We start from the raw sequence: 115,343 nt of genomic DNA on the forward strand, positions 1-115,343 counted from the left end.
CCCCGGCCGCCGCGTCGGCGGGCGCCGCGCCGGGCTCCGGCGGCACGGACGGCGCCCCGAGCGGTCGCGGCGGCGGGACGAGCGTGCCCGCCCGGCCCGCGACCCGCGTGCCGCTCGTCCTCGTCCTCGTCGGGGCCGTGGTGGCCGCGGGGGTGGTGGCCGTCCTGCTGTCCCCACGCGAGGCGACCCGCCTCGCGGACCCGGGCGCGCTCGTCCGGTGGGGCCTGCCGGCGGTGGAGGCGGTCCACGACCTCGCCCTCGCGCTCGCCGTCGGGGCGATGGTGCTCGTGTGCGCCGTGCTGCCCGTCGAGTCCCCGGCGGCCGCGCGGGGTCGTCACGTCGCGACCGCCGGCGCCGCGGTGTGGGCGCTCGCGGCGCTCGGCGTCCTCGTCCTGACGTACGCGAGCGTGTCGGGTACCCCGCCCACCGCGCCGGAGTTCGGGGCCGAGCTCGGTGGCTTCCTCACCGGCTTCGAGGTGGGGCAGTCGCTGCTCGCGACGGTCCTGCTCGCGGCCGCCGCCGCGACCGTCGCCGCGGGGGCGACCGGCCCGCGCAGCAGCGCGCTCGCGCTCGTGCTCGTCCTCGCGGGCGTCCTGCCCGTCGCGCTGCTCGGGCACTCCGGCAGCGCCGAGGGGCACGAGACCGCGGTGACGGCGATGGGCCTGCACCTGCTCGGCACCGGTGTGTGGGTCGGCGGCCTGCTCGCGCTCGTGGCCCTGCGGGGCCGGCTCGAGGGTGCCGCGCTGGCCTCCGCCGTCGGGCGCTGGTCGCCGCTCGCGCTCGCCTCCGTCGTCCTCGTGTCGCTGTCGGGTCTCGCGAACGCGACGACCCGGCTCGCCGCCCCGGGGGACCTGCTCTCGCGCTACGGCGCGCTGCTGCTCGCGAAGACCGTCCTCGTCGCCGTGCTCGTCGGCATCGGCTGGGCCCACCGCCGCGCCGTCCTCCCGCGCCTGGCCGACGGCGGGGCACGGTCGTTCTGGCGCCTGGTCGCCGTCGAGCTGCTCGTGATGGCGACGACGGTCGGGGTGGCCGTCGCGCTCGCCGGCACGTCGCCGCCCGTGTCCGACACGGAGGCCCCGGCGCGGTGGAGCCCCGCCGAGGTGCTCGTCGGCTACGCGACACCGCCGCCGCAGACCCCGCTCCGGCTGCTCACCGAGTGGCGGCCGGACCTGCTGTGGGTCCTCGTCGTCGCGCTGCTCGGCGCCGGCTACCTCCTGGGCGTTCGGCGCCTGCACCGCCGGGGCGACGCGTGGCCGGTGTGGCGCACGCTGCTGTGGCTCGCGGGCCTGGCGGTGGTGCTCCTCGTCACGAGCTCGGGGCTGTCGACGTACGGGCGGTGGCTGTTCAGCGCGCACATGCTCCAGCACATGACGATGAGCATGGTGGCGCCGCTGCTGCTCGTGCCCGCCGCGCCCGTCACGCTCGCGCTGCGGGCGCTGCGCCCCCGCGCCGACGGCTCGCGCGGCGCGCGGGAGTGGCTGCTGTGGGGGCTGCACGCGCCCGTCACGCGGTTCCTCACCCACCCCGTCGCGGCGGCCACGCTCTTCGCGGGCAGCCTCGTGGCGTTCTACTACTCGCCGCTGTTCGGCATCGCCCTGCGGACGCACTACGGGCACGAGGCGATGCACGTGCACTTCCTGCTCACGGGCTACCTGTTCGTGTGGTCGCTCGTCGGCACCGACCCCGGCGTGCGGCGCACGCCGTACCCGCTGCGGCTGCTCATCCTCTTCGCGACGATCGCCTTCCACGCTTTCTTCAGCATCTCCCTCATGGACGCGACCCAGGTGCTGCAGCCGGAGTACTGGCAGACCGTCGCCGCCGACCGGGGCTGGGGCCGCGACCCGCTCGCCGACCAGCGCTACGGCGCCGCGCTCGCGTGGGGGGTCGGGGAGGTCCCGACGATCCTCGTCGCCGTGCTCGTCGCGATCCGCTGGGTGGCCGACGACACCCGTGAGGCCCGTCGCCGCGACCGCAAGGCCGCCCGCGACGACGACGCGGACCTGCGCGCGTACAACGAGATGCTCGCGCGGCTCGGCGAGGCCGACCGCCGCTCCTGACGCGTCCGTGGTCCCCCGCGGCTCGCGGACCCGACCCCCTGGGTTGGCAGGCGCTTCGGCCCTTGGCAGGCGCAGCGGCTGCGATCCAGCCCGCGCAGCGCCTGGATCGCGACCACGCCGCCTGCCAAGCGCCACGTCGCCTGCCAACCGCCACGCCGCCTGCCGACCGCTACGCCCGACGGGCGTTACACCTCCCCACCGGGGGCGGTCAGGCGCCTGCCGCCGGGAACAGCCGGTCGTCGGCCGCCGCGGCGAGGGCGTCGCCGACCCGCTCGAGCGCCGGCGAGCGCAGCCGCCACGACTGCCAGTGCAGCGCCACCTCGACCGTCCCGGTGTCCCCGGGCAGGGGCAGCGGGACCAGACCGTCCGGGGCGCCGAGCGGACGACCGTGCCGGACGTCGGGCACCATCCCCCAGCCGAGCCCCAGCCCCACGGCGGCGAGGTGCTCCCCGGTTGCGGGGACCAGGTGCGTCGGGGGCTCCGTCGTCGTGCCGGCGCGACGCAGGACCACGTGCTGCAGGTCGTCGTCGCAGTCGTAACGCACCATCGGTGCCCGGGTCAGCACCACCGCCGCGTCCGTGAGGGCCGTCCGGCCCGCGTCCGCGAACCACTGCTCGACCCACGCGGCGCTCGCCATGGCGCGGTACCGCATCCGGCCGAGCGGTCTGGACCGGCAGCCGGGGGCAGGCTCCGCCCGCGAGGTGACGGCGCCCGTCACCGTGCCGTCGCGCAGCAGCAGGTGCGTGCGGTCCTGGTCGGCGCGGTACAGGTCGAGCAGGACGCCGTCGGGTGCGGTGCCCGCGAGCAGCGGCGCGAGCGCGGGCAGCACCCACGTCGCCAGCGAGTCGGCGTTGACGGCGACGGCGACCACCGGAGCGGAGCCGGCAGCCGTCCCGGCATCGCCCGCACCCAGCTCGGCGGCGGCCTCGTCCTGCAGGGCGAGGACCTGCCGGGCCAGGCGGAGGACCACCTCGCCGGACGGCGTCGGCCGCAGCGGGCGGCTGCGCACGAGCAGCACCTGCCCCACGGCGTTCTCCAGCGCCCGCAGGCGTTGGCTCATGGCCGACGGCGTGACGTGCAGTGCCTCGGCGGCCGCCTCGAGGCTCCCGGTCCCGACGGCTGCGGCGAAGGAGCGGAGGTGGGTGCCGTCCAGGTCGAGCGCCATGATCACATGATGAAGCAACGCTTCACCACCTGCAGAAACATGAGCTGGTCTGTATCGGCGCCGTCGACCTACCGTCGGTGCCGTGACCGCCGTCCTCGCCGGCCTCGGGCTGGGCCTCTCCCTCATCGTCGCCATCGGCGCGCAGAACGCCTTCGTGCTGCGCCAGGGCCTGCGCGGGGAGCACGTCGCGGCGGTCGTCGCTGTCTGCGCGGTGTCGGACGCCGTGCTCATCACCGCGGGCGTCCTCGGGGCCGGAGCCCTCATCGAGGCGGTACCCGTCCTCGTCGAGGTGTTCCGCTGGGGCGGCGCGGCGTTCCTGCTCGCCTACGCGGTCCTCGCCGCGCGCCGGGCCCTGCACCCGGGCCGGCTCGAGGCGGCCGACGGCGCCCCACCCGCGGGCCTGCTGCCCGTCGTCGGCACGGCGGTCGCCCTCACGTGGCTCAACCCGCACGTGTACCTCGACACGGTGGTGCTGCTCGGCTCCGTGGCCCAGTCGTGGGGCGACGCGCGCGTCGCCTTCGCGGGCGGCGCGGTCCTCGGCAGCCTGCTGTGGTTCTCCGCGCTCGGGTTCGGGGCGCGGCTGCTGCGGCCCGTGTTCGCGCGCCCGGGGGCCTGGCGCGTGCTCGACGGGCTCGTCGCCGTCGTCATGGTGGTGCTCGCCGTCGGCCTCGTCGTCGGCTGAGCGGTCGGCGGGGCGGGCGTCCGACGCCCCGCGGCCGTGTCCGGGGTGCGTGCGAGCATGACCGCCGTGACGGACTCCACGACGGACATCACAGACACCTCGGGCGCCTCCGGGGAGCCGGGCGAGGGCACGAGCCCCTTCGCCGACCTCGACGCCTACCAGGCGCTGCCGCGGGTCGGCGGGCTCGCGCTCTCACCGGACGGCACCCGCCTCGTCACCGCCCTGCAGACGCTCAACCCCGAGGCGAACCGCTTCGTCGGCGCGCTGTGGGAGGTCGACCCCACGGGCGAGCGCCCGGCCCGGCGCCTCACCCGCAGCGCGAAGGGCGAGCGGCTCGGCGGCTTCACCTCCGACGGGACGCTGCTGTTCACCTCGGCGCGGCCGGACCCGGACAGCAAGGGCGACGACGACGGTCCCGCGGCGCTGTGGGCCCTGCCGGCCGGCGGCGGCGAGGCCTCGGTCGTCGCGACCCGCCCCGGCGGCCTGGACGTCGCCGCGCTCGCCCGCGACTCCGGCGACGTCGTCGTGACGAGCGCGACGCTGCCCGGCGCCGACGACACCGCGGAGAGCGACGAGGAGCGCCGCAAGGCCCGCAAGGACGGCAAGGTCACCGCGATCCTCCACGAGGCGTACCCGGTCCGGTACTGGGACGGCGACCTCGGCCCGGACGCGCCGCGGCTGCTCGCCGGCCGGCTCGACGCCACCGGCACCGAGCCGGAGCTGGAGCTGCGCCAGGTGGTCGGTCACGTCGGCCACGGCCTGCGGCACGCGGTCGTCGACGTGACGGCGGACGGTCGGACCGCCGTCACCACGTGGGACACCATCGAGGGCCGGGCCGTCAGCCGGTTCTCCCTCGTGAGCGTCGACCTCGCCTCCGGGCGGCGACGCACGCTGCTGTCCGACGTCGACCACGAGTACGAGATGCCGACCATCAGCCCGGACGGCTCGACCGTCGCGCTGCAGGTCTACCGCCGCTCGACGCCGGACGACCCGGGCGACTACCGCCTCGCCGTCGCGCCGCTCGGGCGCCCCGGCGAGGACGGCGACGACGGTGACGGGACGGTCGAGGTCCGCGAGGTGGCCCCGGGCTGGGACCGGTGGTCGCACCGTCCCGTGTGGACGCCGGACGGGCAGGCGCTGCTCGTCACCGCCGACTCCGACGGCCGCGCGCCCGTGTTCCGCGTCGAGGTCGCCTCGGGCGAGGTCACCCAGCTGACCGGTGACGACGCCGCGTACTCCGACGTCGTCGTGTCGCGCGACGGCCGGCACGTGTACGCGCTGCGCGCCGCGGTCGACGCCCCGCCCGCGCCGGTGCGGCTCGACCCGGTCACCCCCCACCAGACGCCCACCCTGCTGCGCGGGCCCGTGCCCGCCCCGGTCGTGCCGGGCCGGGTGGAGGAGGTGACGGCGACCGGCGAGGACGGCACGCCCGTCCGGGCGTGGCTGTGCCTGCCCGACACCGCCGACGCGGACCGTCCCGCGCCGCTGCTGCTGTGGATCCACGGCGGTCCGCTCGGGTCGTGGAACGCGTGGAGCTGGCGGTGGAACCCGTGGCTCGCGGTCGCGCGCGGGTACGCCGTGCTGCTGCCGGACCCCGCCCTGTCGACCGGGTACGGCCTGGAGTTCATCCGCCGCGGCTGGGGGCGGTGGGGCGACGCGCCCTACACCGACCTGCTCGCGGTCACCGACGCCGCGGAGGCGCACGAGGCCGTCGACGCGACCCGCACCGCGGCGATGGGCGGCAGCTTCGGCGGCTACATGGCGAACTGGGTGGGCGGGCACACCGACCGCTTCCGGGCGATCGTCACGCACGCGTCGCTGTACGCGCTCGACCAGTTCGCGGCCACGACGGACGCCGCGCACTACTGGGAGCGCGAGATGAGCCCCGAGATGACCGAGCACCACAGCCCGCACCGCCACGTCGAGCACTGGGTGACGCCGACGCTCGTCATCCACGGCGACAAGGACTACCGCGTGCCGATCGGCGAGGCGCTGCGGCTGTGGTGGGACCTCGCGAGCAAGGACACCGACGACCAGGGGAACCTGCCGCACAAGTTCCTCTACTTCCCCGACGAGAACCACTGGATCCTCACGCCCAACCACTCGACCGTCTGGTACCAGACCGTCTTCGCGTTCCTCGCCCACCACGTGCTGGGTGAGGAGTGGGTGACGCCGGAGCTCCTTCGCTGATCGCCGCGGGGCGCCCGGCCGGCTCCCGGCCGGGCGCCCGGGCACGCCGCGGACGGCGGGCCCCCCGGGGCGTGGAAGCCTGAGCGTGTGACCGCGCAGCCGCAGGAACCGTCCTTCGAGCCCGTCGCCGACCGTCCCGTCCGCTGGGGCGTGATCGGCGCGGGGCGCATCGCCGAGGGGGTGATGACCGACCTGCGCGAGCAGTGCGCCGCCGACGGGGTGCTGCACGCCGTCGCCTCGCGCAGCGCCGACCGCGCGCGTGACTTCGCCGACCGCCACGGCGCCCCCGTGGCGTACGGGTCGTACCTCGAGCTGCTCGAGGACCCGGACGTCGACGTCGTGTACGTCGCCACGCCGCACCGCCAGCACCACCAGGTCGCGCTCGCGGCGCTCGAGCGCGGCAAGCACCTGCTCGTGGAGAAGGCGTTCACGTGCACGCTCGAGGGCTCCCGCGAGGTGGTCGACGCGGCGCGCGCCCGCGGGCGCTTCGTCATGGAGGCGATGTGGACCCGCTTCCAGCCGACCGTCGTGCGCATGCGCGAGCTGCTCGCCGAGGGTGCGGTCGGCGAGGTCCGCTCGGTGCGCGCCGACCTCGGGCTGCGGGTGCCGTTCGACGCCGGCGACCGGTTGTGGGACCCCGCGCAGGGCGGCGGGGCGCTGCTCGACCTCGGCGTGTACCCCGTGTCGTGGCTGCAGATGGTCCTCGGCGGCACGCCCGCGTCCGTCGAGGTCGCGGGGACGCGCGCCGACAACGGCGTGGACGCCGAGGCGACCGTGCTGTGGCGGACCGCCGGCGACGACGGCCGCCACGGCGTCGCGCAGTGCTCGCTGTTGTCGCCGCTGCCCGGTGTGGCCGCCGTGTTCGGCAGCGAGGGTTGGCTCGAGGTGCCGCCCCGGTTCCACCACCCCGGTCGCCTCGTCGTGCACCGCCGCCGGGACGGCCGCTCGGTCGAGGAGTCGCAGGAGGTCACGGCGCCGGCGCGCGGCACCGGCTACGCCCACGAGCTGGACGAGGTCCACCGCTGCCTGCGCGCCGGTCTCACCGAGTCCGAGGTCATGCCGCTCGACGACACCCTCGCCGTCATGGGCGTGCTCGAGGAGGCGCTGCATGCGCTCGGCGTGCAGCACGACGAGGACCGCGACGTGCTGTGACGGTCAGCGGGCCCTAGGCCCTTCGACCGGACCCCGGCACGATCGTGCGGCCCGGCACGTAGCCGTGGTCGACGACGGGCGGGGCGTAGGACGCCTGCGGCTGCCACGCGGCTGGCGCGCCGCCCGGCACCGGCGGCGACCATGGCGCCGGTGCGGTCGGGTCGGGACCGTGCTCGTTGGGATGCGGCTGCGACGGCTGCACGAGCATGACGAGCAGGACGAGCCCGCCGACGAACGGCACGAAGCCGATGAAGTACCAGAAGCCGCTGCGGCCGGTGTCGTGCAGCCGGCGGACCGTCGCGGCGAGCGTCGGGATGGTCAGCGCGAGGCCGATGAGGACGGCCACCCCCATCAGGAGCAGCCCGACGGCCGCCGCGGAGCGCGTCGGCTCACCCGTCAGCGGGTCGGTGCCCGCAGCGAGCACGACGGTGCCGGCCAGGTACGGCGCGCCGTACACCAGGACGAAGAACAGGTAGAAGAACCAGAACTCCGAGCGGCGCGCACGACCGGTGAAGGTCGCGTACCGGCGCAGCGCGGAGGAGACGGCCTGACCGAACGACACGGGGTACCCCCTGCTGTGGCGACCGGCGAGCCCGGTCGGACCGTGCTCATCCCAGCAGCCGGAGCGCCGGCTCGGAGGCGGTTCGTCGGCACGTCCCCCGGACGCGTGAGCGGCGTGGGCGCCGGTGACGGGGCGTGCCGGACCCGGGGTACGCGAGGTCAGGCCGGGGGCCGGTGGAGCCAGGGCGGGTACGGCTGCGGCGGAGAGCTCGGCCAGGGCGACGGCGAGGACAGGTAGGGCTGTGGCGCGTACGACCTGCCCTTCGGGTCCGGGCCGTACTGGTTCGCGCCGGGCGTCCCGTCGAGCGCGCACAGGTACACCACGTAGTAGTTCGCGTACGGCACGACGTTGAGGAGCAGCCACACGGGACTGCGGCCGAGGTCCTGCAGCCTGCGGGCCGCCAGGGCGTAGGACGGCACGAGCAGGGCGAGGGAGAGCGTCGTCGCCACGAGCACCCACCAGGCGGCCAGAACCGTGACCTCGGCGGCCCACACGACCACGGCTCCCGCGATCAGCGACCACCCGATCGTCCACGTGGGGACGGTGAGCGCGCTGTAGGACGCCACGAAGAGCCAGTAGTCCCGTCGTCGCGAGCGGCCGGAGAAGTCCCCGTAGCGACTCAGCGCCGATGAGAGGGCGTCCGGCCACTGCTGTCCCACGCGGTCATGCAAGCAGTTCCGCCCCTGCCCCGAGGCGGTAACCGGGGCCCTGCTCCGAATGCGCGAGGGCGGGCACGACCGGTCACCGGTGCGTGCCCGCCCTCGGGGCGGCGGCCGGAGCCGTCAGGCGTTGCGGACGAGCGACACGTCGAAGTCGAGCTTGATCTTCTCGGAGACGAGGACGCCGCCGGTCTCGAGCGCGGCGTTCCACGTGAGGCCCCAGTCCTTGCGGTTGACGACGGCCTTGCCCTCGAAGCCGGCGCGGAGGTTGCCGAAGGGGTCCTTGGCCGAGCCGTCGAAGGTGAGCTCGATGCGGACGGGCTTGGTCACGTCCTTGATGGTGAGGTCGCCGACGAGGACGAAGGTGCCGTCGGCCACGTCCACGTCCTCCACGCCGGTGGAGCGGAAGGTCATGGTCGGGTAGGTCTCCGCGTCGAAGAAGTCGCCCGAGCGCAGGTGGGCGTCGCGGTCGGCGGAGCCGGTGCTCACCGACGCGATCTGCACCGTCACGGAGGCGGAGCTGTTCTGCGGGTTCGCGGCGTCGACGGTCACGGTGCCCTCGACGTCGGAGAAGTGGCCGCGCACGTTCGTCACCATCGCGTGGCGGGCGGTGAACCCGACGCGGGTGTGCGAGGCGTCGATCGTGTAGGTACCGGTGAGGTCGGCGATCGCCGGCGTGGTCTCGATGGTGTCGGTCATGCTGTGCTCCCAGGGCGGTGGTGCATGTCAGGACGTGAGGTTGAAGCGTAAAGCAACTCGTCCTATTCCCCGGGCCCCGCACGACCGTCACCCGGACGGCCACCCCGCCGGGCTCGCGCGCGTGGAGCCTGGGCACCGCCGGTCGGGCTCAGCCCTTCTCCGCCCCCGCCGTCCCGCCGCGGACGAAGTAGCGCTGGAAGACGATGAAGACGACCGCCACGGGGATCGTCATGAGCAGCGCTGCCAGCATGGTCACCGGGTACTGCTGACCGGATCCCAGCTGCCCGCTCGTGAGGTTCGCGACGCCCTTCGTCAGGGTGTACAGGTCCGGGTCGCGGCTGGCGACGATGAAGTGCGGCAGCTCGTTCCACGACCCCTGGAAGGACAGGATCGTGACCGTGATGAGCGCCGGGCGCGCCATCGGCAGGACCACCGACCAGAAGATCCGGAAGGTGCTCGCGCCGTCGATGCGCGCGGCCTCCTCGACCGAGACCGGGATGGACTCGAAGAACTGCTTCATGATGAAGACGCCGGCGGCGTCGACGAGCAGCGGGACGACGAGCGCGGTGTAGGTGTCGTAGATCCCGAGCTGATTGAGCACGAGGAACTTCGGGATCAGCAGGATGACGCCGGGCACCGCGAGCACGGCGAGGACCGCGGTGAAGACGGCGTCGCGGCCCTTGAACCTGATGCGGGCGAGCGCGTAGCCGGCGAGGGAGTTGAAGAACACCCGCCCCGCCGTCACCAGGACCGCCACGACCGTGGAGTTGAGCGCCCACAGCGGGAAGTCGGCGCGTCGCAGCTCGGCGAAGGCCTCCGTCGTGAACGGCGACGGCACGAGCGCCAGCGGGTTGGCGACGGCGTCGGCGTCCGTCTTGAAGCCCGTGACGAGCTGGATGACGAACGGGTACAGGTAGATGAGCGAGAACAGGATGAGGACGGCGTAGCCGAGCAGGAGGGCGACGCGGCTGCGCGCCGTCCGCCGTCCGGGGCGGGTGCCCCCCTCGACACGGCCCGTGGCCTCCTCCGCGTTGCGGCCGGCGACGACGCTCATGCGACTCCTCCTCCGGTCTGGCTGGTCGAGGTGTTGGCGTGCTGCAGGCCCCACGCCTGGCTCTCGTGGGGGCCCTTGCGCTGCTTGCGGCGACGCCGGTCCGCCCTGCGCTGGGCGATGGCGTCCTTGTCGCGGAACAGCCAGCGCTGCAGTGTCGTGAGGACGAAGATGATCGCGAAGAGCACGAACGACATGGCCGCCGCGATGCCCCACTGGAACGACTCGAAGGCGTAGAAGTACGACAGGTAGGCCGGGGTGAGCGTCGTCTTGGCCGGTGCCCCCTGCGACATCACGTAGATCTGGTCGAAGACCTGCCACGTGCCGATGAGGCCGAGAGTCAGCACGAGGAGCACGGTCGGTCGCAGGTGCGGCAGCGTGACGGCGCGGAAGCGCTGCCAGCGGTTGGCCCCGTCGACCAGGGCCGCCTCCTCGACCTCGACCGGGACGTCCTGCAGCGCGGCGAGGAACATGAGGAGGAACGTGCCCGTCGTGGTCCAGACGACGAGGATGATGATCACGCACAGGGCCACGCTGGGGCCGGCGAGCCACTCCCACAGCGAGAGGCCGAGCACCTGGGTACCGGTGAGCGCCTCCGGGGGCGAGCCCGTCTCCCACAGCCCGAGCCCGTCGCCCAACAGGTGCAGCAGGCCGCGCGCGTCGGAGAACCACGTCGGCGCGTCGATGCCGAACCAGCCGAGCACGGTGTTGACCGCCCCGGTGCCGGTGAAGAGGAAGAGGAAGACGAGGCTGATCGCCACCGAGCTCGTCACCGAGGGGAAGTAGAAGGCGCTGCGGAAGAAGCCGCGCGCCTTCAGCAGCTGGTTGTTGAGGACCGTCGCGAGGAAGAGCGCGAGCACGGTCTGCGCCGGCACGACGAGCAGCACGTAGTAGATGTTGTTGCGGATGCTCGTCATGAAGTCGCTGCGCGTGAGCCCGGGCTCGGTGAACAGCTGCGCGTAGTTGTCGAGGCCCACGAAGCCGACCTGCGAGGAGAACGGGCTGCCGCGGCCCGTCCAGTCGCTCACCGAGACCCACAGCGCCATGACGATGGGCACGAAGAGGAAGAGGCCGAGCACGACGACCGTGGGGGTCACGAACAGCCAGCCGGCCAGGCCCTGTCGGCCGTTGATGCCGCCCCTGCGGCGGTCGGGCGGGCGGGCGGGCCGGGACGGGTCCGCCGCCCGGCTGTCGTCGGCGGCTCGCTGCTGCACGCCGTGGGCCATGGCTCCTCCTCGAGGCCGGTGGTGCGGTGCGGGCCGGCCGGTCCCGGGCGGGACCGACCGGCCGGTGGGTCACTGCTGGAGCGCGGCCTCGGCGTTGGTCTGGAACGACTCGAGGATCTGCTCCGGCGCGGTCGTCTCCAGCTGCGCGAGCTGGGAGTCGAGGTCGGCGAGCGCAGGCTGGAGGCCGGGCTGGTTGACCGGGCCCTGGCCGTACTCGCCACCGGCGATGAAAGGGGCGTCGTCGGGGAAGGCGGCGACGTACTCCTCCTCCGCGGCCTGGCGGCTCGGCATGACGCCGAACGCCTCGGCGAAGGCGATCTGCTGCTCCGGCGACGTGAGGTGCTCGACGAGGCTGACGGCGGCCGCCTGGTCCGGCGACTCCGCCGCGATGCCCCAGCACTGCGTGAACTGCAGGGTGCCCTTGCCGGCCGGGCCCTCGGGGAGCTCCACGACCGTGTACTCCACGTCGGGGTAGTCGTTGCTCATGGCCCCGCGGATCCAGTTGCCCTCCATGGTCATGGCGGCGCGCTCGGTCCCGAACGCCTCGCCGCCCCACCCGGAGTCGACCTCGGCCGGCAGCACCGCGACGCCGCTCTCGAGCAGGCCCTGCACGTACTGCAGCGCCTCGACGTTCGCCTCGCTCGTCGCCGTCACCTCGCCGGTCTCGGGGTCCAGCCACCAGCCGCCGTTCTGCACGAGGAACGCACCGGCGCGGTCGCGGCCCTGGCCGATGACGAGGCCGGCCTGGTCGTCGGTCGTGAGCTGCTCGGCCACCGCCTGCAGCTCCTCCCACGTGCTGGGGATGTCCTCGTCGGTGAGCCCGGCGGCCTCCCAAGCGGCCGTGTTGATCTGCAGGGCGAGCGTGGAGAAGTCCTTCGGGGCGCAGTACTGCGTGCCCTCGTAGGTGAACGCCTGGCGCAGCGAGGGGTAGAAGTCCTCGTTGTCGGCGAGCTGCTCGGCGTAGGGGTACAGGTTGCCGTTGGCGGCGTAGTCGCCGAAGGCGCCCGCGTCGACGTAGAAAAGGTCCGGCGGGTCGCCGGCGGCGAAGCCCTGCGACAGCTCCTGCGTGATGTCCTGCGCGGGCAGCACCTCGACGGTGGCGCCGTTCTCGTCCGCCCACGCCTGGGCGGCCTCGGTGACGGCCTGGGTCTCGGCCTCGCCGCTGGAGGCGATGAGGACCTGCAGCTCGGCGCCCTCCACCTCGCCGGCGGCCTCGCCGGCGGGCGCGGAGGCACCACCGCCGGCGTCGTCGCCGCCCTCGGCGGCGGGGTCGTCCTCGAAGCCGCTGCCGCCGCACGCGGCGAGCGCGGTCACCCCGGCGACGGCGAGCGCGAGGTAGGCGACGCGGCGCGGTCGCGCCGCACGGGTCAGGGTGGGACTCATGTCGGTGTCACTCCTTCGTGGTGGTCCGGTGTGGTGCGGGTTCGACGGCGCGGACGGCGTCCGGTCCGGTCCGGTCGCGTCTCGGTGACGGGAGGAGCCGCTCACCACCCCCCGGCGGGGCCGCCGCGGGGCACCGCGAGCGTCGGGGCGAGCAGGACCCCGCGCGGGGGCGGGTCCTCCCCGCGCAGCCGGGGCAGGAGGAGCTCCAGGCACGTGTGGGCGGCCTCGCGCACGGGCTGCGCGACGCTCGGCAGCCCCAGCGCCGCCGCGACGGGCGTGGCGTCGAAGCCGACGACGAGCAGGCGCCGCCCGGCGGCCTGGGCCGCGCGGTGCGCGCCGAGGGCCAGGGTGTCGCTCGCGCAGACGAGGGCGTCCAGCCCGGCGTCGCGGGCGAGCAGGGCGGTGGTGCAGCGCTCGGCGGCGTCCGTGTCGTTCTCGCAGGTCACCTCGACCGGTTCGCCGAGCGCGCGCTCCGCCACGGTCCGCGCCCACCCCTCGCGCCGGTCGCGCCCGGTCGCGGCGTCGTCGGGCCAGCCGAGGAAGCCGACGCGACGGGCACCGCGGGCGACGGCGTGCTCCGTGGCTGCCGCCGTGCCGAGCGCGCCGTCGACGTCGACCCAGTCGTGCGGCGGCTCGTCGACGCCCCACGGTCGCCCGAACGCGCAGAACGTCACGCCCGAGGCGGCGAGGCCCGCCGGCCGGGAGTCGTGGACGTTGGTCGCGGTCAGCACGACGGCGTCCGCGGCGCCGCCGGCGATGACGTCGTCGACGAGCGCGAGCTCCGCCGCCTCGTCCGGCTGCTGCGCGTACAGCACGACGCGGTAGCCGTGGCGCTGCCCGGCCTCGGCGAGGCCGTGGAAGAACGCGTCGAGCACGAGGCCCGAGATGCCGTCCTGCGGCTGGTCGGCGCGCACCGCGATCGCGTGCGCCCGCCTCGTCGCGAGCTGCCGGGCCGCCAGCGAGGGCCGGTAGCCGGTCTCGCGCACGGCGGCCATCACCTTGTCCCGCGTGGCGGGCGCGAGCCGGTCCGGCCGGTGCAGGGCGTTGGAGACGGTCTGGCGCGACACGCCCGCGAGGGCGGCGACGGTCTCCAGCGTGGGTCCCTGGGCGGCGCGGTCACCGCGGGCGCGGGGCACGTCCGTCGTCATCCCGGCCTCCTCGCACGGACCTGGCGGCCCCTCGAGCGGACCGCTACGGTTTGAGCGCTCAACTTTGAGCGCTCAAAACATATATCGACGATCGTCGCCGTGTCACCCGGCGGCTGCTGGGAGAGGGTGAGGAGCGTGGGCCAGGTGCACGCCGTCGACGGGGACGGCACGACGGGGGACAGGACGACGGCGACGTCGACGGGGTCGCCTGCGACCGGGACAGCGCTCCGCCAGCCGTGGCTGCACGACCTCGTCCTCGTGCTCGCGGCGCCGACCCAGGCGTGGTCCGGCGCCGACGGGCAGGTCCGCCGCGGCGGCGTGCAGGGTGTGCTGCACGCCGACCGCCGCATGCTCGCCCGCTGCGTCCTGACCGTCGGCGGCGAGGAGCCCGCACCCGTCGGGCACCACGGTGACGGCGGGGACGCGCACGTCTTCCTCGGCGTCGCCCGGGGTCTCGGCGACCCGGGCCCCGACCCCACCGTGCGGGTCGAGCGCCGGCGCGAGGTCGAGCCGGGGCTCCTCCGTGAGCAGGTCGCGCTCGTCTCGACCGCCACGAGCGCCGTCGAGTGCGACGTCGAGCTGCGGGTCGCGGTCGACCTCACCCCCCTCGACGACGTCAAGGCCGGTCGCAGCGGCACCGCGACGCCGCCCACCGAGGTCGGCCCGGAGCTCGTGTGGCGCGACGGCGCCGTGCGGGTCGGGCTGCGCGCGCACGGCGCGGAGGCGCGGGTCGAGCACGACGGGCCCGAGCCGGTCGTCGTGGTCCGCTGGCGCGTGCAGGTCGCGCCGGGCGGGACGGTGGCGCGCGAGCTCCTCGTCTCGCTCGCCGACGACCACGCGGTCGTCGTGAGCCCGGCGCGGCCGGCCACCTGGGCGGCCCCGGAGCTGCGCAGCGCGGACCGGCGGCTCGCGCCCGTCGTCGAGCAGGCCGTCGCCGACCTGCGGCTGCTGCGCCTGGCGACCGCGGACGCCCGCGACGAGGAGTTCCTCGCCGCGGGCGCGCCGTGGTTCCTCACGCTCTTCGGTCGTGACTCCCTGTGGGCGGCGCGCATGCTGCTGCCGCTCGGCACCGAGCTGGCCGCCTCGACCCTGCGGGTGCTCGCCCGCCGGCAGGGCCGCGGCGTCGACCCCGACACGGCCGAGGAGCCCGGCAAGATCCTCCACGAGGTGCGCGGCCAGGCCTTCCACCTCGCGGCCGAGGCGCACGTCGTCGGCTCGGCCGACCGGTCCCTGCCGCCGGTCTACTACGGCACGATCGACGCGACCCCGCTGTGGGCGCTCACCCTCCACGACGCGCACCGCTGGGGTCTGGGCGACGACGAGGTCGCGCCGCTGCTGCCGGCGCTGGAGGGCGCGCTTACCTGGCTCGTGGAGCACGGCGACGCCGACGGCGACCACCTGCTGGAGTACGTCGACACGTCCGGGCACGGCCTCTCGAACCAGGGGTGGAAGGACTCCGGGGACGCCGTCCGCCGGGTCGACGGCTCGCTCGCGCACCCGCCCGTCGCGCTGTGCGAGGTCCAGGGCTACGCCTACGCCGCCGCGCTGCGCGGCGCGGACCTGCTCGAGCGCTTCGGCCGTGGCGGCACCGACCGCTACCGCGAGTGGGCCGGACGGCTGCGCGCAGAGTTCGCGCGGCGGTTCTGGGTCGAGGACGCGGTCGGGCCGTTCCCCGCCATCGCCCTCGACGGCGACAAGCGGCCGGTCGTGTCGCTCACGAGCAACGTCGGCCACCTGCTCGGGACCGGCCTGCTCGACGCCGACGGCGTCGACGCCGTGGCGCGCCGCCTGGTCGCACCGGACATGCTGAGCGGCTTCGGCATCCGCACCATGTCGAGCGCGGCGGCCGGGTACAGCCCCACCGGGTACCACGTGGGGTCGGTGTGGCCGCACGACACCGCGATCTGCCTCGCGGGCCTCGCGGCGGAGGGCCGTGCGGAGGTGGCGCCGGTCGCCGAGGCGCTGCTCGCGTCGCTGCACGCCTTCGACGGCCGTCCGCCGGAGCTGTTCGCGGGCGACGCGCGCTCGGCCCACCCTGTGCCGGTCCCCTACCCCGCGGCGTGCCGGCCCCAGGCGTGGTCCGCGGCCGCGGCGGTGACGCTGCTGTCCTCGGTGCTCGGCCTGTCCGTCGACGTCCCCGCCGGGCACGTGTCGGCCTCGCCGGTCGCGCCGTGGCCGCTCGGCGCCACGGTCGTCGAGGGCCTGCGCGCGGGCGGCGACCCGCTCGCGGTGGCCGTCGACGACGCGGGCGCGGCGGAGGTCACCTGGCGCTGAGCCCTGGGCGAGCTGCCGCCGCCACGACGACATCGCCGATGCCCGTGACGCGTCCTGCGTGGCCGCCCGCGCGGTCGGTGGTGTCGCCGTGGCGGCGCGCGGGCTGTGGACAGCTGGGCCGCCTGTGGACGAGGCCCGTCACGGCGCCGCGCCGCCCGCGACAGTGGGCCGGTGCCGCTGTCCCCGACCCAGGTGCTCGCCGCCGCAGGAGGCGTGGCGCCGTACCGGCGCGTCGTCCGGCTGACGGGGCGCCACGCCCTGCGCCGGGCGGTCGCCTCGGGCGCGGTAGTGCGCCTCGGTCGTAACCGGTACGGCTTGCCCGGCCTGGACGAGCAGCTGGCCGCCGCCCACGGCGCGCGGGGGTGCCTGTCGCACCTGAGCGCGGCGGTCCACCACGGCTGGGGCGTGCTCCACCAGCCGGACCGGCTGCACCTCACGCTGCCTCGCGGGCACAAGCACGGCGATCTGCCAGGCACGCGGTGGTTCGCGACGACGCTGGACGAGGCGGAGCTCGCGGCGGGCGTGACCTCGCCGCTGCGCACCGTGCTCGACTGCGCACGGACCCTGCCGCTGCCTGCGGCCCTTGCGGTGGCGGACTCGGCGCTGCGTGCCGGCCACGTGCGGCGCGAGGAGCTGTGCGCCCTCGCCGACGTGACGCGGACGACGGGTGCCGTCGCCGCTCGACGTGTCGTCCGGCTCGCGGACGGTCGGGCCGCGAACCCGTTCGAGTCGGCGCTGCGGGCCGTCGTCCTCGGCACCGGCCTGCGCGGCTTCATCCCGCAGCTCGTCGTGACGGGGCCCGGGCTGCTCGCCGTCGTCGACCTCGGCGACCCAGACCGTCGGGTCGCCCTCGAGGCGGACGGCTACGGCGTCCACGGCACCCGACGGGCCTTCGCCCGCGACCTGGCGCGTCACGACGAGCTGCAGGCGGCGGGCTGGCTGACGCGTCGGTTCGCCTTCGAGCACGTGCTCCGTCGGCCGGCCTGGGTCGCGGAGCAGGTGCTGGGCGCGGTGGCCCAACGCGTCGTGCCCGCACCACGACGACACCGCCGACGCGTCGGCGGAGTGCGGGACGCCGCGTGAGGGGTGTCGCGGTGTCGTTGTGGCGGCGGCGTAAGAAAGTTATTGCAGTAACTGCAATAGCGCCCTACAGTTACCCGCATGACAACTCCTGCCTCTCCACCCGTGCGGCCCCTAATCCGCCTGGAGCACGTGTCCAAGTGGTACGGGAGCGGCAGCAGCCGCTTCCAGGCCCTCGACGACGTCAGCCTCGACGTCCGCACCGGCGAGTCCCTCGCCGTCGTCGGCAAGTCCGGTTCCGGCAAGTCGACGCTCATGCACGTCCTCGCCCTGCTCGACCGGCCCGACGAGGGCCGGCTGCTGGTCGACGGCCAGGACGCCACGGACCTGCGCCCGACACAGGTCGGTCGGCTGCGCAACGAGCGCTTCGGCTTCGTCTTCCAGCAGTTCTTCCTCGTGCCGAGCGCGACGGTGCTCGACAACGTCGTGCTGCCGCTCACCATCGCCGGAGTGCCGACGGCGGAGCGCCGCCGCCGCGGCACGGCGGTGCTCGAGCAGCTGCAGCTCGCCGACAAGGCCGGCAACAGGGCGACCGCGCTGTCGGGCGGGCAGAAGCAGCGCGTCGTCATCGCGCGCGCGCTCGTCACCGAGCCGGACGTGCTCTTCGCCGACGAGCCGACCGGCAACCTCGACAGCACGACCGGGGCCCTCGTGGCCGACGAGCTGTTCGCCCTCAACCGCGAGCGCGGCATCACCCTCGTCGTCGTCACGCACGACGAGGAGCTCGCGGCGCGCTGCGACCGCCGGGTCCTCGTCCGGGACGGCCGCCTGCACGCGCACGAGGAGGTGGCGGCGTGAGGACCACCGACCTCGTCCGCTCGGCCGTCGCCAACACGTTCCGCAGCCGGCTGCGCACCACGCTCACGGTGCTCGCGCTGTTCGTGGGCGCCTTCACCCTCACCCTCACGACCGCGCTGGGCGCGGGCGTCACCGACTACGTGACCCGGCAGGTGGACTCCCTCGGCGCCGACGACGTCCTCGTCGTGACCGCGGCGGCGCAGGACACGTCCGACGGCCCGGCCGCCTACGACCCCGACACGTCCACTCCCACGGGCGGGCAGGCGGCCTCGCCGTTGCCGGGCGCCGGGGCCGGCGGCTCGCTCACCGAGGCGGCGCTCGACGAGCTCGCCCAGGTCGACGGACTGTCGGACATCGAGCCCGTCCGGTCCACCGCCGTCGACTACGTGCGGCCCGTGGACGGCGGCGACGACCAGCGCTACCAGCTGAGCATCGCCCCGACGGCGTCCATCGCCCGCGCCGACCTGGCCGCGGGCGCTCAGCTCGACACCGACGGCGACGCCCGCCAGGTGCTGCTGCCCGAGGAGTACGTCGAGCCGCTCGGCTTCGCCGACGCGGAGGACGCGGTGGGCGAGACGGTCGTGCTCGCCGTCACCGACGTGCTCGGCGAGCAGCACGAGGTGGAGGCCGAGCTCGTGGGCGTCACGAACCCGAGCCTGCTCGGCGGGGGCGGCGGCGCGAGCACGGCGCTCGTCGACGAGCTCGCAGGGCTGCAGGCGGCCGGGGTCGACCAGCGACCGCTGTACGCGGTGGCGACGGCCCGCTTCGACGCCTCGCTCGACGACGACGCCGTCCAGGCCATCAAGGACGACGTCGCGGAGCTCGACATGAGCGCGCAGACGGTGTCCGACCAGCTCGGCCTCGTCACGACCGTCATCGCGGGCATCACCGGGGTGCTCAACGCCTTCGCGGTCGTCGCGCTCGTCGCTGCTGCGTTCGGCATCGTCAACACGCTGCTCATGAGCGTGCAGGAGCGGACGCGCGAGATCGGCCTCATGAAGGCGCTCGGCATGAGCAACGGCCGTGTCTTCGGTCTGTTCAGCCTCGAGGCGGCGTTCCTCGGCCTGCTCGGCAGCGTGCTCGGCGTGGTCGTCGCCGTGGGCGTCGGCACCGGCCTCAGCTCGGCCCTCGCGGCGGGTCCGCTCGCGTCCCTCGGCGGTCTCGACGTGCTGCTGTTCCGGCCGGAGTCGCTGCTCGGGGTGGTCGCACTGATCGTCGGGATCGCGTTCGTCGCCGGTACGCTCCCGGCTCGACGCGCGGCCCGGCAGCAGCCGATCGACGCGCTGCGGTACGAGTGAGGGCACGACTGAGGCCGACAGGACGGTGACGGCTCGGATGGTGAGCCAGGCGGACCCCGAGGGTGGCGTCCCGCCCGCCGTGCAGGCCCCGCGGAACGCGCGCGGGCTGGCGACGGCGCGGCGGATCCACCGCTCGGCGGTCCGCCTGGCCGCCGAGGGCGGGCTGGACGCGCTGACGGTCGACGCCGTCTGCGCCGACGCCGGCATCAGCCAGCGGACGTTCTTCCACCACTACCCGACGAAGGACGACGCCCTCCTCGGCCTCGAGCTGCCCTCGATCGCGCGGGAACGGGCGCACCGCTACCTCAGCGACCCGACCGTCCCGGTCCTCGCGGGAGCCGTCGCCCTCATCGACCTGCCGGCGGGGGCGGGGGAGGACCCCGCGACGCACGCCGCCCAGCTGCGGCTGCTCGCGGGGTCCCCGCAGCTGCAGGCGCGCCAGGCCGCCCGCTTCCTGCCGATCCTCGGCGAGCTGCGTGGGCTGGTCCGGCTCCGGCTGGAGGCGCTCGCCCGGGCGGACGGGCGGACGGTCGACGCCGCGGAGCTCGACGCCCAGGCCGACGTCGTGACCGCGCTCGGGGCCGCGCTCGTCAACACCGCCGCGCGTCGCGTGGTCGACTCCCCCGACGCGGGCCTGCCGGACCTCGCGTCCGTCGTCGACCCGCTGCGGCCGGTCTGGGACCGCCTCGTCTGATGGTCGCGGCCGGCCGCACGGCGGCCACGTCGACACAACGAACGCCCGCGCGTGGCCTCAGCGGGGCCTCGAGGGCCTTCGTCGTGTCGGCGTGGTCAGGCACCGCGGCGGGGTGGGCGGGACGGGGGCCGGGCGGGCTGGGGCGCGTCAGGGGCCGACGGCGTTGAGCCGGGCCGCCTGCCGCAGGAGGTGGTCGCGCTCGGCCGCGCTCGTCGCGGCCCGTGCCGCCTCGGCGTAGAGCCGCGCCGCGTCGAGCAGGTCGCCGGCCCGCTCGTGGAGGTAGGCCTCGGCGGCGGTCCGTCGCGGTACGCCGTCCGGCACCTGCGCCAGCGCGGCCAGCCCCGCCCGCGCGCCGTCGGCGTGCCCGAGCGCCACCGCGCGGTTGAGCCGCACGACCGGGCTGTCGGTGAGGCCGAGGAGCTCGTCGTACCACTCGACGACCTGCACCCAGTCCGTCTCCTCGGTGCTGGGGGCGTCGGCGTGCAGCGCCGCGACCGCCGCCTGCGCCTGGAACTCCCCGAGCCGGTCACGGGCGAGCGCGGCCTGCAGCACGGCGACGCCCTCCGCGACGAGCGCGGTGTCCCACCTCGAGCGGTCCTGCTCCGCGAGGGGCACGAGCCGGCCGTCGACCACCCGCGTGTCTCGGCGCGCGTGGTGCAGGAGCATGAGCGCAAGCAGCCCGTGCGCCTCCGGGTGGTCGACGAGCGCGGCCAGCTGCCGCGTGAGCCGGATGGCCTCCATCGCGAGGTCGACGTCGCCGGAGTACCCCTCGTTGAACACGAGGTAGAGCACGCGCAGCACGGTCGCGACGTCGCCGGCCCGGTCGAAGCGGGCGCCGGCGACGGTCCGCTTCGCGCGGCTGATGCGCTGCGCCATGGTCGCCTCCGGCACGAGGTACGCCTCGGCGACCTGCCGGGTCGTGAGGCCGCCGACCGCGCGCAGCGTCAGTGCGACCGCCGAGGCCGGCGTGAGCGACGGGTGCGCGCACAGCAGGTACAGCGCGAGGGTGTCGTCGGCCTCGCGCACGGGACCGGGAGCCGGCTCGACCTCGACCGTCTCCTCCCGCCGACGACGGGACGACTCGGAGCGGACCGCGTCGAGGTGCCGCCGCCACGCGACCGTCGCGAGCCACGCGCGCGGGTCGCGCGGCGGGTCGGTGCGCCACACGCGCAGCGCCTCGACGAGCGCGTCCTGGACGGCGTCCTCGGCCGCCCCGAAGTCGACCCCGCGACGGCCGAGGAGCCCGATCACCTGCGGGACGAGCGCGCGGAGCGCCGCCTCGTCGACCGCCGGGCCCGAGGCCGTCACGACCGGCTCACCCGGCCTCACTCGGTGACGGTCGGCGGCGCGGTGAGGAACGGCCGGACCTCCAGCCACTCGTGGATCGGTCGGCCACCCGCGCCGGGCGCGGCCGACAGCTCCCCGGCCAGCTCGACGGCCCGCTGCTCGCTGTCGACGTCGACGACCATCCAGCCGGCGACGAGGTCCTTGGTCTCCGCGAACGGCCCGTCGGTGACGGGCGGGCGGCCCTCGCCGTCGTAGCGCACCCACATGCCCTCCGGTGCGAGCGCCTGACCGTCGACGTACTCGCCGGACTCCTGCAGCCGGGTCGCGAAGTCGTCCATGTACCGGACGTGGGCCTCGATCTCCTCCGGCGTCCACCGGTCCATGGGGACGTCGTTCACCCCCGCCGGCGCGCCGCGGTAGTGCTTGAGGAACAGGTACTTCGCCATGGTGGTCCCCTTCGTCCGGAGCGGCCCCGTCGGCCGCCCTCACCCCTGGGTCGGAGCGGGCGTCGCGTTCTCGACATCGTGGCCGCAGGCCCGCGCGCCCACCACGACGACACCACGGCGGGCCCAGGACGGCATCGCGGGCGCTCTGGTGCCGGAGGTGGTGTCGTCGTGGCGGCGGGGGCACGCCTCGACGAGGCCGGTCAGTGGTCCTCGCAGCAGCGCTCCGGGCGCTCCTTCTCGAACGGCACCATGACGCCGCCGACGGCGGGCTGCACGTGCAGCACGACCCGCCCGGCCTCCACCCGCGGCCGCACGAAGCCGCGCGTGTCGACGAGCGTCGCGGGGGTCGACGGCGCCCCGCCCACCACGACGACGTCGTCGACCCACGACCGCGCGAGCACGTCGGCGACGGTGAGCGTGCCGCGCAGCACGTCGGAGCCCGGGTAGCGCACGAGGCGCCCCGAGGCGCCCGTCACCGACGCGGCCACCGCCACCCACGCACCCGCGACCGCCCCCGGCGCGTCACCCCGGACGAGCCCGTCCCCCAGCCCCGTCCCCGTCACGACCACCGCGCCCGACGCGACGCCGGTGCGACGCACCTCGGCGTCGACCACGGCCCCCAGCCCCTCGAGCACCGCCGGCGGGGGCAGCCCGAGCCCGTCCGGCACCACGGCGCTGACCGCGGAGTGCGGCTCGCCGCCCGAGACCGCCGCCGGGACACCGTGCGTCGCGACGAGCAGGGCCTCGAGCGGCCCCCTGCCGCCCGGGGCCCCGACCGCGAGCCCGCCGACCACCTCGCACACCAGGTGCGCGAGGTGGTCGGCGTCCTCGTCGTACCGGGACCAGGCGTCGACCCCGACGATCACGACCGGGTCAGCGGGCCGGGAGGACCCAGATCGGGTTCGTGTAGAACCACAGGTCCTCCCACGGGTCGGCGTCGCCGACCACGTCGAGCCTGGGGCCCGCCGGGTCGACGGCCGCACCGAGGAAGCCCGGCTGGCCGAAGTTGCCGTCCGTGCCGCGGACCCGGAGGTAGAAGGGCTCCTCCGGCAGGGGCAGCGGCTCGACCAGCTCGACGACCCCGGTCCGGCCCGAGGTGTCCCACTGGCGCACGACGCGCGTGTCGGGCGCGACGAAGGTGTCGCGGTCCGCCACCGCCCCGGTGACCGTGCCGCGGATGAGGTCGACCCGGTTGAGCTGCGGTGTGAACTGCGCCCAGTTCGGCAGGTCCTGCAGCTGGACCCGTACGACCACCTCGAGGCGCACCCGCGAGTTGACCGTCGCCACGGAACCCAGGGGGTACTCCGGGCCACCGCCGCCACGACGGCGGACGACCACCTCGACGCCCCTGACGAGGCGGCCGTGGTCCACCCACACGCGTCCGGCGCGCAGGCCCGCCATGACGTCGAGGTAGTCACCGCCGGTGGTGCCGACGACCGTCCGCGAGTACTGCCCCGGCCAGTAGTCGCCGGCCGTCAGGTCGATGTCGCCGAGGTACACGGGGTCGTCGTAGCGGCCGTTGGCGTTGAAGTCCGAGCCCGGGCCCCGCTGCGCGGTCGCGGCGAAGTTGAAGTGGCTGTCGGAGTTCGCGCTGATCCACCAGGGCTTGCCCTCGGCGAGCAGGGAGTCCCAGAGCCCGCCGACGGTCGCCGTCATCCAGTCGAAGCCGCCCCACGTGCGGTACGACTCCGGCGGGTACGGCAGGAAGCGGTCGGCCCGGGTGCCGGCGTTCGTGTAGAAGCCGCGGCCGGACGCCGCGCCGTAGGGGAGCCCGGCCGCCTGGTGGCCGGGGGCGCCCTCCATGCCGACGGCGATGCGGGGGTCTGCGTCGCGCCAGTTGCGGATCTCGTGAGGGCTGTCGATGCCCTGTCGCGCGGGGTGGTTGGCGAGGAACAGCGCGTCGTCGATGCGGCGGGAGTCGACCTGCGCGCCCAGGTACTGCACCCCCGCGACCGCGAGGGCCTCCGTCGCGGCGGTGGACCCGCGGACGCTGCCGTCGTACTCGGTCTCGAACTCCTTGAGGACCGCGACCTCGTTGTCGCCGGGGGCGACGAAGACCGTGCCGTGCTCCGCGGAGGGGATGTTCCACTCCAGGCCCTGGAACACGAGGAGGTCGGTCTCGGCGCGGGCCCGGCGGATGTCGGGGTTGACGACGTCGACGCCGATGCGGGCGTGGGTCGCACCCCCGTGGTCGGTGATGACGATCCAGTCCAGCCCGTACGCCTTCGCGTGCTGCGCCTGGTCCGCGACGGTGTAGATGGCGTCCGCGCTGTAATGCGTGTGGATGTGGTGGTCTCCGGCGAGCCAGCCCGTGACGCGGGCCGGCGGGGTCGGGCGCCCCGGCGCGGTGGCGGCGGCCGCGGGCACCGCGCCGCTCGCGCCACCCACCCCGACCGCCGCGGCCGAGCCGACGACGCCCGCGGCGCGCAGCAGGTTGCGGCGGGACAGCTGGGTGGGGCTGAGCTCGGCGTCGGGCACCGAGGTGTCGACGGCGGCCGCGGTCGTCTCGTCGACCTCGTGCGGGTGGCCGTGCGGGTGGCCGTGCGGGTGGCCGTGCGGGTGCGGGTGACCGGGCGCGTCGTCGTGGTCGTGCGGGTGGTGGTGGCCCACGGGGTCCTCCGGACGGGTGACGGGCTGTGCGGGTCTGAGATGACGGCGCCACCTCACATGCCGACGTCGACATCCACGCATGCAGCCGGTGGCCGACCGGTGACGGCGCGGTGAACGTTCGGTGCCGGCCGCCCCGGCACGCGACGATGGGCACGTGGCGCTCGTCCTCAACGTCCTGTGGTTCTTCTTCGCCGGTCTCGCGACGGCGTTCTCCTACGTCCTCGCGGGCGTCCTCGCCTGCCTGCTCGTCGTCACCATCCCGTTCGGCGTCGCCTGCTTCCGGCTCGCGGGCTACGCGCTGTGGCCGTTCGGGCGGACCGTCGTCGAGCGGCCGACGGCCGGCGTGGTGACGGCGCTCGGCAACGTGCTGTGGTTCGTGCTCATCGGCTGGTGGCTCGCCCTGTCGCAGGTCGTCTACGCGGTCGGGCTCATGCTCACGATCATCGGCATCCCGTTCGGCATCGCGACGCTCAGGCTCGCGCTGCTGTCGTTCAACCCGCTCGGCAAGGAGGTCGTGAGCAGCGCCGAGGCGCGCGGGCGCTACGTCCCGGTCGTGCGCTGAGCCGCGGTCACGCGGCTGCTCGTGACGGGTCCTGGACCGCCACCAGCAGCGCCCACAGCACGACCACCCCGAGCGCGATGCCGAGCAGGGACAGCACCGGGTAGAACGGCATGAACAGCACGTGCGCGAGCAGCCCGAAGAGCACCAGGTAGACCGCGGCGTACCGGGCCCACGTCGCCTGCACGGCCACCCCGGCGCCCGTCAGCACCTGGGCCACGCCGGTGACGGCGTGCAGCCACCCCCACGAGGTGACGTCGAGCAGGACCACCGACACGGGTCCGGCGACGGCCACGTCGCCCGCCGCGACCGCCGACAGACCCGTCATGACGTGGACCACGCCCTGGACGAGGAGCAGGGCCGCGGCGAAGGTGAGCCAGCCGCGGACGACCCGGTCCGGCGCGGCGTCCGACACGCTCACGGCACCCCTCCTCCTGCGGTGACCCCCCGACGGGTCGCGACGGTAGGCCTGGGCGCAGCCCCGGCGCCTCACCCGTGACGGGTGGGCGTCGCCGCTACTGCAGGCGCCACCGGCCGGCCACGCGGACCATGCGCCTCACCTGGTCGACCGCCTGCACGGGCACGGGGCCGTACACGTGGGGGAACGCCTGCCCGAGGCCGTCGAGGTCCTCCTCACGGACCTCCGACACCAGTCGCGACGGGTCGATGCGCAGCAGCAGCAGGTCGTCCTCCCGGTCGTCGTAGACGGCGGCGGCGACCGCGTCGACCTGGTGGGCGAACGAGCAGTGGACGACGCCGACCTCGGCGAGGGCCGCGCCCCGCGTCGAGCCCTCGTACGCACCGGCCTCGAGAGCCTCGTCCCACAGGGCCGGTTCGGTGAGGTGGTAGATCGGCCGCACGACCTCACCCTCCCAGCCGCCCGGGGGAAGCGGCGACCCCCGGACCGGGTTGACTCCGGCCGTGAGCAACGTCCCGGGCGCCGCCCAGCCGTCCGCCCAGCCGTCCGCCCAGCCGTCCGCCCAGCCGTCCGCCCAGCCGTCCGCGCCCGCCCGGCGGGTGCGCGTCCGTGCGCCCCGGCTCACGGGGCGCGGCTGGCTCAACACCGGAGGGCGCGACCTGGCGCTGGAGGACCTGCGCGGCAAGGTCGTGCTGCTGGACTTCTGGACCTTCTGCTGCGTCAACTGCCTCCACGTCCTCGACGAGCTGCGGCCGCTGGAGGAGGAGCTCGCCGACGTCCTCGTCGTCGTCGGCGTGCACTCACCGAAGTTCGCCCACGAGGCCGACCCGGAGGCGCTCGCCGCCGCCGTCGAGCGCTACGACGTGCACCACGCGGTCCTCGACGACCCCGACCTCGGTACCTGGCAGGCGTACGCGGCCCGGGCGTGGCCCACCCTCGTCGTCGTCGACCCGAAGGGGTACGTCGTCGCGCAGCTGTCCGGGGAGGGGCACGCCCACGGCCTGCGCACCCTGGTCGGCGAGCTCGTCGCCGAGCACGAGGCCACGGGCACGCTGCACCGCGGCAGCGGGCCGTACGTGCCCGCGCCGCGCGAGGACACCACCCTCCGCTTCCCGGGCAAGGTGCTGCCGCTGCCCGCCCGTGACGGCGGCGCGCCGACCCTCCTCGTGTCCGACACCGCCCGGCACCGTCTCGTCGAGCTCGACGCCGACGGGCAGACGGTCGTGCGCACCGTGGGCGACGGCCGCCGCGGCCTGCGCGACGGCGGACCCGGCGATGCCCGCTTCGCCGAGCCGCAGGGCGTCGCGCTGCTCCCGGCCGACGTCGCCGCCCGGGTCGGGTACGACGTCGTCGTCGCCGACACCGTCAACCACGCCCTGCGCGGCGTGCGGCTCGCCGACGGCCACGTGACGACCGTCGCCGGGACGGGCGAGCAGCTCCGGCAGCGTGCCGGCGGCGGCGCGGCGCTCGCGCAGCCGCTCAGCACCCCGTGGGACGTCGCGTGGTTCGACGACCAGGTCGTCGTCGCCATGGCGGGCCTGCACCAGCTCTGGGCGTTCGACCCGGCGCCCGACCCGGCGGACGGGACGGTCCGCGTGCTCGCGGGCACGTCGGCGGAGGGCATCCGCGACGGGGCCGCCGAGCAGGCGTGGTTCGCGCAGACGTCGGGGCTCGCCGTGTCCGCCGACGGGCGCCGGCTGTGGCTCGCCGACTCGGAGACCAGCGCCCTGCGCCACCTCGAGCGCGCCGACTCGACGGACCGGGCCGCCCCCGCCCCCGACCGGTCCGTCCCGGCCGTCAGCGACACGCGTCTGGCGAACGCGGCGAGCGCCGCACGGCCCGGCTACGTCGTGACCACGGTCGTCGGCAGCGGCCTCTTCGACTTCGGTCACGTCGACGGGCAGGGCGGCGCCGACGGGCCCGCACGGCTGCAGCACCCGCTTGGTGTCGGCGTGCTCGCCGACGGCAGCGTCGCCGTCGCCGACACCTACAACGGCGCCGTCCGCCGCTACGAGCCCGCCACCGGCGAGGCGACGACGCTCGCGACGGGCCTCGCCGAGCCCTCCGACGTGCGCCTCGACCCGGCCGACCCCGGCCTCCTGCTCGTCGTCGCGAGCGCCTCGCACGAGGTCGTCCGCGTCCGCCTGCCCGAGCGGGCGGCGCGGGTCGACACCGGCGAGCAGCGCACGCAGCGGCCGCAGACGCTCCTGGCCCCGGGGCAGGTGCGGCTGCGGGTCGCCTTCACGCCGCCCACCGGGCAGAAGCTCGACGACCGCTGGGGCGACCCCACCCGGCTGACGGTGTCCGCGACCCCACCCTCCCTGCTCGTCGCGGGCGCCGGCGCGGCGGAGGGCCTCGGACGCGACCTCGTGCTCGCCGGCGGGCCCGGTGCGACCGGCGTGCTGCACGTGAGCGTCCAGGCGGCCGCCTGCGACGGCGACCCCGTGACGGGCGAGGTGCCCGAGCACGCCGCGTGCCACCTGTACCAGCAGGACTGGGGGATCCCCGTCGTGCTCGACGAGACCGGGACGAACCGGTGCGACCTGGACCTGCGGGGGGTCTGAACGGGTGAGCGGCGTTTCGCGCCGGACGCCGCCGGGTATCGGAGGGGCATGTCCATCGGTAGCGGCATCGTCCTCATCCTGCTCGGGGCGGTCCTGGCCTTCGCCGTCGAGGCCGACCAGTTCGGTGCCCTCAACATCAACGTCGTTGGCTGGATCCTCATGGCCGGTGGTGCCGTCGGCCTCGTCATCGGTCTCATGCTGATGACCCGGCGGACCGGACCCCGGCGCACCCGTCGTACCGAGGTCGTCGAGAACAACGGCAACGAGACGGTGCGGCGCACCGACAACGTCATCGACTGACCCGGCCTCGGCGCGGCGGTCCCGCCGCGCACCGGCCACGCTGGGGGCGTGGAGCTGAGCGAGGCGGTCCGTCGACGGCGGATGGTGCGGACGTACGACCCGGACCGTCCGGTCCCCGACGACGTCCTCGTCCGGCTCGTGCGGCTCGCGGTGCGGGCGCCGTCGGCCGGTCACAGCCAGGGCCTCGACCTGCTGGTGCTGCGGGGCGAGCCCCTCGCGCGCTTCTGGGAGGCGACGACCGGGCGGCCGGAGGGCGGGCACGTCCCGGACCGCTGGCTGCGCGGCATGCGCAGCGCCCCGGTGTGCGTGCTCGTGCTGTCGGACCCGCAGCGCTACCTCGACCGCTACGCCGAGCCCGACAAGGGTCGGACGGACCGGGACCCGGCCGCGTGGCCCGTGCCGTACTGGGACGTCGACGCAGGGATGGCGGCGATGCTCCTGCTGCTCGGGGCCGTCGACGAGGGGCTCGGCGCGTGCTTCTTCGGCGTCCCGCCCGACCGCCACGAGGCCGTCCGAGCGGTGTTCGACGTGCCGGGGGACCGCCGTCTCGTCGGTGTGGTGAGCCTCGGGGCGCCCGCGCCCGACCGCCGCTCCCCGTCGCTGCGTCGTGGCCGCAGGCCCGTGGCGGAGGTCGTGCACGACGGGCGCTTCGGGGTCGCGCCGGGGTGGCTCGCGTGACCCGTCGCACGGGCTCGGGCCTGCTCGACGTCGGGGACGGGCACCGGCTGTGGTGGGAGACCGTCGGTCCGGCCGACGGGTCCCCGGTCGTGTGGCTGCACGGCGGCCCCGGCAGCGGGACGGGTCCGGGCGCCCGGCGGCTGCTCGACCCGTCGCGGCACCTCGGCGTGCTCCTCGACCAGCGCGGGTCCGGCCGCAGCCTCGCGCCACGCGACCCCGCGGCCCCCGACGACCCGGTCCTCACCGACCTGTCGGCGAACACCACCGACCACCTCGTCGCCGACCTCGAGCGGCTGCGGGAGCACGTGGGTGTCGACCGGTGGGTCGTCGCCGGCGGGTCGTGGGGCTCCACGCTCGGCCTCGTCTACGCCCAGCGTCACCCCGAGCGCGTGCGGGCGCTCGTGCTCGGTCCCGTCACCGACGGCTCGTGGGACGACATCGCGTGGATCACCCGGGACGTGGGCCGCGTCTGGCCCCGCGAGTGGGAGGCGCTGGCCGCGCTCGTGCCGGACGCTGACCTCGGCGACCCGCTCGCCGTTCCCGCCGCCTACGCGCGCCTGCTCGCCGACCCCGACCCCGCCGTCCGCGCCGAGGCGGCCCGGGCGTGGTGCGCGTGGGAGGACACCCACGTGAGCCTGGCCCCGGGGTGGGCACCGTCCGCGCGGTACGCCGACCCGGCGTTCCGGCTGCGCTTCGCGCGCCTCGTCACGCACTACTGGGGCCACGGCTGCTTCCTGCGCGACCGCGAGGTGCTCGACGGCATGCCGGCCCTCCGCGGGGTCCCCGGGTTGCTGGTCCACGGCCGGCTCGACGTGTCCGGGCCGCTGTCGACCGCGTGGCGGCTGCACCGCGCGTGGCCGGGCAGCGAGCTCGTGGTGCTCGACGACACCGGTCACGGGGGGCCGTCGATGCGCGAGGCGGTGCGGCAGGCGCTGCGCCGCACGTGAGCCGTCCGGAGGTCGCGGACGGCAGGGACGCCGCCGAAACCCGGAAGTGACGCATCCCTCACAACTGCCGAGCGGACATCCGGACCGGGTCCTGCTCCGCAGGTACCGGTGTGACCACCTCGAGCAGCCGCCCCCGCCGCGGGGCGCACCCCCGCGTCCGCGGGGCCGTCGCCGGCCTCGGGGCCGCGGCGCTGCTGCTCGGGACCGCGCACCTGGTCGCCGCGGTCGTCGGCCGCGGGTCGGACCCCTTCCTCGCCGTCGGCGACGCCGTCGTACGGCTCTCCCCGCCCGCGCTCACGAGCGCGGCCATCGAGACCTTCGGCAGCTACGACAAGGTCGTGCTGCTCGCCGGCGTCGCCGTGGTCCTCGTCGCGGTCGCCGCCGCGTCCGGGGCCGTGGCGGTCTCCCGCCTCGCCGTGGGGGCCGCCGTCCCCGTCCTCCTCGTGCTGGCGGCGCTCGTCGCCGTCCTGTCGGCCCCCGGCGCCGGCCCGCTCGACGTGCTCCCGACCGTCGCCGGGACCCTCGTGGCCGTCCCGGTGTTCGTCCTCCTGGTCCGCGCCGCGCGGGCCGCCCGCGCGCCGTCGGACGACGCCGACGTGCCCGCCCCCGCGGTCTCGCGCCGCCGCTTCGTCGGGCTGGCCGGTGCGGTCGCCGCGGTCGCGGCCGGGCTGGCCGGCGCGGGGACCGCGGTCGCCTCCGCCGTGCGCGATGCCGTCGCGTCGCGGGAGGGACTGAGGCTGCCCGCCGCCGCCGAGCCCGTCGGCGAGGTGCCCGCCGGGGCGCGGCTCGTCGACACCGTCCCCTTCCGTACGCCCGTCGACGAGCTGTACCGCGTCGACACCGCCCTCACCGTGCCGCAGGTGCGGGCCGAGGACTGGCGGCTCCGCGTGCACGGGCTGGTCGACCGCCCGCTCGAGCTGGACTGGGACAGCCTCACCCGCACCTACGAGGTCGTCGAGCGCGAGATCACCCTCGTGTGCGTCTCGAACCCGGTGGGCGGGGAGCTCGCCGGCAACGTCGTGTGGACCGGGGTCCGCCTCGCCGACGTGCTCGCGGACGCGGGCGTCGACCCGACGGCCGACATGCTGCTGTCCACCTCGGTGGACGGCTGGAGCGCGTCGACCCCGCTGGAGGCCCTGCTCGGCGACGAGGACGCGCTGCTCGCCTTCGGCATCGACCGGCGGCCGCTGCCGTTCGAGCACGGTTTCCCCGTCCGCATGGTCGTGCCGGGCCTGTACGGCTACGTCTCGGCGACCAAGTGGGTCGTGGACCTCGAGGTGACGCGCTTCGCCGACGACGAGGCCTACTGGACGCCGCGCGGCTACGCCGCGGAGGCGCCGGTGAAGACCGCCTCCCGCATCGACGTGCCGGCGTCCTTCGCGCAGCTCGAGGCGGGCCCCGTGGTCGTCGCCGGCACGGCGTGGCACCCGGCGCTCGGCATCGACCGGGTCGAGGTCCGCGTCGACGGCGGCGAGTGGGCCGAGGCCGAGCTCGGCGACGTGCCGAGCGTCCTGACGTGGCGGCAGTGGCGCTGGGAGTGGGACGCCTCGCCCGGCCAGCACCGCCTCGAGGTCCGCGCGACCGACGCCGCGGGCGACACCCAGACCGACGAGCGTGCCGAGGTCGCCCCCGACGGGGCGACGGGCTGGCACTCCGTCGCGGTGACGGTCACCTGACCGTCGCCGCCGAGACCCGGTGCCGGACCACGGCGCCGCCGCACGACCCGGAGAGACCGGGCACCCGACCGAAGGAGACACCCATGAAGCGCCACCTCAGCCTCGCCCCCGTCGCCATCACCGCCGCCCTGGTCCTCGCCGCCTGCGGTGGCGGCGCCGAGGACACGACCGACGCGGCGACCGACGCCGCGGCCGGCGCGGTCGACACCGCCACGGCCGAGGCCATGGACGAGACGACCGACATGGCCAGCGAGGAGCCCATGGACGACATGGCCTCCGAGGAGCCGATGGACGACATGTCGAGCACCGACGACATGGCCATGGCCGGCCCGGTGGGTCCCGGCTGCGAGATGTTCGCGACCGAGATCGCCCCGGACGGCGAGGGCTCCGTCGAGGGCATGAGCGACGACCCCGTGGCCGTCGCCGCCTCCAACAACCCGATCCTCACCCAGCTGACGGCCGCCGTCTCCGGTGAGCTGAACCCGGACGTCGACCTCGTCGACACGCTCAACGGCGACGAGTTCACCGTGTTCGCGCCGGTCGACGACGCGTTCGCGGCCCTCGACGCCGCGACGGTCGAGACGCTGCAGACCGATGCCGACCTGCTGACGAGCATCCTCACGTACCACGTCGTCCCCGGGCAGATCAGCCCCGACGAGCTCGCCGGCACGACCCAGACCACGGTCCAGGGCGGCGAGGTCGAGGTGACCGGCGAGGCCGACATGCTCATGGTGAACGACGCCTCGGTCATCTGCGGCGGGGTCACCACCGCGAACGCCACCGTCTACCTGATCGACGGTGTCCTCATGCCGGCCACCTCCTGACGGGGTAGGTGCGCCCACGCGCAGCGGGGCGGTGGACCACCACCGCCCCGCTGCGTCGTCCCGTCCGTCAGGAGCGGTGTCCGACCCCGCCGCTAGCGTCCGTCACCGTGAGCGGGCCGAGCGACCTCGACGCCGTGCGCGACTCCTACGACCGGGTCGCGGACGCCTACGTCGACCTCGGCCTGGGGCGGCTCGACGACGAGCCGTGGCTGCGGGCGGCGCTCGCGGCCTTCGCCGAGCAGGTGAGCGGCCTCGGGCCGGTCCTCGACGCCGGCTGCGGACCCGGTCACGTCGCGGCCCACCTCGCGGGCCTCGGCCTCGACGTGCGGGCCGTCGACCTCTCGCCCCGCATGGTCGAGCACGCGCGTCGGCTGCACCCGGATCTCGACGTGCGGGTCGCCTCCGTCACGGAGCTCGACCTGGCGGAGGCGTCGCTCGGTGGTGTGCTCGGCTGGTGGTCGTGGTTCAACCTGCCCCGCGACGTGCTGCCGACGGTCCTGTCCGGCATGGCGCGGGCGCTCGTGCCCGGCGGCCGGCTGCTGCTCGGCACGCACGTGGGCACGGAGGACCTGCGGCGCACCGAGGCGTACGGCGGGGTGCCGGTCCGCTGGACCACCCACCGCTGGCTCCCCGAGCAGCTGGGCCGCCTGCTGGCCGCCACAGGGCTCGAGGTGGACGTGGAGCTCCGCTTCCCGGCCCGCGGGACGCAGCCACCGCAGGTCCTCCTGGCGGCCGGCAGGCCGTCGTGAGCGGGCCGTCGGGGCTCAGCGGAGCAGGTCGAGCGTCCGCTCGTCCTCCTCGCCGCCGTACAGCCGGTCGAGCACGCGCCGGAACACCGGCTCGTCCGGTGCCGCATGGGCGAACAGGGTCATCGACGAGCGCAGCTTGAGCGCGTCGACGTCGCCGAGCAACGACACCGGGTCCGGCGTCGGACCGTCCGCGACGGCGCCCGCCGCCTCCCGCAGCCGCGGCCCCAGCACGGGGTGCGCGAGGTACTCCCGCGCCTCGACGAGGCCCGCGACGGCGTAGTGCTGCGCCGTGCTGCTGCGCCCGAGCCCGGCGACCTGCGGGAAGACGAACCACATCCAGTGGCTGCGCTTGCGGCCCGCGCGCAGCTCCGCGAGCGCCTGCTCGTACGTGCCGCCCGTGTCCTGCGCGTCGACGAAGCGCCCGAGGTCGTCTGCCACGCCCCGACCCTCGCGCACCGCCGGCCGCGCGGCACCCCGGTGTGCGGCGTTTCGCCCCGTGCGCCTCGGGGGAACCGTCGCAGCATGTCCGATGACAAGAAGGCCGCCAAGGACCTCGTCTCCATCCTCAAGGACGGCGAGCGGGGCTACAGCGAGGCCGCGCAGAAGCTCACCGACAGCGACCGCCCCGAGTGGGCGGCCACCATGACGCGCTACTCGCAGCAGCGCGCGCAGTTCGCCCAGGAGATCGTCGACATGGGCCACGCCTACGGCGACGACGTGGACGAGAGCGGCTCCGTCGCCGCCGCCGCGCACCGCGGCTGGCTCGCGCTCAAGGACGCCGTGACCGGCGACAGCCCCACGGGCGTGCTCGACGCCGCCCTGCAGGGCGAGGACCACAGCGTCGACGCCTACGACGACGCGCTCAAGCAGGACCTGAGCGACGGCTTCCGGCAGGTCGTGTCGCGCCAGCACGGCGAGGTCGTCGCGGCGCGTGACGAGGTCCGCTCGCTGCGCTCCGCGAGCTGAGCCGCCGCGGCCGACCAGGCCGCTTGCGCACGCACGACGACGGGACCGGGCAGCTGCTCGGTCCCGTCGTCGCGTCGGTGCTTCGAGGCGTCAGAAGGCGCTCTCGGGCACGTCCATGAGGTCGTTGTCCGTCGTCTCGGCGATGCGCCGCTCGGCGGTCAGCCGCGGCAGGACGGTGCGCGCGAAGAAGCGCGCCGCCGCCACCTTGCCGGTGTAGAAGTCCCGGTCGGCGGCGCTCACGCCGTCGGAGGCGAGGGCGGCGAGCGCCACCTCGGCCTGGCGCACCAGCAGCCAGCCGACGACGAGGTCGCCGGCGGCCAGCAGGAGGCGCGTCGTGTTCTGCCCGACCTTGTACAGGTCCCTCGGGTCGGCCTCCGCGCCGGTGCGCGGGTCCGCGGACATCGCGAAGCCCGTCATGGCCCCGACGATGCCCTGGACGTCGTCGAGGGCCTGGGCGAGCAGCTCGCGCTCGGCCGCGAGGGCGCCCGTGCCGTCGTCGCCCTTGACCGTCTCCTGGATCTGCGAGGCGACGTGCGACAGCGCCCGACCCTTGTCACGCACGATCTTGCGGAAGAAGAAGTCGAGGCCCTGGATGGCCGTCGTGCCCTCGTACAGGGTGTCGATCTTCGCGTCGCGCACGTACTGCTCGACGGGGTAGTCGGCGAGGAAGCCCGACCCACCGAACGTCTGCAGGCTCTCGGTGCCGAGCAGCACCCACGAGCGCTCCGACCCGCAGCCCTTGACGAGCGGCAGGAGCAGGTCGTTGACGCGCTCGGCGAGCTCGTCGCGCTCGCCGCGGCGCTCGGCGGCGTCGACCGCGTCCTGGAACGTCGCGGTGTAGGCGATGAGGGCGCGCAGGCCCTCCGCGTACGCCTTCTGCGTCATGAGGGAGCGGCGCACGTCCGGGTGGTGCGTGATGGTGACGCGCGGGGCGGTCTTGTCCGCGGAGCGGAGCAGGTCCGCGCCCTGCACCCGCTGCTTGGCGTAGTCCAGGGCGTTGAGGTAGCCCGTGGACAGGGTGGCGATGGCCTTGGTGCCGACCATCATCCGGGCGTACTCGATGATCTTGAACATCTGCGCGATGCCGTCGTGGACGTCGCCGAGCAGGGTGCCGACCGCCGGGATGCCGTCGACCTCGCCGAAGCGCACCTCGCACGTGGTCGAGACCTTGAGGCCCATCTTGTGCTCGACGTCGGTGACGAAGGCGCCGTTGCGCTCGCCGGGCTCTCCCGTCTCCGGGTCGACGTGGAACTTGGGGACGACGAACAGCGACAGGCCCTTGGTGCCGGGGCCGGCGCCCTCCGGGCGGGCCAGCACCAGGTGGACGACGTTGTCGCTGAGGTCGTGCTCGGCGGAGGTGATGAAGCGCTTGACGCCCGTCACGTGCCACGTGCCGTCCGGCTGCTGCACGGCCCTCGCCCGACCGGCGCCCACGTCGGAGCCGGCGTCCGGCTCGGTGAGCACCATGGTCGCCCCCCACTGCCGCTCGACCATGTGCCCGGCGAGGCGCTTCTGGTCGTCGTTGCCGAGGCGGTACATGGTGTTGGCGAAGGCGAAGCCGGAGGAGTACATGTGCACGGCCGGGTTGGACCCGAGCACGAGCTCGGCGACGGCCCAGCGCAGCGAGGGCGGGACGACGGTCCCGCCCAGCTCGGCGGGCACGTCCATGCGCCACCACTCGGCGTCGAGGTAGGCCCGGTAGCTCGCGGCGAACGACTCCGGCAGGCGCACCGAGTGGGTCGTCGCGTCGAAGACCGGCGGGTGGGCGTCGGAGTCGAGCAGGGACTCGGCGAGCTCGTGCTCGGCGAGGCGGGTGACCTCGGCGAGCACCTCGTGCGCCGTCTCGCGGTCGACGTCGGCGTACGCGCCGGTGCCGAGCACCTCGCCCCGTCCGAAGACCTCGAAGAGGTTGAACTCGAGGTCGCGCAGGTTCGCCCGGTAGTGGCCCATGAGGTCCTCCGTCGCTGGGGGACGCCCACGTCCCCGTCGTCGTGCCCGGCGGTTACCAGCCGGTAACAAGCAGGATGCTACTGGCGGGTAACTTTGGCAAGGCTCGGGTTGGGTACGGGAGTCGCGGGTTGCGCCGCGAGGGTGACGGAGCCGCACCGGGGCCGGCTGCCGGGCCGTCCGGCCCGACGGGACCCGGCCGCTGCCCTTCCCAGCGACCGGTAGGGAGGGCACCCTGACCGGGTGAGCACTCCCCTCGAGCCGGGCGGCGCCGCCGAGGTGACCGGACTGCTCGAGGCGCCGCTGCCCGAGACGCTGCCGGGACCCGAGGGGCCGGTGCCGCACGCCGCCGACGTCGACGTCCTCGTGGTCGGCGCGGGCCCGGTCGGGTTGTACGCCGCGTACTACGCGGGGTTCCGCGGCCTGTCGGTCGCGGTCGTGGACTCCCTCCCGGAGCCGGGCGGCCAGGTGACGGCGATGTACCCGGAGAAGCTCATCTACGACGTCGCCGGCTTCCCGGCGGTGCGCGGTCGCGACCTGGTCGCCGGGCTCGTCGAGCAGGCCGCCCGTCACCGGCCCGCGTACCTCCTCGGCTGCCAGGCCAGGGACCTGGTCGACGACCCCGAGGACGGGGTCCTCGTCTCGCTCGTCGACGGCCGGACGGTCCGGGCCCGGGCGGTGCTCGTGACCGCGGGGATGGGGGAGTTCACGCCCAAGCCGCTGCCCGCCGCGGAGGGGTTCGACGGGGAGGGGGTCGTGCACTTCGTGCCGCAGCCCGAGCGGCTCGCCGGCCAGGACGTCGTCGTGGTCGGGGGCGGGGACTCGGCCTTCGACTGGGCGCTCATGCTCGCGCCGCTGGCCTCCTCCGTCACGCTCGTGCACCGTCGGGAGCAGTTCCGGGCGCACGCAGGGACCGTCGCCGCGGTGCAGACCCTCGGCGTGCCGCTGCTCGGGGGGTGGGAGGTGAGCGCGCTGCGCGCGGACGTCGAGGGCCTCCTCACCTCGGTGGAGGTCACGGGCTGCCGCCCGGCGACGAGTGGTCAGGTGCGCGAGATCCCGGCCACGACGGTCGTCGCCGCCCTCGGCTTCCACGCCGACCTCGGCCCGCTGCTGCACTGGGGTCTCGACCTCGACCACCGTGCCGTCGTCGTGGACTCGTGCATGCGCTCGTCACGTGCGCGCGTCTACGCCGCGGGTGACGTCTGCACCTACCCCGGCAAGGTCAAGCTCATCGCGACGGGCTTCGGCGAGGCGGCGACGGCCGTGAACAACCTCGCGGTCGACCTCGACCCGGCGGCGCACGTCTTCCCCGGGCACTCGAGCGCGGTGTAGCGGAGCCGACCTGCGCGGGTCGGGGCCGTCCGTGCGGTGCGGAAGGGCCGTTATGCTGTCCCCTGCGCCCCGTCGAGGGGTGCTGCGGATGTAGTTCAATGGTAGAACTTCGGCTTCCCAAGCCGACAGTGCGGGTTCGATTCCCGTCATCCGCTCCGCCGGACTGGGTACGACGAGGACATGTCTCTCGCTTTCTTCCCCGGCTGGGAGCAGCTTCTCGGCACCGCGGTCCGCACGCTGCTCGTGTACGCCGTCGTCCTCGCGCTGGTCCGGGTAGCCGGTCGCCGCACCCTCGCGCAGTTGTCGGCGTTCGACGTCGTCGTCACGGTGGCGGCGGGAACGGTCGTCGGTTCGACTGCGCTGCCCTCCACGGTGACGGTGGCCGACGGCGTGACCGTCGTGGCCGTGCTGTTCGTGCTGCAGGTGGTCATCGGTGCCCTGCGGCAGCGCTTCCCCGTCGTCGCGCGGGTCGTCGACTTCGAGCCGCGTCGACTCGTGCGCGACGGGGTGATGGACGTGCGGCGCGCGCCCACGACCGCCCAGTTCACACAGGACGACCTCGCCGCCAAGCTCCGTGAGCAGGGCGTCACGCGGCTCGAGGACGTGCGGGTGGCCGTGCTCGAGCCGACCGGCAAGGTGTCGGTGCTCCGGGTCGGCGACGTCGGCGGGGGCGACGTCGGCCTGTTCGGGCGAGTGCCCGAGCGCAAGTAGCTCTTGTGTTCGAACATATGTTCGAGTAGTGTGTCTGCATGGCGGCGTTGGTGGTAGAGGTCCCTCGCTGGGACCCGCTGCCCGCGCGCCTGGCCGCCGCCGGTGCCGCGTTGGACGGGCTGGTGGAGCAGGTCGAGGCCGAGAGCCGTGCCGCTTCGGGTGCCGGTGGTCTTCCTGGGTTGGCGGCGCGGGTGCGTGAGGTGGACCGGTTGATCACGCGCTGGCAGGCGGTGCGCCTGGCGTTGGTGCGGGCCGCGGACACCGCCGACGTCGCGGGGTCCTCGGGTGCGTCGGGGACGTCGGCGTGGCTGGCGGGCCGCTCGAAGACGAGCGGCGCGGCGGCGGCGGCGGACGTGGCGCTGGCCGGTGACCTGGCGGTGTCGTTGCCGGTGACGCGGGAGGCGATGAGCGCCGGGGACGTACCGCGGGAGTCCGCGGCGGTAATCGCGCGGGCGATGCGGGACCTGCCCGCTGGCTTGTCCGCGGCACGCCGGGCGGCGGTGGAACGCCGGCTGGTCGCCCGGGCGCGGGAGGTGTCCCCGGCCGAGCTGCGGCGCCTGGCGGCGCGGGCGGTCGAGGCGGCGCGGCTGTCGGCGCGAGACGTCGCCGCGCACGAGGACACCGTCCAGCGCTCGGAGGAGGAACGCGCGCGGGCGAGGGCGCGGTTGTCGTGGCGGGACAACACCGACGGCACCACCGATGTGTGGGCGACCCTGCCCAGTGCCTCCGCGGCGGTGCTGGTGAAGGCGGTGCAGCAGATGACCGCACCCCGCCGCTCGCGGCGCACGGATACAGGTGAGCCCGGCACGAAGCAGCCCGGCGGGCCCGGCGCGGGTGAGCCAGGCAGAGGTGAGCCGTCTACGGCGACTGGGCGGCAGCAGGCGCAGATGGCGGCGCCGACGGCGCAGAAGCGGGCGAACCAGCGGGGCCTGGCGTTGGCGGACCTGCTGGAGCACCTGCCGACCGACCGGCTGCACGGCAAGGTCGCCGCCACCGTCGTGGTCACGATGAGCCTCGCCCAGCTGCACGAGGCGACCGGGAACCTCGGCACCGCCCGCCTGGACACCGGACACGCGGTCTCGGCCGGGCAGGCCCGGCGCCTGGCGTGCGGGGCCGGTGTCGTACCCGCCGTCCTCGGGGGTGCCTCGCTGCCGCTGGACCTCGGCCGGGCCGGCCGGTTCTTCACCGAGGCCCACCGCACCGCCCTGGCCACCGTGTACGACACGTGCGCCGCCCGAGACTGCGACCGGCCCTACGCGTGGACCGAGCTGCACCACGAGGACCCCTGGTCCACCGGCGGCACCACCGACCTCGCCAAGGCCGTCCCGTTGTGCGGGCACCACCACCGACGCGTCCACGACCCCACCTACCAGCACTCCGTCACCACCGACCGCACCGGACGCAAACAGGTCACCTACACCCGGCGGACGTAGACCGACCGACGCGACGGCCGGTGGAGCGGACGGGGAACGCAGGGGCGGCGACGCGCAGGGAGCGATAACGCGCGGGCGCCGGAGCACCGGCGGTGGGGTGGTGGACGGTACGGCGACGAGCGGCGTCAGTTTGTGGCGCGGGCGAGCAGGCGGCGGCCGGGGAGGGTCGTGACACCGTGCACCACCGTGCTCGCGACGACCACGAGCATCACCGCGGCGACGACCTCGGCGGACACGTCGGCCTCCCGGTGCTCGAGGACCGCGTAGAACAACGCCGAGACCCCGACGGGTCCGAACCAGCCGGCGAACGCCGCCTGCGGCCACCCCAGCCCCAGCGGACGAGCGAGCAGCAGGACGATCGGCAGCCGGCGCAGCACGAGCGCGCCGAGCACGAGCAGGACGGCGCCGGCCCCGAAGTCGGCCCACTGCTGCCACGGCAGCTCGGCGCCGAGCACGAGGAAGAGCGGGAGGACGGCCACCTTGTTGACCGCCTCGTCCACCTCGACGTCCTGCGTCCGGTCGGGTCCGGTCGCGGCGGCGTTGAAGGCGAGCCCGGCGACGAACGACGCCAGCACGCCGTCGAGGCGCAGGACGCCCGAGGCGCCGAGCACGCCGAGCGCGAGCAGAGCCGTCACCACCAGCCGGGGGCCGTGGGAGCTCACGCGGTGGTCCTCGGCCCGACGCAGCGCAAGGCCCGTCGCGGCCCCCGCGAGCACGCCGAGCACCACCGCCCCGCCGACCTCACGGAGCGCGTCCAGCGCCGCCTGCGCGCCGCTCGTGGCGCCCGCCACCGCGAGCGCGACGAGCACCACCGGCAGCGCGAGGCCGTCGTTCGCCCCCGACTCCGCGCTCACGATCTGCCGGGTGCGGGCGGGCACGTCGCGCTCCGCGGGCGCGCCGGTCACGACGCTGGAGGCGAGCACCGGGTCCGTGGGGGAGCAGGCGGCACCCACGAGCGCCGCTGCGGCCAGCGGCATGCCGAGCGTGGCCCACGCGAGGACGCCCGTCACCACCGCCATGACCGGCATGACGACGAGCAGGAGCAGCAGGACGGGGCGCGCGACCGACCGGAAGGCGTGCACCGGGTAGCGCAGCGCGACGCCCATGACCGACAGGGCCAGCAGGATCCGGAGCGGGTGCTCCAGCGCCTCGGGGTCCTCCGCGAGCGAGGGGACGTCGAGCACGCCCGCACCCCACGGGCCGAGCGCGACCCCGGCGAGGAGCGCGACGAGCGGCAGCGACAGGGGTGCGCGGTCGAAGGGGCGCGCGACGGCGACGTAGCCGACCGCGAGGACGGCGGAGGCCAGGAGAAGCAGGTCGACGAGCACGGCTCAGGGCATCACGTCGCCGCTGTTGGGGTGCAGCGTCTGCCCGACGTACACGTCGCCGTCGGGCGAGGCCGCGAGCAGCAGCACGCTCGGGGTGATCTCCTCGACCCGGGCGAAGCGCCCGAGCGGCAGCTCGGCGGTCTTCTGCTGCTTCCAGTCGTCGTCGAGGTCGTCGGTCATGTCCGTCTCGACCGGCCCCGGCGCGACCGCGTTCACGAGGACGCCCTCCTGCGCGACCTCGCGCGCGACCGAGCGGGTGAAGCCGATGACGCCGGCCTTCGCCGCGCTGTAGTGCGCCATGCCCGGTGCGCCCTTCACCGCGAGCTGCGACGTGAGGTTGATGACGCGCCCCCACCCCTGCTCGACCATGCCGGGCAGGGCCTCGTGGGTGCACAGGTAGACGCTGCGGAGGTCGCTGGCGACCATGGCGTCCCACTGCTCCAGCTCGAGGTCGACCAGCGGCGACTCGTTCAGCGTGCCGGCGTTGTTCACCAGCACGTCCAGCCCGCCGAGCCGTTCCTGTGCGGTCCGCACCGCCTGGGCCGCCTGCTCGGCGTCGGACACGTCGCCGACGGCGGCGACCGCGGTCGCGCCGGCCTCCTCGCACCGGCGGAGCACGTCCTCCAGCGCGTCGGAGCGCGAGCGGCCGTTGACCGCCACGGCCGCGCCCTCCCTCGCGAACGCCACGGCGACGTCCGCGCCGATGCCGCGGCTGCCGCCCGTGACGAGCACCCGTCGTCCCTCGAACCTCTGCGTCATGCCGGTGCCGTACCCACCTGGCGCCCAGGGGATGCCCCGGACCGGTCCCCGGGGTAGGCAGTGGTCATGACCTCCGCGACGGGACCCGGGTCCGCGCCACCCCGCGACACGCTCGGGCGGGCCGTCCAGTCGCACGTCTACCGCGCCGGCGCCCTGGGGCGACGGCCGCGGGTACCGGTCGCGCCGGACCGGCTGCAGCGTGCGGCGCGCCGGGCCATGAGCCGCCGGGCGTGGGCGTACGTGGCCGGCTCGGCGGGCACGGAGGCGACGGCGGCGGCGAACCGGGCCGCCCTCGACCGCCACCGTCTGGTGCCGCGGGTGCTCCGCGACGTCGCCGTGCGCGACCTCGGCACCGAGGTGCTGGGCCGTCGGCGTGCGACCCCGCTGCTGCTCGCGCCCATGGGCGCCATGGGTCTGGTCCGGCGGGACGCGGATCTCGCGGTGGCCCGTGCGGCCGGGGCGGCCCGCGTGCCCCTCGTCGTGTCGACGCAGGCGTCGACCCCGATGGAGGACACGGCGCGCGCGCTCGGCGGTGGAGAGTGGTGGTTCCAGCTCTACTGGAGCCGCGACGACGACCTCGTGACCAGCCTGGTCCGGCGTGCGGAGGCGGCCGGCGCCTCCGCCCTCGTCGTCACCCTCGACACGCATGTGCTCGGCTGGCGGCCGCGGGACCTGGACCTCGGCCACCTGCCGTTCGCGCGCGGTGAGGGCATCGCGCAGTACACGTCCGACCCCGTGTTCCTCGAGCTCGTGCACCGCCGGGCGCGGACCGCACCGAGCGGCCCGCGGCCCCGGCCGACGCCGGCGGCCCTCGCGACGCTCGCCTCGCTCACCGCGCGCTTCCCCGGCGGGTCGTTCGCCGAGCGCCTCCGCTCGCCGCTGCCGCGCGCGGCGGTCGAGACCTTCCTCGACGTGTTCTCGCGCAGCGACCTCACGTGGCAGCACCTCGCACGGCTGCGGGAGCGGACGCGGCTGCCGATCCTGCTCAAGGGCGTGCAGCACGCCGACGACGCGTCCCGCGCGCTCGACGCCGGGGTGGACGGCGTCGTCGTGTCGAACCACGGGGGGCGCCAGGTCGACGGCGCGGTCGGTGCGCTCGACGCGCTGCCCGCCGTCGTCGCCCGCGTCGGCGGCCGCGTGCCCGTCCTCTTCGACAGCGGCGTGCGGACCGGCGCCGACGTCGCGAAGGCGCTCGCCCTCGGCGCCGACCTCGTGGGTCTCGGGCGGCCCTGGGCCTACGGGCTGGCCGTCGGTGGTGCCGCGGGGGTCGGTGAGGTGGTGCGCAACGTGCTCGCGGAGCTCGACCTCACCCTCGCGCTGCTCGGCGCGCGCGACGTCGCGGACCTGCGTCAGCCCGGCGTCCTCGGCGGGAGCACGGCGTCGTCGGTGCCCGGCGCCGACGACGTGGTGGGCACCGCCGACGGGGGGGCACCCGCGTGACCGCACTGCTGCTCGTGTTCGCGGCCTGCCTGCTCGTGGCGGTCCTCGTCTCCTCGCTCGCCGGCCGGACGGTGCTGTCGACCGCGGTCCTGTTCCTCGTCGCCGGTTTCGTCGTCGGTGACGGCGTGACGGGGCTGGTGCCGCTCGACCCCGACGACGAGGTCGTCGCCGGGCTCGCGGAGCTGGCGCTGTTCTCCGTGCTCTTCACCGACGGGATGCGGGTGGGGTGGCGCGACCTGCGCTCGGCGTGGCGGCTGCCCGGCCGCGCGCTCGCGCTCGGCCTGCCGCTCACCCTCGCCGTCACCGCGCTGCTCGCGCACCTCCTCCTCGGGCTCGGCTGGGTGGAGTCGCTGCTGCTCGGCGCCGTGCTCGCCCCCACCGACCCGGTCTTCGCCGCGGCGCTCGTCGGCGACGAGAAGGTGCCACCGCGGCTGCGGCACCTGCTCAACGTCGAGTCCGGCGTCAACGACGGTCTCGCCCTGCCCTTCGTCGTCGTCTTCCTCGCCGTCGCGTCGCAGTCGGAGGACCTCCACCCCGGCGCGCTCGCGGGCGAGGTGGCGCTCGGCATCCTCATCGGCGTCGTGGTCCCCCTCGTCGCCATCCGGCTGGAGTCCAGCCGCTTCTTCGCCTCCTCCGCCGCGTACGCACCGCTCAACGCCGTCGCGATCGGGCTGCTCGTGCTCGCCCTCGGCATGGCCACGCACGCCAACCTCTTCCTCGCCGCCTTCGCCGCGGGCGTCACCGTGGCGACCGTCGGACCGGCGCAGCGGGAGGCGTTCCACCCGGTCGGGGAGGTGGTGACCGAGGTGCTCAAGCTCGCGGCGCTGCTCGTGTTCGGCGCCCTCATCTCGCCGCAGTTCCTCGGCGAGGTGTCGGGCCTCGGCTACCTCTTCGCCGTCCTCGCCATCGTCGTGGCGCGCCCGGTCGCCATCGCGCTGTCGTTCGTCGGCGCGGACCTGCCGTGGCGGGAGCAGGCCGCGGCGGCGTGGTTCGGGCCGAAGGGCTTCGCCTCGGTCGTGTACGGGCTGCTCGTCCTCAACTCCGGCATCGCGGAGGCCGACCAGCTCTTCCACCTCGTCGCCATCACGGTCGCGCTGTCGATCCTCGCCCACTCCTCGACGGACGTGCTCGTGGCGCGGTCCTTCACGCGCTGGCCGCAGCAGGCACCGGTGCCCGAGGAGGGACGCACCGGTCCGTGATGTCCGGTTTGTCGACCCCGGCGAACCGGGTACCCGAGTGCGCATGAGAGCAGTCGTCTACCGAGGCCCCAGGTCCGTCGCCGTGGAGGACGTCCCCGACGCCCGCGTGCAGGACCCGACGGACGCCGTCATCCGCATCACCACGACCAACATCTGCGGCTCCGACCTCCACATGTACGAGGGTCGGACCACCGTCGAGGAGGGCAAGGTCCTCGGCCACGAGAACATGGGCGTCGTCGAGGAGGTCGGACCCGCCGTCTCCCGGATCGAGGTCGGAGACCGCGTCTCCGTGCCCTTCAACATCGCGTGCGGCTCGTGCCGCAACTGCCTGCACGGCTGGACGTCGTTCTGCCTGCGCACGAACCCGATCGACGGCATGGACGGCGCGGCCTACGGCTACGCGAACATGGGCCCGTACGACGGTGGGCAGGCGGAGTACCTGCGGGTCCCCTTCGCCGACGTCAACCTCCTCGAGCTGCCCGAGGGCGGCGAGCACGAGGACGACTTCACCATGCTGAGCGACATCTTCCCGACGGGCTGGCACGGCACCGAGCTCGCCGGCGTCAGCCCGGGTGAGGACGTCGTCGTCTTCGGCGGCGGCCCGGTCGGCCTCATGGCCGCCCACAGCGCGCTCATCAAGGGCGCGGCTCGCGTCTTCGTCGTCGACAAGGAGGCGGACCGGCTGCGTCTCGCCGAGGAGATCGGCGGCATCCCCGTCGACTACTCGGCCGGCGACCCCGTCGAGCAGCTCACCGAGCTGACGCAGGGCCGCGGCTGCGACCGTGGTGTCGAGGCGGTCGGGTACCAGGCCCACGACGCCTCCGGCGACGAGAACCCGTCGCTCGTGCTCGACCAGCTCGTGCAGGCCGTCCGCTCCACCGGCGGCATCGGCGTGGTCGGCGTCTACGTGCCGGAGGACCCCGGGGCCGCGACCGAGGGCGCCAAGGAGGGCCGGATCGGCTGGGACTACGGGACGTTCTTCACGAAGGGCCAGTCGATGGGCACCGGCCAGGCGCCGGTCATGCGCTACAACCGCCAGCTGCGCGACCTCATCGTCGCGGGCCGGGCGCGGCCGTCGTTCATCGTGAGCCACCACCTCGGCCTCGACGAGGCGGTGGAGGGCTACGAGCGCTTCGACAACCGGGAGTCCGGCTGGACCAAGGTCCTGCTCAACCCGCACGGCGCGGTCGCCTGACCGCAGGCGTCGCCGACCGGGTCCGGCCGCCCGCGGGCGCGTGTGCGCCCGCGGGCGGCCCGGTGCGTCAGGGCCGCTCGCGGACGGTGTCCGCCGCCTCCTCCTCGGGACGGGGCGGGACCGTCTCGTCGGTCTCCAGCACCTCGAGCTCGTGGTCGGGCTGCTCGCTCATGTCTCCTCCTGCTGCTCGCCTGCGGGTCGTGTCTACGCGCGGCCATCGTCGCGGGTGAGCGGCGCGCCCGCGCGAGCGGGCAGCGGCCCCGCGAGTCCGCGGGGCCGCTGCCGTCCGTGCCTCAGGGCCGCCCGACGAGTCCGTCCAGGGCCCGCCGCAGGAGCTCGGCGCGGTCCTCGGCGCTCGCGACCTGCTCCAGACCGACGCCCAGCAGCAGGGTCGAGTCGGTCGCCGTGCCGCCGAAGACCTGCACGAGGCCCTCGACCCCGACCTGCCAGTCTGAGGCGTTGCCCGGGCTGCCGGGCGGCGGGCCGGTGACGGTCCACGCCGACGTCGCGCCCTCGAACCCGTCCGCGTCGACCACCTGGCCGTCGACGACCACGCGGGTGTCGTCGACGAAGGCGCCGACCTCCCCGAACGCCGGGTCGGTGACGTAGGAGACGGACACCTCGACCGTCGAGCCGGCGTAGGCCGAGAGGTCGAACGCCGCCTCGGTCCAGCCGTCGCTGGCGCCGGTGAAGGAGTTCCACTCCCCGCTCGTGCCGGTCGCGGTGCACCCGGCCGGGTCGACCGTCAGGTACCGGGCGAGGAACGGGTGCGACTCGAGGAAGAAGCCGGCCTCGCACTCCGCCGGCACGTCGGTGTTCGTGCCGCCGTTCAGGTCCGGCAGGGTCGTCCAGTCGTCCCCGCCCGCCGTCCGGGCCTCGACGACGACGTGGTCGTAGCCCGGCTCCACGGCGTACTGCAGCTGCAGCTGCAGCTGCGCCGTGCTGCCGGCCGGGACCGCGACGGTGCGCGTGAGGCGCGTCCACGTGTCGTCGCCGTGCAGGGCGCCCGCGTAGCGCTCGCCCTCGACCGGCGCGAACGGCCGGCTGCCGTCGGCCGAGGAGTACTCGACCGCCCCGCGCGAGTCCGCGAACTGCGGGAAGTCCTCCGGCGGCAGCACGTCGCTGGTCGGGACGAAGACACCGGCCTCGTCGAGCGGGTTGTCCCCCTCGACGACCGGCCCGCCCAGCGCGGCCGAGAAGCCCTCGATCGGGTCCGCGACGCCCGCGATTCCCTGGGGCCCCGTGGTGTCGGAGCGCGTGTACGCGCCGAGCCAGTACTGGCGGAAGTCGTCGGCGAGGATGAGGCAGTCGTCGAAGAAGCCCGCGGTGCTGCCCGTGGGGCGGGGCGAGACGACGCACTCCTCGTCGGGGGCGCCGTTGAGGCCGTAGTACAGGCCGCCGACGGCGGTGCTGATGCCGGACAGGCCCTGGTACTGGACCGTCTCACCGGCGTGCACGAGGGCGCCGCCCTCGTTGAGGTAGTCCCGCACGGCGAGCGTGAGGTACTGCTGGCGCTCGGCGACCGAGGCGTCGGGCAGCGGCCCGAACGGCGACTCCGTCAGCAGGTCCTCCGGGTCCTGCGTGATCCGGTTGTCGCCGAGGTACCAGACGACGGCGTCGTAGTGCGACAGCACGCCGAGGTCGTGCGGCACGCCCTGGGCGTCGACGTCCCACGTGTCCGCGCTGTAGCCCGCGTCCTCGACCGCCTGGACGTGGGCGTCGAGGTACTTCGGTGCCGTCACCGAGTCGGGGTAGTCGGGGTTGACGCCCGTGTAGTCCTCGTTGGCGATGACGAGGACGTCGTCGCCGCTGTCGGACTCGACGGTGTACGTGAAGCGGTCGCTGGCCACGGGCCCGGTCCCGGGCTTGACGCCCGTGAACCACACCTCGACCGCGCTGCCCTCGCCGGCGCCGCTGACCGCCCCGCGGTACTCCGCGTAGTAGTCGTCGTTCTCGTCGCCGTAGCGCTCGCCGCCCGTCCACTCCGCGGCGCGCGCGGTCCGCACCGGGCCGCCGTCGACCCGGTAGCGCAGCAGCAGGTTGCGAAGGGCGCGCTTGGCGGTGACGGCGACGGTCTGCGGGTCGCCGTAGGAGACGTCGAACGTGTCGACGACGAAGTCGGCGGCGGTCCGGCCCGTCACCGTCACCGGGTCGTCGGGGTCGGCCGCCGAGCGCGCGACCGACAGAGCGAACGGGATGTTCTTCTCGAACTCCGCCTGCACGAGGCCCTCGTCGTCGGGGAACTCGAACCCGCTGCCGCACTCCGCCGGGTCCCACTCGTCGTCGGGGTCGACCGCCGACGCGGCCTCGCACGTCGACATCTCGGGGGTGAACCCGAGCGTGCCGTACAGCTCCTGCAGGTGCGTGTCGGTGTCGCCGTTGGTCGTGTACAGCTCCGCGGAGATGTCGGGGTCGTAGCCCGGCACCGCGGGCTCGGCGTCGTCGCCGGCGAGCGCCTCGTAGATGACGTCGTCGGGCGACGGTGTCGCGACCTGCCAGCCGATGCCGTAGAGCAGCAGCTCGGCCGCCGAGTGGTAGTTGACGAAGAACTCGGGGTCGAGGTCGGCGATGAAGGCGTCGAGGGCCTGGGTCTCCGGCTCGGAGCCCGGGGCTGGGCCGCGGTAGGTCTCGCTCGAGGGGTTCGGCGAGGAGCCCTCGTTGTCGTAGCCCCACTTGTACGGGTAGTTGCGGTTGAGGTCGACGCCGTCGCCCGGGGTGATGGTGCCGTCACCGTTGTTGTCGCGGAGGTTCTTGCGCCACAGCCGCTGGCCGGGCTCGAAGGTGAAGTCGTACCCGTCGGGGTTCGCGACGGGCACGAACCACAGCTCGCGGCTGCTGACGAGCTCGGTGATCTCGCGGTCGCGGCCGTAGGAGTCGAGCACGTGGTGCAGCAGCCGGGTCGTCATCTCCGGGGTGATCCACTCCCGCGCGTGCTGCGCGGACAGGTAGACGACGGCGGGGCGCTGGCCGTCGGGCACCTGCCGGGCGTTGCGGGTCACCTTCACCGCGACGATGTCCTGGCCCTGCACGCTCTGGCCGATGGTGACGGCCTTCGCGATGCGCGGGTGCTCGCGGGCGGCCTGCTCGACCTCCTCCTTGAGGCCGCCGGGGCCGGAGTACTTCTGCCACACCTCGTAGCCGCTCTCCTGGAGCGCGGTGGCGCGCAGGGCGACGGACTCGCCGTCCTCGACCTCCTTGAGCTCGAGGTCCAGGCCCTTGCGCTGCAGGCGCTCGGCCTCCTTGCCGCTGAGGATGACCTCGACCCTGGCGCGCGCGTCCTTGCCCCGCTGGCGGGCCAGGGCCGCGACGTCGAGCTCGTGCCGGTCGACCCCGAGACCGACGATGTCCTCGACCTGGTCGAGGGTGACATCACCGGTCCAGACGTCGTACCGCTCGTCCGGTCCCGGGACGTCGTCCGGCGGCGACGCCGCCGCGGTGGAGGCGCCGAGCAGACCGGCGACGAGGGCGGTGGCGGCGAGCAGGGCGGGCGCGGTACGACGCATGGGTGTCCCCCAGGTGGCCGGTGACGGTGGCGGGCACTCTGCGCCGGGGCGGTCGCGCTGTCAACGGTGCTCGTCGCGCCGCGTCGTTGCGTCCACCGGCCCTCACCGGTCGTGACGGCCTCAGGCGTCCCGCTCGCGCCTCGCGCCCCGGCCGCCCGCCGCCACCATGCCGGCCCCGCCGAGCACGAGCAGCAGCGCGAGCAGCAGGCCGACGGTGACCGACGCGCCCGTCCTGGCGAGCGCGCCGTGCTGCCCGCCGGCTGGGTGCGTGGTCGGCGTGGGGTGCGTGGTCGGCGTGGGGTGCGCGGTCTGCGTGGGGTGGGGGGCCGGCGCGGGGTCCGTCGTGGGGCTCGCGGTCGTGGGCGTGGGGCCGGGCACCGCGGGGGGCAGGGGCAGGCTCGCCGTCACGGGCGCGGCGGAGGTGACGTCGGCCGTGGCCGGCGCCGACGTCGCACCGGTCGCGGGGTCGGTGGCCGTGCAGGAGTAGGACCCGTACGGCAGCTCGGCGAGAGCGAAACGGCCCTGCCCGTCCGACACCGTGGTCATGACGACGTCGTCGTCGGTGCCGAGCCGGTCGTCGAGGCCCGCCCAGCGGCACGTGACGGGGGCGTCGCGCACCGCGGTCGTCGTGCCGTCGACCACGACGGTGCCCTGCACCGCGCCGGTGCCGGTGCCGGCGAAGTCGGCGACCGCGGAGCGGCCGGTCGTGGTCGTGACGGCGACGGACCAGTCGAGGCGGCCGTCGCTGTCGGAGGTGTAGGCGAAGCCCGCGAGGTCGACGCTCGCCGTCACCACCCACGACCCCGAGGGCAGGCCCGCGAAGCGGTAGGAGCCGTCGGCGGCGGTGCGGGTGGTCACGGGTGTCGCGGCGCGCCGCACGGGGCCGGCCGCGGCGAGCTGCTCGGCGCGGGCGAGCGTGACGGTGACGCCGGGCAGGGGCCACTCGCCGGTGTCGAAGCGGCCGTCCTCGTCGCGGTCGAACCACACGAGGCCGTGCACGTCGGCCGTGCCGGTCGTCGGGCTCGGGGTCGGGGCCGGGGTCGTCGTCGGGGTCGTGGTCGGGGTGGTGGTGGTCGGCGTGGGGCTGGGGGTCGTGGTCGGCGTGGTCGGCGTGGTGGCGGTCGGCGTCGGGTCGGGTGTCGGGGTGACGCTGGGCTCGACGGACGGCTGGGTGGTCGGCTCGGTGCTCGGCTCGACCGAGGGCCCGGTGCTCGGCGCGACGGACGGCTCGGGGCTGGGCTCGCTGGTCGGTCCATCGCTCGGATCGGCGGACGGCTCGGCGGACGGCTCGACCGACGGTTCGACGCTCGGCGCGACCGAGGGCTCCGTGCTCGGCTCCGTGCTCGGCTCCGCGCTCGGCTCGACCGAGGGCTCGACCGACGGCTCGACCGAGGGCTCGACCGACGGTTCGACGGACGGTTCGACGGACGGCTCGACCGACGGCTCGACACTGGGCTCCGGCGTCGGCTCGGGGGTCGGCTCGGGGGTCGGCTCCGGCTCGGGCTCGCCCGGCACGTACGAGACCGCGGCCTCGACCCCCCGGCCGGTGACGGTGTCCGTCACCCGGTAGCGCAGCGAGTCCGGGCCGGTCCAGCCGTCGGGCGCCGAGTAGCGAAACCAGCCGCGGCCGTCCTCGTCGAGGTCGCCCTCGACGGGCGGGACCGCGAGGCGCACGGCGCACCGGTCGCACTGCTCGGCGGTGAGCACCCGCGTCTCGACCGTGCCGCCGGGTGCCACGGGGACCGTGCGGTCGGCCGGGGCGACGAGCAGCCGCACCGTCGAGGTGACCGCGACGCCGTGGCCGTCACCGGCCGTGTAGGAGAAGGTGACGACGCCCGCGCTGCCCGCGGCGGGGGTCCACGACACGGTGGCGCCGTCGGTGCCGGCCGTGCCCGACGTCGCGGGGCCGACCGTCGTCACCGTGCACCCGGGGCACGTGTCGTTCGCGAGCACGTCGAGGCCGGACAGGGACTCGCCGTGGTCCAGCGCGGCGGAGTCGGGCCTCGCGTCGCTCACCTCCACCCGCAGCACGGCGCTCGCGCGCCGCGACGTCGCCGGGTCCGTCACGGCGTACCCGACGGTGACCGTGCCGGTGACGCCGGCGTCGGGCGCGACCCGGACCAGCCCGTCGACCACGGAGACGGTGGCGGCGCCGTCGACCGACTCGACGACCGGCACGCAGCCGGTGCAGGCGTCGTTCGCGAGGACGTCGACGTCGACCGGCACCCCGACGCCGGTGGCCGCCGCGTCGTCAGCGGTCGTCGGCGCGACGAGCACCCGCACCGTGGCCTCCACGGTGGCGCCGGTCGCGGGGTCGAGCACCGAGTAGCGCAGCTCGTCCCGTCCGCTCACGCCCGGGCCCGGCAGGTACACGACGCGACCGGCGACGTCGACGGACCCCGTGCCGCGGGCGGGGTCGGTCGCGAGCGAGACCTCGCAGCCGGGGCACTCGTCGTTGTCGAGGACGGGGACGGTGACTGGCGCGCCGGCCGTCGTCTCGGCCTCGTCGTCGGCCACGGCGGGCGGCGCGCTGACGTGGACCGTCACGGTCCCGGCCGCGGTGCCGCCGCCGGAGTCGGCGACGTCGTACGTGAACGACGTCGTGCCGGTGTCGACGGGGGAGAAGGTGACGATGTCGCCGCTGCGGCTCACCGAGCCCGAGCCGGGCGGGCCCACGGCGGTGACGCGGCAGCCCGCGCACACGTCGTCGGCGGCCGGCAGCAGCTGCACGTCGGTACCGAGCGTCGTGCGGACCACGTCGTCGACCGCCACCGGCAGCACGCGGACCACGAGCACCGCCGACGTGGTCGCCGCGCCTGACCCCAGCGTGTAGGTCGCACGGGCGGTCCCGGAGAAGCCCGCCGGCGGCACGAGGCGGACCACCCGGCGGCCCGAGCCGTCGGTGACGACATCGGCGCTGCCGGCGCTCGGCCGGTCCACCGACACGAGCGCGCAGGCGGTGCACGGGTCGTTGCTGCGGACGTCGACGGTCACCGGCTCGCCGGCGCGCGTCGTCACCGTGTCGTCCACGGCGCCGTCGACCCGGACGGTGAGGGTCGCGGTGTCGCTCGCGGTGCCGGACACCGAGCTCGTCACCCGGTAGGTCGCCGTCACGGTGCCGATGTCGGAGCCCGGCACGTAGCGGAAGGTGCCGTCCGCGGCGAGCGTGAGCGTGCCGCTCGCGGGCGGCGTGACGAGTGTGCGGGTGCACGTCGCGGGGCAGTCGTCGTTGGCCGACACGTCGCCCTCCACGCTGCCGCCGAGCAGGACGCGGGCGGAGTCGTCGACCGCGTCGGGCCCCACCACGACGCTCACCGTGCCGGTCACGCGGAGCCCGGAGACGGGGTCGAGCGTCGTGTACGTCCACGAGTCGGCGCCGGCGAAGCCGTCGGCGGGCTCGTACGTCATGCGGCCGGTGGTCGCGTCGACCGCGAGCGAGCCGTGCGCCGGGGCCGTCGTCCCCGACCAGCGGCAGCCCGGGCAGCCGAGCCCGGCCGGGAGCGGCACCTGGACGGCGCTCGCGTACGTGGTCGTGACGGTCGTCGCCGGCGGCCCGACCAGGACGGTGACGGGCGTGAGGCTGCTGCCGCTGGAGCCGGTCGTGCCGTAGGAGAAGGTGTCGAGGCCCCACAGCCCGCTCGCCGGCGTGTAGTCGATCAGGCTGCCGTTGACAGCGGCGGTGCCACGGGCCGGGGCGGGGTTGATCGAGTTGGGCTTGCAGCCGCCGGTGCAGCCGGGGTCGTTGGCCAGCACCCCGATGCCGACCCGCGTCTGGAACGGCGTCGTCGCGTAGTCCGGTGCGAGGTCCTTGAGCTCGACGGTCACCGTCGCGGTCGAGGACCCGCCCGCGGGCGCCGTCGCCCGGTACACGAAGGTCATGGTGCCCGTCGTGTTGCTCGGCGGGGTCCAGGTGAAGGTGCCCGAGGACTGCAGGGTGAGGCTGCCGCTGGGGGAGCCGTTCATCACGGGCCCGCTCACGAGCGACACGGTGCACGAGGTGCACGCGTCGTTGGCGAGCACGCTGGTGGTGGCGGTGAGGACCGTGTTCTTGCCCGTGCTGTACCGGTCGTCGAAGGCCTGGGGCGCGACGGTCACCGTGACGGTGCCGGTCGACGTGCCCACACCGTCGGTCACCTGGTAGGTGAACGTCGCGGTGCCGGACGCGCCCGGCGCCGGGGTGTAGACGACGTCGCCGTCGCCGGTCAGCACCGCCGTGCCGGTGCCGGGGGTGCCGACCGCCGTCACGCGCAGCGGCAGGCCCGACGGGCTGGAGTCGTTGGCGAGCACGGGGACGCCGACCGCGGTCCCGGCGGTCGTCGTGGCGGTGTCCGCGGCGGCGAGGGGTCCCGCGGTGCCCCGGACGGTGACGGTCGCGGTCGCCGGCTCCGACGCGGTGACGTCGGCGCTCGCGTCGAGCACCTGGCGGCCGTAGTGGGCGACCGCGCTGTTCGTGTGGCTGCCCGCGGTCGCGGGCAGCACCAGGTCGTACTCGAGGACGCGCGCGCCGAGGCCCGGAACGGTGAACGGGCCGGGGACGGTGAGCACCCGGCCGGCGACGGCCGGCTCCGCGGCCTCGCGGCCGTCCACGCGCAGCGACCCCGCCACGTAGGTCGCCCCGGTCGGGAGGGTGTCCCGGACGTAGTCGACGCTCGTGGGGGACGCGCCGGAGCTGCTCACCACCACGCGGTACGACGCGGTGCCGCCGCCGCTCGGCAGCATGGCGTCGGCCGGGGACGTGACGGCCTTCGCGACGGTCGTGGTGGCCACGGGCGACACCGCGGGCAGGGAGTACAGCGACGCGCCGCCGGCGTCCGTGTGCTTCACCTGCGTGCCGCTCGCGATGTACTGGATCGGCTTGACCTCGGCGCGCGTCGGCGTCGGGCCGATGGCACGGAACGTGTAGCGCGTCGTGTACTCCCGGGCCGGGCCGGAGGCGCCGGTGAGGTACAGCCGGTCGGTGAACGTGCGGGCCGACTGCACGCCGTCGGGGGAGATGGTGATCTCCGTGCGCTCGAGCCGCCACGCGGACACGGGGAACTCCCGCAGCGCGTTCGGCGTCGACTGCAGCACGCCCGGGTCGTTCGCGGGGCCGGCGCCCAGGGTCCCGGTGTTGCCCCGGACCTCGACGCTCACGGTCTCGCCGATCGTGGCGGTGCCGCCGGCGCCGCCGTCCCTCACCGACGTCACCTTGTTGGCGAGCGCCTTGATGGTGTCGACGACGTCGAGGAACGTGAAGGTGCGGGAGCACACGACCTCGCCGACCCCGGGCGGGCCGTCGAGGACCGTCACCGAGTGGGTCTGCGGCGTGGTCGTGGCCTGCGAGGCGGCGAGCATGAGGTACTGCGTCGTCGCGGAGCCGCCCGCGAGGTCGGGCAGCGCGACGGCGTCGGGCTGGTCCGGCGCGAGCGTCACGACGCCGCCGGAGAAGTCGCCGAGCTGCAGCCACAGGCCGTGCCGCGCGGTCGGGCCCGCCTGCACGCGGTAGCCGGCGTAGGACGACCACAGGCCGACCGCGGTGTCGACGTACAGGTGAGGGTTGTGCAGCGCCACCACCGACGGCGTGCCGGCCTCGCCGCAGCGGGCGCCGGTGGTGGCCGCCGTCGCGGACGGTGACCCCGCGGAGACCGTCACCAGCAGCCCGACGAGCAGGAGCAGGACGGACGTGGCGGACAGGCGCGCCGGGCGGCGACGCAGCGTGAGGACGGACATGGCACTCCTCGACCGGGACGGACGAGGGGGTATCGGCGCCAGGAGGTAGGACCTTCGGGTTCACCCGTCCGGGCCACCCGTCCGGACCACCCGCCCGGCGGTGTGCCCGCGCCGGCTCAGACCTCCGCGACGTCGAACAGCCGGCTCGGGCGGACCAGCTCGTCCTGCGCGGCGACGAGGAGGATCTCCCGCGAGCCCGCCTCCTCGGTCCGCGCGAGCAGCCCCCACACCGAGGCCGCCGTCGCGGCGAGCGCCTCGGCGGCCGAGCCCGTCACCGACCAGTGCCGCAGGAACAGCGCGGCCGTGGCGTCGCCGGCGCCGTTCACGCTGAGGCCGAGCCGCGGGGTGCGGACGCGCCAGTGCCGCCCTCCCTCGGAGGCGAGCAGGTCGACGGCGTCGGCCGGGGTGTCCGCGACGTCGAGCGACGTGGTGAGCACGACACGCGGCCCGCGTGACTGCAGGTCCGAGACGGCGTCCTCGACCTCCTCCAGCGTGCCGGTCGTCCGGCCGGTGAGGAGGTCGAGCTCGAAGTGGTTGGGCGTCGCGAGGTCGGCCACGGGCAGGGCGACGTCGCGGAGCAGCTCCTCGATGCCCGGTCGCACGAAGACCCCGCGACCCACGTCGCCGATGACCGGGTCGCAGCAGTAGACGGCGTCGGGGTTGGCCCGCTTCACCTGCGCGACCGCCCCGACCACGGCGTGACCGACGTCTGCGGAGCCGAGGTAGCCGGACAGCACCGCGTCGCACGTGCCGAGCACGCCGCGCTCCGCGATCCCGTCGACGACCTCGTCGATCGACGCGCCGTCGAACACCCGGCCCCGCCAGCTGCCGTAGCCGGTGTGGTTGGAGAACTGCACGGTGTGCACGGGCCACACCTCGGTGCCGAGGCGTTGCAGCGCGAAGGTGGCCGAGGAGTTCCCGACGTGCCCGAACGCGACGTGGGACTGGATCGAGAGGACGTTCACGCGGGCAGGCTACGGGCGCGGGGGCGCTCGCCGGGCTCCGGCGCGGGCCGGGACGCGAGGCGCGGGGCGAGCACGGCGAAGGCGACGCCCACCGCGGCGACGAGCACGACGAGGCCGTGCGGGCGCCACAGGTCGGTGGCCGCACCGCCGAGGACGGGCCCGACCGTCGCCCCGGTCTCGTAGGCCACGAGGAACGCGCCGTTGGCCGCGGCGAGCACGGCCGGCGGCACCTGCTCGCCGAGCATGGTGAGCCCCACGGCGTAGAAGCCCATGACGACCCCGCCCAGCACGAAGGCGACCGCGAAGGCGGCCGGCCCGGCGGCCGCGACGACCGGGGCGAGCGCGGTGCTCACGACGGCGAGGGCCGCGCCCAGCCCCACCAGGACCTGCGTGCGGTCGACGTGGTCGGCGAGCCAGCCGACGAGCGGCTGCAGCAGGATGCCGCCCACCAGCAGGACGGTGAGCAGGCGCAGCGACGCCGTCGACCCGGCCCCGGCGTCCAGGGCGTACGCCGGCAGGAGCGAGATCCAGCCGAACTCCGCGACGCCCCCGACGACGGCCGCGGCGAGCGCGAGCGGCGCGAGGGCCGCGACGGTCCGCGGGGAGAACCGGCCGGAGGACCCGACGGCGGGCGCCAGGCGGCGCGCGGCGACGAGCGGGACGCACAGCACGACGGTGGCGCCGGCACCGACCAGGTAGCCGGCCCAGCCGTCGGTGCCGGTCCGCTCGAGCACGAGCGGGCCGGCCGCCCAGCCGGAGAACAGCAGCATCGCGTAGACCGCCAGCACCCGGCCGCGGACCCGGTCGGGCACCACGGTGTTGATCCACGTCTCGCCCACGAGCCACGGCAGCGTGAGCCCGGCGCCGGACAGCAGGCGCAGCAGCAGCCACCAGCCGACGCCCTCGAGGACGGGCATGAGGAGGAACGTCGCGCCGACCAGGGCGGCGCCGGCGACCATGGCCGGGACCGCGCCGACCCGCGCGACCAGGCGCGGCGCGAACGGCACGAGCAGCACGACCGCGAGGGCGGGCACGGCGCCCGCGAGCCCCACGAGCCAGCCGGCCGCACCCCACTCTGCGAACCGGACCGTCGTGACGGTGTAGCCGATGCCGTACGACAGCCCGAGCCCGGCCGTCGAGGCGAGGACGGCGGCCAGCCCGAGGACGCGGTCACGGGACGACCCGGCGTAACGTTCGTTATGCATAACGACTGTTACGGTAGGGCGGATGGCAGGGACGGTCAACTCCGCGGACCGCCGCCGCGCGATCGTCGCGGCGGTCTACCGGGTGCTCGAGCGGGACGGGCTCGAGGGCGCGACCATGCGCCGCATCGCCGCGGAGGCCGGCTGCACGACCGGGTCGGTGACCCACCACTTCGCCGACCGGCGCGAGCTGCTCGACGCGACGGTCGGTGCGGCGGTGGAGGAGTCGATGGCCCGGCTCGTCGCCACGACCCGCCGCGAGGGCCTGCGCGCGGGTCTCGCGGAGATGCTGCCGCTCGACGGCCACCGGCGGCAGGAGCTGGCCGTCTGGCTCGTCGGCGTGCAGGCCGCCGCGCGCGACCCGGAGCTCGCGGCCCGCCTGTCGCTGCGCTACGCCGCCGCGCAGGACGTGCTCGTCGCCGAGCTCCACGCCCGCCTGAGCGACCGGGCGGACGCCGGGGCCCAGGACGCCGAGGCGCTCGACCTGCTCGCCGACGAGGTCCTGAGCGCGGTCGACGGCGTGGCCGTCTACGCCGTCTCGGACCCCGCGCGCTACCCGCCCGAGCGCCAGCTCGCGCTCGTGGACCGCGTGCTGCGGCGCACGGGTCTCGCCTGACCCGCGCCCCCGGGCGCCCGGGCTGTCGGTGGCGCCTGCCACGGTGAGTGCGTGGGAACCGGGGACCTGTCCGCGCGGCTCGCGGCCAACGCCCAGCAGGAGCAGCGGCTGCTCGCCCAGCTCGACCGCGTCGTCACGGCGTCGCAGCACTCGAACGCCGACGACGAGCACGACCCCGAGGGCGCCACCATCGCCTTCGAGCGGCAGCAGGTGGTCGCGCTGCTCGAGCAGGTGCGGGCCACCGGTGCCGCGCTGCGGGCGGCGATGCAGGCGGAGGCGCGTGGCGAGCGCGGCACGTGCGAGGAGTGCGGCGGGGTCATCGACCCCGAGCGGCTCGAGGCGCGCCCGCAGGCCCGCACGTGCATCGCCTGCGCCCGGGCGGCGTCGTCGTCGTCAGGCCTCAGCCGACGTCGCCGAACAGGCGGGGCAGCAGCAGGAGCATGACGCTGGACCACGTCACGTGCGTGAGGACGGGGCCGAGGATGCCGCCGCTCGCGCGGCGCTGCAGGCCGAGCACGGCGCCCAGCACGACCGCCGCGAGGACGAGGACCGGGTTGAGCGTCGCCACGGTGGCGAGCGCGTAGACCGCGGTCGAGATGAGCACGGGCCGGCGCCGACCGATGGCCGCGAACAGCCCGCCCCGGAAGAACACCTCCTCCGCGACGCCGTTGACGAGGGCCACCGTCCACACGAGCGGCACGACACCGGCGAAGAAGTGGGCGAGGACGTCGTCGACGAAGCCCGCGGCCAGCGGGACCTGCCGCACGACGAGCGCGCCCGCGACGAACACGAGCCCCACGGCCAGCCCGAGCAGCACCGGGGTCACGACGGGTCGGCGCAGCGTGCCCCGGAACGGGATGTGGCCGAGGTGCAGCGGGCCGGACAGGATGCCGCCGACGACCCACACCGCCGCCGTGGCCAGCGTGAGGGGGTAGAACGCCGGGTCACCGGGCCGGACCGCGAGGGAGACCCCGAGCAGCACCGCGCCGACGACGAGGACGACGGCGACGACGACCCGGCGGCGCCGGAACTCCGCGTCCGGCTGCGTGTGGTCGCGCTCGACCTTGTCGATGAGCGCCGGGGCGAGGGGGGCGAGGACCCGCCGCCACAGCGGCACCGGCGCCGTGGTCACCGGGTCGTGGCCGGGCGCCGTCCGCCCGCGCGCCCGTCGCCGGGTGTGTCCTCGTCCCGCCCGGCCTGCTCGTCGGCCTGCTCCTCGGCGCGCCGCTCGGCGAGCGCGAGCTCGACGGACTCGCGGTAGCCGAGCGTGCGGCCCGGCAGCAGGCGCTCGATCGAGTGGTCGGTGACGACGACCTCGTTCGTCATGGAGTCGACGAGGTTGCGGGCGGTCGAGAGGTCGACGTCGGTGACGAAGGCCAGCCAGTACGACGACAGCCGCGGGGTGAGGAGGGGGACGCGCACCCGCGGGAGCCGCTTCCCCTCGACCTGCGCCGCCTGCCGGAGCATGTCGACGTAGCGCAGCACGTCGGGCCCGCCGACCTCGAACGTGCGCCCGCGGGCCTCGGGCAGGTCGAGCACGCCCACGAGGTAGCGGACGACGTCGGGCAGGGCGACCGGCTGCGTGCGGGTGTCGACCCAGCGCGGGGTGATCATGAGGGGCAGGTGCTCGACGAGCTGGCGCGTGATCTCCCACGAGATGCCGCCGTGGCCCACGACGACCGCGGCGCGCAGCACGGTGACCGGCACGGGCCCCTCGGCGAGGATGCGCTCGACCTCGCGCCGGGAGCGCAGGTGCGCCGACAGGTTCTCGTCCTCCCGGCCGAGCCCCCCGAGGTAGACGACCTGCCGCAGCCCCGCCTCGCCCGCCGCGCCCGCGAAGTTGCGGGCCGCCTCCGCGTCCTTCTCCTCGAAGTCGTCGGAGTCGAGGGAGTGCACGAGGTAGTACGCCGCGTCGGCGCCGTCGAGCGCCGAGCGCAGGCTGTCGGGGTCGGCGACGTCCCCGGCGACCGGGGTGCCCGCGCCGTCGTAGTCGTCGGGGTGCCGGGTCATGGCGCGCACGTCGTGGCCGGCCTCGACGAGCGCGGTGCACAGCCGCGAGCCGACGAAGCCGGACGCACCCGCGACCAGGACGGTGAGCGGTCGGCCGCTGCTCTCCTCGCTCATGCCCTCCAGCATGGGGCTGCTCCGTCCGGGCGGCACCCGGGACCTCGGTCCCGGGTCCGGACCCCGGCGACGGTCGACCCTGACGAGGAGGGCGTCGCGTCCGCGCGCCGAGGAGGGAGCACGTCCGTGCCCGTCACCGGAACGCGCCGCACCCCGGCCACCCGCCCCTCCGTCCGCCCCGTCCCGACCGGGACCCCGGTGACGGCGGACGCTCCGCTGCCCACCGTCACCGAGCGCGTGCGCCGCGGCGGGCCTGCCCCGGCCGGCGGCGGGACTGCCCCGACCCGTCGCGCCCTGGCGGGGCCGCGCGACGGCGTGGCCCTCGGCGCTGTCGTCGCCGGCCTCCTCGTGCTCCTCGCCGACGCCGTGCCCGGCCCCCTCGCGGGGACGCTCCCCCTCCTGCTGCCCTGAGGCCGGCGCCTACAGCGCCTCGACCGCGGCGGCCTGCACCGCGAGGCCGGCGCGGTAGCGCGCGAGGTACGTGCGGTACCCCTCGACGTCGGCGTCGTCCGGTGCGACGACCACCGGCTCCTGACCGGCGAAGACGCGCTCGCCCAGGTGGGCCGCGAGGTCGCGGTCCCCGCCGTCGACGAGCATGCCCGCGAGCACGGCCATGCCCCACGCGCCGCCCTCGGCCGCGCTGTCGCCCACCGCGACCGGCGTGCCGAGCGCGGCGGCGAGCAGCCGCTGCGCGACGCCCTCGGTGCGGAACAGGCCACCGTGCGCCACGAGCACGTCGAGCGCGACGCCCTCGGCCGCGAGCGTCTCCATGCCGATGCCGAGCGTCGCGAACACCCCGAGGACCTGCGCGCGGGCGAAGTTCGCCAGCGTCAGCCGGCTGTCGGGGGTCCGCACCACGAGCGGGCGGCCCCCCGCCGAGCCCAGCACGGGCTCGCCCGCGAGCTGGTTGTACGCGAGGACGCCGCCGGCGTCCGGCTCGCCGTCGAGCGCGGCCCGCAGCAGCGCGGCGAACACCGCGTCGGCCCCGCCGTCGTGGCCGAGGGCGCCGGCGAGCTCGCCGAGCAGGCCGGCCCACGCGCCGAGCTCGCTCGCGCCGTTGTTGCAGTGGACCATCGCGACGAGGTCGCCCGCGGGCGTCGTCACGAGGTCGATCTCCGGGTGCACGCGCTCCAGCGGCCGCTCGAGCACCACCATGGCGAAGATGCTCGTGCCGACGCTCACGTTGCCGGTGCGCGGCGCGACGGCGTTCGTCGCCACCATGCCGGTGCCGGCGTCGCCCTCCGGCGGGGCGACGGGCGCACCGGCGACGAGCCCGCCCGTGGGGTCGAGCAGCCGCGCGCCGGCCTCGGTGAGCCGGCCCGCCTCGCGGCCCGCGGGCAGGACGTCCGGCAGCAGGTCGGCGAAGGGACGGCCGACGCCGCGCGCGGCCAGCAGCGCGTCGTAGCGCGTGAGCCGGTCGGCGTCGTACGTGCCCGTGACGGGGTCGACGGGGAACATGCCGGACGCGTCGCCGATCCCGAGCACGTGCCGCCCCGTGAGGCGCCGGTGCACGTACCCGGCGAGCGTCGTCAGGTGGTCGACGTCGCCCACGTGCGGCTCGGCGTCGAGCACCGCCTGGTAGTGGTGGGCGACCGACCAGCGCAGCGGGACGTTGTACCCGAGCTCGCGGGTGAGCTCCTCGGCCGCGGCGCCGGTGCTCGTGTTCCGCCACGTGCGGAACGGCACGAGCAGGTGGCCCTCGGCGTCGAAGGCGAGGTAGCCGTGCATCATGGCCGACACCCCGAGCGCCCCGAGCGCCGTCGGCCGTACCCCGTGGCGGTCCTCGCAGTCGCGCAGCAGGTCCGCGACGCACTCCTGCAGGCCGCTCTCGACCGACTCCAGCGAGTAGGTCCACGTGCGGTCGACGTAGGCGTTCTCCCACGCGGAGCGGCCGACGGCGAGGACCGCCCCGTCGGGGTCGGCGAGCACGGCCTTGATCGTCGTCGAGCCGAGCTCGATGCCGAGCGCCGCCCGGCCGTCGCGCAGCACGCCGACGGCGTCCGTCGCCCCCCGGTCGTCCTGGCTCGCGCGAGCCCCGCCGCCGCTCATCCGGTGTCCTCCTCGACCTCGGGCTGGGAGGCGACCACTGCGGGCCGCCGCGGTTGTGAACGATAACAGGCGGGTGCGGCCCGCCCGCGGGCCACGGGCCCGCGCCCCTCGGGTGCGCGCGCAGGGCGAGGGGCGGCGACCAGGGCCCAGGGACTGCTCCGCCCCGCACACCCGTCTTGTCCCGGTGCCCGTCACCTCTTGACACCCCCCGCTGTTCCCGCTAACAATCATTTGGGGTACAGCCGAACGAATGGGATGGACCGTCGGGCGGCCGCCCCGGCAGGACCGCGAGGACGACGCCAGGTCGAGGAGGACCGGCTCACACCCGGGTGCAGCGAGCGCCCGGACCGCACCGGGGCGCGACGTGTCCCAGGCGTGAGCGTGCGACACGGCCGGCGCCGTACCCGCTCGCCCTGCCGTGCGCGGAACGAGCCGCAGCGCGGACGCGACGGGACAGGACTCGACGACGAGGGGACGACGCAGATGACGGTACGGAGCAGGACGGGGCGGCTCGCGGCCGCGCTCACGACGACCGTGGCGGTGCTGGCGGCGTCGGCCGTCGGCGCGGCACCCGCGGGCGCGGACGCGGCGCCGGCGTGGGACCCCGACAGCGGGTACACGTCGACGGACGCGGGCGACGGGACCTACACGGTGCCGCTGCTGCGCTCCGACGTCCCCGACGTGTCGGTCGAGCGGCTGCCGGCGGCCGAGAGCGGCGAGGGCCGCGACGTCTACTACATGATCTCGACGACCATGCACCTGAGCCCGGGTGCGCCGATCATGAAGTCGTACGACCTCGTCAACTGGGAGATCGTCAACTACGTCTTCGACCGGCTCGGCCCGGGCGACGCGTTCTCGCTGCGCAACGGGCAGAACTCCTACGGCCAGGGCCAGTGGGCCTCGTCCCTGCGGTACCACGAGGGCACCTGGTACGTGGCGTTCAACACCAACAACCTCGGCGGCTCCTACATCTACCGGACCGACGACATCGAGGACGGCACGTGGGAGCGCACCCCGCTCGGTCGTGCCTTCCACGACCCGTCGCTGTTCTTCGACGTCGACGGGACGCCGTACGTGTTCTACGGCTCCGGGTCGACGAGCGCCGTGCGTCTGGACGAGGACCTCACGACGGTCCTCGAGGAGTACCCGCAGATCATCCGCCCGGCCGACTACCCCGGCAGCGACTTCCTCGGCGGGCTCTTCGAGGGCGCGCAGGTGCAGTACATCGACGGCCACTACTACGTCGTCATCATCACGTGGCCGCCCGGCCAGGGGCGGCAGGTGGTCCTCTTCCGCTCCGAGGAGCTGCTGGGTCGCTACGCCACGGCCGACGGCAGCAACCCCTACGAGGCGCGCGGGGTGCTGGACTCCGACGGCTTCGCCCAGGGCAGCCTCGTGCCGGTGGCCGCCGAGGACGGCGGGACCGACTGGTGGGGCATGTTCTTCCGTGACAGCTTCCCGGTCGGCCGCATCCCGGCGCTCATCCCGGCCACCTGGTCCGACGGCTGGCCGACCTTCGGCGACGACGGCGTGGTCCGGGTCGGCGACTCCTTCGACACACCGATCACGCTCGAGCCCGACGAGGTGCGCCGCGAGCGGCTGCACAGCCTCGTCGTGTCCGACGACTTCGCCAACGACGCGCCCCACCGCCCGTGGATGGACGAGCAGTGGGAGGTGCCGGAGCCCCCCGAGCTCGACGAGTCGCTGCTCGGCGTCGAGCTCGTGAGCAACGGCGGGTTCGAGGACGGCACCACGGGCTGGGTCGTCAACGGGACCGGCGAGCTCACGACGACGACCGAGGCGGCCTCCGGCGAGGCGGCCGCGCTCGTCACCGGGCGCACGACCACCGGGGCCGGCCCGCTGCAGGACCTGTCCGGCAGGGTGCAGCACGACGTCACGTACCGCGTCTCCGCGCGCGTCCGCTACGACGACCCGGCGAGCCCCAGCACCAAGCAGTTCCTCGTCACCGCCCACTACGGCGGCGGCTCCTACACCAACCTCGCGTCGGCCACCGTGCCGCGCGGGCAGTGGGGGACCGTCCGCGGCACCTTCACCGTCCCGGCCTCGCAGCCGCTCGACACCGTGCGGCTGTTCGTCGAGACGCCATGGACGGCGGACCCCGGCGCCGACCCGGCCCTGCACCTCATGGACCTGCGGGTCGACGACGTCTCGCTCGTCGGTGAGGCCACGGCCACGGACCTGCCGCACCCCGACGAGCTGGCCCCCAACGGCTCCCGCCTGGACGCCCGCTGGCAGTGGAACCACGCGCCGGACAACCGGTACTGGTCGCTCACCGAGCGCGAGGGCTGGCTGCGGCTGACCAACGGCCGCGTCGTCACCGGCGACTACGAGCACACCAAGCTCGGGGACGACCCGGACCTCACGTGGTTCGAGGAGGCCCGCAACACGCTGTCGCAGCGGACGGTCGGCCCGCGCCAGTCCGCGGAGACGGCCCTCGACGTGTCGGGCATGCGCGACGGCGACGTCGCGGGGCTCGCGGCCTACAACCGTGGCTTCTCCTACGTGGCGGTGAAGCAGGTCGACGGCGAGCGCGTGCTCGGCGTCGTCAACCGGACCCAGCCCTTCGCGGTCGACGTCGACCACGCCGCGGTCGAGGCGTTCGTGCCCGGCACGACCGTTGCGCTCGGTGACGCGGACGTCGTCCACCTCAAGGCCGACCTCGACTTCGCGCAGCCGGTCGGGCAGCTGTGGACGACGTTCTCCTACAGCCTCGACGGCCGGCAGTGGCAGCAGCTCGGCCAGCGGGTGGGCCCGCAGACCCTCGACGGCACGCTCGCCCACTTCATGGGTCACCGGCTCGGGCTGTTCTCCTACGCGACCGAGCAGACCGGCGGCCACGTGGACTTCGACCACTTCCTGCTGAGCGACGTGCTGGGCACCGACGGGCAGCCGGTCGACACCTCCGACCTCGACGCGGCGATCGCCCACGCCGAGGGTCTCGTCGCCGCGGAGTACCCGGCCGGGACGTGGGAGGACGTCCAGCAGGCACTGGTCGCGGCGCGGGCCGCCCGGTCGTCGGACCCGGCGACGCAGAACCAGGCCGACGCCCCCGAACGGGCGCTCAGCGTCGCGCTCGCGGAAGCGGCCCTGGTGCGCGAACCGGTCGCCCCGCCGGCGCTGGACGTCGACGTGCAGGTGGAGACGCGCTGCGTCGGGCGTCGGGTCGTGCTCGTCGTGCGGGTGACCAACGGCGAGGACGTGCCAGTCACCGTCCGCACGAGCAGCGAGCACGGCGAGCGGACCCGGCCGGTCCTGGCGCCGGGGCGCGGCAGCAGCTGGGTGCTGCCCGTGCGCGCCGCCGACGTGGCCGCCGGCGAGGTCGACGTCGTCGCCGAGGCGACGGTCGACGGCGAGCAGGTCACGGCGACGTACGAGGCGGGCTACGAGGCCCGCTCGTGCGCGTGACCCGGTCCGGGGCGCAGCCCGCGGACCCAGTGAGTGTCCTGGACGACGCGAGGTCGCCAGGCGGAGCAGAGGAGCGGAACTGGTGAACAGGACCCTGGGACCCCCGGTGCGGCGCGCCGGAGCGGTCACGACCGTGGCGCTCGTCGCCGTGGGCCTGCTCGCGGTGGCACCCGCCACCGCGGCGGCCGACGAGGACGAGCTCATCGTGAACGGCGGCTTCGAGGACGGCCTCGAACCGTGGTTCGCCAACAACGGCAACCCGACCGACACGGCCGAGCTGTCGCTCACCGACGACGCCTTCTCCGGTAACTCCGCCGTGCTGGTGGAGGAGCGGGGGACCACCGGCTCCGGGCCCATGCAGGACCTGTCCGGGAAGCTGCAGGCGGGCGAGACGTACGCGCTCAGCGCGCGCATCAAGTACGACGACCCCGCGGCGCCGGCCACGAAGCAGTTCTTCATGACCATCCACTACGGCGGCGGCTCGTACACGAACATGGGCTCGGTCGTCGCCCAGCGGGGCGAGTGGGCCCTCATCGAGGGCACCTTCACCGTGCCCGCGAGCCAGGCGGTCGGCACGACCCGCGTGTTCCTCGAGACCCCGTGGACCGCGGACCCGCAGGCCGACCCGGACCTGCACCTCATGGACTTCGTCGTCGACGACGTCTCGCTCACGGGCGCCCCGCCGCCCCCGCCCGCGTCGCGGACCGTCGAGGTCGTCGGCAAGCTGCCCGGTGACAGCAACCCGCTGATCTCCCACAAGTTCGGGGCCGACGGCTTCGGCATGGTGGCCGGCGACCGCGTGTTCATGTACATGACGAACGACACGCAGGGCTACGCGCCCGACCCCGAGACGGGGGTGTCGCCCGGCATCAACTACGGCGACATCAACCAGATCACCGTCATCAGCTCCGAGGACCTCGTCAACTGGACCGACCACGGCGAGATCCCGGTCGCCGGGCCCAACGGCATCGCCCCCTACACGAACAACTCGTGGGCGCCCGGTGCGGTGCAGAAGGAGGTCGACGGCGAGCTCAAGACCTTCCTCTACTACGCCAACGGCGGCGGCTCGAGCAACGTCATCGTCGGCGACTCCCCGCTCGGGCCGTGGAGCGACCCGCGCGACGACACCCTCATCGACGGCGGCACCCCCGGCGCGCAGGACGTGGCGTGGAAGTTCGACCCCGCGCCCTTCGTCGACCCGGCCGACGGCCAGCCGTACCTGTACTTCGGCGGCGGTCCCGCCTCGACGTCGCTGCCGGCGGCCGAGCGGTTCAACAACCCGAAGAACATGCGCGGCATCGAGCTCGCCGACAACATGATCGAGACGGAGGGGACGGCCTTCGTGCTCGACACCCCCGTGTCGTTCGAGGCGCCGCACGTGTTCGAGCGCAACGGCCTGTACTACCTCACGTACTCCTCGCACTTCGGCGGGAACGACTTCGGCGGCAACCAGCAGCCGCTGCCGGGGTACCCGGGCGGCGGGCAGATCCCCTACCTGATCTCCGACGACCCGGCCTCGTGGCCCAAGGAGGCCTACGGGGGCGTGCTGTTCCCCAACCAGTCGCAGTTCTTCGGCGCGGGCACGGGCGGCAACAACCACCAGTCGGTCTTCGAGCTGGGCGGTGAGTACTACTTCACCCACCACGCCCCCACGCTCAACAAGCGCATCAACGGAGACCAGACGCAGGGCTACCGCAGCCCCCACATCGAGAAGCTGCAGTTCAACGACGACGGCACGATCCAGCAGGTCGTCGGGACCTACGAGGGCGTCGACCAGGTCAAGCCGCTCGAGGTCTACGGCGGCGTGCTCGAGGCGGAGACGATCGCGTGGCGGCAGGGCCTCACGACCCGCCAGGTCGAGGGCTCCTCGGCGCAGTTCGGCGAGGGCACGCCCAACCTCGTCCTCACCGACATCGACGCGGGCGACTGGACGTCGCTCGCGCAGGTCGACCTCGGTGAGGGCGCGGAGTCGCTCACGATGCGCGTCATGACGATGGCCGCCGGTGGTGCCGTCGAGGTGCGCCTCGACGACCGCGAGGGCCCCGTCGTCGCCACCGCGGCGCTCGACGGCCCGGTCGGGGAGTGGTCGGAGGCCACCGCCGACCTCACCGGCGTCCAGGGCGTCCACGACGTCTACCTCACGTTCACCGGTCCCGAGGGCGAGGACCTAATGGAGGTCGACACCTACACCTTCGCCGCCGCCGAGGAGGAGCCGGAGGAGCCGGAGTACGGCACCGACACCTCCCTCGGTGACGTGCTGGGTGCGGACACGAGCGGCCCGGAGAACCCGCGGGTCGCCGACGGGTCGGACTTCGACCTGCTGTCCTTCGCGGTGCAGCGCGTCCTCGAGCAGCGCCCGGACAGCCCGGTCGCGGTGCTCGCCGACGCCGAGCAGCCGCTCACCGCGTTCCTGCCCGACGACGACGCGTTCGTCGCCTCCCTCGAGGCCGCCCTACGTGGTCGGGTCCCGAACGAGAAGGCCGCGGCGGGCCGGCTCCGCAGCTCCTTCAGCTCAGCCGAGCTCGAGCAGGTGCTGCTCGACCACGTGGTCGTGGGCGCGACGCTGACGAGCGAGCAGGTGCTCGCCTCCGACGGCGCCGAGCTGCAGACCGCAGGCGGCTCGACCCTCACGGTCGAGGTCGACGGCGGGACGGTCCGCCTGCTCGACGCCGACGGCGACACGGTGGCCACGGTGACCGACGTCGACGTCAACCTCGGCCAGGTCCAGGTCGCCCACGTGATCGACCGGGTGCTCCTGCTCGGCTGAGCACCACCGCACGACGAGAGGGCCACCCCGGTCAGCCGGGGTGGCCCTCTCGTGTGCGGTGCGTGCGGGGCGCGGCGTGCGTGCGCGCGCTCGTTGCGACCTCAGCGCACGAGGCGGTGGTACGCCTCGTTCCAGCGCAGCTCCTGCTCGAAGCGGTGCGGGCGGGTGTCGGCGTCGATGAGCGCGAGCTCGCAGCGTGCGATCCGCGCGAGGTCCGTGAGCACCTCGGCGTCGAGCTGGGTCGACAGGACGGTGTGGTGCGAGCCGCCGGCGACGATCCAGCACTCCGCCGACGTCCGCAGGTCCGGCTCCGGGCGCCACACCGCGCGCCCCACCGGCAGGTGCGGCAGCGGCTCGGGCGGGGCGACGACCTCGACCTCGTTCGCCACGACCCGGAAGCGGTCGCCGAGGTCGACGAGGCTGCTGACGAGAGCACGCCCGGGCGCCGCGTCGAAGACGAGCCGCACCGGGTCCTCGCGGTCCCCGATGCCGAGCGGGTGGATCTCCACCCGGGGCCGCTCCGCGGCGATCGAAGGGCAGACCTCGAGCATGTGGGCACCGAGGCTCAGCGGCTCGCCCGGGCCGAAGTGGTACGTGTAGTCCTCCATGAAGGAGGTCCCGCCCGCCAGCCCGGCCCCGGCGACCTTGAGCATCCGCAGCAGCGCGGAGGTCTTCCAGTCGCCCTCGCCGCCGAAGCCGTAGCCGTCGGCCATGAGGCGCTGCACCGCGAGGCCCGGCAGCTGCCGCAGGCCGGCGAGGTCCTCGAAGTTCGTCGTGAACGCGCGCGCGCCGACCTGGTCGAGCAGCCGCCGCAGCGCGAGCTCCTGGCGGGCGGCGTAGCGCAGGGAGTCGTGCCGGTCGCCGCCCTTGCGGAGCTCGTCGACGACGTCGTAGCAGTCCTCGTACTCCGCGACGAGCGGGTCGACGTCGGCGTCGGACACGTCCGCGACCGCGCGGACGACGTCGTCGACCGCGTAGGCGTTGACCCGCACGCCCCAGCGCCACTGCGCCTCGGTGCGGTCGCCCTCGGTGACGGCGACGTCCCGCATGGTGTCGCCGAAGCGCGCGACCGTGAGCGAGCGGGACTCGTGCCAGGCGAGCGCGGCGCGCGCCCAGGCCGACAGCCGGCTCGTGACGTGGGCGTCGGAGGCGTGCCCCACGACGGTCTTGCGGACCACGCCCATGCGGGTCTGCACGTAGCCGAACTCGCGGTCGCCGTGCGCGGCCTGGTTGAGGTTCATGAAGTCCATGTCGATGGTCGACCACGGCAGGGACTCGTTGGCCTGCGTGTGCAGGTGCAGCAGCGGCGTCTGCAGGGCGTCGAGCCCGCGGATCCACATGCGGGCAGGGGAGAACGTGTGCATCCACGCGACGACCCCGACGCACGACGGGTCGGCGTTGGCCTCGAGCGCGAGCCGGTGCACGGCGTCGACGGAGGTGACGACCGGCCGCCACGACAGCCCGACGGGCAGGGCCCCGGAGGCCTGGAGCCGCTCGGCCACCTGCCGGCTCTGCTCGGCCACCTGGTCGAGCACGTCCTGGCCGTACAGGCCCTGGCTGCCGGTGACGAACCAGATCTCACGCGGGCCGGCGGCCTGCTCGGAGCGGCTGCCGCCGCTGGTGGTGGTGCTCATCGTGGGTCTCCCTCGGTGCCCTGCCCGGCCGTCTGGCCGTAGACGTTCTGGTAGCGGTCGAACAGCCGTGCGACGTCGTCCTCGGCGATGCGCTCCGGCTCCCCGAGCTGGTGGGCGAGGTGGACCGAGCGGGCCACGTCCTCGCACATCACCGCCGCCTTGACCGCGTCCCTCGCGTCGCTGCCGATGGTGAAGACGCCGTGCTGGGCCATGAGGACGGCCCGGGACCGGTGCCCGTCCAGCGTCTCGACGATGCCGCGGCCGATGGAGTCGTCGCCGATCAGGGCGAACGGGCCGACGGGGATGTCGCCGCCGAACTCGTCGGCCATCGCCGTGAGCACGCACGGGATCGGCCGGCGGACGGCCGCCCACGCGCACGCGTACGTCGAGTGCGTGTGCACCACCCCGCCGACGTGCGGCATGTGCCGGTACACGTAGGCGTGGGCGGCGGTGTCGCTGGACGGCGAGCGCGCGCCGTCGACGAGCTCGCCGTCGAGGTCGCACACGACCATGGCCTCGGGGGTGAGCTCGTCGTAGGAGACGCCGCTCGGCTTGATGACGAAGAGGTCGGCGCCCGGCACGCGCCCGGACACGTTGCCCGCGGTCCACGCGACGAGGCCGTAGCGCACGAGCTCGCCGTGCAGGCGGGCGACGTCGGCGCGGACGGCGGCGACGGCGCGGTCGACGTCGACAGTGCCGCCGTCGTCGATGCCGTCGACGGCCGTCTCGGCGGGGACGGAGGGGGCGGGATGGGCGGTCACAGGGCTGTCCTTCCAGACTGCGGTGTCTGCGCAGTGAACGCTAACAGGCAGCGAGTGCCGGTGTACACGACTCCAACCGTTACCGGGACGTGACCTTGTGAGCGCTTGACAACGTCAGGACTGTGAACGTTAACGTCACGCCAACCCCTCCGGCGACGCCGCCGGTCACCAGCTCGAGGAGGAGCTCATGAATCTCAGCACGTTGCCGCGGCTGCGTACCGCGGCCGTCGCCATCGCCCTCACCCTCTCGGTCGCCGCGTGCGGCGGCGGCTCCGGCTCGTCCGAGGCCGCGAGCCCGGCCGCCGGTGGCGGCGACGCCAGCCCGGCCGCGGGCGGCGAGGGCGGGTCCGCCGACGGCGAGCTCATCAGCGTCGGCTTCTCGCAGGTAGGTGCGGAGAGCGGCTGGCGCGCCGCGAACACGCAGTCCATCCAGGAGACCCTCACCGAGGAGAACGGCTTCGAGCTGTCCTTCTCCGACGCCCAGCAGCAGCAGCAGAACCAGATCCAGGCGATCCGCACCTACATCGCCCAGGGCGTCGACGTCATCGCCTTCTCCCCGGTGGTGGAGTCCGGTTGGGACGCCGTCCTCGAGGAGGCGGCCGCCGCCGACATCCCCGTGGTCCTCACCGACCGGGCCGTCGACACGCAGAACGAGGACCTCTACGTCTCCTTCATCGGCTCGGACTTCGTCGAGGAGGGCCGCCGCGCCGGGCAGTGGGTGTCCGAGGAGCTCGGCACCGAGCCGATCAACGTCGTCGAGCTGCAGGGCACCACGGGCAGCGCGCCGGCGAACGACCGGAAGGCCGGCTTCGAGGAGGCCATCGCCGACAACGACAACGTCACCATCACGGCCTCGCAGACGGGTAACTTCACCCGCGCCGAGGGCCGCCAGGTGATGGAGGGCTTCCTGCAGTCCGAGGGGGCGGAGAACATCGACGTCCTGTACGCCCACAACGACGACATGGGCCTCGGGGCCATCGAGGCGATCGAGGCCGCCGGCCTCGTGCCGGGCGAGGACATCAAGATCGTGACGATCGACGCGGTCCGCGACGGCATGCAGGCGCTCGCCGACGGGAAGATCAACTTCATCGTCGAGTGCAACCCGCTCCTCGGCCCGGACCTCGCCCAGATCATCACCGACGTGGTGAACGGCGTGCCGGTCGACAAGCGCATCGTCGTGGAGGACGAGTCCTTCACGCAGGAGCAGGCGATCGAGGCGCTGCCCGACCGCCAGTACTGACGGTCCCGCCCGCGGGTGCTCGACCACCCGCGGGCCGACCGGCTCGACCCGGGCACGCGTCCGGCAGCACGATCCACCCGTCCGGGACCGGGACCGCACCCGGTCCCGGACGGGTCACCAAAGGAGAGGGTCGACGATGACTGACAGCCCCGCCGCCGTCGTGGAGATGCGCGGCATCGAGGTGGCGTTCCCCGGGGTGAAGGCGCTGGACGGCGTCGACCTCGTGCTCCGCCGCGGCGAGGTCCACGCGCTCATGGGCGAGAACGGCGCCGGGAAGTCGACGCTCATCAAGGCGCTGACCGGCGTCAACCGGATCGACGCGGGCGAGGTCCGCGTCGACGGTGAGGTCGTGCACCTGGGCGGGCCGGCCGACGCGCAGGCCGCCGGCATCAGCACCGTGTACCAGGAGGTCAACCTCTGCGAGAACCTGTCGGTCGCGGAGAACGTCATGCTCGGGCACGAGGTGAGCCGCTTCGGCCTCGCCGACTGGCGCTCGACCCGCAAGCAGGCCCGCCGCCACCTCTCGTCGCTCGGCCTCGACATCGACCCGGGCTCGCTGCTGGGCGACCACAGCCTCGCGATCCAGCAGCTCGTCGCCATCGCGCGGGCCATGGTCGTGGACGCGAAGGTCCTCGTCCTGGACGAGCCGACCTCGAGCCTCGACACCGACGAGGTCGCCACCCTGTTCCGCGTCGTGCGCGACCTCCGCGACCGCGGTGTCGCCATCCTCTTCGTCACGCACTTCCTCGAGCAGGTCTACGAGCTGTGCGACCGCATGACGATCCTGCGGAACGGCGAGCTCGTCGGCGAGCACCTCACCAGCGAGCTGGACCGCCGGTCCCTCGTCGCCGCCATGATCGGGGCCTCGCTCGACGAGCTCGAGGCCATGGAGCACACCGCGACCCGCCACCAGGTGACGAGCGACGAGCCCCTGCTCGAGGCCGAGGGCCTGGGTCGCAGCAACGCCATCCGCCCGTTCGACCTCGCGATCCGACCCGGCGAGGTCGTCGGCCTGGCCGGCCTGCTGGGGTCCGGGCGCACCGAGCTCGCGCGCCTGCTCACGGGCGCTGACCGCGCCGACACCGGGACCCTCAAGGTCGACGGGTCCGTCACGCGGCTCCGCACCCCCCGCGCGGCGCTGGCGCGTGACATCGCCTACTCCTCGGAGAGCCGCAAGACCGAGGGCATCGTCGGGGACCTCACGGTCCGCGACAACATCGTGCTCGCCATGCAGGCCGCACGGGGCTGGGCGCGGAAGCTGCCCGCCTCGACGGTCGACGAGATCGTCGAGCGCTACATGAAGGCGCTGGACATCCGACCCGCCAACTCGGACGCCCTCATCAAGAACCTGTCCGGCGGCAACCAGCAGAAGGTGCTGCTCGCCCGGTGGCTGGCGACCGAGCCCCGTGTGCTCGTCCTGGACGAGCCCACCCGAGGCATCGACGTCGGCGCGAAGGCCGAGATCCAGCGCCTGGTCTCGCGGCTGGCCGAGGACGGCCTCGCCGTGCTCTTCATCTCCGCGGAGCTCGAGGAGGTGCTGCGGCTGAGCCATCGCATCGCCGTGATGCGCGACCGGGAGAAGGTGGCCGAGATCGACAACGACGAGACCGTGACGCTCGACAGCGTCATCAAGCTGATCGCCGGGAGCGCGGCGTGAGCGCCCCGGCGCAGCAGGACGCGCCACGGCCCGCCGGCGACGCGTCCTCCGGCCCCGGCCTCCTCGCGCGTGCCACGCGGCACCGCCTCTTCTGGCCGCTGGTGGCCCTCGTGCTGCTGCTGCTCGCGAACACGCTGCGCGCTCCGGACTTCCTCGCCGTCGAGGTGCGCGACGGCGCGCTCTACGGCGCACCGATCAACATCCTCCGCAACGGCTCCTCGCTGCTCCTGGTCTCCCTCGGCCTCACGCTCGTCATCGCGACCCGCGGCATCGACCTCTCGGTCGGGGCGGTCATCGCGATCTCGGGTGCGGTGTCGACGGCCTGGATCGCCGGGTCGCCGGACCCCGGCTCCCCGGCCACCGTGCTGGTGGCGGTGCTGCTCGCGATCGTGCTGTGCGGCGTGCTCGGCGCGTGGAACGGCTTCCTCGTCAGCGTGCTCGGGATCCAACCCATCATCGCGACGCTGGTCCTCCTCACCGCGGGCCGCGGGGTCGCCATGCTCATCACCGGCGGCATGATCACGACGGTCACGAGCCCTCCCTTCCGGCAGATCGGCGGCGGTCACCTGCTCGGCGTCCCGGTCCCTGTCGTCATCGCGGCGGTGGTGCTCGTCGTGCTCATCGTGCTGACCCGGCGCACCGCCCTCGGCGTCCTCATCGAGTCCGTCGGCATCAACCCCTCCTCGAGCCGGCTGGCGGGTGTGCGGGCCCGCGGACTGGTGTGGACCGTCTACGTCATCAGCGCGGTGCTGGCCGGCATAGCCGGGCTCATCATCGCCTCGACGACGATGGCCGCCGACGCCAACAACGCCGGCCTGTTCATCGAGCTGGACGCCATCCTCGCCGTCGTCATCGGCGGGACGCTGCTGTCGGGCGGTCGGTTCTCGCTCATGGGCACGGTCGTCGGTGTCCTCGTCATCCAGACGCTGACCCTCAGCGTCACCGTGCTCGGCATCCCGCCGTCGGTGACGCCCCTGTTCAAGGCCGTGGTCGTCATCGTCGTCGTCCTCGCGCAGTCGCCGAAGGGACGGACGCTCCTGGCCGCGCGCCGGCGTCGACGGCCTGCCGCTGCCGCCCCCGCCACGGCCGGCGCCCCCGGCGCCACGACGCAGAAGGAGACGGTGTCGCGATGAGCGCCCAGGCACCCTCGAAGCCGGCACCGGTGCCGGACGCACCCCGCGGCGGGGCCGCGGCCCGTCGCACGCGTCGCGGTCGGCTGCCGCGCGTCGACGCCCGCTACCTGCAGCTCGCGGCCACCTTCGGCGTGCTCATCGCCATGTTCGTGCTCGGCGGGCTGCGCTACGACAACTTCGTCAGCGGCGCGATCATCTCGAACCTCTTCATCAACAACGCCTTCCTCATCGTCATCGCCGTCGGCATGACCTTCGTCATCCTCACCGGGGGCATCGACCTGTCCGTCGGCGCGGTGGCAGCACTGTCCGGTGTGCTCGCGGCACGGCTGTTCGAGGCGGGCTGGCCCTCACCCGTCGTCATCCCGCTCGTCATCCTCGTGGGGACGGTCATCGGCACGGTGTCCGGCCTGATCATCCACTACTTCGACGTGCAGCCCTTCGTCGCGACGCTGGCGGCGCTGTTCTTCGCGCGCGGGCTCGCCTTCGTGGTGAGCCTGCAGTCGATCCCGATCTCCAACGAGGTGGTGGTGGCGCTGTCGGGCACGCGGCTGCCGCTTGTCGGCGGCTTCTCGGTCACGCCGAGCGTCCTCATCGCGGCCCTCGTCGTGCTGCTCGCCTTCGTGGTGCTGCACTTCACGCGGTTCGGCCGGACCGTCTACGCCATCGGCGGCAGCGAGTCCTCGGCGTCCCTCATGGGTCTGCCGGTCGCGCGCACCAAGGTCCTCGCCTACACGATCAGCGGCACCTGCGCCGGGCTCGGGGGGTTCCTCTTCGCGGTCTTCTCGCGTTCCGGCTACTCCCTGACCGGCGTCGGCCTGGAGCTCGACGCCATCGCGGCCGTCGTCATCGGCGGCACCCTGCTGACAGGCGGCAGCGGCTTCGTGCTGGGGTCCGTGATCGGCGTCCTGGAGCTCGGTCTCATCCAGACGATCATCACCTTCGAGGGCACGCTGAGCTCCTGGTGGACCCGCATCGTCATCGGCCTGCTGCTCCTCGCCTTCGTCGTCCTGCAGCGGGTGATCACGGCCAGACGGGGCTGACCCCCGGGGCCGCGCGTCCCGGCCGGCTCGAGACCACGTCCACCCCAGCCCCGCACCGCCGTCGAGAGGGTGGTCCCCGTGAGCACGGTCCAGCCGTCCCGTCGGCGTCGCGCCGGTAGCCTCCGCAGCACAGGAGGAGCCGTGGCCGCGCAGAGACCCGACCGAGCACCGGTCATGCACGACGTGGCCCGGCTCGCGGGCGTCTCGCACCAGACGGTCTCGCGGGTGCTCAACGACCACCCGCACGTGCGCGAGGAGACCCGGCGCAGGGTCGAGGAGGCCATCGCCACCCTCGGCTACCGGCCGAACGCCGCGGCCCGCACGCTCGTGACGAGCCGCACCCGAACGCTCGGGGTGGTGGCGGCGGGCACGACGCTCTTCGGTCCCGCGAGCACGATGCTCGCGATCGAGCAGGCCGCCCGCTCGCACGGCTACTCCGTCACCGTGGCCTCGCTGCCCGACCTGTCGACGGAGGCCGTCTCGGAGGCCTTCGGCTACCTCGAGAGCCTGCGGGTGGCCGGCGTCGTCGTCATCGCCCCGCAGCGCACGGCCGCCGACGCGATGCTCGAGCTCCCGGCCGACCTGCCGGTCGTCGCGGTCGACGGCGGCCTCGACGCGGACCTGCCGATCGTGTGCGTCGACCAGGCCGAGGGCGCCCGGCTCATGACCGAGCACCTCCTCGCCCTCGGCCACCGCACGGTGCACCACGTGGCGGGTCCGGCGGACTGGCTCGAGGCCGAGGAGCGCGTCGTCGGCTGGCGGCAGATGCTCGAGGCCGCCGGCCGCCCGGTGCCCGAGGTGGTGCGGGGGGACTGGTCGGCCCGCAGCGGCTACGAGCGCGGCCGCGCGCTCGCCGCCGACCCGGACGTGACCGCCGTGTTCACCGCCAACGACCAGGTGGCCCTCGGGGTGCTGCGCGCGCTGGAGGAGGCCGGGCGGCGCGTGCCCGGCGACGTGAGCGTCGGCGGCTTCGACGACGTGCCGGAGGCCGAGTTCTACGGGCCCGGCCTCACGAGCGTGCGGCAGGGCTTCGGCGACGTGGGGGAGCGCAGCATCGCGACGCTGCTGTCCCTGCTCGAGGGGCGTGCGGTCGAGCTCGGGCGCGTGCCGTCGCGGACCGTGGCGCCGCGGCTCGTGCGTCGCCGGAGCACGGCTCCTCCCCCGCCCCGGTAGGCGGGCACGCGGCCCCTGCGGTGGCGGCCCGCGTCCGCGCGGGCGACAGTCGGGGCATGTCGGACAGCAGCAGCCAGCCGGACGACCTCGACGAGGTCCGTCGCGACTTCGAGGACGCCGTCAACATGACCCCCAAGGAGCTGCGCGAGTGGCTCGACACCGACGAGTCGAAGGAGGTCGGGGACTCCTCCGGCGGCGGCGAGTCGACGGGCCACGCGAGCGGGCGCCGCATCGTCGAGATCAAGGAGACGAAGAAGGCGGACCTCACCGACGACGACGTCGCCCACATGAGGAAGGTCGTCGGCTACGTCGCGCGTCACAGCAAGCAGCGTCCGGAGGGCGACGTCGAGGACACGCGGTGGCGCTACAGCCTCATGAACTGGGGCCACGACCCGCTCAAGAAGTAGCGCCGGCACGCGGCCGCGCTGTCGGTGGCTGACCCTACCGTGCGGTCATGACTCCGACGGCCTCCGAGCACCAGGTGAGCGCGCGCGTCCAGGTGTCCTTCGACGCCGCCGACCCGCCGTCGCTCGCCCGGTTCTGGGCGCTGGCGCTCGGCTACGTCGAGCAGCCCCCGCCGCCCGGGTACGACACGTGGGACGCGTGGGCCGACGAGCAGGGCGTGCCCGCCGAGGAGCGCGACGGCTTCGCCGCGCTCGTCGACCCGGCGGGTCGTGGCCCGCGGCTGCTGTTCCAGCGGGTCCCCGAGGCGAAGAGCGCCAAGAACCGGGTGCACCTCGACGTGACCGTCAGCGGTCCCGACCACGACCGCGCCCTCGTCGACGCGCGCGTGCGCGAGCTCGAGGCCGCCGGTGGCCGCGTCCTCGCCGACCGCAGCGAGCGCGGCGAACGCTGGGTCGTCATGGCCGACCCCGAGGGCAACGAGCTCTGCGTGCAGTGAGGCGGCCGGCGGGCCGTCCTCAGCGGGGCAGCGCGCTGTGCGAGCGCTTGACCTCGTACATGAGGCGGTCCGCGCGGCGCACGAGGGACGCGGCGTCGTCACCGGCCCCCGACAGGGCGACCCCGGTGCTGACGGCGAGGCCGAGGTCCCGGCCGTCGACGAGGAGCGACGTCCGGAGCGCGCGCTCGAGGCGCCCCACAACCGCGGTCGCGTCCTCCGCGGTGGTGACCCCCGGGCAGCAGGCGACGAACTCGTCGCCGCCGAGCCGGCACACCACGTCGTCCGGGCGCAGGGTCGCGCGCAGCGTGTCCGCCACCTGCTGCAGCACGCGGTCGCCGGTCTCGTGCCCGTAGCCGTCGTTGACGGCCTTGAAGCGGTCGAGGTCGAGGAAGAGCACCGCCACGCCCGGCACGCGCGGGTCCGCGAGCAGGCGGTCGACCTCCTCGGTGAGGTGGACCCGGTTCGACAGGCCGGTGAGCGGGTCGTGCAGCGCCAGCCGCGACAGCCGCTCCCGGGCGGCGCGCTGCTCGTGGACGTCGACGACCTGGGCCACCACCGACGTTCCGCCGTCGGAGTCCGGGAGCAGCGACAGGTGCACCTGCGTCCACAGCAGGCCCTGGCCCGGGACCCGGTGCCGCACCTCGACCTCTGCCGTCTCCAGACCGTCGTCGGCGAGCCGGTCCAGCACGGCCCGCAGCCGCAGCGAGTCGTCCGGGTGCAGGAGCTCGCGCCAGCGCACGGCCGAGGGGTCGCGGCGGAGCAGGCGCACGAGCGCCGGGTTGGGCCGCGTGAGCGACCACCCGCCGTCGGGTCCGCGGACCACGACGGCCTTGCCGATGACCGCGGCGTCGGTCGCCTGGCGCAGCTGCTCCAGGGACCGCGCCAGCTCCGCGGTGAGGGCGAGCGTGGTGGCGCGTCCGGTCGCGAGCGAGAGCCCGACCACGGTCACGACCACGACGAGGGACTGCACGAGCACCGCGCGCACCTGCACGTCGGCGACCGCGCCGAGGACGCCGTAGCCCGCGACCGCGGACGCGACGGCGAGAGAGGACCAGAGCAGGCCGAGCACCGCGGTCGTCGCGACGCCGACCCGGCTGCCCGCCCACACCGACACCGCCACCGCGAGGAAGAGCAGCGGCAGGTCGACGGGCAGGACGAAGAGCAGCACGTACAGGCCGACGCCGACCGCCCCGATGCCGGCCGCCTCCGCCGCGGGGCGGGTACCGGGCCAGCGCGGCCGGCCCCGGGCGAGCAGCGCGCACGCGACGGCCGTGACGGCGAGCATCGTGCCGCCGTTGCGCACGACGAACAGCAGCAGCCCCTCGCCGAGGGGCTCGTCGAGCAGGGACGTGGCCGTCACCGCGGACGCGGTGCCGCTCACCAGGCCGGTGAGGGCGGAGGCGAGCAGGAGGCCGGTGAGGTCCCGCGGTGACCGCAGGGCCCGGTCGGGCACGAAGCGCACGACGAGGTGGTGACCCAGCGCGGCGTGGCCGCCGTTGACGAGGGCGAACACGGCGGCGGCGAGCAGCGGCAGGCCGGTGGCGGCGTTGACCGCGAACGAGGCGAGCACGAGGCCGGCGAGGGCGGCGCGTCGGGCGGCGGCGCGCCGCAGGAGCAGCAGCAGCGACACCCCGACCCCGGCGGCGGGCCAGGCGAGCGCGACCTGGGAGTCCTCGGGCCGCGCCGCGCGGCCGAGGTACGTGGCGGCCGCGTACGCCAGGGCCACGGCGAGGGCGACACCCAGGCAGCGCGCGAGGCGCGCGGGTGGGGCCACGGGGCGCCTCCTCGGTTCGGTCGGGTCGAGAGGGGCCGCTCGGCCCCTTCCGGCATATCGGTACGCCGGGGACCGGACCTGAGCCGGCAGCCGGCCGTCGCACCCGCGGCGTCGACCCGCGCACCGGAGACGGTGGTGGGCGGTGCCGGCCCGTCGGGACGGGCTACCGTCGTCCCGTGCTCCTCTCCGACACCGACGTCGCCGCCGCGGTGGCGGCGGGCGAGATCGTGCTCGAGCCGTTCGAGGCGACGATGGTCCAGCCGAGCAGCGTCGACGTCCGCGTCGACAAGTGGTTCCGGCTGTTCGACAACCACCGCTACGGCCTCATCGACCCGGCCGTCGAGCAGCCCGACCTCACGCGGCTCGTCGAGGTCCCGGCCGGGGAGTCGTTCGTGCTGCACCCGGGCGAGTTCGTGCTGGGCTCGACCTACGAGCAGGTGACGCTCGGGCCCGGGCTCGCCGCTCGGCTCGAGGGCAAGTCGAGCCTCGGCCGCCTCGGGCTCCTCACGCACTCCACGGCCGGGTTCATCGACCCCGGCTTCTCCGGGCACGTCACCCTCGAGCTGTCCAACATGGCGACGCTGCCGATCGCGCTGTGGCCGGGCATGAAGATCGGCCAGCTGTGCTTCTTCCGGCTGTCGAGCCCCGCGGCGCACCCGTACGGCTCCGGCGACGGGCGGCACAACCGATACCAGGGCCAGCGGGGGCCCACGGCCAGCCGGTCGTGGCAGAACTTCCACCGCAGCGAGGTCTGAGCGCGGTGCCCGGGCTGCGCCGCCGCGCCGTCGCCGACCCCTACGAGCCGCTCCGGCGACGGCACCTGCTGCTCGTGCCGACGGTCGTGGGCGTCGACCAGGTCGACGCCCTCGTGCGCTGCTGGTACCCCCTCTCGGACCTCGTCGGGACCGGGACGGCGGACCTCGACGGCCGCGCCGCGCTGCACGGCCCGCACGAGCTCAGCACCGAGGCCGCGGTCTCCGCCGACGTGCCGACCCCCTGGTCGGTCGCCTACGACCTCGAGGTCGAGCGCGGCGCCCGGGAGCCGTCGCCGCCCGCGCGCCGTCCGGACGGGCTGCACCGGGCCTTCCCGGACGGGCTGCCCACGGGGGCGGAGCTCGCGGGGCTCGAGCTGCTGCTCGCGCTCGCCCGCCGCCTCGACGGCGCCGTGCGGCCGACGGGCCAGCACGAGGCGCTCGTGCCGGACCACGCGACGGCCCTGGAGACCCGGGTCGTCTCGCCCACGTGGGTGCGCCCGGCCGACGTCGCGGCCGTGTGCGCGCAGGAGGGCGAGGGGGTCACGGTCGCGGTCGGCGGGGACGCCTCGCCCGCGGCGCTGGAGCAGCCGGACGGCACGCCCTTCGTCGTGCACCTGCCGGTCGGCCCGGCCGGGGCCGTCGTCGTGGAGGGGCAGGTCGCGCTGCGTCCCGAGCCCGCCGTCGCCGGCGAGTCGTTCGGCGCGGGACCCATGGCGGTCTACGACGTGCGCTGGGTGGCGCCCGAGGAGGAGTGGCACCTCGCCGAGCACCTGGAGGGCGTCGCCCTCGCGTGCCGCGAGCGGGTGCGCGGACCGATCGCGGCGGTCACCCGCACCCTCGCGGAGCTGGGCGGCGGCGTGGTGGTCGACGCCGACGGGTTCCTCGTCGACCGCTACCAGGTCTGAGGTCGTCGGCGCGGGTTCTGCCGGAGGCCTCCCCCCCGGAGGCGTGACGGCCCCATACTCCGGTCATGTCGTCGGAGCCCGCCGTGGGTCCGGGCGTCGCCTCCCAGGCCATCGTCGACGCCACGGGCACCCCGGTGGGCGTCGAGCTGCTGTACCGCGAGCCGCCCTCCGACGTGGCGCCGGTGCTCACCTCCGAGGCCGACCACGAGCAGGCGACCGGCACCGTCGTCGACCTGCTGCACCGGGAGATGGACGTCGACGACCCGGGGCTGCTGTTCCTCAACACCCCGCGCGCCTACCTCGTCGGCGCCCACGCGCTGCCCGCCGCCAACGGGCGCATCGTCGTGGAGGTGCTCGAGGGCGTCACCGCGGACGACGAGGTGGTCGCGGGCGTGCGCGACCTCCTCGCGCGCGGGTACCGCATCGCCCTCGACGACTGGGCGGGTCCGGGGGACCGGGACGCGCTGCTGCCGCTCGCGGACTACGTCAAGGTCGACCTAGAGGCGGTGACGCGGGCCGGCCTCGCCGCCGTCGTCGCGCAGGCGCGGGAGGTCTGCCCGGACGTCGTCGTGGTCGTCGAGCGGATCGAGACCCTCGACGACCTGCAGGAGGCCCTCGCCGCGGGTGCGGACCTCTTCCAGGGCTACCTGCTCGCCGCGCCCGACCTCGTCTGACGCCTTCGGCCGGGGTCCCGCCGGGCCGTCCGGGCGCCGTCGCAGGGCCGAGCGGGTGGCCGTGCTGCCGCGGCTGCGCCGAGCGGGTGGCTCGCCCCTGTCGGGGATGGGCGGAGCCGTGCAAGCCTCACGTACAGGCTTCAACCAACCACCGAGAGTGAGGACCCACGGATGGGTCGATTCCATGGCCGGCTCGTCGCCGCGACCCTGACGACGTGCGTCGTCGCGGGCGCGGTGACGGGCGCGGTGACCACGCCCGCGACGGCGGCGACGACACCGCCTCCGCCTCCTGGGACGGAGTGGGGCGACGCCAAGGCCGACAGGTCGTCGATCGACCAGTGGACCGGCGACAACGACGCGAAGAAGGACCCCGGCAGCCTCTACACGATCACCGACGCCATCGGCGCGCGGAAGGTGTGGGACCGGACCGACGCCTCGGGGCACGCCGTCACGGGCAGGGGCGTGACCGTCGCCGTCGTGGACTCGGGGGTGTCCGCCGTCCGCGGTCTCGACGCCCCCGGCAAGGTCGTGCAGGGGCCCGACCTGTCGTTCGAGGCGAACGCCGAGCCCGCGGTGACCGACGCGGACACGTACGGCCACGGCACCCACATGGCGGGGATCATTGCGGCGAGGGACGGCGTGAAGGTCGACCCGAGGACGGGCGAGCCGAAGCCCGACAAGCCCTACCAGCAGCTCGGCGTCGCCCCCGACGCGCAGCTCCTCGCGCTCAAGCTCGCGAGCACCGACGGCAGCACCGACGTCAGCCAGGTCATCGCGGCCCTGGACTGGGTCGTGCAGCACCAGGACGACGCCGGCATGGACGTGCGGGTGGTCAACCTGTCCTTCGGGACGACCGCGCTGCAGGCCGCGGACGTCGACCCCCTGGCGGCGGCCGCGCAGAACGCCTGGCGCGCGGGTCTGGTCGTCGTGGTGTCGGCGGGCAACGACGGGGAGCGCGACGGGCGGCTCACGAACCCGGCCATCGACCCCTACGTCATCGCCGTCGGGTCCAGCGACCCCAACGGCAAGGTGGACGGCTGGCAGAAGAAGCCGCGCGTCGCCGACTTCTCCTCGCGCGGCAGCGCCGAGCGCCCCGTCGACCTGCTCGCACCCGGCCGCTCGGTCGCGTCGCTGCGGGACCCCGGCTCCTTCGTCGACACCGAGCACCCCGAGGGCCGGGTCTCCGGCGACGACACCGGCCGGCTGTTCCGCGGCAGCGGCACCTCGCAGGCGGCGGCCGTGGTGAGCGGTGCGGCCGCGCTGCTGCTGCAGGCGCACCCGGACCTGACCCCCGACGAGGTCAAGGCCGTGCTGCTGGCCACGGCCTCCGAGGTCAAGCACGCCGACCGCCGGGCGGCCGGTGCCGGGCAGGTCGACGTCGAGGCCGCCCTCGAGCTGCTCGACGAGGCGGGCCGGGGCAGGCCCGAGGCGGTGGCCGTCCTGCGCGCGGCGCCCCAGACCCACGCGCAGGCGACGGCGACGGGCTCCCTGCAGCTCGCGCGGGGCGGGTCGGTGCTCGTGCACCAGGCCTCGGGCATCGCCCTCGAGGGCGAGATGGACGTGAACGGGCAGCCGTGGGACGGGCCGTCCTGGTTCGCGCAGGCACAGGCGGGCACGACCTGGAAGCAGGGCACGTGGACCGACGACGGGTGGTCCCGTGCACGCTGGCTGGGTGACGGCTGGGCCCGGGCGCGGTGGCTCGACGACGGCTGGTCCCGCGCGCGCTGGCTCGACGACGGCTGGTCCCGCGCGCGCTGGCTGGACGGCGGGTGGTCACGGGCCCGCTGGCTCGGTGGCACGTGGACAGGGGGCGGCTGGTCCTGAACCCGGCCGTCCTCACCCGCTCGCAGCAGACAGGCGACCCCCGGAGACGTCGATACGTCATCGGGGGTCGCTTCGTCCCCCCGGAGCCACGAGGAGCCGCATGCACCCGCTGGCACGCGCACTGGCGCGGGTCGTCGTCGCCGCACGCACCCCGGCGGCGGCCACGGCCGCGCTGTCGGCAGGGCTCCTCTGCCTCGGGTGCTGGCTGCTGGTCGTCCTGCCCGTCGGCGACAGCACGCTCCTGCCCGGACCTGCCGGCGCCGCGCTGCCGGTGGCGCTGCTGGCGATGCTCGCCGTCCTGCTGCTCAGCGAGCTCGGGCAGGCGGCTGTCGAGCTCCGTCAGCAGTCCTACGGCTTCTCCCTCACCGGCTCCGCCCTGCTCGTCGGGATGCTGTTCCTGCCCCCGCACTGGGTCGTCGCCCTGCGGGTCGCGTCGGCCGTCGTCGCCTTCGCCCTCCAGCGCAGCTCGGCCCTCAAGGCCTCGTACAACGCCGCGGCCTACCTGCTCGACGCGGTGCTCGTCGCCGTCCTGCTGCACGGCCTCCTGGAGCCGGCCCGGTCGCTGACGGTCCGCGCCGCGACCGTCACCTACCTGTCGCTGGCCGTCGTCGACGTCCTCATGACGGCCCTCGTCCTCCTCGTCATCCGCATCAACGTCGGGCCGCTGGAGTGGTCCGACCTCACCGAGGCCTTCGTCCCCGGGGCCGTCGCCGTGGCCGTCGCGAGCGCCCTCGGCCTCGTCTGCGTCGTCCTGCTCCTGGCCGGCCCCGTCGGGTGGGTGCTGCTGGTGCTGCTGGCGGCCGGGAGCGCGGCCGCGTACCGCCTGTACCTCACGCTGCGGCGTCGCCACGCGGACCTGCAGCTCGTGCAGGGCTTCATCGACGCGAGCGTCGGTGGGGGCGAGGCGCTGGCCGGTGACCTGCTCGAGCGGGTCCGCTCGCTGCTGCGCGCGGGGACCGCCCAGCTCGTGTGGCGCGGCGGCGCGGGGGAGGTGCGGCTGCACGCCGAGGACGGCACCGCGGTCGGGGCCGCGACCGGCACCGGCACCCGTCCGGTCGTGGTCCCCCCGGAGCGCACGGACGGTCTCGTCCACGCCGGCCTCCCGGACGGGCCGCAGGCACGCTGGCTGACCGAGGCCGGTCACCGCGACGCCCTCGTCGTCGACCTCGGCGCCATGGGTGGCGACGGGGTCCTCGTCCTCGCCGACCGGCTCGGCGGGGAGGTGAGCCGGTTCGGGCAGGAGGACCTGAGCCTCGCGCGGGCCCTGGCTGGCCACCTGGTCGTGGCGCTGCAGAACACCGAGCTCGTCGACCGGCTGCGGTGGGACGCGACCCACGACGCGCTCACGGGCCTGCCCAACCGGCGCTCGCTCGCGGGTGCGCTCGAGCTGCAGCTCGGTGGGCCGCCCGGGGCGGTCCGGCGGCCCGTCGTGCTCACGGTCGGTGTCGACCGGTTCGACGAGGTGCACGACGTGCTCGGCCAGCAGACCGCCGACGCCGTGGTGGTGGAGCTGGCCCGGCGGGTCCGCGCCCTGCCCCTGCCGGGGGCGAGCGTCGCGCGCTCGGGCCCGAGCGAGCTCGCCGTCCTGCTGCAGGCGCCGTCGCAGCCGCCCGTCGAGCTCGCCGAGGTCCTCGCGCAGGTCAGCCACGACCCGGTCCCGGTAGGTGAGGTCCTGCTCAGCGTCGGTGTGAGCGTCGGGGCGGTGGAGGTCGCGGACGACGGCGCCGGCGCGGAGGAGGTGCTGCGGCGCGCGGACACCGCGCTGTTCGCCGCCCGTGCGACCGGCAGCCGGTTCGTGCTCCACTCCCGCTCGCTGGACAGCGGGCGGGTCGAGCGCCTCGCGCTGCTGGGCGACCTGCACCGCGCCCTGGACGAGGGGGCGCTGACGGTGCACTACCAGCCGAAGCTCCACCTCGGGACCGGGACGGTGACGGGGGTCGAGGCGCTGGTGCGGTGGGAGCACCCGGTGCTGGGCGCCGTCGGGCCGGCCGTCTTCGTCCCGCTGGCGGAGTCCGCGGGACTGGTCGACCGACTCACCGACCACGTCCTCGCGACCGCGGTCGCCCAGGCACGGCGCTGGGCGGACGACGGCCTGCCGCTGAGCGTCGCGGTCAACCTGTCCGCGCGGTGCCTCGACGACGACACGCTCCCGCAGCGGGTCGCCGGGGCGCTGGCCGGTGCGGGGCTCGACCCGGCACGGCTCGTGCTGGAGGTGACCGAGACGAGCCTCATGGGCGACCCGGCGCGGACGCTGCCCGTGCTCCGCGCCGTCGCGGCCCTCGGCGTGCAGCTGTCCCTCGACGACTTCGGCACCGGCTACTCCAGCCTCGCCTACCTCCAGCGCCTCCCGGTCCACGAGCTCAAGGTCGACCGGAGCTTCGTGCAGGCGCTCGAGCAGGAGGAGGCCGGGACCGCGACCGCCCTCGTCCGGACCGTCCTCGGCCTCGCGACGAGCCTGGGCCTGCGCGTCGTCGCGGAGGGGGTCGAGTCCGCGCGCGCCCTCGCCGCCCTGCGGGACCTCGGCTGCCACCTCGTGCAGGGCTACCTCGTCTCCCGACCGGTCCCTCCGGACGCGGTGCCGGACGTGGTGCGCGCGGTCGCGGCCGACCCCGCGTTCGCGGGCGGTCAGAGGGGCGGTGCTCTGCCGGCGCCGCGGGCGCCGTCCGCGGGCGCCGTGGTGGCGGCCGGGTAGGACGACGGTTCAGGCCTGGCCGGCCTCCGCGGGCGCCGCCGTGCCGGTCGTGTGCCGGTCCCGTCCCGCCGGGGCGCGCCGGACCGCCTCGAGCAGCAGCTGGGCGACGTCGAGCACCTCGGTGGCCTCCGGCGCGCGCTGCTCGCCCTGCAGGCTCGTGAGGCCGTCGGACAGCATGACGCGGCAGAACGGGCAGCCGACGGCGATGGCGCCGGCGCCGGTGGCGACCGCCTCCTCGGTGCGGTTGGTGTTGATGCGCGTGCCCAGCCTCTCCTCCATCCACATGCGCGCCCCGCCGGCACCGCAGCAGAACGAGGTGCTGCCGCTGCGCGGCATCTCCGTCAGCCGCGTGCCGGAGGCCTCGATGAGCTCGCGCGGCGGGGAGTAGACGCCGTTGTGGCGGCCGAGGTAGCAGGGGTCGTGGTAGGTCACCTCGCGTCGGTCGGCGTCGGCGGCGGCGACCGGCGTGAGCCGGCCCTCGCGCACGAGCCGGTTGAGCAGCTGCGTGTGGTGGACGACGTCGAGGTCGGCGCCGACCTGGGGGTACTCGTTGCCGAGGGTGTTGAAGCAGTGCGGGCACGTGACGACGACCTTCGTGCGCGTCGCGGGGCCCGGACCCTCGGCGTCGTCCTCGCCCGGCACCGCGCCGGCCTCGCGCAGCGTCTCGACGTTCTGCGCCGCGAGCATCTGGAAGAGGAACTCGTTGCCCGCCCTGCGCGCCGGGTCGCCCGTGCACGCCTCGGCCGGGCCCAGAACGGCGAAGCTGACGCCCGCGGTGTGCAGCAGCTCGGCCACCGCGCGCGTCGTCTTCTTCGCCCGGTCCTCGAACGCGCCCGCGCAGCCGACCCAGAACAGGTAGTCGACGCCACCGAGGTCCTCGACGTCGTCCGGTCCGCCCCCGCCGACGACCGGGACGGGGAACGGCAGGTCCCTCGCCCACTCCATGCGCTGCTTCGCGCCGACGCCCCACGGGTTCTGCCGCTTCTCGAGGTTGCCGAACAGCGAGCCGAGCTCGGCGGGGAACGCGTCGGCCAGCAGGACCTGGTGCCGGCGCATGTCGACGACGTGGTCGACGTGCTCGATGTCGACCGGGCACTGCTCGACGCAGGCCCCGCACGTCGTGCACGACCACAGCACGTCCTCGCTCATCGCGGCCCCGTCCGCGGAGGCCCCGGCCGCCACGAGCGAGCCGAGGACGTCGGCGTGGGGGTCGCGCTCGGCGCCCGCGGGCACGCCCGCGTAGTCGCCGCCGCCGGCCACCTCGCCCACCAGCGGCCGCTCGGGGCGCTCGCGGCCGTCGAGCAGGTGGCTCGCGTCGTCGTACGCGCGGGCGCGCAGGGACGTGATGAGCAGCTTGGGGCTGAGCGGCTTCTCGGTCTGCCACGCCGGGCACTGGTCCTGGCAGCGACCGCACTCGGTGCACGTCGTGACGTCGAGGAGGCCCTTCCACGTGAGGTCGGTGCTCGCCCCGACTCCCAGGGCGGCGTCCTCGGGCAGGTCCTCGGCGGCCTCGAGGTCGACGACCTCCCCGCCGACGCGGATCGGCTGGACGGCCCCCAGGCTCGTGCGCCCCCCGGCGTGCCGCTTGAGGAGGATGTTGAACGGCGCGGTGAAGCGGTGCCACGCGACGCCCATCGTGGGCTGCAGCCCGACGACGACGAACCACGCCATCGACACGACGATCTTGACCGCGGCGACGACCGTGATCGCGACGGCCAGCGTCCCGGTCGAGGCGCCGGTGAGCGCCTCGCCGAGCCACGCGGTCAGCGGGTAGTGCAGGGCCGTCGCGGTCCCCGTCCCCTCGGCGGCCTCCCACGCGTACTCCAGCGCCCGCAGCGCGAGCACGCACACGACGATGGCGAGGATCGTCGCCTCGACGTAGTACGCCTGCCACGTCGTCGAGCGGTAGAAGCGGGAGCGGCGCGGCTCGTCGGCCGCGCGCGGGCCCTGCACCTGCCGGACGACCACGAGCGTCACGATGCCGAGGCCCGTGAGCCAGGCGATGCCCTCGACGAGCCACTCGTACGGCGGGAGGTGGCCGACGACCGGCAGCACGAAGCCGGGGTCCGTGAGCTGCCCGTAGGCGGTCGCGAGCGTCCCGACGAGCGCCACGAAGCCCACCATGACCAGCCAGTGCGCGGCACCGACCCAGCGGCGCCGCAGCATCCGGGTGTGGCCGACGACCTCCCGCACGGTCGTGACGAGCCTGGTGCCCACCGCGTCGGTGCGCGTGGGGTCGGGCTGCCCGAGCCGCAGCACCTGCACCGTGCGCGCGAGGGTGGCGGCGAAGAGCGCGACCCCGGCGGCGGTGACGGCGAGCGCGACGACGAGGGCGACGGTCTGCAGCACCTGCAGAGAGTCCACGCTGAGCTCCTTCCGGCTGCGCCCAGCCTCGCATGTTACCCGTGGGTAACCGAGCGGGGCCGAGTCGGGGCCGGGTCGGGGCCGCCGTGGCCTACAGCAGCGATGCGACCCAGGCGAGCCCGCGGAACAGCACGGGCGCGGCGACGGCGAGCATGCCGACGACGACGAGCAGCGCGACGAGCTTGGCGGCGGGAGCGACGTCGCCGTCCGCGGTCCGGCCGCGCAGGAACCTCAGCACGCCACCAGGGTACGTGCGCCGCGCGCGGGACCGCTGGCGCGGCGGAGGGTCAGCGGCGGCGGCGCGGGGCGGTGGCGTCGCCGGTGTAGGGGGTCTGCATGTCCTCCGGCAGCCCCTTGCCCTTGCGCTGGGCCCGGGCGGCGACCTGGCGGACGGCGAGCGTGCGGACCGCCGTGACGAGCGCACCGCTGAGGGCGGCGAAGACGATGGCGTCGACCGCGCGCACCTCCGGGCTCTCCGGCTCCTCCGGCGCCTCGCGCCCCGTCACGGCCTTCCAGCCGCTGAGCAGGACCTTGTTGACGACCGCCAGCGCCGCGAAGCGGAACGCGATGGACATCAGCTTCCAGGCGAAGGTCGGCATGTCCCGACCCTGCCGCGCACCGGCAGCGGCGGCAACACGGTCCACCGCCGACCCACCGCCGGGGCAGAGGCTGAGTCGAGCGGGCTCAAGTTCGGACCCTTCCAACTTGACACCGGAGCGCTCAAGGCAGAACCTCGACCGCAGGAACGCACCACCACCAGCCACGAAGGAGCACTCCGCATGGGCCGTGCAGTCGGCATCGACCTGGGCACCACCAACTCCGTCGTCGCCGTCCTCGACGGCGGCGAGCCGAGCGTCATCGCGAACGCCGAGGGCGGGCGCACCACGCCGTCCGTCGTCGCCTTCGCCAAGAACGGCGAGGTGCTCGTCGGCGAGATCGCCAAGCGCCAGGCCGTCACGAACGTCGAGCGCACCATCCGGTCCGTCAAGCGCCACATGGGCACCGACTGGGCGCAGACCGTCGACGACAAGAAGTACACGCCGCAGGAGATCAGCGCGCGCGTGCTGCAGAAGCTCAAGCGCGACGCCGAGTCCTACCTCGGCGAGCCGGTGACCGACGCCGTCATCACGGTGCCGGCGTACTTCAACGACGCCGAGCGCCAGGCCACCAAGGAGGCCGGCGAGGTCGCGGGCCTCACGGTGCTCCGCATCATCAACGAGCCCACCGCGGCCGCGCTCGCCTACGGCCTCGACAAGGGCAAGGAGGACGAGAACATCCTCGTCTTCGACCTGGGCGGCGGCACCTTCGACGTGTCCCTCCTCGAGGTCGGCAAGGACGAGGACGGCTTCTCGACGATCCAGGTCCGCGCCACCTCGGGCGACAACCGCCTCGGCGGCGACGACTGGGACTCCGCGATCGTCGACCACCTGCTGAGCAAGGTGAAGATGTCGACCGGCGTGGACCTGTCCAAGGACAAGATCGCCATGCAGCGGCTGTCCGAGGCCGCCGAGCAGGCGAAGAAGGAGCTGTCGAGCTCCACGAGCACGAGCATCTCGCTGCAGTACCTGTCGATGACGGAGAACGGTCCCGTCCACCTCGACGAGCAGCTCACGCGCGCGCAGTTCGAGCAGATGACCTCCCACCTGCTCGACCGCACCAAGGCGCCGTTCCAGTCCGTCATCAAGGACGCGGGCGTGTCGGTGTCCGAGATCGCCCACGTCGTCCTCGTCGGCGGCTCGACCCGCATGCCCGCGGTCACCGAGCTCGTCAAGCAGCTCACCGGCGGCAAGGAGCCCAACAAGGGCGTCAACCCGGACGAGGTCGTCGCGCTCGGCGCCGCCCTGCAGGCCGGCGTGCTCAAGGGCGACCGCAAGGACGTCCTCCTCATCGACGTCACGCCCCTGTCGCTCGGCATCGAGACCAAGGGCGGGCTCATGACGAAGCTCATCGAGCGCAACACCGCGATCCCGACCAAGCGCAGCGAGGTCTTCACGACCGCGGACGACAACCAGCCGTCGGTGCTCATCCAGGTGTTCCAGGGCGAGCGCGAGCTCGCGCAGCACAACAAGCCGCTCGGCACCTTCGAGCTCACCGGCATCGCGCCGGCCCCGCGCGGCGTGCCGCAGATCGAGGTCACCTTCGACATCGACGCGAACGGCATCGTCCACGTCAACGCGAAGGACCGCGGCACGGGCAAGGAGCAGTCCATGACGATCTCCGGCGGCTCCGCGCTGCCGAAGGACGAGATCGACCGCATGGTGCGCGAGGCCGAGGAGCACGCGGAGGAGGACCGCACCCGCCGCGAGGAGGCCGAGACCCGCAACCAGGCCGAGGCGCTCGTCTTCCAGACCGAGAAGTTCCTCGCCGACAACTCCGACAAGCTGCCGGAGTCCGAGCGCGGCGAGGTCGACACCGCGCTCGCGGACCTCAAGAAGGCGCTGGAGGACCCCGCGACGCCGGCCGACGACCTCAAGGCCAAGGTAGAGCGCGTCTCGACGACCAGCCAGGCGCTCGGTGCGGCCATGTACGCCGCGAGCGGCGACGCGGCGGGTGCCGGCGCGGGTGCGGGCGACGCCGGTGACCCCGGTGCCGACGGCGCCGGCTCCGACGACGACGTGGTGGACGCCGAGGTCGTCGACGAGGACGAGCGCCGGTGAGCTCGCAGCCCGGCAGCGACGTCCCCGCCCCGGAGCCCGACGACCTCGCGGAGGCGGCGGACGCCGTCACCGACCCGGCCGTCGACGGGCCCCGGGGGGAGGGGGCCCACCCCGGCACCGACGAGCTGGTGGCCTCGGCCGACGAGCAGGCGGCGCGCGCGGAGCAGGGGCTGCCCGACGGCGGGTCCGACGGCGCGGACCCCTCCGGCGCGGGCGCCGCGCCGGACCCCCTCGCCGACGCCCTCGCGCTCGCCGACTCGCGGCTGTCGGAGCTGCAGCGGGAGCGGGCGGACTTCGTCAACTACCGCCGGCGCGTGGAGCGGGACCGGCAGGTCGCGGGGCAGGAGGGCCGCGAGGCGGTCCTGCTCGCGCTGCTGCCCGTGCTCGACGACGTGGAGGGCGCCCGCCAGCACGGCGACCTCACCGGGCCCTTCGCCTCGGTGGCGGAGAAGCTCGCGGCCACCCTGCAGCGGCTCGGGCTGGAGTCCTTCGGCGAGCCCGGCGAGCCGTTCGACCCCGCGCAGCACGAGGCGCTGCTGCACGACTCGCAGACCGAGGTCGACGAGCCGACGTGCACCCAGGTGCTCCAGAAGGGGTACCGAACGGGTGAACGGGTGCTCCGTCCGGCTCGGGTGGCGGTGGCGAGCCCCCGGTGAGGTAAAGACACGCCCGGTTCTGCCGAACGAGGACCGTGTGACGGTGAGCACCAGCAGCCTGAGCACGGTCCTCGTCGGCCGTCAGGGCATCCACGAGATCGAGCGCGGCGGGGTCGGTGGCCTCGTCGGCTACGAGCTGCTGTTCCGGCAGCTCCCGATCGACTCCCTGCGCGACGAGCACGACCACGAGGCCGCGACCGCGCAGGTCCTCAGCGCCGTCTTCGGCGACTTCGGCGTCGACGACATCTCCGGCCGCCTGCCGCTCTTCGTCAACGCCCCCCGCGCCTACCTCGTGGGCGACCTGCCGCTGCCCGACGTGCCCGAGCGGGTGGTCGTCGAGGTGCTCGAGCACGTCGGCGTCGACGACGAGGTGCTCGCGGGCGTCGAGCGGCTGCGCGCCCAGGGCTACCGCATCGCCGCCGACGACTGGGACGGCGACCCGGCCCGGGAGCCCCTGCTGCCGCTGTGCGACGTCGTGAAGATCGACATGTCGCTGCTCGCGCCCGGCCGGCTGCTGCAGGTCGTCGAGCGCGCCCGTGCCGTCGTGCCCACGGCGCAGGTCCTCGTCGAGCGTGTGGAGAGCGAGCTCGACCTCGAGCTCGCGCTCGCGGCCGGCGCCGACCTCGTCCAGGGGTTCCTCCTCGACCGCCCGCGGACCGTGAGCACCTCGACGCTCACGCCGTCGGAGGTCGCGTGCGTCCGGCTGCTGGCCGCGCTCGCCGCCGAGGCCGAGGCCGAGGAGGTCGAGCGGCTCGTCGCCTCCGACCCCGGTCTCGCGCTGCGCGTCCTGCGCACCGCGAGCAGCCCCGCAGGCGTGGGGCGGCCCGTCCGCTCGGTCCTGCAGGCCGTCGTGCTGCTCGGGCCGCGCATCCTCAGCGCCTGGGTCGTGCTCATGGTCATGGGCGGCTCGCGGCGGGTGCCGCGCGAGAACGTCGTCACGATGCTCGCGCGCGCCGGGGCCTGCGCGGCGCTCGAGCCGGGCCACCGCGACATCGCCTACACCGCCGGCCTGCTGTCGGCCGTCGCCGAGGTGCTCGGGGCCGACCCGGCCGACACCTTGCGCTCCAGCGGCGTCGACGCCGCCGTCGCCGAGGCCGTCCTGGAGGGCGCGGGCCAGGTGGGGTCCGCCCTGCGCGCCGTCGTCGCGCACGAGCGGGGCGCGCCGCAGGTCGTCATGTCGAACGGCTACACCCCGTTCGAGGTGTCGCTGGCCTACCTCGGCGCCCTCAAGGAGGCCGTCCGCACCTCGTCCGCCCTCGACGGCTGAGCCGGCGGCCGCGCCCGCCAAACTTGACACGACCCGACTCAGGGTCGCACCCTGTCCGCACCATGACTGGACAGGACTGGCTCGAGAAGGACTTCTACGCCGTCCTCGGCGTGCCCAAGGACGCGGACGCCGCCGCGGTGAAGAAGGCGTACCGCAGGCTCGCGCGCACGCACCACCCCGACGCCAACGCCGGCGACCCGGCCGCGGAGCGACGGTTCAAGGACGTCGGCGAGGCGTACTCGGTGCTGTCGGACCCCGAGAAGCGCCGGCAGTACGACGCTGTCCGCGCCATGCGCTCCGGAGCCCGCTTCACCGCGGGTGGTCCCGGCGGGGCAGGCGGGGCCGGCTTCGAGGACCTCTTCGGCGGCATGTTCGGCGGGGCGGGCGCCCCGCGCGGCGGCACCCGCTACGGCTCGCGCCGCTCGGGGCAGGGCGCGCAGGAGTTCGACGACCTGCTCGCGGACCTGCTCGGCCAGCAGGGCTTCGGCGGCACGCCCGCCGGTGGCCCGGGCGGCGGCTTCCCCGGTGCGACGCGCGGCCCGGTCCGCGGCGACGACCTCACCGCGACCGCGCGCGTCACGCTCGCGCAGGCCCTTCGGGGCACCGAGGTCGAGGTCGCGGTGGGCGACCCCGCCGCGGGCTCGCGGCAGGTGCGGGCGCGGCTGCCGCAGGGGGTGCGCGACGGGCAGAAGGTCCGGGTGCGCGGCAAGGGCGCACGCGGCTCCGGCGGTGCGGGCGACCTCATCGTGACCGTCCGGGTGGCCGCGGACGAGGCCTTCTCGTGGGACGGCGCGGCGCTGCGCGTCACCGTGCCGGTCACCTTCGCCGAGGCCGCGCTCGGCGACACCGTGCACGTGCCGACGCTCGAGGGCGTCGCACGGCTCAAGGTCCCCGCCGGCACGCCGTCCGGGCGGACTTTCCGGCTCAAGGGCCGCGGCCCCGTGGTCAAGGGCACCGCGACCGACCTGCTCGCCACCGTGCAGGTCGTCGTGCCGCAGAAGCTGTCGGCCGAGGCGCGCGCCGCCGTCGAGACCCTCCGGGCCTCCGAGGCGGGCTCCGACCCGCGCGCCGACCTCCTCGCCGCGGCGGAGGCGAGCCGGCAGGCGGTGGCCTCGTGAGCGGGACCGCGCGCGTGCGTCGCGCGTACGTCATCTCGGTGGCGGCCGAGCTCGCCGGCATGCACCCGCAGACCCTGCGGCAGTACGACCGGGAGGGCCTCGTCACGCCCACCCGCACCCGCGGCGGCGGACGGCGCTACACCGACGACGACGTCGAGCGCCTGCGCGAGGTGCAGCGGCTCTCGCAGCAGGAGGGCGTCAACCTCGCGGGCATCCGCCGCATCATGGCGCTGGAGGTGGAGGTCGAGCGGCTTCGCGACGAGCTCGCCGCGACCCGCGAGGAGCTGCGCCGCACCCGCGAGGCCGCCGACCGCGTCTTCGCCGCCGGCGCGGCCGGCGACATCGTCGCCATGCCGCCCGGCCGTCGTCCCCGTCGGCGCGAGGTGTCGACCGCGCTCGTCGTCTGGCGTCCCCAGCACCGCTCCTGACCCGCCGCGCGTACCGGGCGTAGGTCTGCGTTCGTGTCGACGTGCGCGGCGTAGGTCTGCGTTCGTGTCGACGTGCGCGGCGTGAGTCTGCGTTCGTGTCGACGTGCGCGGCGTAGGTCTGCGTTCGTGTCGACGTGCGCGCGCAGGCCTCAGAGCATCGGCTGCCGGTCCTTGACCGGCACGACCTCGCCGCTGCGGCGGGCGGCCACGTAGTCCCTCAGCATCCGGTTCACCTCGGGGGCGAGGAGGTAGAGCCCGAGGATGTTGACCAGCGCGCAGACGAACAGCATCGAGTCGGCGAAGTTCAGCACGTCGGAGAACGTGAGCACGGCGCCGAGCACGATGAAGACGCAGTACAGGACCTTGAACACGAGCTCGCTGAGCCGGCTGCGGCCGAAGAGCGTCGTCCAGGCCTTGAGCGTGTAGTACGACCACGTGATGAGAGTCGAGAACGCGAACAGCGCCACGGCGACCGCGAGCACGGCCGGGAACCACGGGATGACGGTCGCGAACGCGTCGGAGGTGAGGACCACCCCGTCGGGGCTCGGGTCCTCGCCCGCCGCGTAGGCGGCGCGGGCGTCGAGCCACGACTGCGGCGAGGCGACGACGATGGTGACGGCCGTCATCGTGCAGATGATGACGGTGTCGATGAAGGGCTCGAGCAGGGCGACGTAGCCCTCGGTCACCGGCCGCTTCGTCTTCACGGCGGAGTGCGCGATGGCCGCGGAGCCCAGGCCCGCCTCGTTGGAGAACGCCGCGCGCTGGAAGCCGACCACGAGCACGCCGAGCACGCCGCCGGCGACGCCCTCGGGGTCGAACGCCCCGGTGACGATCGAGGCGAGCGCGTCCGGCACGGCGCCGGCGTTGAACGCGATGACGGTGAGGCACGCGAGCACGTAGACGATCGCCATCGCGGGCACGAGCCGGCTCGTCACCTTCGCGATCGACCTGATCCCGCCGATGATGACGAGACCCACGAGGCCCGCGAGCACGAGGCCGAACACGAGCGAGGCGCCGCCGGAGCCGAGCGGGCCGTCGGCGCCGCCGGTGACGTTCTCGGCCTGGGCGAAGGTCTGGTTCGCCTGGAACATGTTCCCGCCGGCCATGCCGAAGGCGAGGATCGCGATCGCGTACACGCCGACGAGCACCTGCGGCAGGACGGGCACCTTGAGCTTGGCGAAGGCGACGCGCAGGTAGCGGAAGGGCCCGCCGGTGACGGTCCCGTCCGCGTGCTCCTCGCGGAACGCGACGCCGAGCGTGCACTCGACGAACTTCGTCGCCATGCCGAGCAGGCCGGCGACGATCATCCAGAACGTCGCGCCCGGACCGCCGATCGACACCGCGACCGCGACGCCGGCGATGTTGCCGAGGCCGACCGTGCCGGAGACCGCCGCGGTGAGGGCCTGGAAGTGCGTGACCTCGCCCGGGTCGTCCGGGTCGTCGTAGGTGCCGCGGGCGAGCGCGACGGCGTGCCCGAAGCCACGGATCTGGATGAAGCGGTACCCGATCGTGAAGACGACGGCGCCGATGATGAGCCACGCGACGATCCACGGGAACTCGGCGCCGCCCAGGCTGACGGGGTAGAAGATCACCGTGCTGACGGCGTCCGACACGGGTGCGAACGCGCCGTCGATGGCGTCCTCGACCCGCTCGATGGGGCCCGGCGTGGCGCTGGCGGGCAGGGCAGCGATCATGCGGGGCTCCTCCGGTTCGGGTACCGGGCCGCGCTGCCCGGCGCTGCAGGGGACTGACCGACCGTAGTGACCTCGACACGCGGCGGCCACCCCGCCGCGCGGCGCGGGCTACACGAGGTCGACGAGGTCGGCGACGGACTCGCGGACGAGGGTCGGCCGGTAGGGGTAGCGGTCGATGTCCCGCTCCTGCGTGGAGCCGCTGAGGACCAGGACGGTGCGCAGCCCGGCCTCCATGCCCGCGACGACGTCGGTGTCCATGCGGTCGCCCACCATCGTCGTGCTCTCCGAGTGTGCGCCGATGAGGTTCATCGCGTACCGGAACATGACGGGGTTCGGCTTGCCGATCACGTACGGGCGGCGCTCCGTCGCCGCGGCGATGAGCTCCATGACGGCACCGCACGCCGGCAGCGGCCCCTCCGGCGACGGGCCGGTGGGGTCGGGGTTCGTCGCGATGAAGCGGGCGCCCTGCCCGATGTGCCGGATGGCCCTGGTGATGGCCTCGAAGGAGTAGGTGCGCGTCTCGCCGAGGACCACGTAGTCCGGCTTGGTGTCGGTGATGACGAAGCCGCTGTCGTGCAGCGCGGAGGTGAGCCCCGCCTCGCCCACGACGTACACCGAGGCGCCGTCGGCCTGGTCCTTGAGGAACGTCGCCGTGGCGAGGGCGGAGGTCCAGATCTCCTCCTCGCGCACGTCGATGCCGGTGTGCTGCAGCCGGTTGGCCAGGTCGCGCGCGGTCCAGATGGAGTTGTTCGTCAGCACGAGGAACGGTCGTCCCGCCGCCCGCAGCGCCGCGAGGAAGCGGTCCGCGCCGGGGACCATCTCGCCCTCCCGGGCCAGGACGCCGTCCATGTCGGTGAGCCAGGCGCGGGAGTCGAACTCCTCGGGGTCGTGCGCCCCCCGTCCCCCGTCGCCCGCCCGCTCGGGGCTCTCGGACTCGCGCGTGCCGCGCCGCTCGGCCATGCCAGGAGCCTAGGGGCACGTGCGGTGCCCCGACCGGGTCCGAAGTTGACCCGACTCGGCTCAACCCACATACTTGAGCCCGACCGGCTCAATGTCTTGCAGGAGGACACGTTGGACGCGAAGCTCACCACCCGTAGCCAGGAGGCGCTGTCCTCCGCCGTCCACCGGGCGACCACCGGCGGCAACCCCTTCGTCGAGCCGGCGCACCTGCTGCAGGCCCTCCTCGCCGACAGCGCGGGCGTGCCCGGGGCGCTGCTCGCGGCCACGGGGGCGGACCCGGTCGCGCTGCGGCGCCGGGCCGAGGCGCTCGTGGACGCGCTGCCGAGCGCGACGGGCTCGTCGGTGACCGAGCCGCGCGTGTCGCGCGGGGTGCACACGGTCCTCAACGCCGCCGGCGACGAGATGCGCGCGCTCGACGACACCTTCGTGTCCACCGAGCACCTGCTCCTCGGGGTGGCCGCCGACACCGGCGCCGCCGGTGAGGCGCTGCGCGCCGCGGGCGCCACCCGCGACGGCCTGCTCGCCGCGCTGCCGCAGGTGCGCGGCGCCGCCAAGGTCACGAGCCCCGACCCGGAGGGCACGTTCGACGCGCTGCAGAAGTACGGCCGCGACCTCACCGCCGACGCCCGCGAGGGCCGGCTGGACCCCGTCATCGGCCGCGACGCGGAGATCCGCCGGGTCGTGCAGGTGCTGAGCCGCCGCACGAAGAACAACCCCGTCCTCATCGGCGAGCCCGGCGTCGGCAAGACCGCCGTCGTCGAGGGGCTCGCGCAGCGCATCGTGGACGGCGACGTGCCGGAGTCGCTGCGCGACAAGCGCCTCGTCGCCCTCGACCTCGGCGCGATGGTCGCCGGCGCGAAGTACCGCGGCGAGTTCGAGGAGCGGCTCAAGGCCGTCCTCGCCGAGATCGAGGCCTCCGACGGCCAGGTCGTCACCTTCATCGACGAGCTCCACACCGTGGTCGGGGCAGGCGCCGCCGAGGGCGCGATGGACGCGGGCAACATGCTCAAGCCGCTGCTCGCCCGCGGCGCGCTGCGCCTCGTGGGCGCGACCACGCTCGACGAGTACCGCGAGCGCATCGAGAAGGACGCGGCGCTGGAGCGCCGGTTCCAGCAGGTCGTCGTCGGCGAGCCGTCGCCGGAGGACACCGTCGCGATCCTCCGCGGCCTCAAGGAGCGCTACGAGGCGCACCACCGCGTGCAGATCGAGGACTCCGCGCTCGTGGCGGCGGCCGTGCTGAGCCACCGCTACATCCCCGCTCGCAAGCTGCCGGACAAGGCGATCGACCTCGTCGACGAGGCGGCGAGCCGGCTGCGGATGGAGATGGACTCCAGCCCCGTGGAGATCGACGAGCTGCGGCGGGCCGTCGACCGGCTGCGCATGGAGGAGCTCGCGCTCGCCCGTGAGGACGACCCCGCCTCGACCGAGCGGCTCGAGCGGCTGCGCGCCGACCTCGCCGACCGCTCGGAGCGGCTGGCCGGGCTGACCGCCCGCTGGGAGTCCGAGCGCGCCGGCCTCAACCGGGTCGGCGAGCTCACGCAGCGCATCGAGGAGATGCGGGTGCAGGCCGAGCGCGCCCAGCGCGACGGCGACCTCGAGACGGCCTCGCGCCTGCTCTACGGCGAGATCCCGGCCGCGCACAAGGAGCTCGAGGCGGCCGGGTCGGCCGGTGCGGCCGCGGAGGCCGCCGACCGCATGGTCAACGAGAAGGTGACCGCCGAGGACGTGGCCGAGGTCGTGGCCGCGTGGACGGGCATCCCGACCGGGCGCCTGCTCGAGGGCGAGACCGAGAAGCTGCTGCACATGGAGGAGGTGCTCGGCCGCCGCCTCGTCGGCCAGGCCGAGGCCGTCCGGGCCGTCTCCGACGCCGTGCGCCGCTCGCGCGCCGGCATCTCCGACCCCGACCGGCCGACGGGTTCCTTCCTGTTCCTCGGCCCGACGGGCGTCGGCAAGACCGAGCTCGCCAAGGCGCTCGCGGACTTCCTCTTCGACGACGAGCGGGCGATGGTCCGCATCGACATGAGCGAGTACGGCGAGAAGCACTCCGTCGCCCGGCTCGTCGGTGCGCCCCCCGGGTACGTCGGCTACGAGTCCGGCGGCCAGCTCACCGAGGCCGTGCGCCGCCGGCCGTACTCCGTCGTCCTGCTCGACGAGGTCGAGAAGGCCCACCCCGAGGTCTTCGACGTCCTCCTGCAGGTGCTCGACGACGGCCGGCTGACGGACGGGCAGGGCCGGACGGTCGACTTCCGCAACGTCATCCTCGTGCTCACGAGCAACCTCGGGTCGACCGCCCTCATGGACACGTCGCTGTCGCGCGAGGACCGACGCGGCGCGGTCATGGACGCGGTGCGGATGGCGTTCAAGCCGGAGTTCGTCAACCGGCTCGACGAGGTCGTCGTCTTCGACCCGCTCAGCCTGGAGGAGCTCGGCCACGTCGTCGACCTGCACGTCGACCTGCTCGCCGCCCGGCTCGCCGAGCGCCGGCTGCAGCTGGACGTGACGCCGGCCGCCCGGGAGTGGCTCGCGCTCACCGGCTACGACCCGGCCTACGGCGCCCGGCCGCTGCGCCGGCTCGTGCAGCGTGAGATCGGCGACCGGCTCGCGCGCGCCCTCCTCGCGGGCGAGGTGGTGGACGGCGACACCGTCGTGGTCGACACGACCGGCGACGACGGTGCCCCCGGGCTCAGCGTCCTGCCGGTCGCCCGCACGACGGTGTGAGCTCCCCCTCCTGCCCCGGGGCGCCCGTGCGGGTGGCCCGGGGCAGGGCGGGACCGCACCCGGGGCCCGGCGGGCCGGTTTCGCGCGCGAGCGCCGGGGGTACCCGACGCTCACAGCACCCCCGGCGCAGCGGAGCGGCGGCGCGGTGCCCCGAGCAGGGGGAGACGGTCATGGCGACATCCCAGGGGCGGACCTCGACGGTCGCGGCGGAGGACGGCAGCCACCACACCGCCAACGCCGTCCTCATCTCGGTGGTCGCGGCGATCGGCGGCTTCCTGTTCGGCTTCGACACCGCCGTCATCAACGGCGCGGTCGACGCGCTCAGCGGCGCCTTCGATCTCTCGCCGGGCCTGACGGGCTTCGCCGTCTCCAGCGCGCTCCTCGGCTGCGCGCTCGGGGCGTGGTTCGCCGGCAGCCTCGCCGACCGCTTCGGTCGCAAGGTCGTCATGATCATCGCGGCCGTGCTGTTCCTCGCCAGCGCGATCGGCTCCGGGCTCGCCTTCGGCGTCGCCGACCTCATCGTGTGGCGCGTGGTCGGCGGCCTCGGGGTCGGCACGGCGTCGGTCATCGCGCCCGCCTACATCGCCGAGATCTCGCCGGCGAGCATCCGCGGGCGCCTCGGCTCGCTGCAGCAGCTCGCGATCGTCACGGGCATCTTCGTCGCCCTGCTGTCCGACGCCTTCCTCGCCGGCGCGGCCGGCGGCGCCGCCGAGGACCTGTGGGCCGGTCTGGCCGCCTGGCGCTGAATGTTCCTCGCCGAGGCCGTCCCGGCCATCGCCTACGGCGTCCTCGCCCTCACCATCCCCGAGTCGCCGCGCTACCTCGTGGCGCAGGGCGAGGACACGCGCGCCCGCGACGTGCTCGTGCGGCTCATGAGCCGTGAGAGCGCGCGCGAGCGGATCGAGGCCATCAAGAACTCCCTCAAGGGGGAGAAGCTCGTCGGGCTGCGCAACCTCGTCGGCGACGCCGCGGGGCTGAAGCCCATCGTGTGGGTCGGCATCGCCCTGTCGCTGTTCCAGCAGCTCGTGGGCATCAACGTGATCTTCTACTACTCCACGACGCTGTGGCGCTCCGTCGGCTTCGAGGAGTCCGACGCCCTCACCGTCACCGTCATCACGTCCGTCACCAACGTGCTCGTGACGGTCGTCGCGATCCTGCTGGTCGACCGCATCGGCCGGCGCCCGCTGCTGCTCATCGGCTCGACCGCCATGACCCTCGCCCTCGCGACCATGGCCATCTGCTTCTCGCAGTCGACCGGAAGCGGCGAGGACGTCTCCCTGCCCGACCCCTACTCGACCGTGGCGCTCGTGGCCGCCAACGTGTTCGTCGTCGGGTTCGGCGTGTCGTGGGGTCCCGTCGTGTGGGTGCTCCTCGGCGAGATGTTCCCCAACCGGCTGCGGGCACCGGCCCTCGCCGTGGCGGCGGCCGCACAGTGGCTGGCGAACTTCGCCGTCAGCACGACCTTCCCGTGGCTGTCGGAGAACGCGGGCCTCGCTCTCACCTACGGCGGCTACGCGGCCTTCGCGCTGCTGTCCGGCCTGTTCGTCCTCGGCTTCGTGCGCGAGACGAAGGGCCAGGAGCTCGAGGACATGACGGGTGGCACACGACGGGCCAGGGAGCCCGCGCGGGTGTGACCATGCGTCAGGGCGCATGTCGCACAGGTAACGGACGGTCGCAAAGCCTTCACCTCTCGCCCGTCCTCGACTACGTTTCGCCGGTCGGGGGACATCGAAACGAGAGGGATCTCATGCGTCCACGTACTACTGCCCTGCGCGCCGGCACCGTCGCCGCCGCCGCGGGGTCGCTGGTCGCCGCGACCGTCGCGGTGCTGCCGGCGCAGGCCGCTCCTGCCCAGCAGGCCTGCGACACGCGCACGAACAACACGTACTCCAAGCTGCTGGAGTGCGTCCGCGTCGAGGGCGTCGTCGAGCACCTGGAGGCGCTGCAGGCCATCGCCGACGCCAACGACGACAACCGCGCGTCGGAGACGCCCGGCTACGACGCGAGCGTCGACTACGTCGTCGAGACGCTGGAGGACGCCGGCTGGACCGCCGAGGTCGTGCCGTTCACCTACGCCGCCGCCGAGGTGTCGCTGGACCAGCTGAGCCCGGTGACGGCCGGCTACCCGGCGAACGACGCGACCGGCACCGGCGAGGGCGACGTCACCGCCGACGTCGTGCCGGTCGACATCAACCTCACGCCGCCGCGGGCCAACTCCAGCGGCTGCGAGGCGTCCGACTTCGCGGGCTTCCCCGTCGGCTCGATCGCGCTCGTGCAGCGCGGGTCGTGCTCGTTCGCGATCAAGGCGCTCAACGCCGAGGCCGCGGGTGCCGCCGGCGTCATCATCTTCAACCAGGGCGACACCGACGCCGTCGACCGCAACAACGCGATCAACCCGACGCTGGGCGGCGACGACATCGTCGACATCCCCGTCGTCGGCACGACCTTCGCCGCCGGCGAGGCGCTCGCCCAGGCGGGCTCGACCGCGCGCCTCGTCGTCGACTTCTACGACGCCGAGTCCTACAACGTCATCGGCGAGCTCGCCGGCAAGACGGACGACAACGTCGTCATGGCCGGCGCGCACCTCGACTCCGTCCCGGCCGGCCCGGGCATCAACGACAACGGCAGCGGCTCCGCGGCGCTGCTGGAGCTCGCGCAGCAGCTGTCGAAGTCCAAGCCGAACAACACCATCCGCTTCGCGTGGTGGGGTGCGGAGGAGCTCGGTCTCATCGGCTCCACCGAGTGGGTCGAGCAGCGCAGCGAGGAGGAGCTCGACGACATCGCGCTCTACCTCAACTTCGACATGATCGGCTCGCCGAACTACTACCTCGGCGTCTACGACGCCAACGAGTCGAGCTTCGAGGCGCCGGTCGTCGTGCCCGAGGGCTCCGAGGACATCGAGCAGACCCTCGAGGAGTACTTCACGCTGGCCGGGGCGCCGTACGACGACTCCGAGTTCAGCGGTCGCAGCGACTACCAGGCCTTCATCGAGAACGGCATCCCCTCCGGTGGTCTGTTCACCGGCGCCGAGGTCATCAAGACCGAGGAGCAGGAGGACATCTGGGGCGGCACCGCGGGTGAGCAGTTCGACCCGTGCTACCACCTCGCCTGCGACACGATCGACAACGTGTCCCTCGAGGCGCTCGAGGTCAACACCGGCGCGATCGCGTACGCGGTCCTCACGTACGCGGCCTCCACGGAGGGCGTCAACGGCGTGAGCGGCGTCAAGATCCCCGGCAAGTTCTCGGTGCCGACCGAGGTCGACGGCCCGCAGTTCTCGTTCGTCGAGGGCTCCGGTGGCGGCGGCCACGACCACAGCCACGACCACGAGGGCGACGCCTCCTGAGGCGTCACCCGATGTGAGCACCACCCGGCAGGGCCCGCGAGCACAGCTCGCGGGCCCTGCTGCGTCGTCCGGCTCGTTCGGACGGGCTCCGGTGGTCACCGGACGGCGGACCGATCACCAGCTCCGCGTGACCGGTCACCCCCGGGTCGGCACCCCCTGCGCTGCGGTGGGGGCACAGTGGGGGCACACCCGTCGCGCGGGCAGCTCGATCGCGCCGGCGTCGCCGAGCACGTCCGGTCGCCGACGCCCGGTCGGTCCTACCGCACGGGGTCGTCGAGCGCCGCGCGGTCGGCCTGACGGCTCAGCCGGGCGTCGAGGGCGGTGAGCGCGAGAACGACGACAGCGCCCCCGACCGCGATGGCGACGACCCCCAGCACGCCGCCGGCCCCGTCGGCGGGACCGAGCAGGCCGCGGTCCTCGGTCTGCCACGGCCACAGCGCGCGCAACGAGCCGACCATGAGCCCGGCCATCGCGAGCAGCGTGACGTGCCGGTGCCGGGCGAGCAGCCAGCGCACGACGCGCACGAAGCTCGCGAGGCCGAGCATGGCGCCGAGGGCGAAGACACCGAGGTACGCGACGTCGCGGTCGTTGACCGCCGAGATCGTGCGGTCGTACAGCCCCACGCTCAGCAGGAAGAACGAGCCGCTGACCCCGGGCAGCACGAGCGCGCACACCGCGACGGCCGCGGCGAGCGCCACCAGCGGCAGGAACGGGTCGCTCACCCCCGAGGGGGGGAGCCCGGTCAGGAGCGCCGCGGCGATCGCGGCGGCGACGAGGACCGCCCAGTCGCGCACGCCACGGGCCCCGCCCGCCATGCGCAGCGGCACGAGGACGGACGCGGCGATGAAGCCGAAGAACAGCGCCCGCATGCCGACGGGGTACTCCTCGAGCAGCGGCTCGATGACCGCGGCGCCGAGCACGACCGCGGCCACCATGCCGACGCCGACCGGCAGGAGCACCGACCAGTGCACCTGCCGGAGCTCCTCGCGCGCCTGCGTCGTGCGCCCGCGGACGAGCGCGAGGACGGCGCGGACCACGTGGTCGGCGCCGGTGATGAGCCGGTCGTACAGCCCCACGACGAGCGCCAGCGTCCCGCCGGAGACACCCGGCACCACCTCGGCCGCCCCGACGAGCCCGCCGCCGAGCAGGTACCCCGGCAGCCGCGCCGGGTACGACAGGTCGGTCCGGCCGCCGCGCGCGGCGGGGTCGGGACGCGTCCGCGGCTCAGACATCGAGGTCCACCACCACGGGGGCGTGGTCGCTCGGGCCCTGCCCGGTCGTCGACCCCTTGGGTTTGCGCTGCTCCCGGTCGACGCGGGCGTCGGTGACCCGGGAGGCGAAGGCGTCGTTGCCGAGCACGAGGTCGATCCGCATGCCGCGCTTCTTGGGGAACGCGAGCTGCTGGTAGTCCCAGTACGAGAACACGCCGGGGCCCGTCCGCGGCAGGACGACGTCGGTGAAGCCGTCGTCGGTGAAGGCCCGCAGGGCGGCGCGCTCCGGCTCCGTGACGTGCGTCGAGCCGACGAAGACGGCCGGGTCCCACACGTCGTCGTCGGTCGGCGCGATGTTCCAGTCGCCGACGAGGGCGAGGGGCCGGTCCGGGTGGGCGGCGAGCTCGTCGGTCGCGGCCGCCCGCAGCGCGCGCAGCCACTCGAGCTTGTACGCGTAGTGCGGGTCGTCGACGGACCGCCCGTTCGGCACGTACAGGCTCCACAGCCGCACCCCGCCGCACGTCGCGCCGAGGGCACGCGCCTCCGCGGCGGTCGGGTCGCCGAAGCCCGGCACGCCGGGGAACCCGACCGACACGTCGGCGAGCCCGACCCGGGAGGCGATCGCCACGCCGTTCCACTGGTTGAGCCCGTGGAAGGCGACCTCGTACCCGGCGGCCTCGAAGGCCATGACGGGGAACTTGTCGTCGGCGACCTTGGTCTCCTGCAGCGCGCACACGTCGGTGCCGGACGTCTGCAGCCACTCGATCACCCGCTCGAGCCGGGACCGGAGGGAGTTGACGTTCCACGTGGCGACCCGCACGGCGCCACGGTAGGCCACGCCGGGGACGGCGATACGCTGCCCGTCGTGCCTGCACCCGACCGACGGCCCGTGGCCCTGGTGACGGGGCCCACCTCCGGCATCGGCGAGTCCTTCGCGCGGCGGCTCGCCGCCGAGGGGCACGACCTCGTGCTCGTCTCCCGCGACCGGGGCCGTCTCGACGCGCTCGCCGCCTCGCTCGCCGCCCGCCACGAGGTCGCGTGCGAGGTGCTGCCCGCGGACCTGTCCCGGCGCGAGGACGTGCTCCGCGTGGCGGAGCGGCTGCGCGACGACGAGCGGCCCGTCGACCTCCTCGTCAACAACGCGGGGCTGGGGGTCAACCAGCGCTTCGTGGGCGGCGACCTCGACGCCGAGCTCCGGCAGCTCGACGTGCTCGCGACCGCGGTCCTCGTGCTGTGCCACGCCGCGGCGCCGGGGATGGTCGCACGCGGCCGCGGCGCCGTCGTCAACGTGAGCTCGGTCGCCGGCTTCGGGCCGATGGGCAGCTACTCCGCCGCCAAGGCGTGGTGCACGTCGTTCACCGAGCACCTCGCCGCGACCCTGCGCGGCACGGGCGTCACGGCGACCGCGCTGTGCCCCGGCTTCGTGCGCACCGAGTTCCACAGCCGCGCGGGGATGGACGTCGGCGCCCGCACCTCCGGCTGGTGGCTCGACAGCGACGACCTCGTCGAGGACTGCCTCGCCGACGTCCGGCGCGGGCGGGTGCTCAGCGTGCCGAGCCGACGCTACACAGCGCTCGTCGCCCTGCTCGCCCTGCTCCCGCCGGGCGGCTACCGTGCGCGCCTGCTCTCGGCGGGGCGCAGGCGCACCGGCACGAGCCGGCACGACTGAGCACCGGCCGGCTCACCCACCGCCCGCCCGCCCCGGACCCAGGAGGACCCATGCCGGCTCCCGCAGCCGCCGCCGGTGACGGCGACGCCCGCGCGCGCCTCGCCGCGCTCGTCGTCGAGCGGGCCGTCGTGCACGGCGAGGTGACGCTCGCCTCGGGCAGGGTCGCGCCGTACTACGTCGACCTGCGCCGGGTCACCCTCGACGGGGAGGTGGCCCCGCTCGTCGGCGAGGTCATGCTCGACCTCGTCGCCGACCTCGACGTCGACGCGGTCGGTGGCCTCACGCTCGGCGCGGACCCGGTCGCGACGGCCATGCTGCACGCGGCCGCGGCCCGGGGCCGGCGTCTCGACGCCTTCGTCGTGCGCAAGGCGGGCAAGGCGCACGGGCTGCAGCGGCGCATCGAGGGCCCGGACGTCGCCGGTCGGCGGGTGCTCGCGGTGGAGGACACCTCGACGACGGGGGAGTCGGTCCTCACCGCCGTCGAGGCGCTGCGCGAGGCGGGGGCCGACGTCGTCGCCGTGGCCACGATCGTCGACCGCGGCACGGGTGCCGCCGACCGGGTCGCGGCCGCCGGCCTGCTCTACCGTTCCGCGCTCGACCTCGGGGACCTCGGGCTGACGTGAGCGAGGGCCCGGAGCCGTCCGACGACTCCGTCGCCCCCGACCCGGCCACCGACCGGCGCAACGTCGTCGACCGGTACCGCGGCTGGAGCGTCGAGGCGATCCGCGCGGACCTCGCCGCACGGTCGCACCCGTTCCACGTCGCCGTGGAGAACCTCGCGCACGACTTCAACATCGGCTCGGTCGTCCGCAGCGCCAACGCCTTCGGCGCCAGGGCCGTGCACGTCGTCGGCCGGCGGCGCTGGAACCGGCGCGGGGCGATGGTCACCGACCGCTACCTCGACGTGCGCCACCAGCCCGACGCCGCCGCGCTGCACGGGTGGGCGCGCGCGCACGGCCTGCCCGTCGTCGGCGTCGACAACGTCCCCGGCGCTGTGCCGCTGGAGACCGATGAGCTACCGCGGGAGTGCGTCCTGCTGTTCGGCGCGGAGGGCCCGGGCCTGTCCGCGGAGGCGCTGGCCGGCTGCGACCGCGTCGTCGAGGTGAGCCAGTTCGGCTCCACGCGCTCGGTCAACGTCGGCGCGGCCGCAGCCGTCGTCATGCACGCCTGGGTCCGCCGCTGGGTCTTCGACCAGCAGGTGCAGGGCCCGTCGCTGCGCCGTGACCCGGATGAGGCCTAGGGCGAGCCCACGACGAAGACGCCGTCGACGACCTGCCCCTCGACGGAGGTCGGCTCCTCGGACCACTGCACCTCCCCCTCCTGCTGCAGGCCGTCCGGCGCGGCCGCGCCCCGCAGGTCGAGCGGCACCGAGGCGCCCCCGCACTGCGGCGGGAAGGACTCCGCGAGCGCCTCGCACAGCCGGGGACCGGTGCCGTCGTCGAGCCAGAAGCCGCTCATGACGAAGGGCCCGTCGATCGGCGTCGCGGCCACGTCGGCGACGGCGACGCTGCCGTCGGGCAGCGACTCGACGCCGCCGGTGCCGGTGGGGATGTCGGCGCACACGGTCGCGCCCGACAGGCACGCGCCGCCGGCGCCGCCGGTCGCGGGGACCTCGTCCTCAGCCGTGCCGCACGCCGTGAGGAGCAGCGGGACCAGGAGCAGGGGAGCGCCCAGGCGCGCGCGGCCGGGCGGGCGGGTCGGTGTCATGGCCGTTGGACGCGCCGGACGGGCCCGACGGTTCCCTCGCCGTCGCACGGCGGCCGGCGTGCGCCTCGAGCCACGCCACGGCGACCGCGTGCGGCACCGTGAGGGCCCACACGACCGCGAGCAGCCCGCCGAGCGCGCTCGCGCCGGTGGACCGCAGCAGCACGGCGACGGCCAGCACGCCGGCGGTGGCGGGCAGCCCGAGCCGGGCCGAGACGAGCACCTCGCGCACCGGCCGGCCCTCGCAGCCGGGCCGGGGCGCGCCCGTCGGCCCGCGGAGCAGCTGCGCGAGGCGGGCCTGGTGGCGCAGCGAGTGCCAGGCCGCGAAGAACGCCCCGAAGGCGAGCAGCGGGTGCGCGAGCACGGCGAGGGCGAGGAGCGCGGCCACCTCCGCGCCGACGACACCCGCGGCCCGGTCGCCGCGCAGGCGGGCCACCGCGCACGCCGCCAGCGCCGCCACCGCGACGGCGGTGAGGCCGAGGGCCAGTGCCGGCAGCGGCCGCAGCACGGGGTCGAGGCGCCCGTCCACCGCGCCGAGGGCCGCGCCCGCCTCGGGCGAGGCCAGCGGCAGGACGACGACGACCGACCCGCCGACCGACGCGGCCCACGCGCGCGGGTCGCGCCACGACCGCGCGAGCCCCCGCTCGACCGCGACACCCGCCTCGCCGGCCGCGAAGTGCACGACGCTCAGGGCGAGGAAGAGCGCGAAGCCGACCCGGGGCGCGGCGAGGTATCCCGCCAGCGCCACGAGGGCGAGCGCGACGTAGGGCACGACGAAGGAGGCCCGCGGGCCCGCCAGCGGCCCCCGCCGCCGCGTGCCACCCGGCCTCGTGCCGAGCAGCACGAGGTGGTCCAGCGCCCCGTGGGGCACGCCGGCCGCGAGCAGCACGAGCGTGACCATCGCCGCGAGCGTCGTCCTCGCCGGTTCCCCGAGCGGGGCGGTCGCGAGCGACAGCAGCACCGCCGCCGCCGCGGCGACGAGGCCGACCCTCGTCACCCGGGAGTCGGCGACGAGCGGCGGTCCGGGTCCCACCCGGCCAGCCTCCGGCGGCGGGCCGGACGGGTCAAAACCCCGCATTCCCCGCCCGGAGGCGCGTCAGAGGACGTCGACCTCGAGGTAGGTCGTGCCGCGCGCGGCGTCGAGGGTGCCGCCCCACGCCGCGGGCAGCAGCACGACCCCGCCCGGCCCGAGCGGTGCCGGCAGCAGCCCGTGGCCCAGGGCGCCGGTGACGACGACGACGACCCGCGGGTGCAGCCGCTGCGGCTGGTGCACGCGACCGCCGAGGGGGGCGGTGTGCCGCGCGATGCGGTAGGCGTCGGTGTCCACCAGCAGCCCGTCACCGGCCGGCGCCGCGGCGGGCGGGTCGAGGTTGAGGTCCCACGCGGCGCGCAGGCACGTCATGGCCTCGTGCACGTGGGTCTCGCGCGGGGCGCGTCCCAGCTCCTCGGTCCAGTCGTACAGCCGGTACGTCGTGTCGCTCGGGGTCTGCGGCTCGGCGACGACCACGCCCCCGCCGAGGGCGTGCACGAGGCCGGCCGGCACGTGGTGGACGGCGCCGACCCGTGCGGGGACGCGGCGCAGCAGCGGCGGCAGGGCCGGGGTCCCGAGCGCGGCCTCGACCTGCTCCGGCGTGGTCCCGGGCACGAGGCCGAGCATGAGCTCCGCGCCCGGGTCCGCGGCCACGACGACCCACGACTCCGTCTTGAGCCGGGCGCCCGGCAGGTCGGCGAGGACGGACGGCGTCGGGTGCACCTGCACCGACAGCGGCTCGCGGGCGTCGAGGTGCTTGAACAGCAGCGGGAACCGGTCGTCCTCGGTCGCGCGGGTGCGGCCCAGGACCGCCTCACGGTGCTCCCGGACGAGCTCGGTGAGCGTGAGGTCCTCGTAGGGCCCGTGCGCGACGCGGCTGACCGGCGACGGCTGCGACGTCGCGGACCCGTCGAGGTCGACGACGTCCCACGACTCGCCCACGGCCGCGTCCGGCGGCAGGTCACGACCGAGGTCACCGAGCCGCCGGCCGCCCCACGGCTTCTCGACGAGCACGGGGGTCAGCAGCAGGGGTGCGAGGTGCTCCACGGGGCCAGCCTGTCAGCCGGCGGGCCGGCTCAGCGCCACACGGTGCGACGGCCGCGCTGCGCCGGTGGCCGGCTGGTGGCCCACACCCGGCGCCAGCGGGCGACGTCGGGCCCGCTCGTGGGCGCGGAGCCGCCGGTGGCCGCCCGTCGCCTGGCGTCGAACCACGACGCGGAGTCCTCGTCGACGAGCGCGGCCATCGCCGCCTCGATCCGCTTCGCGAGCTCGCGCGGTCCCTCGCCCTCGCGCGGCAGCAGCGGCTCGCCGTAGCGGATGCTCACGGGCGGGCGGCCCGGGCTCGGCCAGCCCTGCTCGTGCGGCATGGCGTTGAACGTGCCGCGCAGCGCGAGCGGCACGACGGGCACCTGCGCGCTGGAGGCCATGAAGGCCGCGCCGAGCTTGAACGGCTGCGTCCACCCGTCGCGGGAGCGGGTGCCCTCGGGGTACACGACGACCGACCAGCCGTCGCGCAGCAGGTAGCCCGGCGTGTTCGACAGCGAGCCACCGCGGCGCTCGATCGGGAACGTGTTGAACAGCAGGGCGGAGCCGGCCGCGCGCCACCACGTGTCGAAGAAGTAGTCGGCGGCCGCGGCGACCGCGGTGCGCCGGCGCCAGCGCGGGGGCAGCGTGTTGAGGATGAGGGGCGTGTCGACGTGGCTGGAGTGGTTCGCCACGAACACGACCGGCCCCTCGACGCGGTCGAGCACGTCGAGGCCGTGGGCACGGACGCTCACCTGCGAGCGGAGCAGGCCGTTCATGCCGACGCCGAGCGCGACCTCGCGGACCGCGCGCGCGAGCGGCCCGCGCGCCCAGCGTGTCGGGAACACGCGTGTGGAGCGCGCGGGCACGTACGGCTCGGCCGAGCGCGGCACGAGGGCCCGGCGGCCGACGCCCCAGCGCCAGCCGCGCGCGACGGTGCGGACGTCGTGGTAGCCGTCGCGAACGAAGCGCCACGGCGTCATGGCCGGACGGCTCACGCCGACGCGCCCGAGGCGCCGCCCGCCGTGCCACCCACCGTGGAGCCCACCGTGCCGCCCGCCGCCGCGAGGTCGGGGACGCTCACGTCGGCGACGAGGTGCGGCGGGTTGTGCAGGTACGTGATCGACGGGTCGGGCCCGACCGTGTCGGACACCATCTCGAGGGCGTCCTGCAGCGTGGAGGCGGCGCGGAAGCCCATGCGCGCGCACGCCTTCCGGTCGCCGCCGACCCACACGACGTTGCGGCCGCCGCCGAGGTGGTCGAGCGCGTGGGCGATCCAGTACCACATGTAGAACGGGTGGACGCCGTGGTAGGCGTGGCTCGTCCGGTACAGGTGCACGTACCAGGGGTCGGTGGCGTACCGCTCCTCGAACTGCTTCTCGATGACGGCCGGCTCCGTGGAGGTCGAGAGGACCTCCTCGAAGAAGTCGACGTAGCTCGGGTGGTGCAGCTGGTGGAACTCCGGCTCGACCGGGTGGTAGAGGATCACCGCTCCGCCGGGACGGACCACGGGCGCGCCCCGGTAGGAGTTGAAGTAGTAGCCGAGCCCCATGCACGCGGCGAGGACCGGGTTCATCACGGAGTCGACGTTGTAGGGCCCGACGAACGGCACCCCGAGGACCATGACGTCGCTCTGCCCCTGCACCGGGACGAGCTGCTGGCGGTGCACGGCGGCGATCGTCGCCTCGTGGACGGCCTCGACCTCGCCCGCGCGCACGCCCGTGAGGCCGTACTCGGAGCGGATGCCGTGGAACGCGCGGTGGCGCAGCCGCTTCGGCGCGACGGCGAGCCCGCGCCGGACCCCGACGAAGCGGGCCTGGTCGGCGATGTTCCACTCCCACTCGCGCTTCTGCAGGAACGAGTACGCGTCGGGGAAGATCGTGTTGTTGAGAGTCGTCTCGATCTGGAACACCTTGACGTGCTCCGCGACGACCGTGCCCATGCGCCACGCGCTCGAGTGCAGGGCCGACTTCTTGTGGTCCATGAACGAGCGGCTCTGGACCATGGTGTGGCTGTTGTGGTGGTGCCGCAGGCTCGAGTACGGCGCGAGCCCGATGGCGACGGACTTGTGCCCGCCGTCCATCGCCACGAGGTTGACGTTGACGTAGACGAGCAGGTCGGACTCCGCCGACCGCTTGTGGAGGTCGACGGACTCCCCGTGCCGGGTCTCCCCGAGGTGGGTGATGTTGTCCTTGTCCTCGGCGTCGAAGTTGTACAGCGCCCCCTGCGGGAAGAAGCTGCGGAACACCCGCTCGCCCACGATGTGCTTGAGCTCGTCGGCGGTCAGCCGGCGGTGCAGGGCGTTGGCGCTCACCAGCTCGACGTCGTCGACACCGGCCTGCGCGGCGAGCTCGAGGACGGCCTCGATGATCCGCTGGCGGATGTCGGGGGAGCGCATCGGCGGCAGCGGGATGGAGATGTCGTCGAAGGCGATCGTCAGCCGCATGCCCGCCCGGAGCAGGGCCGGCAGCGGCTCGCTCTCGAGGGGGTGGTGCAGGGCCTCCTGGATGGCGGCGTCGACGTCCGGGACCGCGGGCAGGCTCTCCGGCGGGTACACGACGCGCGTACCGCGCGGGAAGCGCTCGAGCCGGAACCCCTCGCCCTCGTGGACCACGAGCGGCGGGGTCCGGTCGTCGACCTCGAGCACGAATCCGGGACGGGTCATGCGGGGTATCCAACCATCGTCCACAGATGTGCCGGCACGCCCCGGGGGCCTGGGCCGTGCACGCACGATGGGGCGCGTGGAGACCGGGCCCTACGACGACCCAGACGACCGGGACGGCGACCCGGACGACGCGCGGGACGACGACTGGGGCCCGGACGTCGCCGCGCTGCACCGGCTCCGCCAGCGTGCCGACCGCCTCCTGTCGCGGGTGCCCCGGGCGACGCTCAGCCACTGGACCGCCGCCGCGCTGCACGGGCTGCCGGTGCCGCTCCGGTCGCTCGACGTCGTCCACGTGACGGTCACGCACGGCAGCAACGCGCCGGCACGACGCGGCGTCGTCGCGCACCGCTCCCGGCTGGTGGAGCGGAGCGACCTCCGTGCCGCCGCCCCCGGACCGGCCGGCCTCATCGCCCCACCCGTCGTCCTGCCCGTCGCCCTGCCCGTCACCCCGGTCGCGCGCACCTGGCTCGACCTCGCGGGGGACGGCGCGACCCCTGTGGAGCTGCTCGTCGTGGCGGACGCGGCGTGGCGGGCGGGCCTCGTGGAGCCGGAGCACCTGTCCGACGGGCTCGCCCACCGGCGACGGGGCCGCGGGGCGGTGGCGGCCCGCTGGGCGCTGGAGCGCGTCGACCGCCGCTCGTGGGGCGTCGACGAGAGCCGCCTGCGCGCCGTCCTGCTGAGGGCCGGGCTGCGGCCGACCGCCGTCGGCTACGAGGTGGAGCACGACGACGGCACCGTCCTCGCCCGGTTCGGCCTGGCGTGGCCCGCGTGGCGCGTCGGGGTGCGGCTCGTGCGGTTCCCGCTCGTGCGGCAGTGGGCGCACCAGGTGCTGCACGACAACGTGCTCCGCTTCGGCGGCCTCGCCGGCTGGCAGATCGTCGACGTCCCCGACGTCGTGCTCAACCGGCGCGGCGACATCGTCCGCAGCGTCGGCGCGGCGGTCCGGCGTGGGCGGGCGCTCACGGCGCTGGAGCAGGGGGAGGGGGTCCGGGCGCTCTGGACGCGGGCTGGCTGAGCGGGTGCGACACGCCGGTCGGGGCCGCGGGGAGCCAGCACTCGTCGCGACCGGACGAGAGCTGGCTCCTGGGCGGTCTCGTCGGCGTGTCGACGGGCGGGACCCAGCCCGCGTCATGAGCGCGCGCACCCCCCTCCCGGTTCCTCCGGGCGCGGGGGCGCGGTCGCCGACGGTGCGGCCGGTCCGTGGGCGCGGTCGCCGACCGTGCGGAGGGAGGGGGCGGGAGGGAGGGGACGGGAGGCAGGGGGAAGCGAGGGCGCACGACGGTGGGCGGACTGCGGACAGACTGAGGACGTGGACGGCATCGTGCTCGCGGGCGGCGCGTCGCGCCGGATGGGCGGCGCCGACAAGACAGCGCTCCGGGTCGGGGGTCGCGCCCTGCTCGACCGGGCCGTCGCCGCACTGGCCGCGGGTGGCGCCGACCGCGTGGTGGTGGTCGGGCCGCGACCGCCCGCCACGGCACCGCCGGGGGTCGAGGTCGTGCTCACGAGGGAGGACCCGGCCGGCAGCGGCCCGGTGGCCGGGCTGGCCGCGGGCCTGGCGCTCACGACCGCCCCCGAGGTCGTCGTGCTGGCCGCGGACCTGCCGCGGGTCGACGGGGCGGCGGTGCGCGCGCTGCACGCCCAGCTCGTGGCCGCAGCGGCCGACGCCGAGGCGGTGGGCCGCCCTGCCGGACCGGCGCGCGCGTGGGACGCCGTGGTCCCGGTCGACGGCGACGGGCGGGCGCAGTGGCTGCTCGCCGCCTACCGCGCGGGTGCGCTGCGCGCGGCTGTGGCCGCGGCGCTCCGCGAGCGGCCCGTCGTGCGCGGGGCGCGCGGGGCGGCGCCGCGGGGCCCGGGCCTGAAGGCCGTGGCGGCCCGGCTGACGTGGACGGCCGCGACGGGCGCCGCGCTGTCGGGCAGGCTGGCGGACGTGGACACCCCCGAACAGCTGAGCCGCGCGCACCTCGACGCCTGGACGGTCGGCCTCGCCGCGCGGTGGGGCCTGGAGCCCCAGCTCACCGACCTGCTCGACGACCCGGAGCGGCTCGTGGCCGAGGTGCTCGACGTCGCCAAGGACGCCGCGCACACCGTCGCGCGGCCGGCGGCGCCGCTCACGACGTTCCTGCTCGGGGTCGCGCTCGCGGCCCGCGGCGCCGGGAGCGACGCGCCCCGTTCCGGCGACCTCGCGGCGCTGCGCGCGGAGCTGGAGGAGGCCCTCGGCGAGCACCGCGACGCCCGGGGTGACGCCGACCCCGGTCGGTGACCGGTCCCGTCGGGCTCGACGACGCGCGCGAGGCGGCGCGGGCGCTCGGCACGGCCCGTGTGCCGCGGCACGTGCCCGTCGCGCTCGAGCGGGCCCACGGGCGCGTGCTCGCCGTCGAGGTGCGGGCCGCCGGGGCCGTCCCGCCCGTCGACGTGGCCGCGGTCGACGGCTGGGCCGTAGCGGGTGCCGGCCCGTGGCGGGTGCTCGGGGCGGCCGAGGTCGTCGGCGACGTGCTCCCGCCGGGAGCCGCGACCGTCGTCGTGACGGGCGCCCCCCTGCCGCGCGGTGCGGACCGGGTCGTCCGCGACGTCGACGGCTCGGTGTCGCGCGAGGCGAGCGACGTCCCCGTGCTCACGCTCGGGCGCTCGACGGGGCGCGACCACGTCCGGCCGCGTGGTCAGGAGATGGCGGCCGGCGAGGTCGTGCTGCCGCGCGGCACGGTGCTGCGCCCGCTGGCGCTGGGGCTCGCCGCGGCCGCCGGCGTCGACGCCGTCCACGTCGTCGTGCCGCCGAGGACGGCGCTGCTCGTCACCGGTGAGGGCCTGGTCGGGACCGGTCCGTCG

At 74.9% G+C, this 115,343-nt stretch carries 94 protein-coding genes, 1 tRNA gene and 1 pseudogene (1 of these 96 running past the window's edge); 56 read left to right on the plus strand and 40 right to left on the minus strand.

Annotated elements, in window-relative coordinates; all coding sequences use genetic code 11:
- Window positions 1-2,057 (plus strand): cytochrome c oxidase assembly protein (locus WAA21_RS04870; RefSeq protein ID WP_336921643.1); only part of this gene is annotated, 2,057 nt, incomplete at its 5' end.
- 208 nt (window positions 2,058-2,265) lie between these two features.
- Here WAA21_RS04870 and WAA21_RS04875 read toward each other — a convergent pair.
- Window positions 2,266-3,222, minus strand: a complete 957-nt coding sequence (locus WAA21_RS04875) for an ArgP/LysG family DNA-binding transcriptional regulator (protein WP_336921644.1) — start codon at window positions 3,220-3,222, stop codon at window positions 2,266-2,268.
- Window positions 3,223-3,304: 82 nt separating this feature from the next.
- Here WAA21_RS04875 and WAA21_RS04880 point away from each other — a divergent pair, with 82 nt between their 5' ends.
- From WAA21_RS04880 to WAA21_RS04890, 3 genes are all read left to right on the plus strand, one after another.
- Complete coding sequence (locus WAA21_RS04880) at window positions 3,305-3,904, plus strand: LysE/ArgO family amino acid transporter (protein ID WP_336921645.1); 600 nt, start codon at window positions 3,305-3,307, stop codon at window positions 3,902-3,904.
- 57 nt (window positions 3,905-3,961) lie between these two features.
- Window positions 3,962-6,094, plus strand: a complete 2,133-nt coding sequence (locus WAA21_RS04885; protein ID WP_442893228.1) for a prolyl oligopeptidase family serine peptidase — start codon at window positions 3,962-3,964, stop codon at window positions 6,092-6,094.
- An 87-nt stretch (window positions 6,095-6,181) separates the two neighbouring features.
- Complete coding sequence (locus WAA21_RS04890) at window positions 6,182-7,246, plus strand: Gfo/Idh/MocA family protein (RefSeq protein ID WP_336921647.1); 1,065 nt, start codon at window positions 6,182-6,184, stop codon at window positions 7,244-7,246.
- A 13-nt stretch (window positions 7,247-7,259) separates the two neighbouring features.
- On the opposite strand, the gene WAA21_RS04895 is transcribed toward WAA21_RS04890, so the two are convergent.
- From WAA21_RS04895 to WAA21_RS04925, 7 genes are all read right to left on the minus strand, one after another.
- Window positions 7,260-7,808: a DUF805 domain-containing protein gene (locus WAA21_RS04895; RefSeq protein ID WP_336921648.1), complete on the minus strand. Its 549-nt coding sequence runs from the start codon at window positions 7,806-7,808 to the stop codon at window positions 7,260-7,262.
- A gap of 158 nt (window positions 7,809-7,966) precedes the next feature.
- Window positions 7,967-8,467, minus strand: a complete 501-nt coding sequence (locus tag WAA21_RS04900; RefSeq protein ID WP_336921649.1) for a DUF805 domain-containing protein — start codon at window positions 8,465-8,467, stop codon at window positions 7,967-7,969.
- A gap of 123 nt (window positions 8,468-8,590) precedes the next feature.
- Complete coding sequence (locus WAA21_RS04905) at window positions 8,591-9,166, minus strand: YceI family protein (RefSeq protein WP_336921650.1); 576 nt, start codon at window positions 9,164-9,166, stop codon at window positions 8,591-8,593.
- Window positions 9,167-9,314: 148 nt separating this feature from the next.
- Complete coding sequence (locus WAA21_RS04910) at window positions 9,315-10,220, minus strand: carbohydrate ABC transporter permease (RefSeq protein ID WP_336921651.1); 906 nt, start codon at window positions 10,218-10,220, stop codon at window positions 9,315-9,317.
- Window positions 10,217-11,443 carry a carbohydrate ABC transporter permease gene (locus tag WAA21_RS04915; protein WP_336921652.1) on the minus strand — a complete coding sequence of 409 codons (1,227 nt, stop codon included), beginning with the start codon at window positions 11,441-11,443 and terminating at the stop codon, window positions 10,217-10,219. Before WAA21_RS04915 ends, WAA21_RS04910 begins: the two co-directional genes overlap by 4 nt.
- Before the next feature lie 69 nt (window positions 11,444-11,512).
- Window positions 11,513-12,826: a sugar ABC transporter substrate-binding protein gene (locus WAA21_RS04920; RefSeq protein ID WP_336921653.1), complete on the minus strand. Its 1,314-nt coding sequence runs from the start codon at window positions 12,824-12,826 to the stop codon at window positions 11,513-11,515.
- Window positions 12,827-12,927: 101 nt separating this feature from the next.
- Window positions 12,928-13,974: a LacI family DNA-binding transcriptional regulator gene (locus WAA21_RS04925; RefSeq protein WP_336921654.1), complete on the minus strand. Its 1,047-nt coding sequence runs from the start codon at window positions 13,972-13,974 to the stop codon at window positions 12,928-12,930.
- A gap of 135 nt (window positions 13,975-14,109) precedes the next feature.
- Between WAA21_RS04925 and WAA21_RS04930 the strand changes: the two genes are divergently transcribed.
- The 5 genes from WAA21_RS04930 (at window position 14,110) to WAA21_RS04950 (ending at window position 20,118) form a co-directional block, all read left to right on the plus strand.
- The gene (locus WAA21_RS04930) at window positions 14,110-16,248 is read left to right on the plus strand and encodes a glycogen debranching N-terminal domain-containing protein (RefSeq protein ID WP_336921655.1); all 2,139 of its coding nucleotides are present in this window, start codon (window positions 14,110-14,112) and stop codon (window positions 16,246-16,248) included.
- 171 nt (window positions 16,249-16,419) lie between these two features.
- A complete protein-coding gene (locus WAA21_RS04935) occupies window positions 16,420-17,331 on the plus strand; it encodes a hypothetical protein (RefSeq protein ID WP_336921656.1) in 912 nt (303 codons plus the stop codon).
- Window positions 17,332-17,409: 78 nt separating this feature from the next.
- Window positions 17,410-18,126, plus strand: a complete 717-nt coding sequence (locus tag WAA21_RS04940) for an ABC transporter ATP-binding protein (RefSeq protein WP_336921657.1) — start codon at window positions 17,410-17,412, stop codon at window positions 18,124-18,126.
- Window positions 18,123-19,424 carry an ABC transporter permease gene (locus tag WAA21_RS04945; RefSeq protein ID WP_336921658.1) on the plus strand — a complete coding sequence of 434 codons (1,302 nt, stop codon included), beginning with the start codon at window positions 18,123-18,125 and terminating at the stop codon, window positions 19,422-19,424. The genes WAA21_RS04940 and WAA21_RS04945 overlap by 4 nt, the downstream gene beginning before the upstream one ends.
- A 40-nt stretch (window positions 19,425-19,464) precedes the next feature.
- Complete coding sequence (locus WAA21_RS04950; RefSeq protein ID WP_336921659.1) at window positions 19,465-20,118, plus strand: TetR/AcrR family transcriptional regulator; 654 nt, start codon at window positions 19,465-19,467, stop codon at window positions 20,116-20,118.
- Window positions 20,119-20,265: 147 nt separating this feature from the next.
- On the opposite strand, the gene WAA21_RS04955 is transcribed toward WAA21_RS04950, so the two are convergent.
- From WAA21_RS04955 to WAA21_RS04970, 4 genes are all read right to left on the minus strand, one after another.
- Window positions 20,266-21,447 carry an RNA polymerase sigma factor gene (locus WAA21_RS04955; protein ID WP_336921660.1) on the minus strand — a complete coding sequence of 394 codons (1,182 nt, stop codon included), beginning with the start codon at window positions 21,445-21,447 and terminating at the stop codon, window positions 20,266-20,268.
- A complete protein-coding gene (locus WAA21_RS04960) occupies window positions 21,444-21,851 on the minus strand; it encodes a YciI family protein (protein WP_336921661.1) in 408 nt (135 codons plus the stop codon). The genes WAA21_RS04955 and WAA21_RS04960 overlap by 4 nt, the downstream gene beginning before the upstream one ends.
- A gap of 200 nt (window positions 21,852-22,051) precedes the next feature.
- Window positions 22,052-22,717, minus strand: a complete 666-nt coding sequence (locus tag WAA21_RS04965; RefSeq protein ID WP_336921662.1) for a hypothetical protein — start codon at window positions 22,715-22,717, stop codon at window positions 22,052-22,054.
- Between the two features lie 7 nt (window positions 22,718-22,724).
- The gene (locus WAA21_RS04970; protein WP_336921663.1) at window positions 22,725-24,461 is read right to left on the minus strand and encodes a PHP domain-containing protein; all 1,737 of its coding nucleotides are present in this window, start codon (window positions 24,459-24,461) and stop codon (window positions 22,725-22,727) included.
- A gap of 154 nt (window positions 24,462-24,615) precedes the next feature.
- Here WAA21_RS04970 and WAA21_RS04975 point away from each other — a divergent pair, with 154 nt between their 5' ends.
- A complete protein-coding gene (locus WAA21_RS04975) occupies window positions 24,616-25,023 on the plus strand; it encodes a YccF domain-containing protein (RefSeq protein ID WP_336921664.1) in 408 nt (135 codons plus the stop codon).
- 7 nt (window positions 25,024-25,030) lie between these two features.
- On the opposite strand, the gene WAA21_RS04980 is transcribed toward WAA21_RS04975, so the two are convergent.
- The gene (locus WAA21_RS04980) at window positions 25,031-25,441 is read right to left on the minus strand and encodes a DUF7144 family membrane protein (protein WP_336921665.1); all 411 of its coding nucleotides are present in this window, start codon (window positions 25,439-25,441) and stop codon (window positions 25,031-25,033) included.
- A 94-nt stretch (window positions 25,442-25,535) separates the two neighbouring features.
- The gene (locus WAA21_RS04985) at window positions 25,536-25,880 is read right to left on the minus strand and encodes a DUF952 domain-containing protein (protein ID WP_336921666.1); all 345 of its coding nucleotides are present in this window, start codon (window positions 25,878-25,880) and stop codon (window positions 25,536-25,538) included.
- A 61-nt stretch (window positions 25,881-25,941) separates the two neighbouring features.
- On the opposite strand from WAA21_RS04985, the gene WAA21_RS04990 reads away from it, so the two are divergent.
- The 7 genes from WAA21_RS04990 (at window position 25,942) to WAA21_RS05020 (ending at window position 33,176) form a co-directional block, all read left to right on the plus strand.
- The gene (locus tag WAA21_RS04990; RefSeq protein ID WP_442893229.1) at window positions 25,942-28,002 is read left to right on the plus strand and encodes a thioredoxin-like domain-containing protein; all 2,061 of its coding nucleotides are present in this window, start codon (window positions 25,942-25,944) and stop codon (window positions 28,000-28,002) included.
- Between the two features lie 48 nt (window positions 28,003-28,050).
- Window positions 28,051-28,302 (plus strand): DUF6458 family protein, encoded by a 252-nt coding sequence (locus WAA21_RS04995; RefSeq protein ID WP_336921667.1) that lies wholly within the window; start codon window positions 28,051-28,053, stop codon window positions 28,300-28,302.
- Between the two features lie 48 nt (window positions 28,303-28,350).
- Complete coding sequence (locus tag WAA21_RS05000) at window positions 28,351-28,980, plus strand: nitroreductase family protein (RefSeq protein WP_336921668.1); 630 nt, start codon at window positions 28,351-28,353, stop codon at window positions 28,978-28,980.
- Window positions 28,977-29,927 (plus strand): alpha/beta fold hydrolase, encoded by a 951-nt coding sequence (locus tag WAA21_RS05005; protein ID WP_336921669.1) that lies wholly within the window; start codon window positions 28,977-28,979, stop codon window positions 29,925-29,927. Before WAA21_RS05000 ends, WAA21_RS05005 begins: the two co-directional genes overlap by 4 nt.
- 110 nt (window positions 29,928-30,037) lie before the next feature.
- Window positions 30,038-31,603 carry a molybdopterin-dependent oxidoreductase gene (locus WAA21_RS05010; RefSeq protein WP_336921670.1) on the plus strand — a complete coding sequence of 522 codons (1,566 nt, stop codon included), beginning with the start codon at window positions 30,038-30,040 and terminating at the stop codon, window positions 31,601-31,603.
- A gap of 83 nt (window positions 31,604-31,686) precedes the next feature.
- On the plus strand, window positions 31,687-32,427 hold the full coding sequence (locus tag WAA21_RS05015; RefSeq protein WP_336921671.1) for a fasciclin domain-containing protein: 741 nt from the start codon (window positions 31,687-31,689) through the stop codon (window positions 32,425-32,427).
- A 107-nt stretch (window positions 32,428-32,534) separates the two neighbouring features.
- On the plus strand, window positions 32,535-33,176 hold the full coding sequence (locus tag WAA21_RS05020) for a class I SAM-dependent DNA methyltransferase (protein WP_336921672.1): 642 nt from the start codon (window positions 32,535-32,537) through the stop codon (window positions 33,174-33,176).
- 15 nt (window positions 33,177-33,191) lie between these two features.
- Here WAA21_RS05020 and WAA21_RS05025 read toward each other — a convergent pair whose 3' ends face one another.
- Window positions 33,192-33,614: a DUF1810 domain-containing protein gene (locus WAA21_RS05025; RefSeq protein ID WP_336921673.1), complete on the minus strand. Its 423-nt coding sequence runs from the start codon at window positions 33,612-33,614 to the stop codon at window positions 33,192-33,194.
- Between the two features lie 84 nt (window positions 33,615-33,698).
- On the opposite strand from WAA21_RS05025, the gene WAA21_RS05030 reads away from it, so the two are divergent.
- A complete protein-coding gene (locus tag WAA21_RS05030; RefSeq protein WP_336921674.1) occupies window positions 33,699-34,142 on the plus strand; it encodes a ferritin-like domain-containing protein in 444 nt (147 codons plus the stop codon).
- A gap of 90 nt (window positions 34,143-34,232) precedes the next feature.
- On the opposite strand, the gene WAA21_RS05035 is transcribed toward WAA21_RS05030, so the two are convergent.
- Complete coding sequence (locus WAA21_RS05035) at window positions 34,233-36,092, minus strand: acyl-CoA dehydrogenase (protein WP_336921675.1); 1,860 nt, start codon at window positions 36,090-36,092, stop codon at window positions 34,233-34,235.
- 240 nt (window positions 36,093-36,332) lie between these two features.
- On the opposite strand from WAA21_RS05035, the gene WAA21_RS05040 reads away from it, so the two are divergent.
- The 4 genes from WAA21_RS05040 (at window position 36,333) to WAA21_RS05055 (ending at window position 39,565) form a co-directional block, all read left to right on the plus strand.
- Window positions 36,333-37,421, plus strand: coding sequence for an NAD(P)/FAD-dependent oxidoreductase (locus tag WAA21_RS05040; protein ID WP_336921676.1), 1,089 nt, complete (start codon window positions 36,333-36,335; stop codon window positions 37,419-37,421).
- 84 nt (window positions 37,422-37,505) lie between these two features.
- A tRNA-Gly gene (locus tag WAA21_RS05045) sits at window positions 37,506-37,576 on the plus strand.
- Window positions 37,577-37,601: 25 nt separating this feature from the next.
- The gene (locus WAA21_RS05050) at window positions 37,602-38,132 is read left to right on the plus strand and encodes a DUF421 domain-containing protein (protein WP_336921677.1); all 531 of its coding nucleotides are present in this window, start codon (window positions 37,602-37,604) and stop codon (window positions 38,130-38,132) included.
- Window positions 38,133-38,170: 38 nt separating this feature from the next.
- On the plus strand, window positions 38,171-39,565 hold the full coding sequence (locus WAA21_RS05055) for an HNH endonuclease signature motif containing protein (protein ID WP_336921678.1): 1,395 nt from the start codon (window positions 38,171-38,173) through the stop codon (window positions 39,563-39,565).
- A gap of 125 nt (window positions 39,566-39,690) precedes the next feature.
- On the opposite strand, the gene WAA21_RS05060 is transcribed toward WAA21_RS05055, so the two are convergent.
- A complete protein-coding gene (locus tag WAA21_RS05060) occupies window positions 39,691-40,893 on the minus strand; it encodes a cation:proton antiporter domain-containing protein (RefSeq protein ID WP_336921679.1) in 1,203 nt (400 codons plus the stop codon).
- Window positions 40,894-40,896: 3 nt separating this feature from the next.
- The gene (locus tag WAA21_RS05065) at window positions 40,897-41,652 is read right to left on the minus strand and encodes an SDR family NAD(P)-dependent oxidoreductase (protein WP_336921680.1); all 756 of its coding nucleotides are present in this window, start codon (window positions 41,650-41,652) and stop codon (window positions 40,897-40,899) included.
- Window positions 41,653-41,718: 66 nt separating this feature from the next.
- Here WAA21_RS05065 and WAA21_RS05070 point away from each other — a divergent pair, with 66 nt between their 5' ends.
- From WAA21_RS05070 to WAA21_RS05080, 3 genes are read left to right on the plus strand one after another with little or no spacing between them, the layout of a single operon-like run.
- Complete coding sequence (locus WAA21_RS05070) at window positions 41,719-43,092, plus strand: alpha-hydroxy-acid oxidizing protein (RefSeq protein ID WP_336921681.1); 1,374 nt, start codon at window positions 41,719-41,721, stop codon at window positions 43,090-43,092.
- On the plus strand, window positions 43,089-44,291 hold the full coding sequence (locus tag WAA21_RS05075; protein ID WP_336921682.1) for a cation:proton antiporter: 1,203 nt from the start codon (window positions 43,089-43,091) through the stop codon (window positions 44,289-44,291). The genes WAA21_RS05070 and WAA21_RS05075 overlap by 4 nt, the downstream gene beginning before the upstream one ends.
- Window positions 44,292-44,334: 43 nt before the next feature.
- Complete coding sequence (locus WAA21_RS05080) at window positions 44,335-45,486, plus strand: glutathione-independent formaldehyde dehydrogenase (protein WP_336921683.1); 1,152 nt, start codon at window positions 44,335-44,337, stop codon at window positions 45,484-45,486.
- A 293-nt stretch (window positions 45,487-45,779) separates the two neighbouring features.
- On the opposite strand, the gene WAA21_RS05085 is transcribed toward WAA21_RS05080, so the two are convergent.
- The 4 genes from WAA21_RS05085 to WAA21_RS05100 form a co-directional block, all read right to left on the minus strand.
- Window positions 45,780-48,989 carry a M14 family metallopeptidase gene (locus WAA21_RS05085; RefSeq protein WP_336921684.1) on the minus strand — a complete coding sequence of 1,070 codons (3,210 nt, stop codon included), beginning with the start codon at window positions 48,987-48,989 and terminating at the stop codon, window positions 45,780-45,782.
- A 120-nt stretch (window positions 48,990-49,109) separates the two neighbouring features.
- On the minus strand, window positions 49,110-54,698 hold the full coding sequence (locus tag WAA21_RS05090; protein WP_336921685.1) for an Ig-like domain-containing protein: 5,589 nt from the start codon (window positions 54,696-54,698) through the stop codon (window positions 49,110-49,112).
- Between the two features lie 116 nt (window positions 54,699-54,814).
- Entirely contained in the window at window positions 54,815-55,663 is an 849-nt protein-coding gene (gene pdxY, locus WAA21_RS05095; protein WP_336921686.1) for a pyridoxal kinase PdxY, read from the minus strand.
- Entirely contained in the window at window positions 55,660-56,868 is a 1,209-nt protein-coding gene (locus WAA21_RS05100) for an MFS transporter (RefSeq protein WP_336921687.1), read from the minus strand. The genes pdxY and WAA21_RS05100 overlap by 4 nt, the downstream gene beginning before the upstream one ends.
- A gap of 22 nt (window positions 56,869-56,890) precedes the next feature.
- On the opposite strand from WAA21_RS05100, the gene WAA21_RS05105 reads away from it, so the two are divergent.
- The gene (locus WAA21_RS05105) at window positions 56,891-57,481 is read left to right on the plus strand and encodes a TetR/AcrR family transcriptional regulator (protein ID WP_336921688.1); all 591 of its coding nucleotides are present in this window, start codon (window positions 56,891-56,893) and stop codon (window positions 57,479-57,481) included.
- Window positions 57,482-57,532: 51 nt separating this feature from the next.
- Window positions 57,533-57,925, plus strand: coding sequence for a TraR/DksA family transcriptional regulator (locus WAA21_RS05110; RefSeq protein WP_336921689.1), 393 nt, complete (start codon window positions 57,533-57,535; stop codon window positions 57,923-57,925).
- Here the strand turns inward: WAA21_RS05110 and WAA21_RS05115 are convergent.
- A complete protein-coding gene (locus WAA21_RS05115) occupies window positions 57,882-58,613 on the minus strand; it encodes a CPBP family intramembrane glutamic endopeptidase (protein WP_336921690.1) in 732 nt (243 codons plus the stop codon). The genes WAA21_RS05110 and WAA21_RS05115 overlap by 44 nt on opposite strands.
- On the minus strand, window positions 58,610-59,605 hold the full coding sequence (locus WAA21_RS05120; protein WP_336921691.1) for an NAD(P)H-binding protein: 996 nt from the start codon (window positions 59,603-59,605) through the stop codon (window positions 58,610-58,612). The genes WAA21_RS05115 and WAA21_RS05120 overlap by 4 nt, the downstream gene beginning before the upstream one ends.
- Window positions 59,606-59,731: 126 nt before the next feature.
- Between WAA21_RS05120 and WAA21_RS05125 the strand changes: the two genes are divergently transcribed.
- On the plus strand, window positions 59,732-60,016 hold the full coding sequence (locus tag WAA21_RS05125; protein WP_336921692.1) for a hypothetical protein: 285 nt from the start codon (window positions 59,732-59,734) through the stop codon (window positions 60,014-60,016).
- A gap of 9 nt (window positions 60,017-60,025) precedes the next feature.
- Here the strand turns inward: WAA21_RS05125 and WAA21_RS05130 are convergent, their stop codons facing one another.
- Window positions 60,026-61,654: a xylulokinase gene (locus tag WAA21_RS05130; RefSeq protein WP_336921693.1), complete on the minus strand. Its 1,629-nt coding sequence runs from the start codon at window positions 61,652-61,654 to the stop codon at window positions 60,026-60,028.
- A gap of 483 nt (window positions 61,655-62,137) precedes the next feature.
- Here WAA21_RS05130 and WAA21_RS05135 point away from each other — a divergent pair, with 483 nt between their 5' ends.
- Both WAA21_RS05135 and WAA21_RS05140 read left to right on the plus strand, forming a co-directional pair.
- Window positions 62,138-65,080: a family 43 glycosylhydrolase gene (locus tag WAA21_RS05135; protein WP_336921694.1), complete on the plus strand. Its 2,943-nt coding sequence runs from the start codon at window positions 62,138-62,140 to the stop codon at window positions 65,078-65,080.
- An 82-nt stretch (window positions 65,081-65,162) separates the two neighbouring features.
- Complete coding sequence (locus WAA21_RS05140; protein ID WP_336921695.1) at window positions 65,163-67,847, plus strand: family 43 glycosylhydrolase; 2,685 nt, start codon at window positions 65,163-65,165, stop codon at window positions 67,845-67,847.
- 101 nt (window positions 67,848-67,948) lie between these two features.
- Here WAA21_RS05140 and araA read toward each other — a convergent pair whose 3' ends face one another.
- Together araA and WAA21_RS05150 are read right to left on the minus strand one after the other, a co-directional pair.
- On the minus strand, window positions 67,949-69,481 hold the full coding sequence (gene araA / locus WAA21_RS05145; RefSeq protein ID WP_336921696.1) for an L-arabinose isomerase: 1,533 nt from the start codon (window positions 69,479-69,481) through the stop codon (window positions 67,949-67,951).
- A complete protein-coding gene (locus WAA21_RS05150) occupies window positions 69,478-70,191 on the minus strand; it encodes an L-ribulose-5-phosphate 4-epimerase (protein ID WP_336921782.1) in 714 nt (237 codons plus the stop codon). Before WAA21_RS05150 ends, araA begins: the two co-directional genes overlap by 4 nt.
- A gap of 238 nt (window positions 70,192-70,429) precedes the next feature.
- Here WAA21_RS05150 and WAA21_RS05155 point away from each other — a divergent pair, with 238 nt between their 5' ends.
- From WAA21_RS05155 to WAA21_RS05185, 7 genes are all read left to right on the plus strand, one after another.
- Window positions 70,430-71,482 (plus strand): substrate-binding domain-containing protein, encoded by a 1,053-nt coding sequence (locus WAA21_RS05155; RefSeq protein WP_336921697.1) that lies wholly within the window; start codon window positions 70,430-70,432, stop codon window positions 71,480-71,482.
- Window positions 71,483-71,618: 136 nt separating this feature from the next.
- The gene (locus WAA21_RS05160; RefSeq protein WP_336921698.1) at window positions 71,619-73,139 is read left to right on the plus strand and encodes a sugar ABC transporter ATP-binding protein; all 1,521 of its coding nucleotides are present in this window, start codon (window positions 71,619-71,621) and stop codon (window positions 73,137-73,139) included.
- 98 nt (window positions 73,140-73,237) lie between these two features.
- Complete coding sequence (locus WAA21_RS05165) at window positions 73,238-74,272, plus strand: ABC transporter permease (protein WP_442893232.1); 1,035 nt, start codon at window positions 73,238-73,240, stop codon at window positions 74,270-74,272.
- A complete protein-coding gene (gene yjfF, locus WAA21_RS05170) occupies window positions 74,269-75,312 on the plus strand; it encodes a galactofuranose ABC transporter, permease protein YjfF (protein WP_336921700.1) in 1,044 nt (347 codons plus the stop codon). Before WAA21_RS05165 ends, yjfF begins: the two co-directional genes overlap by 4 nt.
- 141 nt (window positions 75,313-75,453) lie before the next feature.
- Window positions 75,454-76,485, plus strand: a complete 1,032-nt coding sequence (locus WAA21_RS05175) for a LacI family DNA-binding transcriptional regulator (RefSeq protein WP_336921701.1) — start codon at window positions 75,454-75,456, stop codon at window positions 76,483-76,485.
- A gap of 56 nt (window positions 76,486-76,541) precedes the next feature.
- Complete coding sequence (locus WAA21_RS05180; protein ID WP_336921702.1) at window positions 76,542-76,892, plus strand: DUF3140 domain-containing protein; 351 nt, start codon at window positions 76,542-76,544, stop codon at window positions 76,890-76,892.
- Between the two features lie 47 nt (window positions 76,893-76,939).
- Entirely contained in the window at window positions 76,940-77,386 is a 447-nt protein-coding gene (locus tag WAA21_RS05185; RefSeq protein WP_336921703.1) for a VOC family protein, read from the plus strand.
- Window positions 77,387-77,405: 19 nt separating this feature from the next.
- Here WAA21_RS05185 and WAA21_RS05190 read toward each other — a convergent pair whose 3' ends face one another.
- On the minus strand, window positions 77,406-79,160 hold the full coding sequence (locus WAA21_RS05190; protein ID WP_336921704.1) for a diguanylate cyclase domain-containing protein: 1,755 nt from the start codon (window positions 79,158-79,160) through the stop codon (window positions 77,406-77,408).
- Between the two features lie 176 nt (window positions 79,161-79,336).
- On the opposite strand from WAA21_RS05190, the gene dcd reads away from it, so the two are divergent.
- From dcd to WAA21_RS05215, 5 genes are all read left to right on the plus strand, one after another.
- Window positions 79,337-79,915 carry a dCTP deaminase gene (dcd, locus tag WAA21_RS05195; protein WP_336921705.1) on the plus strand — a complete coding sequence of 193 codons (579 nt, stop codon included), beginning with the start codon at window positions 79,337-79,339 and terminating at the stop codon, window positions 79,913-79,915.
- Window positions 79,916-79,920: 5 nt separating this feature from the next.
- A complete protein-coding gene (locus WAA21_RS05200) occupies window positions 79,921-80,820 on the plus strand; it encodes a hypothetical protein (protein ID WP_336921706.1) in 900 nt (299 codons plus the stop codon).
- A gap of 65 nt (window positions 80,821-80,885) precedes the next feature.
- Window positions 80,886-81,494, plus strand: coding sequence for an EAL domain-containing protein (locus WAA21_RS05205; RefSeq protein ID WP_336921707.1), 609 nt, complete (start codon window positions 80,886-80,888; stop codon window positions 81,492-81,494).
- Between the two features lie 171 nt (window positions 81,495-81,665).
- On the plus strand, window positions 81,666-83,318 hold the full coding sequence (locus WAA21_RS05210; RefSeq protein WP_336921708.1) for a S8 family serine peptidase: 1,653 nt from the start codon (window positions 81,666-81,668) through the stop codon (window positions 83,316-83,318).
- A 100-nt stretch (window positions 83,319-83,418) separates the two neighbouring features.
- Window positions 83,419-86,010, plus strand: coding sequence for a putative bifunctional diguanylate cyclase/phosphodiesterase (locus WAA21_RS05215; RefSeq protein ID WP_336921709.1), 2,592 nt, complete (start codon window positions 83,419-83,421; stop codon window positions 86,008-86,010).
- Window positions 86,011-86,019: 9 nt separating this feature from the next.
- Here the strand turns inward: WAA21_RS05215 and WAA21_RS05220 are convergent, their stop codons facing one another.
- From WAA21_RS05220 to WAA21_RS05230, 3 genes are all read right to left on the minus strand, one after another.
- Window positions 86,020-88,374 carry a (Fe-S)-binding protein gene (locus tag WAA21_RS05220; RefSeq protein ID WP_442893230.1) on the minus strand — a complete coding sequence of 785 codons (2,355 nt, stop codon included), beginning with the start codon at window positions 88,372-88,374 and terminating at the stop codon, window positions 86,020-86,022.
- A 91-nt stretch (window positions 88,375-88,465) separates the two neighbouring features.
- Window positions 88,466-88,612, minus strand: coding sequence for a hypothetical protein (locus tag WAA21_RS05225; protein ID WP_336921710.1), 147 nt, complete (start codon window positions 88,610-88,612; stop codon window positions 88,466-88,468).
- Between the two features lie 49 nt (window positions 88,613-88,661).
- Entirely contained in the window at window positions 88,662-88,973 is a 312-nt protein-coding gene (locus WAA21_RS05230; protein WP_336921711.1) for a DUF4235 domain-containing protein, read from the minus strand.
- 180 nt (window positions 88,974-89,153) lie between these two features.
- Between WAA21_RS05230 and dnaK the strand changes: the two genes are divergently transcribed.
- The 5 genes from dnaK to WAA21_RS05255 all read left to right on the plus strand — a co-directional run bounded on the left by dnaK (window position 89,154) and on the right by WAA21_RS05255 (window position 94,500).
- Window positions 89,154-91,031 carry a molecular chaperone DnaK gene (gene dnaK / locus WAA21_RS05235; protein WP_336921712.1) on the plus strand — a complete coding sequence of 626 codons (1,878 nt, stop codon included), beginning with the start codon at window positions 89,154-89,156 and terminating at the stop codon, window positions 91,029-91,031.
- Window positions 91,028-91,687 carry a nucleotide exchange factor GrpE gene (grpE, locus tag WAA21_RS05240; RefSeq protein WP_336921713.1) on the plus strand — a complete coding sequence of 220 codons (660 nt, stop codon included), beginning with the start codon at window positions 91,028-91,030 and terminating at the stop codon, window positions 91,685-91,687. Before dnaK ends, grpE begins: the two co-directional genes overlap by 4 nt.
- Window positions 91,688-91,730: 43 nt before the next feature.
- Window positions 91,731-92,954, plus strand: coding sequence for an EAL and HDOD domain-containing protein (locus WAA21_RS05245; RefSeq protein WP_336921714.1), 1,224 nt, complete (start codon window positions 91,731-91,733; stop codon window positions 92,952-92,954).
- 62 nt (window positions 92,955-93,016) lie between these two features.
- Window positions 93,017-94,072, plus strand: a complete 1,056-nt coding sequence (locus WAA21_RS05250) for a DnaJ C-terminal domain-containing protein (protein ID WP_336921715.1) — start codon at window positions 93,017-93,019, stop codon at window positions 94,070-94,072.
- Complete coding sequence (locus WAA21_RS05255; protein WP_336921716.1) at window positions 94,069-94,500, plus strand: heat shock protein transcriptional repressor HspR; 432 nt, start codon at window positions 94,069-94,071, stop codon at window positions 94,498-94,500. The genes WAA21_RS05250 and WAA21_RS05255 overlap by 4 nt, the downstream gene beginning before the upstream one ends.
- Window positions 94,501-94,649: 149 nt before the next feature.
- On the opposite strand, the gene WAA21_RS05260 is transcribed toward WAA21_RS05255, so the two are convergent.
- Entirely contained in the window at window positions 94,650-96,194 is a 1,545-nt protein-coding gene (locus WAA21_RS05260) for an alanine/glycine:cation symporter family protein (protein WP_336921717.1), read from the minus strand.
- Window positions 96,195-96,302: 108 nt separating this feature from the next.
- On the minus strand, window positions 96,303-97,043 hold the full coding sequence (locus WAA21_RS05265) for an HAD-IIA family hydrolase (RefSeq protein WP_336921784.1): 741 nt from the start codon (window positions 97,041-97,043) through the stop codon (window positions 96,303-96,305).
- A 222-nt stretch (window positions 97,044-97,265) separates the two neighbouring features.
- On the opposite strand from WAA21_RS05265, the gene clpB reads away from it, so the two are divergent.
- The 3 genes and pseudogenes from clpB (at window position 97,266) to WAA21_RS05280 (ending at window position 103,218) form a co-directional block, all read left to right on the plus strand.
- Window positions 97,266-99,872, plus strand: a complete 2,607-nt coding sequence (clpB, locus tag WAA21_RS05270; protein WP_336921718.1) for an ATP-dependent chaperone ClpB — start codon at window positions 97,266-97,268, stop codon at window positions 99,870-99,872.
- Between the two features lie 170 nt (window positions 99,873-100,042).
- Window positions 100,043-101,506 (plus strand): annotated as a pseudogene (locus WAA21_RS05275) (sugar porter family MFS transporter).
- Window positions 101,507-101,619: 113 nt separating this feature from the next.
- Window positions 101,620-103,218, plus strand: coding sequence for a M28 family metallopeptidase (locus WAA21_RS05280; protein WP_336921719.1), 1,599 nt, complete (start codon window positions 101,620-101,622; stop codon window positions 103,216-103,218).
- A gap of 257 nt (window positions 103,219-103,475) precedes the next feature.
- Here the strand turns inward: WAA21_RS05280 and WAA21_RS05285 are convergent, their stop codons facing one another.
- Together WAA21_RS05285 and WAA21_RS05290 are read right to left on the minus strand one after the other, a co-directional pair.
- A complete protein-coding gene (locus WAA21_RS05285; protein ID WP_336921720.1) occupies window positions 103,476-104,450 on the minus strand; it encodes a DUF368 domain-containing protein in 975 nt (324 codons plus the stop codon).
- Window positions 104,443-105,249: an exodeoxyribonuclease III gene (locus WAA21_RS05290; protein ID WP_336921721.1), complete on the minus strand. Its 807-nt coding sequence runs from the start codon at window positions 105,247-105,249 to the stop codon at window positions 104,443-104,445. Before WAA21_RS05290 ends, WAA21_RS05285 begins: the two co-directional genes overlap by 8 nt.
- Window positions 105,250-105,294: 45 nt before the next feature.
- Between WAA21_RS05290 and WAA21_RS05295 the strand changes: the two genes are divergently transcribed.
- From WAA21_RS05295 to WAA21_RS05305, 3 genes are read left to right on the plus strand one after another with little or no spacing between them, the layout of a single operon-like run.
- Window positions 105,295-106,098: an SDR family NAD(P)-dependent oxidoreductase gene (locus tag WAA21_RS05295; protein WP_336921722.1), complete on the plus strand. Its 804-nt coding sequence runs from the start codon at window positions 105,295-105,297 to the stop codon at window positions 106,096-106,098.
- Between the two features lie 50 nt (window positions 106,099-106,148).
- Entirely contained in the window at window positions 106,149-106,721 is a 573-nt protein-coding gene (gene pyrE / locus WAA21_RS05300; protein WP_336921723.1) for an orotate phosphoribosyltransferase, read from the plus strand.
- The gene (locus tag WAA21_RS05305) at window positions 106,718-107,338 is read left to right on the plus strand and encodes a TrmH family RNA methyltransferase (protein ID WP_336921725.1); all 621 of its coding nucleotides are present in this window, start codon (window positions 106,718-106,720) and stop codon (window positions 107,336-107,338) included. Before pyrE ends, WAA21_RS05305 begins: the two co-directional genes overlap by 4 nt.
- Here WAA21_RS05305 and WAA21_RS05310 read toward each other — a convergent pair.
- The 5 genes from WAA21_RS05310 to WAA21_RS05330 form a co-directional block, all read right to left on the minus strand.
- Window positions 107,335-107,805: a hypothetical protein gene (locus tag WAA21_RS05310; RefSeq protein ID WP_336921786.1), complete on the minus strand. Its 471-nt coding sequence runs from the start codon at window positions 107,803-107,805 to the stop codon at window positions 107,335-107,337. The two genes, WAA21_RS05305 and WAA21_RS05310, sit on opposite strands and share 4 nt — an antisense overlap.
- A complete protein-coding gene (locus tag WAA21_RS05315; RefSeq protein ID WP_336921726.1) occupies window positions 107,717-108,835 on the minus strand; it encodes a Brp/Blh family beta-carotene 15,15'-dioxygenase in 1,119 nt (372 codons plus the stop codon). The genes WAA21_RS05310 and WAA21_RS05315 overlap by 89 nt, the downstream gene beginning before the upstream one ends.
- Before the next feature lie 63 nt (window positions 108,836-108,898).
- A complete protein-coding gene (locus tag WAA21_RS05320) occupies window positions 108,899-109,879 on the minus strand; it encodes a type I phosphomannose isomerase catalytic subunit (RefSeq protein ID WP_336921727.1) in 981 nt (326 codons plus the stop codon).
- A 29-nt stretch (window positions 109,880-109,908) separates the two neighbouring features.
- Complete coding sequence (locus WAA21_RS05325) at window positions 109,909-110,853, minus strand: lysophospholipid acyltransferase family protein (RefSeq protein ID WP_336921728.1); 945 nt, start codon at window positions 110,851-110,853, stop codon at window positions 109,909-109,911.
- A complete protein-coding gene (locus tag WAA21_RS05330; RefSeq protein ID WP_336921729.1) occupies window positions 110,850-112,520 on the minus strand; it encodes a lactate racemase domain-containing protein in 1,671 nt (556 codons plus the stop codon). The genes WAA21_RS05325 and WAA21_RS05330 overlap by 4 nt, the downstream gene beginning before the upstream one ends.
- A 76-nt stretch (window positions 112,521-112,596) precedes the next feature.
- Here WAA21_RS05330 and WAA21_RS05335 point away from each other — a divergent pair, with 76 nt between their 5' ends.
- The 3 genes from WAA21_RS05335 to WAA21_RS05345 all read left to right on the plus strand — a co-directional run.
- Entirely contained in the window at window positions 112,597-113,535 is a 939-nt protein-coding gene (locus WAA21_RS05335) for a hypothetical protein (protein ID WP_336921730.1), read from the plus strand.
- Window positions 113,536-113,829: 294 nt separating this feature from the next.
- The gene (locus WAA21_RS05340) at window positions 113,830-114,780 is read left to right on the plus strand and encodes an NTP transferase domain-containing protein (RefSeq protein WP_336921731.1); all 951 of its coding nucleotides are present in this window, start codon (window positions 113,830-113,832) and stop codon (window positions 114,778-114,780) included.
- Window positions 114,777-115,343 carry the 5' end (the start) of a molybdopterin-binding protein gene (locus tag WAA21_RS05345; protein ID WP_336921732.1) on the plus strand. 612 nt of this gene lie beyond the right edge of the window, so 567 of the gene's 1,179 nt are visible here — the first part of the coding sequence; the start codon lies at window positions 114,777-114,779; its stop codon lies beyond the right edge, outside the window. The genes WAA21_RS05340 and WAA21_RS05345 overlap by 4 nt, the downstream gene beginning before the upstream one ends.

Origin of the sequence: Aquipuribacter sp. SD81 (assembly GCF_037153975.1) — a bacterium.
In the GTDB taxonomy this organism is placed as follows: domain Bacteria; phylum Actinomycetota; class Actinomycetes; order Actinomycetales; family JBBAYJ01; genus Aquipuribacter.

Coding starts and splice junctions, on each gene's coding strand:
- WAA21_RS05090 (WP_336921685.1), bottom strand. CDS start 54,698: ATGTCCGTCCTCACGCTGCGTCGCCGCCCGGCGCGCCTGTCCGCCACG.
- WAA21_RS04920 (WP_336921653.1), bottom strand. CDS start 12,826: ATGAGTCCCACCCTGACCCGTGCGGCGCGACCGCGCCGCGTCGCCTAC.
- WAA21_RS05100 (WP_336921687.1), bottom strand. CDS start 56,868: ATGCATAACGAACGTTACGCCGGGTCGTCCCGTGACCGCGTCCTCGGG.
- WAA21_RS05160 (WP_336921698.1), top strand. CDS start 71,619: ATGACTGACAGCCCCGCCGCCGTCGTGGAGATGCGCGGCATCGAGGTG.
- WAA21_RS05055 (WP_336921678.1), top strand. CDS start 38,171: ATGGCGGCGTTGGTGGTAGAGGTCCCTCGCTGGGACCCGCTGCCCGCG.
- WAA21_RS05135 (WP_336921694.1), top strand. CDS start 62,138: ATGACGGTACGGAGCAGGACGGGGCGGCTCGCGGCCGCGCTCACGACG.
- araA (WP_336921696.1), bottom strand. CDS start 69,481: ATGAGCACCACCACCAGCGGCGGCAGCCGCTCCGAGCAGGCCGCCGGC.
- WAA21_RS05085 (WP_336921684.1), bottom strand. CDS start 48,989: ATGCGTCGTACCGCGCCCGCCCTGCTCGCCGCCACCGCCCTCGTCGCC.
- WAA21_RS05230 (WP_336921711.1), bottom strand. CDS start 88,973: ATGCCGACCTTCGCCTGGAAGCTGATGTCCATCGCGTTCCGCTTCGCG.
- WAA21_RS05285 (WP_336921720.1), bottom strand. CDS start 104,450: ATGTCTGAGCCGCGGACGCGTCCCGACCCCGCCGCGCGCGGCGGCCGG.
- WAA21_RS05250 (WP_336921715.1), top strand. CDS start 93,017: ATGACTGGACAGGACTGGCTCGAGAAGGACTTCTACGCCGTCCTCGGC.
- WAA21_RS04940 (WP_336921657.1), top strand. CDS start 17,410: ATGACAACTCCTGCCTCTCCACCCGTGCGGCCCCTAATCCGCCTGGAG.
- WAA21_RS05265 (WP_336921784.1), bottom strand. CDS start 97,043: ATGGACGGCGTCCTGGCCCGGGAGGGCGAGATGGTCCCCGGCGCGGAC.
- WAA21_RS05120 (WP_336921691.1), bottom strand. CDS start 59,605: ATGAGCGAGGAGAGCAGCGGCCGACCGCTCACCGTCCTGGTCGCGGGT.
- yjfF (WP_336921700.1), top strand. CDS start 74,269: ATGAGCGCCCAGGCACCCTCGAAGCCGGCACCGGTGCCGGACGCACCC.
- WAA21_RS04910 (WP_336921651.1), bottom strand. CDS start 10,220: ATGAGCGTCGTCGCCGGCCGCAACGCGGAGGAGGCCACGGGCCGTGTC.
- WAA21_RS05035 (WP_336921675.1), bottom strand. CDS start 36,092: ATGGGCCACTACCGGGCGAACCTGCGCGACCTCGAGTTCAACCTCTTC.
- WAA21_RS05030 (WP_336921674.1), top strand. CDS start 33,699: ATGTCCGATGACAAGAAGGCCGCCAAGGACCTCGTCTCCATCCTCAAG.
- WAA21_RS05280 (WP_336921719.1), top strand. CDS start 101,620: ATGCGTCCACGTACTACTGCCCTGCGCGCCGGCACCGTCGCCGCCGCC.
- WAA21_RS05205 (WP_336921707.1), top strand. CDS start 80,886: ATGTCGTCGGAGCCCGCCGTGGGTCCGGGCGTCGCCTCCCAGGCCATC.
- WAA21_RS05130 (WP_336921693.1), bottom strand. CDS start 61,654: ATGAGCGGCGGCGGGGCTCGCGCGAGCCAGGACGACCGGGGGGCGACG.
- WAA21_RS04960 (WP_336921661.1), bottom strand. CDS start 21,851: ATGGCGAAGTACCTGTTCCTCAAGCACTACCGCGGCGCGCCGGCGGGG.
- WAA21_RS05065 (WP_336921680.1), bottom strand. CDS start 41,652: ATGACGCAGAGGTTCGAGGGACGACGGGTGCTCGTCACGGGCGGCAGC.
- WAA21_RS05310 (WP_336921786.1), bottom strand. CDS start 107,805: ATGACACCGACCCGCCCGCCCGGCCGCGCGCGCCTGGGCGCTCCCCTG.
- WAA21_RS04925 (WP_336921654.1), bottom strand. CDS start 13,974: ATGACGACGGACGTGCCCCGCGCCCGCGGTGACCGCGCCGCCCAGGGA.
- WAA21_RS05105 (WP_336921688.1), top strand. CDS start 56,891: ATGGCAGGGACGGTCAACTCCGCGGACCGCCGCCGCGCGATCGTCGCG.
- WAA21_RS05330 (WP_336921729.1), bottom strand. CDS start 112,520: ATGACCCGTCCCGGATTCGTGCTCGAGGTCGACGACCGGACCCCGCCG.
- pyrE (WP_336921723.1), top strand. CDS start 106,149: ATGCCGGCTCCCGCAGCCGCCGCCGGTGACGGCGACGCCCGCGCGCGC.
- WAA21_RS05015 (WP_336921671.1), top strand. CDS start 31,687: ATGAAGCGCCACCTCAGCCTCGCCCCCGTCGCCATCACCGCCGCCCTG.
- WAA21_RS05070 (WP_336921681.1), top strand. CDS start 41,719: ATGACCTCCGCGACGGGACCCGGGTCCGCGCCACCCCGCGACACGCTC.
- WAA21_RS04995 (WP_336921667.1), top strand. CDS start 28,051: ATGTCCATCGGTAGCGGCATCGTCCTCATCCTGCTCGGGGCGGTCCTG.
- WAA21_RS05080 (WP_336921683.1), top strand. CDS start 44,335: ATGAGAGCAGTCGTCTACCGAGGCCCCAGGTCCGTCGCCGTGGAGGAC.
- WAA21_RS05180 (WP_336921702.1), top strand. CDS start 76,542: ATGTCGGACAGCAGCAGCCAGCCGGACGACCTCGACGAGGTCCGTCGC.
- WAA21_RS05155 (WP_336921697.1), top strand. CDS start 70,430: ATGAATCTCAGCACGTTGCCGCGGCTGCGTACCGCGGCCGTCGCCATC.
- WAA21_RS04885 (WP_442893228.1), top strand. CDS start 3,962: ATGACCGCCGTGACGGACTCCACGACGGACATCACAGACACCTCGGGC.
- WAA21_RS04915 (WP_336921652.1), bottom strand. CDS start 11,443: ATGGCCCACGGCGTGCAGCAGCGAGCCGCCGACGACAGCCGGGCGGCG.
- WAA21_RS04875 (WP_336921644.1), bottom strand. CDS start 3,222: ATGGCGCTCGACCTGGACGGCACCCACCTCCGCTCCTTCGCCGCAGCC.
- WAA21_RS05185 (WP_336921703.1), top strand. CDS start 76,940: ATGACTCCGACGGCCTCCGAGCACCAGGTGAGCGCGCGCGTCCAGGTG.
- WAA21_RS05050 (WP_336921677.1), top strand. CDS start 37,602: ATGTCTCTCGCTTTCTTCCCCGGCTGGGAGCAGCTTCTCGGCACCGCG.
- WAA21_RS05210 (WP_336921708.1), top strand. CDS start 81,666: ATGGGTCGATTCCATGGCCGGCTCGTCGCCGCGACCCTGACGACGTGC.
- dnaK (WP_336921712.1), top strand. CDS start 89,154: ATGGGCCGTGCAGTCGGCATCGACCTGGGCACCACCAACTCCGTCGTC.
- WAA21_RS05215 (WP_336921709.1), top strand. CDS start 83,419: ATGCACCCGCTGGCACGCGCACTGGCGCGGGTCGTCGTCGCCGCACGC.
- WAA21_RS04905 (WP_336921650.1), bottom strand. CDS start 9,166: ATGACCGACACCATCGAGACCACGCCGGCGATCGCCGACCTCACCGGT.
- WAA21_RS05260 (WP_336921717.1), bottom strand. CDS start 96,194: ATGATCGCTGCCCTGCCCGCCAGCGCCACGCCGGGCCCCATCGAGCGG.